This is a genomic window from Cryomorphaceae bacterium 1068 (assembly GCA_027214385.1).
Classification (GTDB): Bacteria; Bacteroidota; Bacteroidia; order Flavobacteriales_D; family Cryomorphaceae; genus JAKVAV01.
In genome coordinates this window covers 57,672-173,014 of record JAPVXR010000004.1, presented here as the reverse complement: position 1 = coordinate 173,014, position 115,343 = coordinate 57,672, and the positions used below count along the sequence as shown (strand labels likewise).

The 115,343-nt window shown below is 43.4% G+C and carries 95 protein-coding genes and 1 tRNA gene (2 of these 96 cut by a window edge); 63 read left to right on the top strand and 33 right to left on the bottom strand.

The genetic code is table 11. From position 1 onward, the window contains the following. The 3 genes in view from O3Q51_07695 to O3Q51_07685 are tightly spaced (at most 19 nt apart) and all read left to right on the top strand, a layout consistent with a single transcriptional unit that may run on beyond the window. Positions 1 to 360 carry the 3' end of an MMPL family transporter gene (locus O3Q51_07695; GenBank protein ID MCZ4408686.1) on the top strand. The gene continues 2,001 nt to the left of window position 1, outside the view, so only the last 360 of its 2,361 coding nucleotides appear in the window; its start codon lies beyond the left edge, outside the window; it ends in the stop codon at positions 358 to 360. Between the two features lie 19 nt (positions 361 to 379). Continuing rightward, on the top strand, positions 380 to 1,240 hold the full coding sequence (gene rfbA, locus O3Q51_07690; GenBank protein ID MCZ4408685.1) for a glucose-1-phosphate thymidylyltransferase RfbA: 861 nt from the start codon (positions 380 to 382) through the stop codon (positions 1,238 to 1,240). Beyond that, entirely contained in the window at positions 1,237 to 2,217 is a 981-nt protein-coding gene (locus O3Q51_07685) for a polyprenyl synthetase family protein (GenBank protein MCZ4408684.1), read from the top strand. The genes rfbA and O3Q51_07685 overlap by 4 nt, the downstream gene beginning before the upstream one ends. Here O3Q51_07685 and O3Q51_07680 read toward each other — a convergent pair. Continuing rightward, positions 2,214 to 3,116 carry a TIGR01777 family oxidoreductase gene (locus O3Q51_07680; GenBank protein MCZ4408683.1) on the bottom strand — a complete coding sequence of 301 codons (903 nt, stop codon included), beginning with the start codon at positions 3,114 to 3,116 and terminating at the stop codon, positions 2,214 to 2,216. The two genes, O3Q51_07685 and O3Q51_07680, sit on opposite strands and share 4 nt — an antisense overlap. 137 nt (positions 3,117 to 3,253) lie before the next feature. Continuing rightward, positions 3,254 to 4,213, bottom strand: a complete 960-nt coding sequence (locus tag O3Q51_07675) for a fasciclin domain-containing protein (protein MCZ4408682.1) — start codon at positions 4,211 to 4,213, stop codon at positions 3,254 to 3,256. 291 nt (positions 4,214 to 4,504) lie between these two features. Between O3Q51_07675 and O3Q51_07670 the strand changes: the two genes are divergently transcribed. From O3Q51_07670 to infB, 4 genes are all read left to right on the top strand, one after another. After that, complete coding sequence (locus tag O3Q51_07670; GenBank protein MCZ4408681.1) at positions 4,505 to 6,115, top strand: hypothetical protein; 1,611 nt, start codon at positions 4,505 to 4,507, stop codon at positions 6,113 to 6,115. A 95-nt stretch (positions 6,116 to 6,210) separates the two neighbouring features. Further along, positions 6,211 to 6,678 (top strand): ribosome assembly cofactor RimP, encoded by a 468-nt coding sequence (rimP, locus tag O3Q51_07665; protein MCZ4408680.1) that lies wholly within the window; start codon positions 6,211 to 6,213, stop codon positions 6,676 to 6,678. Between the two features lie 6 nt (positions 6,679 to 6,684). Beyond that, a complete protein-coding gene (nusA, locus tag O3Q51_07660) occupies positions 6,685 to 7,914 on the top strand; it encodes a transcription termination factor NusA (GenBank protein MCZ4408679.1) in 1,230 nt (409 codons plus the stop codon). Positions 7,915 to 7,964: 50 nt separating this feature from the next. Next, the gene (infB, locus tag O3Q51_07655; GenBank protein ID MCZ4408678.1) at positions 7,965 to 10,697 is read left to right on the top strand and encodes a translation initiation factor IF-2; all 2,733 of its coding nucleotides are present in this window, start codon (positions 7,965 to 7,967) and stop codon (positions 10,695 to 10,697) included. Here infB and O3Q51_07650 read toward each other — a convergent pair. After that, positions 10,694 to 11,200 carry an SPOR domain-containing protein gene (locus O3Q51_07650; protein ID MCZ4408677.1) on the bottom strand — a complete coding sequence of 169 codons (507 nt, stop codon included), beginning with the start codon at positions 11,198 to 11,200 and terminating at the stop codon, positions 10,694 to 10,696. The genes infB and O3Q51_07650 overlap by 4 nt on opposite strands. A gap of 268 nt (positions 11,201 to 11,468) precedes the next feature. Here O3Q51_07650 and O3Q51_07645 point away from each other — a divergent pair, with 268 nt between their 5' ends. The 9 genes from O3Q51_07645 (at position 11,469) to ruvB (ending at position 24,001) form a co-directional block, all read left to right on the top strand. After that, the gene (locus tag O3Q51_07645; protein ID MCZ4408676.1) at positions 11,469 to 12,734 is read left to right on the top strand and encodes a c-type cytochrome; all 1,266 of its coding nucleotides are present in this window, start codon (positions 11,469 to 11,471) and stop codon (positions 12,732 to 12,734) included. A gap of 20 nt (positions 12,735 to 12,754) precedes the next feature. Next, positions 12,755 to 15,955, top strand: coding sequence for a TAT-variant-translocated molybdopterin oxidoreductase (locus O3Q51_07640; GenBank protein ID MCZ4408675.1), 3,201 nt, complete (start codon positions 12,755 to 12,757; stop codon positions 15,953 to 15,955). 15 nt (positions 15,956 to 15,970) lie between these two features. Then, positions 15,971 to 17,344, top strand: coding sequence for a polysulfide reductase NrfD (gene nrfD / locus O3Q51_07635; GenBank protein ID MCZ4408674.1), 1,374 nt, complete (start codon positions 15,971 to 15,973; stop codon positions 17,342 to 17,344). A gap of 2 nt (positions 17,345 to 17,346) precedes the next feature. Then, the gene (locus tag O3Q51_07630) at positions 17,347 to 17,904 is read left to right on the top strand and encodes a DUF3341 domain-containing protein (GenBank protein MCZ4408673.1); all 558 of its coding nucleotides are present in this window, start codon (positions 17,347 to 17,349) and stop codon (positions 17,902 to 17,904) included. Next, the gene (locus O3Q51_07625; GenBank protein MCZ4408672.1) at positions 17,901 to 18,545 is read left to right on the top strand and encodes a cytochrome c; all 645 of its coding nucleotides are present in this window, start codon (positions 17,901 to 17,903) and stop codon (positions 18,543 to 18,545) included. The genes O3Q51_07630 and O3Q51_07625 overlap by 4 nt, the downstream gene beginning before the upstream one ends. Positions 18,546 to 18,576: 31 nt before the next feature. Next, positions 18,577 to 19,857 carry a quinol:cytochrome C oxidoreductase gene (locus O3Q51_07620; protein ID MCZ4408671.1) on the top strand — a complete coding sequence of 427 codons (1,281 nt, stop codon included), beginning with the start codon at positions 18,577 to 18,579 and terminating at the stop codon, positions 19,855 to 19,857. Between the two features lie 19 nt (positions 19,858 to 19,876). Next, positions 19,877 to 21,088, top strand: coding sequence for a cytochrome c oxidase subunit II (locus tag O3Q51_07615; GenBank protein MCZ4408670.1), 1,212 nt, complete (start codon positions 19,877 to 19,879; stop codon positions 21,086 to 21,088). A 12-nt stretch (positions 21,089 to 21,100) separates the two neighbouring features. Beyond that, complete coding sequence (locus O3Q51_07610) at positions 21,101 to 22,897, top strand: cbb3-type cytochrome c oxidase subunit I (protein MCZ4408669.1); 1,797 nt, start codon at positions 21,101 to 21,103, stop codon at positions 22,895 to 22,897. A 78-nt stretch (positions 22,898 to 22,975) separates the two neighbouring features. Further along, complete coding sequence (ruvB, locus tag O3Q51_07605) at positions 22,976 to 24,001, top strand: Holliday junction branch migration DNA helicase RuvB (GenBank protein MCZ4408668.1); 1,026 nt, start codon at positions 22,976 to 22,978, stop codon at positions 23,999 to 24,001. A gap of 345 nt (positions 24,002 to 24,346) precedes the next feature. On the opposite strand, the gene O3Q51_07600 is transcribed toward ruvB, so the two are convergent. From O3Q51_07600 to O3Q51_07580, 5 genes are all read right to left on the bottom strand, one after another. After that, entirely contained in the window at positions 24,347 to 24,961 is a 615-nt protein-coding gene (locus O3Q51_07600) for a porin family protein (GenBank protein ID MCZ4408667.1), read from the bottom strand. Beyond that, positions 24,958 to 25,836, bottom strand: coding sequence for an Omp28-related outer membrane protein (locus tag O3Q51_07595; GenBank protein ID MCZ4408666.1), 879 nt, complete (start codon positions 25,834 to 25,836; stop codon positions 24,958 to 24,960). Before O3Q51_07595 ends, O3Q51_07600 begins: the two co-directional genes overlap by 4 nt. A 2-nt stretch (positions 25,837 to 25,838) precedes the next feature. Continuing rightward, positions 25,839 to 27,536: a DUF6029 family protein gene (locus O3Q51_07590; GenBank protein MCZ4408665.1), complete on the bottom strand. Its 1,698-nt coding sequence runs from the start codon at positions 27,534 to 27,536 to the stop codon at positions 25,839 to 25,841. A gap of 11 nt (positions 27,537 to 27,547) precedes the next feature. Further along, on the bottom strand, positions 27,548 to 28,048 hold the full coding sequence (locus tag O3Q51_07585; GenBank protein MCZ4408664.1) for a TlpA disulfide reductase family protein: 501 nt from the start codon (positions 28,046 to 28,048) through the stop codon (positions 27,548 to 27,550). Between the two features lie 62 nt (positions 28,049 to 28,110). After that, positions 28,111 to 29,862, bottom strand: a complete 1,752-nt coding sequence (locus O3Q51_07580) for an Omp28-related outer membrane protein (protein ID MCZ4408663.1) — start codon at positions 29,860 to 29,862, stop codon at positions 28,111 to 28,113. A 274-nt stretch (positions 29,863 to 30,136) separates the two neighbouring features. On the opposite strand from O3Q51_07580, the gene O3Q51_07575 reads away from it, so the two are divergent. Continuing rightward, a complete protein-coding gene (locus O3Q51_07575) occupies positions 30,137 to 30,802 on the top strand; it encodes a T9SS type A sorting domain-containing protein (protein ID MCZ4408662.1) in 666 nt (221 codons plus the stop codon). Here the strand turns inward: O3Q51_07575 and O3Q51_07570 are convergent. Next, the gene (locus O3Q51_07570) at positions 30,788 to 31,483 is read right to left on the bottom strand and encodes an NAD-dependent deacylase (protein ID MCZ4408661.1); all 696 of its coding nucleotides are present in this window, start codon (positions 31,481 to 31,483) and stop codon (positions 30,788 to 30,790) included. The genes O3Q51_07575 and O3Q51_07570 overlap by 15 nt on opposite strands. Positions 31,484 to 31,586: 103 nt before the next feature. Between O3Q51_07570 and ruvA the strand changes: the two genes are divergently transcribed. The 27 genes from ruvA to tsaB all read left to right on the top strand — a co-directional run bounded on the left by ruvA (position 31,587) and on the right by tsaB (position 64,450). Then, complete coding sequence (gene ruvA / locus O3Q51_07565) at positions 31,587 to 32,171, top strand: Holliday junction branch migration protein RuvA (GenBank protein MCZ4408660.1); 585 nt, start codon at positions 31,587 to 31,589, stop codon at positions 32,169 to 32,171. A 38-nt stretch (positions 32,172 to 32,209) separates the two neighbouring features. After that, positions 32,210 to 39,454, top strand: a complete 7,245-nt coding sequence (gene sprA / locus O3Q51_07560; protein MCZ4408659.1) for a cell surface protein SprA — start codon at positions 32,210 to 32,212, stop codon at positions 39,452 to 39,454. 10 nt (positions 39,455 to 39,464) lie between these two features. Then, positions 39,465 to 39,842 carry a glycine cleavage system protein GcvH gene (gcvH, locus tag O3Q51_07555; protein ID MCZ4408658.1) on the top strand — a complete coding sequence of 126 codons (378 nt, stop codon included), beginning with the start codon at positions 39,465 to 39,467 and terminating at the stop codon, positions 39,840 to 39,842. 64 nt (positions 39,843 to 39,906) lie between these two features. After that, a complete protein-coding gene (locus O3Q51_07550; GenBank protein MCZ4408657.1) occupies positions 39,907 to 40,227 on the top strand; it encodes a VanZ family protein in 321 nt (106 codons plus the stop codon). A 50-nt stretch (positions 40,228 to 40,277) separates the two neighbouring features. Continuing rightward, entirely contained in the window at positions 40,278 to 40,970 is a 693-nt protein-coding gene (locus tag O3Q51_07545; protein MCZ4408656.1) for an energy transducer TonB, read from the top strand. Positions 40,971 to 41,078: 108 nt separating this feature from the next. Further along, positions 41,079 to 41,747 carry an energy transducer TonB gene (locus O3Q51_07540; protein MCZ4408655.1) on the top strand — a complete coding sequence of 223 codons (669 nt, stop codon included), beginning with the start codon at positions 41,079 to 41,081 and terminating at the stop codon, positions 41,745 to 41,747. 101 nt (positions 41,748 to 41,848) lie between these two features. Beyond that, entirely contained in the window at positions 41,849 to 42,760 is a 912-nt protein-coding gene (deoC, locus tag O3Q51_07535; protein ID MCZ4408654.1) for a deoxyribose-phosphate aldolase, read from the top strand. A 2-nt stretch (positions 42,761 to 42,762) separates the two neighbouring features. After that, positions 42,763 to 44,223: an aldehyde dehydrogenase family protein gene (locus tag O3Q51_07530; protein MCZ4408653.1), complete on the top strand. Its 1,461-nt coding sequence runs from the start codon at positions 42,763 to 42,765 to the stop codon at positions 44,221 to 44,223. Next, complete coding sequence (locus O3Q51_07525) at positions 44,223 to 45,122, top strand: aldehyde dehydrogenase family protein (GenBank protein MCZ4408652.1); 900 nt, start codon at positions 44,223 to 44,225, stop codon at positions 45,120 to 45,122. Before O3Q51_07530 ends, O3Q51_07525 begins: the two co-directional genes overlap by 1 nt. Before the next feature lie 44 nt (positions 45,123 to 45,166). Then, positions 45,167 to 46,258 carry a GDP-mannose 4,6-dehydratase gene (gene gmd, locus O3Q51_07520; GenBank protein ID MCZ4408651.1) on the top strand — a complete coding sequence of 364 codons (1,092 nt, stop codon included), beginning with the start codon at positions 45,167 to 45,169 and terminating at the stop codon, positions 46,256 to 46,258. Continuing rightward, positions 46,258 to 47,193, top strand: a complete 936-nt coding sequence (locus tag O3Q51_07515) for a GDP-L-fucose synthase (protein ID MCZ4408650.1) — start codon at positions 46,258 to 46,260, stop codon at positions 47,191 to 47,193. Before gmd ends, O3Q51_07515 begins: the two co-directional genes overlap by 1 nt. Positions 47,194 to 47,354: 161 nt before the next feature. Beyond that, on the top strand, positions 47,355 to 48,716 hold the full coding sequence (locus O3Q51_07510) for a hypothetical protein (GenBank protein ID MCZ4408649.1): 1,362 nt from the start codon (positions 47,355 to 47,357) through the stop codon (positions 48,714 to 48,716). A 28-nt stretch (positions 48,717 to 48,744) separates the two neighbouring features. Then, positions 48,745 to 49,857, top strand: coding sequence for an MraY family glycosyltransferase (locus O3Q51_07505; protein ID MCZ4408648.1), 1,113 nt, complete (start codon positions 48,745 to 48,747; stop codon positions 49,855 to 49,857). Then, on the top strand, positions 49,787 to 51,361 hold the full coding sequence (locus O3Q51_07500) for a hypothetical protein (protein ID MCZ4408647.1): 1,575 nt from the start codon (positions 49,787 to 49,789) through the stop codon (positions 51,359 to 51,361). The genes O3Q51_07505 and O3Q51_07500 overlap by 71 nt, the downstream gene beginning before the upstream one ends. A 90-nt stretch (positions 51,362 to 51,451) precedes the next feature. After that, positions 51,452 to 52,303, top strand: coding sequence for a heme o synthase (gene cyoE / locus O3Q51_07495; protein MCZ4408646.1), 852 nt, complete (start codon positions 51,452 to 51,454; stop codon positions 52,301 to 52,303). Positions 52,304 to 52,306: 3 nt separating this feature from the next. Then, complete coding sequence (locus O3Q51_07490) at positions 52,307 to 53,035, top strand: hypothetical protein (GenBank protein ID MCZ4408645.1); 729 nt, start codon at positions 52,307 to 52,309, stop codon at positions 53,033 to 53,035. A gap of 21 nt (positions 53,036 to 53,056) precedes the next feature. After that, complete coding sequence (locus tag O3Q51_07485) at positions 53,057 to 53,905, top strand: cytochrome c oxidase subunit 3 (protein MCZ4408644.1); 849 nt, start codon at positions 53,057 to 53,059, stop codon at positions 53,903 to 53,905. 10 nt (positions 53,906 to 53,915) lie between these two features. After that, on the top strand, positions 53,916 to 54,293 hold the full coding sequence (locus O3Q51_07480; GenBank protein MCZ4408643.1) for a cytochrome C oxidase subunit IV family protein: 378 nt from the start codon (positions 53,916 to 53,918) through the stop codon (positions 54,291 to 54,293). Positions 54,294 to 54,299: 6 nt separating this feature from the next. Further along, entirely contained in the window at positions 54,300 to 55,004 is a 705-nt protein-coding gene (locus tag O3Q51_07475) for an SCO family protein (GenBank protein ID MCZ4408642.1), read from the top strand. Continuing rightward, entirely contained in the window at positions 55,001 to 55,525 is a 525-nt protein-coding gene (locus O3Q51_07470) for a DUF420 domain-containing protein (protein ID MCZ4408641.1), read from the top strand. The genes O3Q51_07475 and O3Q51_07470 overlap by 4 nt, the downstream gene beginning before the upstream one ends. A 13-nt stretch (positions 55,526 to 55,538) precedes the next feature. Further along, positions 55,539 to 55,805, top strand: coding sequence for a hypothetical protein (locus O3Q51_07465; GenBank protein MCZ4408640.1), 267 nt, complete (start codon positions 55,539 to 55,541; stop codon positions 55,803 to 55,805). A gap of 19 nt (positions 55,806 to 55,824) precedes the next feature. Continuing rightward, the gene (locus O3Q51_07460; GenBank protein ID MCZ4408639.1) at positions 55,825 to 56,865 is read left to right on the top strand and encodes a homocysteine S-methyltransferase family protein; all 1,041 of its coding nucleotides are present in this window, start codon (positions 55,825 to 55,827) and stop codon (positions 56,863 to 56,865) included. A 12-nt stretch (positions 56,866 to 56,877) separates the two neighbouring features. Continuing rightward, positions 56,878 to 59,550: a methionine synthase gene (gene metH / locus O3Q51_07455; GenBank protein ID MCZ4408638.1), complete on the top strand. Its 2,673-nt coding sequence runs from the start codon at positions 56,878 to 56,880 to the stop codon at positions 59,548 to 59,550. 43 nt (positions 59,551 to 59,593) lie between these two features. Further along, on the top strand, positions 59,594 to 60,850 hold the full coding sequence (locus tag O3Q51_07450; protein ID MCZ4408637.1) for an OmpA family protein: 1,257 nt from the start codon (positions 59,594 to 59,596) through the stop codon (positions 60,848 to 60,850). 115 nt (positions 60,851 to 60,965) lie between these two features. Further along, positions 60,966 to 62,405, top strand: a complete 1,440-nt coding sequence (locus O3Q51_07445; GenBank protein ID MCZ4408636.1) for a TolC family protein — start codon at positions 60,966 to 60,968, stop codon at positions 62,403 to 62,405. Between the two features lie 18 nt (positions 62,406 to 62,423). Further along, positions 62,424 to 63,758, top strand: a complete 1,335-nt coding sequence (locus O3Q51_07440; GenBank protein MCZ4408635.1) for an efflux RND transporter periplasmic adaptor subunit — start codon at positions 62,424 to 62,426, stop codon at positions 63,756 to 63,758. Between the two features lie 5 nt (positions 63,759 to 63,763). After that, positions 63,764 to 64,450, top strand: a complete 687-nt coding sequence (tsaB, locus tag O3Q51_07435; GenBank protein ID MCZ4408634.1) for a tRNA (adenosine(37)-N6)-threonylcarbamoyltransferase complex dimerization subunit type 1 TsaB — start codon at positions 63,764 to 63,766, stop codon at positions 64,448 to 64,450. 34 nt (positions 64,451 to 64,484) lie between these two features. Here the strand turns inward: tsaB and O3Q51_07430 are convergent, their stop codons facing one another. Genes O3Q51_07430 through O3Q51_07410 form a run of 5 tightly spaced genes read right to left on the bottom strand, consistent with a single transcriptional unit; the run spans position 64,485 to position 71,453 of the window. Beyond that, complete coding sequence (locus O3Q51_07430; GenBank protein ID MCZ4408633.1) at positions 64,485 to 66,710, bottom strand: S46 family peptidase; 2,226 nt, start codon at positions 66,708 to 66,710, stop codon at positions 64,485 to 64,487. A 45-nt stretch (positions 66,711 to 66,755) separates the two neighbouring features. Further along, positions 66,756 to 67,613, bottom strand: coding sequence for a hypothetical protein (locus O3Q51_07425; protein MCZ4408632.1), 858 nt, complete (start codon positions 67,611 to 67,613; stop codon positions 66,756 to 66,758). Further along, positions 67,610 to 69,634, bottom strand: coding sequence for a thioredoxin domain-containing protein (locus tag O3Q51_07420; protein ID MCZ4408631.1), 2,025 nt, complete (start codon positions 69,632 to 69,634; stop codon positions 67,610 to 67,612). Before O3Q51_07420 ends, O3Q51_07425 begins: the two co-directional genes overlap by 4 nt. A gap of 3 nt (positions 69,635 to 69,637) precedes the next feature. Next, the gene (locus O3Q51_07415) at positions 69,638 to 70,102 is read right to left on the bottom strand and encodes an LEA type 2 family protein (protein MCZ4408630.1); all 465 of its coding nucleotides are present in this window, start codon (positions 70,100 to 70,102) and stop codon (positions 69,638 to 69,640) included. Next, positions 70,080 to 71,453, bottom strand: coding sequence for a dipeptidase (locus O3Q51_07410; protein ID MCZ4408629.1), 1,374 nt, complete (start codon positions 71,451 to 71,453; stop codon positions 70,080 to 70,082). Before O3Q51_07410 ends, O3Q51_07415 begins: the two co-directional genes overlap by 23 nt. A gap of 153 nt (positions 71,454 to 71,606) precedes the next feature. Between O3Q51_07410 and O3Q51_07405 the strand changes: the two genes are divergently transcribed. Then, positions 71,607 to 74,309 carry a choice-of-anchor L domain-containing protein gene (locus tag O3Q51_07405; GenBank protein MCZ4408628.1) on the top strand — a complete coding sequence of 901 codons (2,703 nt, stop codon included), beginning with the start codon at positions 71,607 to 71,609 and terminating at the stop codon, positions 74,307 to 74,309. Between the two features lie 31 nt (positions 74,310 to 74,340). Next, on the top strand, positions 74,341 to 76,674 hold the full coding sequence (locus tag O3Q51_07400; GenBank protein ID MCZ4408627.1) for a choice-of-anchor L domain-containing protein: 2,334 nt from the start codon (positions 74,341 to 74,343) through the stop codon (positions 76,672 to 76,674). A gap of 11 nt (positions 76,675 to 76,685) precedes the next feature. On the opposite strand, the gene O3Q51_07395 is transcribed toward O3Q51_07400, so the two are convergent. Together O3Q51_07395 and O3Q51_07390 are read right to left on the bottom strand one after the other, a co-directional pair. After that, entirely contained in the window at positions 76,686 to 77,609 is a 924-nt protein-coding gene (locus tag O3Q51_07395) for a HAMP domain-containing sensor histidine kinase (protein ID MCZ4408626.1), read from the bottom strand. Between the two features lie 10 nt (positions 77,610 to 77,619). Beyond that, positions 77,620 to 78,039 (bottom strand): hypothetical protein, encoded by a 420-nt coding sequence (locus tag O3Q51_07390; GenBank protein MCZ4408625.1) that lies wholly within the window; start codon positions 78,037 to 78,039, stop codon positions 77,620 to 77,622. Positions 78,040 to 78,131: 92 nt separating this feature from the next. On the opposite strand from O3Q51_07390, the gene O3Q51_07385 reads away from it, so the two are divergent. Beyond that, positions 78,132 to 78,905, top strand: a complete 774-nt coding sequence (locus O3Q51_07385; GenBank protein MCZ4408624.1) for a class I SAM-dependent methyltransferase — start codon at positions 78,132 to 78,134, stop codon at positions 78,903 to 78,905. 19 nt (positions 78,906 to 78,924) lie between these two features. On the opposite strand, the gene O3Q51_07380 is transcribed toward O3Q51_07385, so the two are convergent. Next, positions 78,925 to 78,997 (bottom strand) — tRNA-Phe (locus tag O3Q51_07380). A gap of 39 nt (positions 78,998 to 79,036) precedes the next feature. Here O3Q51_07380 and O3Q51_07375 point away from each other — a divergent pair. The 7 genes from O3Q51_07375 (at position 79,037) to O3Q51_07345 (ending at position 86,808) form a co-directional block, all read left to right on the top strand. Next, entirely contained in the window at positions 79,037 to 79,792 is a 756-nt protein-coding gene (locus tag O3Q51_07375; GenBank protein MCZ4408623.1) for a type III pantothenate kinase, read from the top strand. Beyond that, on the top strand, positions 79,764 to 81,146 hold the full coding sequence (locus O3Q51_07370; protein ID MCZ4408622.1) for a hypothetical protein: 1,383 nt from the start codon (positions 79,764 to 79,766) through the stop codon (positions 81,144 to 81,146). Before O3Q51_07375 ends, O3Q51_07370 begins: the two co-directional genes overlap by 29 nt. A 10-nt stretch (positions 81,147 to 81,156) precedes the next feature. Then, on the top strand, positions 81,157 to 82,485 hold the full coding sequence (locus O3Q51_07365) for a hypothetical protein (protein MCZ4408621.1): 1,329 nt from the start codon (positions 81,157 to 81,159) through the stop codon (positions 82,483 to 82,485). A gap of 31 nt (positions 82,486 to 82,516) precedes the next feature. Beyond that, the gene (gene lptC, locus O3Q51_07360) at positions 82,517 to 83,050 is read left to right on the top strand and encodes an LPS export ABC transporter periplasmic protein LptC (protein ID MCZ4408620.1); all 534 of its coding nucleotides are present in this window, start codon (positions 82,517 to 82,519) and stop codon (positions 83,048 to 83,050) included. 43 nt (positions 83,051 to 83,093) lie between these two features. Next, positions 83,094 to 83,270 (top strand): hypothetical protein, encoded by a 177-nt coding sequence (locus O3Q51_07355; GenBank protein ID MCZ4408619.1) that lies wholly within the window; start codon positions 83,094 to 83,096, stop codon positions 83,268 to 83,270. A 41-nt stretch (positions 83,271 to 83,311) separates the two neighbouring features. Further along, the gene (locus O3Q51_07350) at positions 83,312 to 84,580 is read left to right on the top strand and encodes a hemolysin family protein (protein MCZ4408618.1); all 1,269 of its coding nucleotides are present in this window, start codon (positions 83,312 to 83,314) and stop codon (positions 84,578 to 84,580) included. A gap of 134 nt (positions 84,581 to 84,714) precedes the next feature. Next, on the top strand, positions 84,715 to 86,808 hold the full coding sequence (locus tag O3Q51_07345) for a SurA N-terminal domain-containing protein (GenBank protein ID MCZ4408617.1): 2,094 nt from the start codon (positions 84,715 to 84,717) through the stop codon (positions 86,806 to 86,808). 50 nt (positions 86,809 to 86,858) lie between these two features. On the opposite strand, the gene rodA is transcribed toward O3Q51_07345, so the two are convergent. The 6 genes from rodA to purH are packed head-to-tail and all read right to left on the bottom strand — an operon-like array spanning position 86,859 to position 93,980. After that, complete coding sequence (gene rodA, locus O3Q51_07340; GenBank protein MCZ4408616.1) at positions 86,859 to 88,178, bottom strand: rod shape-determining protein RodA; 1,320 nt, start codon at positions 88,176 to 88,178, stop codon at positions 86,859 to 86,861. A gap of 6 nt (positions 88,179 to 88,184) precedes the next feature. Beyond that, positions 88,185 to 89,990: a penicillin-binding protein 2 gene (gene mrdA / locus O3Q51_07335; GenBank protein MCZ4408615.1), complete on the bottom strand. Its 1,806-nt coding sequence runs from the start codon at positions 89,988 to 89,990 to the stop codon at positions 88,185 to 88,187. Beyond that, complete coding sequence (mreD, locus tag O3Q51_07330) at positions 89,987 to 90,514, bottom strand: rod shape-determining protein MreD (protein ID MCZ4408614.1); 528 nt, start codon at positions 90,512 to 90,514, stop codon at positions 89,987 to 89,989. The genes mrdA and mreD overlap by 4 nt, the downstream gene beginning before the upstream one ends. Further along, positions 90,504 to 91,340 carry a rod shape-determining protein MreC gene (gene mreC / locus O3Q51_07325; GenBank protein ID MCZ4408613.1) on the bottom strand — a complete coding sequence of 279 codons (837 nt, stop codon included), beginning with the start codon at positions 91,338 to 91,340 and terminating at the stop codon, positions 90,504 to 90,506. The genes mreD and mreC overlap by 11 nt, the downstream gene beginning before the upstream one ends. 18 nt (positions 91,341 to 91,358) lie before the next feature. Beyond that, positions 91,359 to 92,384, bottom strand: a complete 1,026-nt coding sequence (locus tag O3Q51_07320; protein MCZ4408612.1) for a rod shape-determining protein — start codon at positions 92,382 to 92,384, stop codon at positions 91,359 to 91,361. Between the two features lie 18 nt (positions 92,385 to 92,402). After that, entirely contained in the window at positions 92,403 to 93,980 is a 1,578-nt protein-coding gene (gene purH / locus O3Q51_07315) for a bifunctional phosphoribosylaminoimidazolecarboxamide formyltransferase/IMP cyclohydrolase (protein ID MCZ4408611.1), read from the bottom strand. Positions 93,981 to 94,133: 153 nt separating this feature from the next. Between purH and O3Q51_07310 the strand changes: the two genes are divergently transcribed. Together O3Q51_07310 and O3Q51_07305 are read left to right on the top strand one after the other, a co-directional pair. Then, positions 94,134 to 95,393, top strand: coding sequence for an ABC transporter permease (locus O3Q51_07310; GenBank protein MCZ4408610.1), 1,260 nt, complete (start codon positions 94,134 to 94,136; stop codon positions 95,391 to 95,393). Between the two features lie 214 nt (positions 95,394 to 95,607). Continuing rightward, the gene (locus tag O3Q51_07305) at positions 95,608 to 96,483 is read left to right on the top strand and encodes a bestrophin family ion channel (protein ID MCZ4408609.1); all 876 of its coding nucleotides are present in this window, start codon (positions 95,608 to 95,610) and stop codon (positions 96,481 to 96,483) included. 21 nt (positions 96,484 to 96,504) lie between these two features. Here the strand turns inward: O3Q51_07305 and O3Q51_07300 are convergent, their stop codons facing one another. From O3Q51_07300 to fbp, 3 genes are read right to left on the bottom strand one after another with little or no spacing between them, the layout of a single operon-like run. Next, on the bottom strand, positions 96,505 to 97,209 hold the full coding sequence (locus tag O3Q51_07300) for an outer membrane beta-barrel protein (protein ID MCZ4408608.1): 705 nt from the start codon (positions 97,207 to 97,209) through the stop codon (positions 96,505 to 96,507). Positions 97,210 to 97,253: 44 nt separating this feature from the next. Beyond that, positions 97,254 to 100,613 carry a transcription-repair coupling factor gene (mfd, locus tag O3Q51_07295; GenBank protein MCZ4408607.1) on the bottom strand — a complete coding sequence of 1,120 codons (3,360 nt, stop codon included), beginning with the start codon at positions 100,611 to 100,613 and terminating at the stop codon, positions 97,254 to 97,256. Positions 100,614 to 100,615: 2 nt separating this feature from the next. Beyond that, positions 100,616 to 101,644, bottom strand: coding sequence for a class 1 fructose-bisphosphatase (gene fbp / locus O3Q51_07290; protein MCZ4408606.1), 1,029 nt, complete (start codon positions 101,642 to 101,644; stop codon positions 100,616 to 100,618). Between the two features lie 105 nt (positions 101,645 to 101,749). On the opposite strand from fbp, the gene O3Q51_07285 reads away from it, so the two are divergent. The 4 genes from O3Q51_07285 (at position 101,750) to O3Q51_07270 (ending at position 105,146) form a co-directional block, all read left to right on the top strand. Next, a complete protein-coding gene (locus O3Q51_07285) occupies positions 101,750 to 102,223 on the top strand; it encodes a GNAT family N-acetyltransferase (protein ID MCZ4408605.1) in 474 nt (157 codons plus the stop codon). A 3-nt stretch (positions 102,224 to 102,226) separates the two neighbouring features. Beyond that, positions 102,227 to 103,501 carry an aspartate kinase gene (locus O3Q51_07280; GenBank protein MCZ4408604.1) on the top strand — a complete coding sequence of 425 codons (1,275 nt, stop codon included), beginning with the start codon at positions 102,227 to 102,229 and terminating at the stop codon, positions 103,499 to 103,501. Positions 103,502 to 103,534: 33 nt separating this feature from the next. Beyond that, a complete protein-coding gene (locus O3Q51_07275) occupies positions 103,535 to 104,254 on the top strand; it encodes a hypothetical protein (GenBank protein MCZ4408603.1) in 720 nt (239 codons plus the stop codon). Between the two features lie 142 nt (positions 104,255 to 104,396). Further along, positions 104,397 to 105,146 carry a hypothetical protein gene (locus O3Q51_07270; GenBank protein MCZ4408602.1) on the top strand — a complete coding sequence of 250 codons (750 nt, stop codon included), beginning with the start codon at positions 104,397 to 104,399 and terminating at the stop codon, positions 105,144 to 105,146. Here O3Q51_07270 and O3Q51_07265 read toward each other — a convergent pair. The 4 genes from O3Q51_07265 to O3Q51_07250 all read right to left on the bottom strand — a co-directional run bounded on the left by O3Q51_07265 (position 105,126) and on the right by O3Q51_07250 (position 108,594). Next, positions 105,126 to 106,076: an NAD(P)-dependent oxidoreductase gene (locus O3Q51_07265; protein MCZ4408601.1), complete on the bottom strand. Its 951-nt coding sequence runs from the start codon at positions 106,074 to 106,076 to the stop codon at positions 105,126 to 105,128. The genes O3Q51_07270 and O3Q51_07265 overlap by 21 nt on opposite strands. Next, positions 106,073 to 107,437 carry a magnesium transporter gene (mgtE, locus tag O3Q51_07260; GenBank protein ID MCZ4408600.1) on the bottom strand — a complete coding sequence of 455 codons (1,365 nt, stop codon included), beginning with the start codon at positions 107,435 to 107,437 and terminating at the stop codon, positions 106,073 to 106,075. The genes O3Q51_07265 and mgtE overlap by 4 nt, the downstream gene beginning before the upstream one ends. A gap of 70 nt (positions 107,438 to 107,507) precedes the next feature. Continuing rightward, positions 107,508 to 108,293: a 16S rRNA (adenine(1518)-N(6)/adenine(1519)-N(6))-dimethyltransferase RsmA gene (gene rsmA, locus O3Q51_07255; GenBank protein MCZ4408599.1), complete on the bottom strand. Its 786-nt coding sequence runs from the start codon at positions 108,291 to 108,293 to the stop codon at positions 107,508 to 107,510. Continuing rightward, a complete protein-coding gene (locus O3Q51_07250) occupies positions 108,280 to 108,594 on the bottom strand; it encodes a DUF4286 family protein (protein ID MCZ4408598.1) in 315 nt (104 codons plus the stop codon). Before O3Q51_07250 ends, rsmA begins: the two co-directional genes overlap by 14 nt. A gap of 56 nt (positions 108,595 to 108,650) precedes the next feature. Here O3Q51_07250 and O3Q51_07245 point away from each other — a divergent pair, with 56 nt between their 5' ends. From O3Q51_07245 to O3Q51_07235, 3 genes are read left to right on the top strand one after another with little or no spacing between them, the layout of a single operon-like run. Continuing rightward, entirely contained in the window at positions 108,651 to 109,877 is a 1,227-nt protein-coding gene (locus O3Q51_07245) for a sterol desaturase family protein (GenBank protein ID MCZ4408597.1), read from the top strand. After that, a complete protein-coding gene (locus O3Q51_07240; protein ID MCZ4408596.1) occupies positions 109,877 to 110,590 on the top strand; it encodes a lysoplasmalogenase in 714 nt (237 codons plus the stop codon). Before O3Q51_07245 ends, O3Q51_07240 begins: the two co-directional genes overlap by 1 nt. A 45-nt stretch (positions 110,591 to 110,635) precedes the next feature. Then, a complete protein-coding gene (locus O3Q51_07235) occupies positions 110,636 to 111,826 on the top strand; it encodes an MFS transporter (GenBank protein MCZ4408595.1) in 1,191 nt (396 codons plus the stop codon). On the opposite strand, the gene O3Q51_07230 is transcribed toward O3Q51_07235, so the two are convergent. The 3 genes from O3Q51_07230 to serS all read right to left on the bottom strand — a co-directional run. Further along, positions 111,823 to 113,490, bottom strand: coding sequence for a tetratricopeptide repeat protein (locus O3Q51_07230; GenBank protein ID MCZ4408594.1), 1,668 nt, complete (start codon positions 113,488 to 113,490; stop codon positions 111,823 to 111,825). The genes O3Q51_07235 and O3Q51_07230 overlap by 4 nt on opposite strands. A 173-nt stretch (positions 113,491 to 113,663) precedes the next feature. Continuing rightward, positions 113,664 to 114,218: a hypothetical protein gene (locus tag O3Q51_07225; protein ID MCZ4408593.1), complete on the bottom strand. Its 555-nt coding sequence runs from the start codon at positions 114,216 to 114,218 to the stop codon at positions 113,664 to 113,666. Next, positions 114,215 to 115,343 carry the 3' portion of a serine--tRNA ligase gene (gene serS / locus O3Q51_07220; protein MCZ4408592.1) on the bottom strand. Its footprint extends 155 nt past the window's final position, so the window shows 1,129 of its 1,284 coding nt (coding positions 156-1,284); its start codon lies beyond the right edge, outside the window; it ends in the stop codon at positions 114,215 to 114,217. Before serS ends, O3Q51_07225 begins: the two co-directional genes overlap by 4 nt.

The following is a 115,343-nucleotide window of genomic DNA, read 5'->3' as shown; positions in this document are numbered from 1 at the left end:
ACGATTCACTTCCTCTCAAAATATCGTCAGGAGTTGAAAACCAGATCTTGGGATATTCGCACCTGTGTTTTAAACGCAGTTACTGAAACGGGAGTCAGCATGATCTACACTTCCATCATCCTCTTCTTTGGTTTCTTGGTTTTTACTGCTTCCAACTTTGGGGGAACGGTCGCCCTCGGTACGTTGGTTTCCGTAACGCTTTTGGTAGCTATGATTTCCAATCTAGTCTTGTTGCCGAGTTTACTGCTTTCATTCCACCGCAGCTTGGTCACCAAGTCGTTCCGCGAGCCGCTTTTGGAAATCATCAATGAAGAAGAAGACATCGAGTTAGAGGACTTGGAGATTCGAAAATCGGAGTGATCAAAAAAGCTTTAGAAAAATGAAAGGAATCATTTTAGCCGGAGGCTCAGGAACCCGACTCTATCCGCTTACCATATCGGTGAGCAAGCAGCTGATGCCTGTCTACGACAAACCGATGATCTATTATCCTTTGTCTACCCTGATGAGCGCGGGGATCAGCGAGATACTCATCATTACTACGCCTCACGATCACGAAAACTTCAAACGTCTGCTAGGCGATGGCAAGCGCTTAGGGTGCAACTTTACCTACGCCGTTCAAGAGGAACCCAACGGACTTGCACAGGCATTTGTGATTGGCGAGGAGTTTATCGGAAAAGACAAAGTAGCCTTGATTCTAGGCGACAATATCTTTTACGGTTATGGCTTGGAAGAGCTGCTATCTGAGAATAATGATCCTGAAGGTGGAATAGTCTATGCCTATCACGTTTCAGACCCGGAACGGTACGGTGTAGTGGAGTTTGACAAAGAAATGAAGGCACTGAGTATTGAGGAAAAGCCTGAAAAACCTAAGTCGAATTACGCAGTTCCGGGACTTTATTTCTATGACAACAGCGTTGTGGAGATAGCTAAAAACCTTAAGCCTAGCGCTCGCGGTGAATACGAGATTACTGATGTAAACAAAGCGTATTTGGCCCAAGGAAAATTGCAGGTATCTGTAATGAATCGAGGAACGGCTTGGCTGGATACGGGTACGTTTTCTTCACTTATGGCAGCAGGCCAATTCGTAGAAGTAATCGAAGATCGTCAAGGGCTCAAAGTCGGTTGCATAGAAGAGGTGGCTTATCGAAAAGGATTTATTGACGCCGATCAGCTCAACCAAATTGCCCAACCTTTTGTTAAAAGCGGCTACGGACAGTATCTGCTTAATTTGATTAAATGAATTCTAAACTCGATCAGCTGCGATCGCTTCTCGATTCAGAGATAGCGACCTATACTTCTCATCTTCCCGAAGACAATCTCCATACTCCCATCAAGTACATTATGTCCTTGGGTGGCAAGCGCATTCGGCCATCTTTGGTTTTGCTTTCCGCAAATGCCTTCGGTGGCTCCGTTGAAAGAGCCATGCCGGCAGCTTTGGCGGTAGAGATTTTTCACAACTTCACCTTGGTTCACGATGATATCATGGATGAAGCCCCTCTGCGAAGGGGGAAAGAGACTGTGCATCAGAAATGGGATACGAATACCGCCATACTTTCAGGCGATGCCATGGTCATTGAGGCCTACAAACAATTGGCTCTCTGCGGTGCCGAGCATCTTCCCGAGCTTTTGGACTTGTTTAACCGCACTTCGGCTGAGGTTTGCCTCGGTCAGCAGTACGATATGGATTTCGAAGAAGAGGAAGGAGTTTCGGAAGAGCGATATATTGAAATGATCGGGTTGAAAACGGCGGTTCTCCTAGGATGCAGCCTGCAAATGGGCGCCATTTTGGCCAATGCCACCAAAGAGGAGTCAGAAGCGATTTATGCATTTGGCAAGGCCGCGGGTATCGGATTTCAATTGCAAGACGATTATTTAGACGCCTTTGGAAATCCCGAGAATTTTGGAAAACAAGTGGGTGGCGATATCATTGCCAATAAGAAGACCTATCTTATCATTCGCGCTTTGCAGAAGGCTTCGGAGGAACAACGGAATGAGTTGGAAGCCATTTATTTCAAAGGCATTATTTCTGACTCGGCTGAGAAGGTAGAGCGAGTTCGTCAGGTATTTCTGGATTTAGAAGTAGATAAGGATATTCAGGTTCGTAGCAATGAGTATTTCGCGGAAGCTAAACGCCAACTGGACAAAACGAATTTAAGCACTGAAGGAAGGGAGCAGATGGAAGGATTCCTTAAGCTGCTCCAAGGCCGAAGCCACTAATTGCCATAAATATTCCTGAGGGCATCCCGAAGCGTGTTGTATTTGAATTGAAAACCGGCTGATTTGATCTTTTTAGCGGAAGCTCGACTTCCTTCTAAAATCAAACGACCCATTTCTCCAAAAACGGCTCTCAAAACGAATGACGGCACATTGGGCAACCATAGTGGCTTTTTGAGCGCTTTAGCCGTTTCTTTCGTCAAATCTTTGTTGGTCACATGGTCTCCGTTTACCGCGTTGTAAACTCCGTGGTAATTCTCGTTCTCTATGGCTTCTAGATACATTGCGCAAAGGTCATCGATGTGGATGTAGGGCACCCATTGCTCTCCCGATCCGAGAGGAGCGCCGAAGCCAAACTTCACAGGTTGCGCTATTTTCTCAAGAGCACCGCCATTTGCCGACAATACAATGCCCGTTCTCAGTTTCACCACTCGAGCCAAGTCTGAGAATTGATCTGCTGCTTTTTCCCACAGCACGCAGCAAGTCCCTATGAAATCATCTGAAGGCGGGTCAGTTTCCGAATAGATTTTTTCCGTCGTATCCATCCCATAGTAGCTGATTCCGCTGGCTGATACGAAAACTTTGAGTGGTGTATTGAGCTCTTTGGCCTTTCGGTAAAGAAGGTTGGCAGATTCTACACGGCTGTCAATGATGATCTTCTTCCGATTATCCGTCCATCTGCCATCGGCTATGCCGGCTCCCGCCAAATGAATGATGGCTTCAACACCCTGAAAGGCAGCGGCGTCAATTTCGCCTTTTGCGAGATCCCACACGAAAGTCGGAATATTATTTTCAGATGACTTACTTCTGGAAAGGTGGTTGACTTCGTGCCCATTTGCTAAGAGCAATTTTGTCAATGCCGAGCCTATGAGGCCCGAACCACCGGAGATGAGGATTTTCATATTCTGCTAATCTAACGATTCAATCAACCCTTAAGGATAATGAAAAGTTTTGCTGAAACGCTGCTTTACTTTCAAGGAGTGGTAAAACAACAAAGGCCCGCTGGAAAGCGGGCCTTTGAATCGGATTTGATCTCGATTTATAGAGTCGGAATAAGTACTGTATCAATTACGTGTACCACACCGTTTGTTCCTTGAACATTAGTTAGAATTACGGTAGATTCACCGCCGTTAGCATCAGTTACGGTCACCGTAACATCGTCTGCATCTACCCCAATGGTAATGTCTTGACCGTTCAACGTTCCTACAGCACCCGGATTAATGTCTTCCGCACGAACTTGACTACCTACTACATGGTAAGTAAGTACTGATGTAAGTTGCTCAAGAGTTAATCCGTCTACAGTTGATTGAATCGCTTCAAATGCGCTGTTTACAGGAGCAAATACTGTAATCGCATCTGCTTCTTCAAGTGTTGTAACGAGATCAGCGGCTACTACTGCGCCTACTAATTCGCTAAAATCCGAATTGAAGATGGCGTGATCAACTACTGAAGGAAGCTCAAGAACTCCATCAATTTCGTGGATCACTCCGTTTGTTGCGAATATGTCAGCGGCAACTACTGTTGCACCTTTGTCTGCACCATTGTTTCCGTTACCACCGTTTACCAATACGGTGTTGTTTGCCGGCTCAGCTAGCAATGATAAAGCATCTCCTTCAGGTGATGTAGTACTAGAAGTACCCACATATGTTTTACCTACAACGGCTGAAGCTGGTATCTCCGCTCCAATCACGTGGTAAAGCAATAATTCAGAAACGGCATCTACACCAAGGGCCGCTGCAGCCTCATCTACTCGGCTTCCATCATTATTGTCATCAGTTAACCCTGCTTGGTCGAAAAATTCATTAAACGCATCATTGTTCGGAGCAAAAACAGTCAATGAACCATCAGCTGCCACTGCATCTACTAAATCTGTAGCAGTTAATGCTTCTACTAAAATACTGAATTGTGGACTAGCCACGGCGAGTTCTGCGATAGTTTGTGTTGGTGCTGGAGTCGTTTGTGGCGGATCCTCGTCATCGTCATCATCGCACGATGTCATCACTAACGTTAAACTTAAAAATAAAAGGAATGAAAATTTACTCACGTCTTTAATCATGGTTTTATATTTTTTATGGATTTAAGATTCACTTAACATAGAGACATAGTGCTTGTTCGATTCCCCCATTTAACAAAGCTCAATATCCGGGAATCTCAAACGTTAGATTGATGTTGCTTTTTTTACTCTTGTTAGTCGTTGCAAACGATCATTTGTGCAGAAGTCTTGGGCTTTTCAGGTTTTTAGCGAAGATGTAAAAGCCAACTTTAAAAATTCAAACACTTGGATTCCGGAATGAAATTTACTTTGACTTTTTTCTTATTTTTTGTCCTCTTGCTGATTACACCTCAAGAAGTTTTTTCGCAAGATCAAGCCTTCGTCGACTATTGGGATAAGAACCAAAAAGTGAAACGAACCGAAGGGCTTTATCGCCGTGGACTGGAACATGGAACTTGGAAGTATTACTATAGTGATGGCTCGATAAAAGAGGAATCAGAATTCTTCTTGGGTCGACTCAATGGCCCCGTCAAAAGGTTTTACAAGAATGGTCAATTGGAAACTGAAGGATACTTTGATTGGGATAGACCTGATAGCGTGTTGCATGCTTTTTACCCTTCAGGCACTCCGAAAGAGACAGGCTACTTTAAGGATGGTGCTAAGACCGGCGAGTGGAAATATTGGTATCCCGACAGTGTTTTGAATATGGTTGAATTTGTCCATAAAGAAGACAGCATTGAGATGGTGAGTTACTTTCTGTCTGATGGAACCGCCGCTGTCAAGAATGGCTCGGGGTTTATGGAAACCTTTTACTCTGATGGCGAGCAAAAGAGTAAGGAAGCATACACGAATGGATGGATGACTGGAGAGTCCACTACATGGTATCCCGACGGTCAATTGCGGACGAGAGGGTATTATGAGCAAGGAAAAAAGGACAGTATCTGGGTGTATTATTTTTCCAATGGCAATCTTTGGAAAGAAACCCATTTTGAAAAGGATTCGCTGCAGGGACCGTTTATCGAAAATTTTGAGAACGGACAGGCTGCGGTGAAAGGACAGTATGAAATAGGGCTGAAAGAAGGGGAGTGGCAATTTTTTCGCGACAGCGGGTTCATGGAGATGAAGGGACCTTTCGAGAATGGACTTCAAGAAGGCATTTGGAGATATTATTATCCCAATGGACAAGTACAATACGAAGGTACATGGCAGCAGGGGGAAAAGTCAGGAGAATGGACATTTTATTACCCCGACGGGAGCACATGGCGAAAAGGAGAATTCCTGAAAAATAAACGCAACGGCAATTGGACCACTTGGTTTGAAAACGGAAACAAGTTGCAGGAGGGCTCATATGTCAATGGATTGGAAGAAGGCATATGGAAGTCGTGGTACAAGCCAGGCTCTCCAAAAGATGAGGGCAGTTTTGCTGCCGGGAAACTCGTTGGAAAGTGGAAGGGATGGTTTCCCGATGGATCTCCGATGTACGAAGGCTCGTGGCAAGGAGACGAGAAAGTAGGTAACTGGAAGCACTACCATGAGAATGGGAAACTTGAAGAGAATGCTTGGTACAAAAATGGACGTCTAAACGGTCCTTTTGCCGAATATTCTGAGCAGGGAATTCCAATCAGAGAGGGTACTTATTTGGAAGGCAAGCCAGATGGCAAATGGATATACTTTTTTCCTGAAGGGGGAAAAATGAGGGAGTCAGGCTATCGCAAGGGAAAGCAGCACGGTAAGTCCGTTATGTACCACCGTCGCGGAGGGCAGCCCGAGCTCGAAGAATACTTTGAAGATGGAAAGCGGCAGGGAGTTTCCACATCGTTTTCGCCTAGAGGCAATGTGATCACTAAGATTGAATACAAAGATGGTCGAAAAGTGAGGGTGGTGGAAGACAACCGAATGAATCACTAGCATCATTGATTTTCAGGAAAAATCATTACATTTGCAGTCAGAAAATAAAAGAAACTAAATCGAGGGGCCGAAGCCCCTCTTTTTATTGATTGCAAGTGATTACCGAGAATACCATAAGAAGTTTAATAGCAGAGAAGATCGAAGGGACGGAATATTACATTCTGGAACTGGAGATTAAGCCCGGGAATAACATTCGGGTTGAGCTCGAAAGTATGGGGCCTGTATCCATCTCAGATTGCGTAGATATCAGTCGTCAGATTGAGCATAACCTCGATCGTGAAGCTGAGGATTTTTCGCTCCAAGTGAGTTCTCCGGGCATTGACAAACCTCTCAGAGATCATCGTCAGTACGTTAAGAACATTGGTAGGGATTTGAAGGTGAAGTTGACGGGAGGAGAAGAAGTTGAAGGTGAGTTATTGACTGCGGATGAAAAAGGGATCAAGTTGCATACGAGCAGAAAGGAGCGCGTACCTGGAAAAAAGAAGAAAATACTTATTGAAGAAGAATTGGATCTGTCTTACCCTGAAGTAAAGGAGGCCAAAATCAAAATCAATTTCAAATAATAGCACATGAGCAATGTAAATTTGTTCGACTCGTTCACCGAGTTCAAAGAGTTTAAAAATATCGATCGTGAAACGATGATGCGTATTTTGGAAGATGTCTTCCGAAACATGTTAATCAAAAAACACGGTACGGATGATAACTTCGATATCATCATAAATCCTGACGAGGGAGATTTAGAGATTTGGCGTAACCGCGAAATCGTTCCTGATGGTGAGGTAGAAGATGATAACGCGCAAATAGCCTTAACTGAGGCGGTAAAAATTGAGCCTGATTTTGAAGTAGGTGAAGAAGCTACGGAAGAAATCAAGCTCGACCACTTCGGCAGGAGGTCGATTTTGTCGATGCGTCAGAATCTTGTTTCAAAGATTATTGAGCTCGAGAAAGACAGCCTTTACAACAAGTACAGCTCAAGAGTCGGCGAAATAATCGCTGGAGAAGTTTACCAGGTTTGGAAACGAGAGATCCTTTTGTTGGACGATGAAGGGAATGAATTGATTTTGCCAAAGTCTGAGCAAATCCCAAGCGACTACTTCAAGAAGGGTGACACCGTAAGAGCGGTAGTAGCCAAGGTTGAAATGCGCAATAACAATCCTGTGGTTATCTTGTCCAGAACGGCACCTGAGTTTTTGGAGCGTTTATTTGAAATGGAGGTTCCCGAGGTATTTGATGGATTGATTACCATCAAGAAAATCGTTCGAGTTCCGGGAGAAAGAGCCAAAGTAGCTGTAGAATCATACGATGATCGTATAGACCCCGTGGGTGCTTGTGTTGGGATGAAAGGTTCGAGAATTCACAGCATCGTTCGCGAATTGAAGAATGAGAATATTGATGTGATCAACTACACGGCAAATGATCAGTTGCTCATCCAGCGGTCATTAAGTCCTGCAAAGATCACCAGTATTAAGATAGATGGTCAGAAGGCCGAAGTCTTCTTAAAGCCTGATCAAGTTTCTCTAGCCATTGGTAAGGGAGGCCACAATATTAAGTTAGCCGGAAAGCTGACAGGATTCGAAATTGACGTTTACCGCGATTCTGAAGGAGAAGACGAAGACGTAGATTTGGAAGAATTTGCAGATGAAATTGATGGTTGGATCATTGATGAACTCAAGAAGGTTGGTTTGGATACAGCGAGAGCAGTACTCGACCTGGCTCCTGAAGAGTTGGTGAAGAGATCAGACCTTGAAGAGGAAACTGTCAAAGAGATAATGAAAATTTTGAGCGAAGAGTTAGAGTAGAGCGTAATTGCGCTTATTTTTTAACTTCGCAGAAACCCCGATAATTTTATATGCCAATACGCAAAGCATCGGTACGACTAAGTAAAGCAGCAAAGGAGTTTAACGTTGGTATTCAGACCATCGTTGATACCCTCGCGGACAAAGGTTTTGAGATAGAGAGCAAGCCCAATGCGAAAATTGAGCCTGCTGCCTACGAAATTCTCATGGATGAATTTCAGGACTCAAAACAACTTAAGGAGAAAGCTAAGACAGCCGGAAAGGTTACAGCCAACAAAGAGACTGTGACCATAGAGAGAGAGAAAGAAGAGCGCAAAGAGAGAGAAGAAGAGAAAGAAGAAGTTCTCATTAAAAATGTGCAAGGCGTTCCCGATGACGTTTATAAGCCTGAGGTCAAAGCGAAACCGGGAGTTTCTGTCGTTGGAAAAATAGACCTGAATAAGGATAAAAAGCAACAGCCAAAACCTGAGCCGAAAGAAGAGGAGAAGGTAGAGGAAAAGAAGGAAGAACCTGTTGCTAAGGCTACTGAGGAGCCAAAAGAGGAGAAAGCCGAGCCTGCCCCTGTAGCCGAAGAAAAGAAGCCTGCAGAGCCTACAGCCGAAGAAAAGGCTGAGCTTGAGAAGAAAGAGAAAGCTCAGAAGGAAGAGGACAATACTATACGCACCAACGTTCAAAAGCTCGTTGCGCCTACAGTACTGGGTAAGATTGATCTTCCGGAGAGGAAGCCGAAGAAAAAGCCTGTTATTAGTACTGATCCTGACAAGGATACTCAGAAAGGAAGAAGAAAGAGAAAACGTCTTCGTACCGATAAGGTTGATGTAAGCAAACCAGGTCAGAATAAGTCTAAGCCCAAAAGAGGGAATGAACGCCGTGAGGTAAGTAAAGAAGATATCGATCGCGAGTTGAAAGAAACGCTTGCTAAACTGCAAGGTGGTGGTGGAAAAAACAAAGGAGCCAAAAACAGAAGGCTCAAGCGAGATGAGCACCGTTCGCGTGCCGAAGAGAAACTCCAACAAGAAGCTGAAGAATCAAAATTACTGAAGCTAACGGAGTTCGTAACGGTGGCTGATTTAGCTTCGATGATGGACGTTAGTTCAAATGAGGTGATTTCAGCTTGTATGTCCCTTGGTATTATGGCCTCGATCAATCAGCGATTGGATGCTGAGACCTTGACTATTATTGCCGAGGAATTTGATTATGAAGTTGAGTTTACTTCCGCCGACATTCAAGAGTCAATAGAGACTGAGGAAGATAAACCCGAAGATCTGGTGCCACGCGCTCCTATCGTTACCGTAATGGGACACGTTGACCACGGTAAAACTTCGCTTCTTGACCACATTCGTAAAGAGAATGTAATAGCCGGTGAAGCCGGGGGAATAACCCAGCACATTGGCGCATACAGCGTTGAGGTAAATGACGGTAAGAAGATTACTTTCTTGGATACTCCCGGTCACGAGGCCTTTACCGCGATGCGTGCTCGTGGTGCTCAAGTTACCGACTTGGCAATTATCGTAATTGCTGCTGATGATGATGTGATGCCTCAAACAAAAGAGGCCATCAATCATGCACAAGCAGCAGGGATCCCGATGATTTTCGCTTTCAACAAAATTGATAAGCCTGATTCAAATCCCGAAAAACTTAAAGAGCAGCTGGCTCAAATGAATATTTTGGTAGAAGATTGGGGTGGTAAGTACCAGAGCCAAGATATTTCTGCCAAAAAAGGAACAAACATTGACGAGCTTTTGGATAAAGTACTTCTGGAGGCAGAACTCCTTGATTTAAAAGCAAATCCGAAGAAACGAGCAATTGGAACTGTAATCGAATCTACCTTGGATAAAGGTAGGGGGTATGTTACTACCCTTCTCGTAGAAGCAGGAACAATGCGTGTCGGAGATGTGGTATTAGCAGGCCAGCATACCGGTCGTGTTAAAGCCATGATGAATGAGCGTCATCAAAATATTAAAGAAGCCGGGCCATCCGTGCCTGTGTCAATGCTCGGTCTCAGTGGTGCGCCTAATGCAGGTGATCGTTTTCACGTGATGGAAGACGAGCGTGAAGCGCGTAACATTGCTACGAAGCGTGAGCAGCTATGGCGTGAACAAGGCGTCAGAACTCAGAAACATATTACGCTTGATGAGATCGGTCGTCGAATTGCAATCGGAGACTTTAAGGAATTAAACGTGATCATCAAAGGTGATGTGGATGGTTCTGTCGAAGCATTGAGCGATTCACTCCAAAAGCTTTCTACCGATAAGATTCAGGTCAATGTTATCCACAAAGCCGTAGGACAGATTACCGAAAGCGATGTTCTTTTGGCAACGGCTTCTGATGCGATTATCGTTGGTTTTCAAGTCCGCCCATCAGGTGGTGCTCGAAGAATAGCAGAGAAAGAAGAGATTCAAATCAAAATCTACTCTGTAATCTATGCGGCCATCGAAGAGATCAAGGATGCCATGGAAGGAATGCTTTCCGCGAAAATCGAAGAGAAGATCGTTGGAAACGCTGAAATCCGAGAGACATTCCGAATTTCAAAAGTGGGTACGGTTGCAGGTTGCTTCGTGACCGATGGAAAGCTGAATCGAAACAATATGATTCGTGTTATTCGCGATGGTATTGTAGTCTACAGTGGAGAATTGGGAAGCTTGAAACGATTCAAAGATGACGTCAAAGAAGTGTCTAAAGGCTATGAATGTGGTTTGAACGTGAACAAGTTCAACGATATTAAAGTAGGCGACATCATCGAAGCATACGAGGAAGTAGAAGTGAAACAAACACTGGACGACTAGTCCTTTTTTGAATCTTCCGCTTCTTTTGATTCATCTTTCTCCAAGGATGGTAACTCTATTTTGTCTTTCACCAAGTAGCATCCCTGATACTCAGAGTCAATTTCTTGTTTGAATTTTTCTCCTTCTGTTCTGCTTCGGAAATCTCCTACTCGAAGGCGGAAATTTGGGGCTAAATAAGATATGTATGCAGGCAGCTCAGGATGCGATTGAGCAAACTTGGCTTTCTGATCCAGTGCTTCTTTTCTTTTGCCAAAGAAAATCTGAACGCGATAACCGTCTTGTAGACCAGGATACTCTTTCTTTAGGTTGTCCAATTCAGTGATTCGCTCGTCTTCAATAACCGTAATTGTCCCTGGTAGATTATTCTGCGCCGACGAATCTTTGCTTGTTCGGTAATCTCTGGAGTAGACCCGTTCCTTCAATTGCGCATCTTCATCTTGTCCTTGAGACGTTGAAATACAGGCTAGTGAACTTAGGATTAAGAGAAAAATAGACTTTGACATACGCTTGTTTCTTTGGCAAATTTAAGACCAATAATTTCCTATCAATCCAATCTAACGTAATTCCAGACATCATGAGTATAAAAATGATCTTCCTCGAGCCCTCTTTCTTCGAATACATTGGTTATTTAGAATCATTTTAAATTATTTCTGACCCTGACAATTTTATGACATAAAGGGGGTATCGAAACTCCTTTCTCTTATTTTTGCCGAAAAATTTGCGGCTATTTATCTAAGCTCAATTGTAGATATGATGCAGTTTTCAGAAAAGATGAAAAGGTCTTTTAATATATTTTTAGCAGCCCTACTTGTAGCGGCATTTGCTGGTGTTGGTGAGGTTTCTGCCCAAGACGGCGAGAAACTATTTAAGGCAAACTGTTCTTCTTGTCACAAGGTTGATCAGAACATGACAGGGCCCGCTCTGAAAGGAGTTGAGGAGCGCTGGGCTGGGAAGGAAGAGTTGCTTTATTTATGGATTAAGAACCCTAATGCAGCTCTTGAAACAGGAGATTCTTATGTAAAGAATCTCTACAATGAGTGGTTTCCGAAAGGTGGTTTGATGCCTGGTCAGGCAGTCAATGACGAGGAGATTGCTGCTATCCTGGATTATGTCAAGAATTGGGAGCCTCCTGTAAGAGAGACTCCTAAAGGGCCTGAGCTTGCTCCTGTAGCTGTGGATCGAGGTCTTGATACCACTTGGTTGCTTATTGTCCTGTTCATTCTTCTCATCCTGATTTTCTCTCTTTGGAGTGTTCGTTCTTCACTGAATAAACTTCAAAACTCTATGCTCGCAGCAGAGGGAATGGAGATCCAGCCTGAAATGTCGTTTGGCGATAAAGCCAAAATATGGCTGTGGCAAAACAAAGTTTTTGTTTCCATTGTGAGTATTCTCTTTGTGGTTTATTTGGCCGTTAGTGGATATGAGGCCCTCATGGGTGTTGGAGTTTACCAAGGCTACACTCCGGAACAACCAATTGCATTTAATCACACGCTTCACGCTGGTGAAAATGGCGTGGCTTGTGTGTATTGTCACACGAGTGCATTGAAAAGTAAGCACGCGGGAATTCCTTCGGCTAACATTTGTATGAACTGCCATAAGGGGATCAATCAAGGTAGAAGCGATGAAGGTACTGCGGAAATCATGAAGATATACGAGGCAGTAGGTTGGGATATGGATAACCAAGAGTATACGGGTGAAGAGAAGCCAATCAAATGGGTGAAAGTTCACAATCTTCCTGATCACGCTTATTTCAATCACGCGCAACACTACGTTGTAGGTGAGATTGAGTGTCAGGAATGTCACGGTGAGATTCAAGCTGAATACACTGTCGCTGGACAACACGCTCCGCTTACTATGGGCTGGTGTATCAACTGTCACCTTGAGACTGAAGTGAAGATGGAGGGTAACGAATATTATGACGAAATTCACGAGCGTCTTAAGGAGAACGGTAAAGACGAACTAAAAAAATACTTGGAAGATGGAACCATTACCGCCAAAGAATTGGGTGGATGGGAATGTGCCAAGTGTCACTATTAATTAGCTGAGTAAAGGGATTTATGGCAAAAGATAAGAAGTACTGGGTCGGGCTTGAGGAGCTTCAAGAGAACCCGGAATTCATGCAAAACAGTCAGAACGAATTTGCCGCTCAACAATCTGTTGACGACTTTTTGTCAGAGACTGAATTATCAAAGACATCGACCAATCGGCGCGACTTTCTTAAATTTTTAGGATTTAGCGTTACAGCAGCTACCGTAGCAGCTTGTGAAACTCCTGTTATTCACTCCATTCCTTATGTGAATAAACCTGAGGAAATCACTCCGGGTATCCCAACATATTATGCTTCCACCTATTTTGATGGACAGGACTACGCCAGCATTATGGTGAAAACCCGTGAAGGTCGTCCGATTCATATCAAAGGAAACACCAAGCATGGTCTGAATGATGGGGTTGTAAATGCAAGAATCAACTCTTCCGTTCTGAGCCTTTACGATGGTGAACGATTGAAGCAGCCAATGATCGATGGGGAAGCAGTTGAATGGTCAGCCGTGGACTCGAAAGTATCTAAAGCTTTGCAGTCGGCAGCAGATAAAGGTGGGAACATCACTCTTTTAATGGGAACCATCATCAGCCCTTCGACCCAAAGAGCAATTGACAATTTTAAAGCGAAGTACGGAGAGGAAGTAGTAAACGTAGTTAACTACGATCCTATCTCATTAAGTGGAATCAGAAAGGCGAATGAACTGACTTTTGGAAAGTCGATGATTCCTGATTATGACTTCTCAAAAGCCCGTACCATCGTTAGTTTTGGTGCTGACTTCATGAATAACTGGCTGTTCCATACCGAGTATGTTGCGCAATATGCTAAGAACAGAAAGCCAACTGGTGACTGGATGAGCAAGCACTTCCACTACGAAGCGAATTTGTCTCTAACAGGTTCAAACGCAGATGTGCGTGTTCCGATCAAATCTTCTGATGAAGGAAGAGCGTTGGTTGCACTTCACAACGAGATTGCGGGTAAGATGGGGTCATCTACGGTGTCAGTTAATACGGATGATCTTCCGATGAACGCCATTAAGATGACCGCGGATGAACTGTTGTCAAATAAAGGTCAGTCATTGGTAGTGTCAGGAAGCAATGATCCTGATAATCAAGTTGTGGTAAACGCTATTAATACGCTCCTTGGAAACTATGGCAATGCCATCAGTACTTCCAAAGAGATGTTCATCAAGCAAGGCGATGACGCTGCAACAGTGGCTTTAGTAAATGATATGAAGCAAGGAAAAGTGGATGTGCTGATTATTGGCAGCTCCATAAACCCTGCGTACTCATTGCCTAATTCTGATGCTTTCCGCGAAGGATTGGCTAAAGTTGCAACAAGTGTTTCTTTTGCTTTGTGGCAAGACGAGACAGCTACTCTTTGCAATGTGAATTGTCCTGATAATCATTACCTCGAGTCGTGGAATGATTTCTACCCGGTCACAGGGCATTATGCGCTCGCACAGCCAACTATTGGAAAATTGTACAACACCCGTCAGAATCAAGAGAGTATTTTAGCTTGGACAGGTGATAATACCGAATACCGTGAGTTTATCAAGGGTGTTTGGAAAGAATATATGATAGGTCTTGGTGCCGAAGGACTCCTTTTTGAAGACTTTTGGTTCAATGCTGTTAGAAATGGTTCTGTTGATGTTGAGCTTCCGGAGATGGTAGAAACTCCAGAACTCAATATAGAGGCAGTATCTGCTTCTGCTCGAAATGCAGCTAAGTCAAAATCTGTTGAAGGGTTCGAAGTGATTACTTACTCTAATACAGGTATTGGAGATGGGTCGCATGCTACCAATCCATGGTTGCAAGAATTACCTGACCCGATTTCCAAGGTGACTTGGGACAATTACATTGCTATGAACCCGGCAGATGTTGAGTCAATGGGATTTAATATGCACTTGGGACAGGAGTTACCTGCATCAACCGCAACCATTACGGTGAACGGTGTCAGCGAAACGCTACCGGTGGTTCCACAACCAGGTCAAAAGCAAGGTACTGTATCTATAGCATTAGGCTATGGTAGAGGTGCCAATGAAGAGAATATTGGAAAAGCGGCATACCGAACCAAACAATACGGCGGGTATGATATGGACGACGATGGTAAAAGAATACCAATAGGATCCAATGCTTATCGCTTTGTAACGGTAGCTAATGGACACATGAGCTACTTTGTAGGTGGAGCTAAAATTGAAGCCGCAGGAGAAGAATATCCTATCGCTACCACTCAAGTTCACCACACCATTATGGGGCGTGATTCTGTTTTAAAGGAAACATCACTAGCCGTTTTCAAGAACGAACCGCAAGAAGCTTACAATAAGCCTCATAGACTCGTAGTTCACGAAGATGGTGAGATGATCAAGAAAGATGTGGACAAGATTGACCTTTGGGATCAGCATACCGTGGAAGGTGTGGGGCATCACTGGGGAATGGTTATCGATCTTTCTACTTGCATCGGTTGTAGTGCTTGTGTTACCGCGTGTCACTCAGAAAACAATGTGCCTGTTGTAGGAAAAGATGAGATCAGAAGAGGACGAGATATGCACTGGATGCGTATTGACCGTTACTACTCATCAGACATGAGTTTGGAGAAAGGCGAAGAGATGGGTATGGGTGCTATCGATACGTATCGGGAAATGGAAGAGCCTGAGTATACCAATCCGACTACTACATTCATGCCTATGATGTGTCAGCATTGTAATCACGCTCCGTGTGAAACGGTTTGTCCTGTTGCTGCTACCACACACAGTAATGAAGGTTTGAATCAGATGACATATAATCGCTGTATCGGAACTCGATACTGCGCAAACAACTGCCCGTTCAAAGTTCGTCGATTCAACTGGTTTAATTACAAAGCTTACGATAAGTTTGCTGAGGTTAACCCTTCACAAGACGCTACTGCAAGATTGGTATTGAACCCTGATGTTACCGTTCGATCTCGAGGGGTAATGGAGAAATGTACCATGTGTGTTCAGCGTATCCAAGGAGGTAAGCTTGAAGCTAAAATGGCTGGAAAACCAGTTCAAGATGAGCAGATCATCACTGCTTGTGCTGAGGCTTGTCCTACGAACGCCATCACTTTCGGAGATCGAAATGATGAAGGTACTAGAGTTAGAAAAGCAGAAGACGACAAGAGACATTACTATGCTCTTGAAGAAATTGGAGTTCGACCGAGCATTAGCTACAAGGTTAAAGTCAGAAATACTGAGGTTTAAAGAAATATCTAGAATATGCACAAAGAAGCTGCCATAAGAGAACCGCTGATATTAGGTGATAAGACTTATCATGATATCACTGCGGATGTGGTTGGGCCAATTGAGAATAAAGCTCCTAAAGCCTGGTACGTTTTAATTACCATAGCAGGACTTATTGCTCTCTGGGGCTTAGGATGTGTCGTTTACCTGATTAGTACAGGAATCGGTGTCTGGGGTTTGAACAAAACCGTAGGCTGGGCATGGGATATTACCAACTTCGTTTGGTGGGTTGGTATTGGTCACGCAGGTACCTTGATATCTGCCGTACTATTGCTCTTCCGTCAGAAATGGAGAATGGCAATTAACCGCTCCGCAGAGGCAATGACCATCTTCGCCGTAATGATGGCCGCGCTCTTTCCTGGAATTCACATGGGAAGAATTTGGTTAGCGTATTGGGTTTTCCCATTACCAAACATGTTCGGTTCTCTATGGGTTAACTTTAACTCGCCACTTCTTTGGGATGTTTTTGCAATCTCTACTTATTTTAGCGTATCGCTGGTATTCTGGTACATTGGTTTAATTCCTGATTTTGCCACCATTCGCGATCGTATGACAAATCCGCTGTCAAAAAAGATCTACGGATTGCTCAGTTTCGGTTGGTCAGGAAAGGCGAAGCAATGGTCACGATTTGAGGAAGTATCGCTTGTGCTGGCAGGGTTAGCTACACCGCTTGTATTTTCGGTTCACTCGATTGTATCTATGGACTTTGCAACTAGTGTGATTCCCGGATGGCATACAACAATTTTCCCACCATATTTTGTATCGGGTGCGGTATTCTCCGGTTTCGCCATGGTACTTACGCTGCTCTTGATCATGCGTAAGGTGATGAAGCTTGAAAACTACATTACCGTTAAGCACGTGGAGTACATGAACATCGTAATCATAGTGACCGGTTCAATTGTCGGTGTGGCCTATATTACTGAGCTTTTTATCTCATGGTACTCGGGAGTTGAATACGAATCATATGCTTTCATCAACCGTTTCAGTGGTCCGTATTTCTGGGCATATTGGGCAATGATGACTTGCAATGTGGTAAGTCCACAATTGTTTTGGTTTAAGAAGATCAGAACCAGCTTCATTGCGACATTCATATTATCCATAGTAGTTAACATTGGAATGTGGTTCGAGCGGTTTGTAATTATCGTAACATCACTTCACCGTGACTACGTGCCTTCGAGCTGGTCAATGTTCTATCCGACTTGGGTGGATATAGGAATTTTCATTGGTACAATCGGGATATTCTTTACTCTATTCCTTTTGTTCGCAAGGTTCTTCCCTGTATTGGCTTTGAATGAATTGAAAACGATCCTGAAAGTATCGGGTGAGAAATATAAAAAAGAAGATCACTGATAATGGCTAGCACAAGTAAAACAGTGAAGGTGGTACACGCCATGTTTGACGATGACCACCGTCTTTTGGACGCTGCGAGAGATATCGTAGGTCAAGGTATTCGTGTTAAAGACGTGTACTCACCATTCCCCATTCACGGACTTGATCCGGTTATTGGTGTTAAAAGAACGAGGTTGGCGATTGTGTCTTTCATGTTCGGATTAACAGGTCTAAGTCTCGCCCTCCTGGGAATGTGGTACTTTATGATTCAGGATTGGCCTATGAATATTGGAGGGAAACCAAGTTTCTCGCTTTTGGAAAACCTTCCTGCTTTTATTCCTGTGACATTTGAGTTTACGGTATTATGCGCCGCCCACGGGATGGCCATAACCTATATGCTCAGAAATGGAACCTTACCGGGTATGCCAGCTGTAAATCCGGATCCCAGAACGACGGACGATAAATTCGTAATGGAAATTACCAGCGAAGAAAATCCTGAAATGACTTCTGAAGGATTGAGTTCCATGCTGAAGAATGCAGGAGCTATTGAAATCAATGAAAAAGAAATTGCGGTAAAATGAGAAACGCATTTGCAAAAATATCAGTAGCTGTTTTAGCAGGTTTTGCGCTTTCTTCTTGTATTAAGCAAGAACAAAGTCCGGGGTACGAATACATGCCTGATATGTACAGAAGCCCTGCAGTTGAAGCCTACGTTGATTACGGTGAGGTGAGAGATACGCTACGCGATCCCTATAATTTGACTATATCTGCAAGAAAGCCAGTTGAAGGAACTGTTCCAACAACGGCAGACATAATGAATGATATGCCATATATGATTCCCAACACGCAAGAAGGGTATCAGTTGGCAGGCGAGGTATTGAAATCTCCCTTTCCGCAAAACGAACAGTACATTGAAATGGGTAAAGGAATTTACACCAATTTCTGTGTTCAGTGTCACGGAGCTGAAGGCCTTGGAAATGGACCTGTAGTGGAAAAGGGAGGACACCCTGCACCACAGGCTTACAATGGTCCCTTAAGTGAATTGCCCGAAGGAAAAATGTTCCATACTCTTACATATGGTAAAGGAGCTATGGGATCTCACGCTTCTCAGTTGACTAAAGCTGAAAGATGGAAAGTTGTTGCTTATGTGAAGTATTTGCAGAAGCAAGGAAATGAAGAAGAGGAAGAGGAAACCGAAGAAACTTCGGATATCAAAGGATAATACTATTAACGAAACTAACACAACCCGGAGGATGAACTTCGTATTCTCAAACAGAGCCAAAATAATTTCATACGTACTGATAGCAATTGGTGTGTTGACATTGATTTTAGGTTTTATTTTCGATCATAGTGAACACCACGGAAGATTTTGGTCTAACGTGTTGATCAATGGTTTTTACTTTTTAGCAATAGCCTTGGGAGCACTGTTCTTTTATGCGCTTCACTTTGCAACCGAAACCGCTTGGGCTGTTTCCCTAAGAAGAGTCATTGAGGCAGTATTTTCATTTGTTCCAATCGGTCTTGTAGTGGTTTTAGTTGTCCTTTTGGCATCTAGCTTCCACTTAAATCATATATACCATTGGATGGATGAGGCAGTTCACGCAGAGTTTGTCACAGAATCTACAGTAGGTTCTGAGCACCCTGAATTCTATGCTTCCATGGAGGAAGCACAAGAGAGCGGTGCAGTTGTGGTAGCAAATGCCGAATATGACGAGCTGATCGCCAATAAATCGGCTTACTTGAACTTGCCTTTTTTCTGGATAAGAACACTTCTCTATGCAGCTGTTTTATTCTTGTTTGCCCGATGGTTTAGAAGAAGATCACTGAAAGAAGATGAAGTAGGTGGAGTAGAACTGCACCTTAAAGGCTATAAGAGAGGTGCTCTCTTCTTGGTCTTCTTTGCTGTTATATCAAGCACAATGTCATGGGATTGGTTGATGTCGATTGACACGCACTGGTTCTCTACACTCTACGGTTGGTATGTATTTTCAGGTATGTGGGTGTCTGCTATGAATGTGATTGTAGTTCTATCACTTTACCTCATTTCGAAAGGATACTTAAAGGATATCAACTCCAGCCATATTCACGATGCAGGTAAGTGGGTATTTGCCCTCAGTTTCTTATGGTCTTACCTGTGGTTCTCACAATTCCTTTTAATCTGGTATTCAAATATTCCTGAGGAGGTTACTTATTTCATCACCAGAATAGAGCAGTATCAGATTCTATTTTTCGGGATGTTTATTATCAACTTTATGATACCAATGGTGTTATTAATGTCAAGAGATGCGAAAAGAAACCCGCGTTTTTTGATTGTGGTCGGAACTATAATATTCATAGGACACTACTTAGATACATTTATGCTTATCACTCCCGGAGTGTTGTTTGAGCATTGGTATTTTGGTTGGTTAGAGATAGGAATGTTCTTAGGCTTCACAGGTTTGTTCATCAACAGAGTGCTTAGCGCACTAACTAAGGCGCCATTGATGCCGCAGAAGTCGCCATACTTGGATGAAAGTTTACACCACAGCATTTAATTAGGATAAGGAAAAGATTATGGAGAAGCTTCTTTTAGTACTGGTGGTTATTTTGGCTGTAGTAGGTATAGCCCAGATCGCCAAAGTATATCAAGTTTCCTCTGAGCTTCAAAAGCGACGTGAAGAGGATATTTCACCTACATCCAATAAGGTGAATGCAAACCTTTGGCTATTGTTTATGATAGCCTTCTTCGGGTTTTTTATCTGGCAGTTCGCGGCATATGGTGATATGCTTTTACCTGTTGCAGCATCAGAACATGGTATGGAGGTTGACCAGCTATTCAATGTAAACTGGATTATATTAATAGCTGTCTTTTTTATTGTCAATTTCCTTTTGTTTTTCTTTTCATGGAAATATGTTCACAATAAGAACAGAAAGGCTTATTACTTTGCTCACGACAACAAACTCGAACTTATTTGGACTATCATCCCTACAATCGCACTTGCCTTCTTGATAATCTATGGATTGAAAGTGTGGAATGATGTGACTGACGAGCCTTCTGCAGATGCAGTGCAGGTTCAGCTGTATGCAAAACAATTTGATTGGACAGCACGATATGCGGGACCTGATGGAGTAATGGGAGAGTCAAATTACCTATTGATTACCTCTCAGAACCCTCTTGGTCTTATTACTGACGAAACAATCGAAGCTCGAGTAATCGAGTTGAAAGAGGGGATCTCAAAAACAGAGAGTAAGTTGGCTAATGAAATCTTACCTGATGATCAAGTTGAAGAACTGGAAGATAGAATAGGTGCTTACAAGCGCCAAATAGCTAAGATCTTAAACTTTAAACAAAGCAATAAAGATTTCTCTACTGCTTACGATGACATCATTGTTAAGGGAGAGTTTCATCTACCTATCAGAAGAGATGTTTCTTTCAATATCAATTCTCGTGATGTTATCCATTCGGCATACATGCCTCACTTCAGAGCTCAGATGAATGCTGTTCCGGGGATGACTACCAAATTTGCATTCAAGCCCACTATTACCACGGATTCGATGAGAACCGTTATGGATGATGCTGAGTTTAATTACATACTGCTTTGCAACAAGGTATGTGGATCAGCCCACTATAACATGCAAATGAATATTGTCGTAGAGTCTGAAAAAGATTTTGCAAAATGGCTCTCTGAACAGAAGCCTTTTGTTGAGCCTGAAAGTATGAAGGCTAAGAAAGAAAGTGAAGAAGATAAAGTTGTAGAAGATGGCCCGTTGGCCGAAAAAAATTGAAATTAGAAGCTTATGTCAGCTACTGTAGAAACACACGAGGCACACGCTCACTCACATGAGCACCACCATGAGAAAGAGAGTTTCGTAAGCAAATACGTATTCTCGCAAGATCATAAAATGATCAGTAAGCAGTTTTTAACGACTGCGATCTTTATGGGTATCATCGCCATGATGTTGTCGGTATTTTTCCGACTACAATTGGCTTGGCCAGGAGAAAGTTTTGAAATTTTGAACTACTTCTTGGGAGACCGTTGGGCGCCTGACGGAGTTTTAGATCGAAACATGTACCTCTCACTGGTTACGATACACGGTACTATAATGGTATTCTTTGTATTGACGGGAGGATTGAGTGGTACGTTTAGTAACCTTCTTATTCCATTGCAAATTGGAGCGAGAGATATGGCTTCAGGGTTCCTGAATATGCTTTCATACTGGTTTTTCTTGGTATCGAGTGTTATTATGGTTTCGTCCCTGTTTGTTGAAACCGGAGCTGCGGGTGGAGGATGGACTATTTATCCGCCTTTAAGTGCACTTCCCCAAGCGATGCCTTCATCAGGACTTGGAATGACGCTGTGGTTGGTGAGTATGGCACTATTCATTGCCTCTTCACTCTTGGGGAGTCTGAACTACATCGTTACTATTCTGAATTTGCGTACCAAGGGTATGAAAATGACAAGATTGCCATTGACTATATGGGCATTCTTAGTGACTGCTATTCTTGGGGTATTGTCTTTCCCGGTTTTGTTTGCAGCGGTATTGTTATTGATCATGGACAGGTCCATGGGTACAGCGTTTTATTTAAGTGACATCTACGTAGCAGGCGAGGCTCTTGACCCTGTGGGTGGTAGTCCTATTCTCTATGAACACTTGTTCTGGTTCTTAGGCCACCCTGAAGTTTACATCGTATTGCTCCCGGCACTTGGAATTAGTTCGGAAGTAATCGCGACAAACTCTAGAAAGCCGATTTTTGGATACAGGGCGATGATTGGTTCGATCATGGCTATCGGTTTCCTTTCATTTATTGTTTGGGGACACCACATGTTCATGTCGGGAATGAGTCCATTCCTTGGGTCAGTATTCGTTTTCACAACACTCTTGATCGCTATCCCATCAGCAGTAAAAGCCTTTAACTACATAACCACAATATGGAAAGGTAATTTGGTTTTTACACCTGCTATGCTTTTCTCCATTGGTTTGGTATCAACTTTCGTTACAGGTGGATTGACAGGTATTATTCTTGCTGACTCGGCACTGGACATAAATGTTCACGATACTTATTTCGTTGTAGCTCACTTCCACATTGTGATGGGGCTATCTGCTATATTCGGAATGTTTGCGGGAGTCTATCATTGGTTTCCGAAGATGTTTGGTAGAATGATGAATTCCAAACTGGGTTATGCTCACTTTTGGATGACGATTGTCGGAGGTTACGGGGTATTCTTCCCAATGCACTTTGTCGGGTTGGCAGGAGCTCCAAGACGATACTACCAATACACCGATTATCCGATGTTTGATGGTGTGTATGACTTGAACGTATTGGTTACGACCTTCGCCATATTTGCCGCTGCCGCACAGGCGATCTTCCTTTTCAACTTTTTCTGGAGTATCTATAGAGGTCAAAAAGCATCTCAGAACCCATGGAAGTCCAATACACTTGAGTGGACTACTCCGGTTGAGCACATTCATGGAAACTGGCCAGGCGCGATTCCTGTTGTTCATAGATGGCCTTATGATTATAGTAAGCCGGGAAAAGAGCTTGATTATGTGCCGCAGAATGTTCCTTTGACCGATGGTGAAGAAGAGCATTAAGCAGTTCATATAATAAAGAATTGAAGGGCTCGCATATGCGGGCCCTTTTTGCATATTCACAGTATCTTTGAAATCAATATGTCAGATCAGTTTGATTTAAGGGATTCGTCCTCATTTACAGATTCAGAACTTGAGAAAGTCTTAAGACCAAAATCATTTGGAGACTTTCAAGGTCAAGACAAGGTTTTGGAAAACCTGAAGGTTTTTGTAACTGCCGCCAAGAGGCGAGGGGAATCTTTGGACCATGTCCTCTTACACGGTCCCCCTGGATTGGGGAAAACTACTCTGGCAACAATCATTTCTCAAGAATTGGGTGTTGGGCTGAGGGTAACTTCTGGACCTGTATTGGATAAACCGGGTGATCTTGCAGGATTGCTTACTAATCTGGAAGAAAATGATGTACTGTTTATAGATGAGATCCATCGACTTTCGGCAATAGTAGAGGAGTATCTCTATTCAGCTATGGAAGATTTTAAGATTGATCTTGTTATTGATACAGGACCAAATGCAAGGACTGTAGAGATCGATCTCAATCCATTTACATTAGTAGGAGCAACTACGCGTTCCGGTTTGCTTACGGCGCCTTTAAGGGCTCGATTCGGCATAAATAGCAGATTGAGCTACTATACATCTGATATCCTTGCGGGAATTGTGAAAAGAAGTGCGGAGATTCTCAATATTCCGATAGAAAACAGAGCAGCACATGAAATAGCTCGAAGATCAAGAGGGACTCCGCGAATTGCAAACGCCCTACTGCGCAGAGTAAGGGATTTTGCAGAAGTAAAAGGGGATGGAGTAATTGATATGAAAATAGCTCAATCATCACTTGAAGCTCTGGATGTGGATACGCACGGTCTGGATGAGATGGATCATAAGATTCTCCTCACCATTATTGACAAGTTTAAAGGAGGCCCGGTCGGTCTAGGTACGGTCGCAACAGCAGTAGGTGAAGATTCGGGAACGATTGAAGAGGTTTATGAGCCCTTTTTAATACAGGAAGGCTTCCTGATGAGAACCCCCAGAGGGCGTCAAGCTACCGATGCGGCATATGCTCACCTGGGCAGAGCTATGAATAGAGGCGGCGAACAGCAAGGTCTTTTTTAGACATAAAAAAAGCGCCTCAGAGAGAGGCGCCCATAGATTCGAATACTTCCATTATGATTTCATGGTAGGTGGCTCCAAAGGTAGCCAAGCACCAGGTTTTTAGGAGAACACGCTCATTTGGTTTAAGCCAATTGAGGGATTTCCTAAGTTCCTTCTGAAAGAGTTTACGATCGAAACTTACTTTTTGAAGGATCTTTTTACTTAGTTCCAGCATGTCCTTGTTCTTTTTGGTTCGTTTAAGATAAGAACTAAACGGCTAATAATTATGAAGCGTATATCGCTTTTCGACGGATTAACATTTTTTTTAGGTAAATGAAAATCAAAGTGTTAAGCTTACACTTAGAGCTAGTTGATTGAATACGACAAGAGTACCCCTAATACCGTATTGAACTGCGATCCTAGCACAAGTGGAATGTCAATGTCACCCCTTGTCCGGATTGGTAGAAGCGATTGATCGTATCTAAGTTCGGCTCCAAATCTTTCTGAAATATTGTATTTCACAGCTAGAATTAGAGAAAAGTCAAGCACATTAAAGTCGGGTGTATTATCTATCACACCGTTGAAATCAGTCTCTTCAGCTGAGAGCAGAAATCCAAAACCGGTGCCACCTATGGCTGATATCTTCTCGTTGTATTTGTATTCGAATAGAATCGGAACCTGAGCGTAGAGAAGTGACATTTTGTATTCTGTCAGGTCACCATTATCCGGGTCGGCTACTTTTCTACTCCCTTTTTGGAGAAGGTTTATTCCAAGCTGCCAATCAAACTTTTCGTTGATTATGCGCTTTACGCCAATACCAGCAGCGAAATTCAATTTATCAAAACCTTGGAGTCCATCACCACCCACTTGACTGGCATTCATACCCGCTTGTAGAAAGAAAGAAAAGCTTTTGTCATCATTTTCAGTTTGACCCCATAAAGGTAGGGTAAAGAACATGAGACCAAATAATACTAACCTCATAGCACGGGTGCCTTTGCCACTGAGAGAACCTCTAAGGTAGATGGGTTTTGCAAAAAGGCAAAAATGTAGCAGTTTTCAGGTACCCATTCGCCGTCTAAAGCTGTGGTAAACTTATAATATACAGCTTCATCATCAGCTAGAGAAAGATCAGGAGAAATAACAGCTTGGCCGAATCGACCATTTACATACCCTCTGAAAACGTGTTGATGAGAGAATGGGTATATAATATCACTCCCGTCTTTTTGACCTTCAATAATATCGTTTTCGTAAATGCCTACAACGAGATTCCAATCTTCTTCAACTTCTGATAGTGGTCTCAGTGCTATCGCAAAAGTCACCTCGCTATCTTCTACTACAACCGAATCAGCAATAACATCAACAAATCCGCGTGCTTCCAGACTCATTTGGTCGGAAACGAGACCTGACCAATCACCCGCCAGCTGAGGTCGTCCTGAACCAAAATCAGTTCGGTTCACCATACCTTGAGGAAGTGAAAGAATGCTTTCATCTTCAGCCAGCGCTTCTCCCTCCTCGGTTCTAAAGTCTTTTGAAAAAATGAAATTTGGTGGTTGGGGTGCAATGTCAGGTGCTGCGAAAAAGGATAATACATGGTAGCCAACTACTACTATTCGTTCTTCCCACTGTTCTTGGAGCAAGTCAGCAGTAGCTAGGGCAGGACCGCAATTCTGACATTTATAACCTGTGAAATCTTCAAGAAGGACAGTCGATTCGTATGAATCAAAAAAAGAGGAACCATATATGATTACACCTTCAGCGGTTCCTAAATCTCTGTCATTGTCCAGGTAAGGACTATCTGGTTTATCACACGACCAAAAAAACAGGCCAGCTAGGATGAATAATTTGAAATTCTTCATGATTAAAAACTACTTGTCAAACTTATTGTAAGGCCATTCGAAGCAGGAACAACTCTACAAACTCCACCTACACAAAATACTCCGGCTCGTTGACGACCATAGGAGACGGAAATTCTATTGCTTCCATTGATGTATCCTGTCGATACAACGGGAAAGTTGAACTTGTCTCCATCGGCATTTCCGTAATTATATTGGTTAACAGCAGAAAAGAACCAATGTGGTGAAACAGTGTATTCTGCAACTACCGCCAACCAGTCTTGGAGGTGTTGATCAGTAAAAAGAGCTTGCAGTTCGAACCGCAGGTTGTGGCCTTTCTTTATTTTCCAACTTCCCTCGAAAGCGATGAGATCAGCGAATACGGTCCCTTTGGTTGGGTTATTGTTATAGTCATAAGCGCCCAAAACAACATCATTATTGTACTGGATATACATGTACATTAAGCTCGCTTTGAACTTTTTCGAAACCCTTTTGGTCACCTTCGCATTAAAGTCCTCATAGTAAGTTTCATCTCCCCAGCTAAATAGAGTTGGTTCAATACCTTTCCTGTTTATCTCGAAATCATCAACTACAGGGAAATCAGGTGATTGAATATGAGTGTAACTAACTTCTAGCTTCGTACCGTATCGACCGCCTAAGAGACTTTTCTTAGGGATGTTGTAGAAAACATCTCCCCTGAGAGCAACTTCACCATTTGGTTGTGTTGCATATGGATAAAACTGAGCCAGCAAGGCTGTTTGAAGTACAGAGGTTGGCGGCAGGTAATTGATCCAAGAGTCGAATGGCCCTGAGTTTCGTTGGCTCTGAAGGGCCATGTTGGAAATAGAACTCGCGGTTAAGCCAACTCCGAAGCCTTTTTTAGAATAGTTGGTATGTATTTGCAAGCCTTGTCCATACTGGAAAATACCCACGGAAGGATCAAGAGAATCAGGTATATCTACGATATTACTATTAAGTGAGGACGGATTTGTCGAGATATAGGCATATTCACCGCTAAATTGAAAACCACTGTATTGATATTTCAGCCTGACTGAACCTGATCCTACGTTCTCAGGGAAGTCATAAACGGGGTTTCTGTTTTGCTCGTACTTACTCACAAAGCTACCACCAACCGTCCATTGACCTTTGAAGTTAATTACAGAGTCTAATAGCTGATTAAGGTTGAATTCAATATCTGCACCCCGTACGATCCCATCACCATTTTGATAGCCATCATTAAAATTGAAGCGCTGTTTCCCGTAGAGTCCTTTTACAGTAATACCGTCAATCGGCCTTGCTACCACTCGAATACCATCGAGAGCGTAGTCCACTCCAAGTCCTCGATCTTCCCAAGTTCTAAGTACTAGTCCTGATCCAAATTGTTCGTAGAAATTTCCGACTGTGATCTCAAGTTTATCACCGTTGTACTTGGCATATCGATATCCTATTCCAGTGCCCTCCCAAGGTGCGCCTGCAGGATAACCGACAAACGCAGGTAAGTAAGTTTCGAATCTGACGCCTGCTTCAAACTTTCCTTTGGTCAAAATGATATTACCGAAACCCTGAAGGGCGATTTGTTCATCAGGAACCACAGCTGCGATAGCAGAGTCTTCCCGGTAATATTGAGCATCAATGGAAAAGTTTCCTCTTACCTGAAAAGGGTCTTGGCTAAATACCTCCGTCAGGCTAAATAAAATGATTGAGAGGGTGACTAGCTTTTTCATACATCCGAGTCTCAGTTGAGAAGACCAATAATCTTCTCGAAGAGTTCATCTTCGTCACCTGGAGCATAGTTGTTGTGTGAATAAACAATGTTTCCTGAACCGTCTACCAGGAACGTGTGCGGAACATTATTAACACCCATGGCTCGTTTAAAGTCTTGGTTTTCGTCAATGTATACTTCGTATTCCCAAGATGAACCATTTACATATGGGAGGACTCTTGATTGACTTCGGGCATCGTCAATAGATATAGCCACCAACTTAACTCCTGTTTCTTCAACCCAGTCGTCATATACTTCTGCAATATTGTTCAGTTCCTTTTTGCAGGGAGCACACCAAGTAGCCCAAAAATTTATAATCATCGGTTTGCCGTCATTATTGAAATCAGCCGTATCAAAAGATTTTCCGTCAATGGATTTTACGGTTGCTGATGGTACTGTCGTATTTCCGTCTTGAGCAGAAACACTTGAAACAATAGAGGCGAATGATAGAATTAGGAGTAGATAGTATTTCATATGGTGTTTAAAAAAAACGTTCGCAGCCTAAGCTGCGAACGTCATTGAAAATAAATCGAATATTAGTTGTTTACAGTAAACTTGCCAACTACTCGGCCATCGTTTACATTCATGTTCAGTAGGTACAATCCTTCGCTTTGACCTGAAAGATTTATTTGCTGTAAGCTGTATCCTGCTGGAAGAACTCCCAAGTCTTTTGAAATAATAAGACGTCCTGTGAGGTCAAGAACATCAATAGAAACTCTCTGTGAAGACACAAGGTTGAACTCAACATTCAACAGTCCATTTGTTGGATTCGGGAACATGGTGAAGTCGTTAACCGAAGTTACGTTGTCAACACTTAGCACTCCTGCTGCAAAATTCTTCGCTTCTTCAGCACTGAAAGCTCCACCTTCCAAGATAGTTTCGCTAGAAGCCATGTCAACAACTTCGTAAGAACCGTTTCCATATTGGCAGCAAATTCCATCACCATAGTAGTCGTAAATTTCGAAACTGTAGCAGTCTACTCCTGCAGGTATCGTTACAGTAGTTTCATAAGTTTGATTTGAATTGTATGTGCCGGCACCTTCAGTAGGAGCTCCACCACCAACACCGATGTTGGTAGTTCCTACCCAACTGTTTCCACCTTCGCCAAGTACGTTTTCATCTCCATCCACAACTCTCCAGTAGGTCTCTTCGCCATAATTATCCGTATCGATAACAACTTCAATTTCAGTTCCTGCTTGAGGTACGTTAGCAATAGTAGCTTCTATTTCATCATTTACTGCGTTACCATCTTCTTGGCCGTTTGGATTAGAAAGAGTTACTACTAAATCTTCTTCTTGAGCAGTTGGAGTGGCTATTTCGCCCAATTCAACTTCTGCAGTTTCGAAGAAATCTATTGAACCTGTCCACTCGATAGTGTTCGACTCACCTGCTATTTCATATTCAACATCAAGACTAGTCAATGTTTCACTACCCCAGTTTCTGATAGTAACCGTAGGGCTGAAAGTAGCACTGCAATTCTCTCCTGAAGTGTTATTGATGGCGATTCCTGCCGCATCATTTTCAGTTTCAGAAATAAATTCTCCTGTTTCAGCATAAGCCGCTTGAAGTACTTCTTTGGTGTTGTCGTCTTGGATAAAAACTACAACTGCCAATTCCTCGATGTCGTAAATGTTTGCAAGGTTCCAAGACTCAGACGCTGTAAACTCATCTCCTGACTCGTAAGCGCTAGCCATTGATAGTCCATCTGAGTTAGGTAGAAACTTCTTCATCACGTTGTAGAATTCAGTTTCTCCATTAGAACCAGGAGCCTCATCAAAAAGAACTTCCTTTTCAATTACTACAATTCTCAGTCTCAAATCGCCCGAAGCTGCTTGAGTACAAGTGGCTGTTGCGTTTACGCTGATCTCGCTATAGGAAACAGTAAAGTCAGCCTCTATATCGAATGAGGCAGGAACTGCTGCGGCATCATCAAATAGGCTCTGAGTGAAAGCTCCAGGAGCACCTGCGTATGATGGACTCACATCCGGGATTTCTCCGTCAATAGTCGCGGTAGGAACACCGTTAATTCCATAATAAGCTAGTCGCGCATTCGCTTCGTCAGGATTGTGCTCATGCATTGGGTCAAACCCGGGGAAATACCATTGGTACTTAATTGAGATGACGTTGTCTGTGTTAGCATCCAGCAAAGCGTTGAATGATGGATTTTGGGCAGCACATGGGCCACAGCTTGCATTAGTTCCTTCTTCTGAAAGGACTAGTCTTTCTGATTGAGCGTACGTGAATGTTGCAAACAAGCAAACAATCGCACTTAGGTAAATTTTCTTCATATTGGTTAAAATTATGTCTTTACGCTAAAGTACTTCTTTTGAGGACAAAAATTTTTTTTATGTCAAGTTCTATTGAAATCCCAAATATCGTTTGAGGAAGAGTTGGGCTTTTCTGTAATATGTTAAGTACACAAAATCAGATTGATATATCGTTAATTATGTGAGGTGGAACTTATGTGCTGGGTGGTTTCCATGTGATTCCTACGATTTTCACCTAAGCTGATTAAATTGTCCTGACCGTTGTAAATCTGTACTTTTGGTCAAAATCAAGTCAATGAAAAAACTTTACGCCATAGTCGTTGGGCTTCTTATTGGAGCTTCAACTTATGCTCAAACAGTGATAGAGCCAAATGAAATTGCTGTAGAAGGTATTACCGATCAGCAATCAGATGTTGTAGCAAATGCTTTAGTAATCAATCAGTCATCTGAGTCGCAGTCATATATTTGGACGCGTGAAATTGTAGATATAACACCTGAATGGTTTACAGCGGTGTGCGATGTAAATTTGTGCCACGGCCCTGTTGTAAATGATGCAACCTTTAATTTGGAATCCGGACAAGAAGGTACTTTGGACGTACATGTTTATCCCAGTGGGTTCGAAGGAGGAGCGATTGTTATCGTAACAGTTACCAATGTAAATGACTCTGAGGACACGGATAGCGCCACTTACTATTTCAATCAGGCACTCTCTGCTCCCGTAGCCATCAACAATGCTTTGAAAATCTATCCGAATCCGGTCGTTTCGGAATTCTTTATAGACGGAGCAGACAAGGTGGAGCGAATTGAGATTTACAACATCGCAGGTAAGCTCGTTAAAGAAGTTCAATCCTTCGGTCAAGGATCCATTAATGTTGACGGTCTTGGGACGGGCAACTACATCGTTAGAATGTGGAATGATGCAAACGTTCAAATATCAACGAACGTTTTATCGGTTCAATAAAATTGAGATAAGGTCTTTAAAGCCCGCTGTTGCGGGCTTTTTTATGTGCTTTATTTTCGGATCCAAATGATCGAAATATCCGGGGTCTATTAAAAATACCTGTGCGTGGGTTGGAGCCATATGGGCCAAACCTGCAGCGGGATAAACATTTAAAGAGGTACCGATTACCACCAAAACATCAGCTTTTGTTACGATTTCAACTGCCTTATCCATAGCTGTTACCATTTCTCCGAACCACACAATGTTTGGCCTTAGTTGAAAGCCGGACGGACAAAGGTCGCCAACTTGTAGACCACCACTGGGCATTTCGGTAACATAACTCTCGTCTCCTGAACTTTTACATTTTGTCAGCTCGCCATGAAGATGATATACTGTTTTACTGCCTGCTCTTTCGTGAAGGTCGTCCACATTCTGAGTGACAACTTTTACATTATATATCTCTTCAATTTCGAGTTGAGCGATGGCTAAATGAGCTTCATTTGGTTTCACGGACTTGAGCTGCTCAAAGCGCATATTGTAAAAATCCAGAACCTTTTTCGGATTGTTTCTAAAAGCTTCAGGAGTAGCAACTTCCTCGATTTTATGGTTTTCCCAGAGCCCTCCGTGATCCCTGAAAGTGTCAATACCACTTTCGGCACTCATTCCTGCTCCTGAAAATACAACTAGCTTTTTCTTGTCCATGGGCTTTTTTTACGGTTAGGTATTTATACTTTTACGCTCCTTTGAAAATTACGGTTTACTAATCTAGCCGATTCTGTTTGAATAAACGCACTATCACCCACCGATGTACGAGTACATAAAAGGTCACATTACCTTTAGAAACCCTTCTTATTCCGTTATTGAAACAAGTGGTATTGGTTATGTTTTTCAGCATAGCCTCAGCACTTTTGAGGCTTTAGGCAAACAAAAAGAAGTACAGGTTTTCATGCATTTGGCTGTACGCGAAGATGCACATGTGCTATATGGGTTTTTTGAAGATGCTGAAAGAATCATGTTTAGACATCTCATTTCCGTTTCGGGAATAGGTCCGGCTTCTGCTATTGCGGCATTGTCTGCTATGCAGCCGCAAGAATTGCAGGAAGCAATTTTTGCGGAAGATGTGAATGCTTTGAAAAAGGTGAAGGGAATAGGGGCCAAATCTGCTCAGAGAATTATTGTCGATCTCAAGGATAAATTGGGTTCTCTAGAGGTGAATTTTGAAAATTTTAACGGTTCGAGCAATACAGTACGATCAGAGGCGTTAAAGGCTCTGCAAAACTTAGGTTTTGATCGACGGAAAGCACAGAAAATCATCGATGAAGTGCTGAAGTCAGCAGATGAATCGATTGGAATTGAGGATTTGATTAAAAGAAGTTTAAAGAGCTTATAGCTTTTTTCGATGTTTTGAGTTTGCGGTTTAATAACATATTGCGCCTATTTGCGATAGGTGCGCTAATCTTGTTTGTTTGGTCTGTAAGTGCCGAGGGACCTGCCTTTACACGAAAGGTTGTAAATCTCCCTGAGCTTACTGTTATGCCCATCGACTCTCCGGAGGTGGACTTAATTTATCCGATAGAAGATGGCGTGAATCCCTTCGGCAATAATGGTCGGATCAATCTTACTGATCCGAGTAACATGAATAATGTTATAGAATACGACCCTGAAACGGGGCAGTATTATTTCTATAAGCGCATTGGCGATAATATTGATTACCGAAATCCAACGGTAATGACTTTCGACGAATACATGGATTACGTCAATAGTAATTCAGTAAAGGATTATTGGAGTGAAATTCAGGCAGCTGACGCCATGGCAAGCGACGAAGATGGGGGGCCCGACCCTTTTGCCCCGAGCATTCAAGTTAATAGTAAAGCGTTTGACCGAATTTTCGGTGGAAATACAGTAGACATCAGACCTCAAGGTACGGCTGAGCTCACCTTCGGTGCCAATATCAATAGCAACGAGAACCCACAGATTCCTGTAAATCAACGGAGAATTACAACATTCAACTTCGATCAGAGAATTCAGCTGAACGTAGTTGGAAATATAGGGGATAAGCTTAAGCTAAGCACCAATTACAATACAGAAGCGACATTTGATTTTGAGAACCAAACCAAAATTGAATACACTGGCTACGAAGACGAAATTATTCAAAAGATCGAAGCGGGTAATGTGAGTATGCCTCTCAACAATTCGTTGATCTCAGGTAGTCAAAGTCTTTTCGGGATTAAGACTCAGCTCAAGTTTGGCCGATTGGATGTAACGACCCTTTTCTCTCAGGAACGAGGACAGAAAAAGGAGATCAATGTTCAAGGTGGAGCTCAAACCCAAGATTTTGAAATTACGATTGACAACTACGAAGCCAATCGTCACTTTTTCTTGAGTGGGTATTTCCGAGATAGTTATGATCGCGCTCTTCAGAATCTACCCGTAGTAAATTCAGGAGTTCAGATTACGCGTATTGAAGTTTGGGTGGTTAACCAAACGGCAAATGTTGAGGAAACACGAAATGTTATTGCATTTACGGATTTAGGTGAAGATCCTGAGTATGTCAATCCGGAATTGCCACTTGAGGTAGGGGGAAATCCCCTCAATAATTTCCCTGACAATGGTCAGAATACCTTGTACAGCCAAATGGCTTCTAATCCTGAAATTCGCGGATTTTCTGGATCATCCCAGGCCCTTGCAGGTCTGGGTCTTGTGAATGGTCGCGACTTTGAGCGCTTGAGTAATGCACGTCAACTTACCCCGAATGAGTTCACGTTCAATCAACGCCTTGGATTTATCTCCTTGAACCAAGCGCTTAACAATGCAGAGGTTCTGGCTGTATCCTATCAGTACACCTTAAATGGTCGAACTTATCAAGTGGGGGATTTGTCCAACGATGGATTTACATCCCCCGATGCTCTTTATCTCAAAATGTTGAAGTCGACCGTGGTAGACGTTCGAAATCCAATGTGGGACTTGATGATGAGAAACGTTTATTCACTGGGAGCTTACCAAGTGAATAGCCAGGAGTTTATGCTGAATGTTTGGTATAACGATCCCGAAGAAGGTATTGATGTTCCCGTCATTCCCGAACCACAGGTTCAAGACATACCGCTACTTCAGATTTTTGAGATGGATAAGTTGGATCAAAACGGAAACCCTCAGCCTGATGGTCGTTTTGACTTCGTGGATAATGCTGCGACTGAAGGTGGTACCATAAACGCCCAAAATGGACGGGTATTCTTCCCGGTAATTGAGCCTTTTGGATCACACCTGCGACAAGTCTTGGAAGAGGCAGGCGTGCCTGAAACTGAGATTGAACGGGTTGTGTATCCACAGCTTTATGATTCTACAAAGATTGTAGCTCAGCAGAACTTTCTCTATTTGAATCGATTCAAATTGAAAGGAAATTACCGCTCGGCTTCGTCGGATGAAATAGCCTTGAATGCGCTCAATATTCCTCAAGGCGCCGTACAGGTAACTGCAGGTGGGGTTCCGTTGGTAGAGAATCAAGATTACACGGTAGATTACAACTTAGGTCGAGTGAAAATATTGAACTCGGGCCTTCTTGAATCTCAGACTCCGATTAAGATTTCGGTTGAAAGCAATACCCTGTTTAGTATTCAGACGCGCAGGTTGATGGGGGCCCGATTTGATTATCGTTTCAACGATAATTTCACTTTAGGTTCAACCATTATGAACCTCAATGAACGACCATTAACCCAAAAGGTAAACATTGGCGATGAGCCGATGAATAATACGCTTTGGGGATTTGATGCCAGGTACCAAGACGAATCTCGGTTTTTGACGGACATGGTAGACGCTATTCCTTTTATTAATACAAAGGAAACGTCAAATATTGATGCTGCCGTCGAATTTGCCCACTTGATACCAGGTCATAACAAGGCTGTGGGGCAATCCGGAAATGCTTACATCGATGACTTTGAGGGAACTATTTCATTAATTGATCTTCGAAATTTTGCTTCTTGGGGATTGGCTTCTATTCCTCAACTTCAGCCCGATTTGTTTCCTGAGGCGTCACTGAGCGACGATCGCGTTTTAGGGTATAACCGAGCTAAAATTGCCTGGTACATCTTGGATCCATTGTTTTTTAGAAACGACAATATTACACCTGACAACATCAACAATGAGCGTCACTACCAGAGGGAAGTAACAGAAAATGAAGTTTTTCCTGACAAAGAACTTCCCGCAGGAACCCCTGCGAACATTGCTACTCTGGATATGTCTTACTTTCCCAGAGATCGGGGCCCATACAACTACGATGCTGAGTCTACGGCACTTTCCGCAGGTATTGACCCGCAGACAGGAGAGCTGAATGATCCTGAATCCAGATGGAGCGGGGTTCAGAGAGCCATCAATACCACGGACTTTGAGCAGACCAATGTTGAATTTATCCAGTTTTGGGTAATGGATCCATACAACGCTGACAACCGCGACTTTGTGGGTACTGAAGGTAACCCTAGGGGAAAGCTGTTGGTTAATATCGGAAACGTGTCGGAAGATGTGCTCAGAGATGGTCAGATGAGTTTTGAGAATGGCTTGCCCTTAGATCCAGCCAATCCAAATGGTCTCCTCACAGATACCACAAACTGGGCACGAGTGCCTTTGACGCAAAGTATTGTGAATGCCTTTGACAACACAACCAATTCCAACGTCGCTCAGGATGTTGGTTTTGATGGTTTTAGTGATGCAGGTGAGCGCGTTTATTTCGAAGAATTCTTGGATCGGATCACCGCCTTGCCTGGTGTTGCTCCGGCTGTTATTACTCAAGCAAATGAAGATCCATCGTCCGATAATTTTCGCTTTTTCAGAGGGGCTGACTATGATGCTGAGCAAGCAGATATTCTGGAGCGCTACAAGGCTTTTAACGGTTTTGAAGGAAACTCGGTAACTACCCAAGATAGTCCGGAGGATTATCCTACTCAGGCTACCACATTGCCTACCACTGAAGATATCAACCAAGATTTAACTCTGGGTGAAGCAGAATCTTATTTTCAATATGAGGTTGATCTTCCTGATCCACTTATAGATCCAGGAGCTTGGGAAGTAGGAAACAACTACATCACCGACGTAGTTAGTGGAGTAGCACCTGATGGAAGACAGGTTAGTTGGTACCAGTTCAAAATTCCTGTAAGAGAAGGAAAATCTTTCGGAGGTATTCGCGATCTGCGCTCTATCCGATTTATGCGGATGATCACCACAGGATTCGAAACCCCCGTTGTACTTCGTTTTGCCCGTTTGGAATTGATTCGAGGAGAGTGGAGACGATACTCTGACGAGTTGCGTGAAGGTGAGTTCATTCCGGGCCCCCCGGGAAATACTGAGTTCGATATCCTCGCGGTAAATATCGAAGAGAACAGTTCGAGGGTGCCATTAAATTACGTCACCCCACCTGGAATTTCTCGAGAAATTGATGCCGGTACTGCGAATCTTCGAAGTTTGAATGAGCAGTCTTTGGTTCTTCGTGTTAGCGAATTAGAAGATGGTGATGCCCGTTCTGCTTTTAGAAGTACCGACATCGACATGCGGATGTACGGTAACCTTGAAATGTTTATTCATGGTGAGACCCTAAATCAAGACAATCCACTCGGATTTGGAGATGTTTCGGTCTTTGTCAGACTTGGTACCGACTTTGACCAGAATTATTACGAATACGAAATTCCCGTTGAGCCTACAGATCTCAATGCTTCGAGTACTCCTCAAAATATTTGGCCTGAAGAGAACAACATGAAGATTGATTTTGATAAGCTTCAAAGTGCGAAGAATTCAAGAAATCAATCCGGGTTTGAACAAAACCGAATTTACGAAGAGATGGATGGAGACCGAAGGATTCGCATCAAGGGAAATCCTGTATTGAGCTCCGTTCGGTCGATTATGATCGGTGTCAGAAATCCCAATGCCTCAAAAAATATTTGGGCAGAAGATGACGCATTACCCGAAAGTGCTGAAATATGGGTGAATGAGCTTCGGCTTACCGATTTCAACAACGATGGAGGATGGGCTGCTCTTGCCAGAGTAAATGCTCAACTCGCAGATTTTGGTAGCGTTTCCCTTTCGGGAAATATCTCTACGCCAAACTTCGGATCATTAGAAAGTAGGGTAAGTGAAAGACCTCAGGAGCAATCAATGGGTTACGATGCCAACTCAAATCTTGAATTGGGTAAGTTTCTCCCTGAAGAGTCAGGAGTTAAAGTCCCTATGTTTATAGGGCAATCAGAACAAGTGGTAAGACCTCGGTTTGATCCGCTGGCACCTGACCTTGAGATAGACGAAGTGGCTGAAGGGCTTTCCCAAGATGAAAAAAAGGAACTGAAAAAGCGATCTCAAACATATACTCGAAGGCGAAGCATCAACTTTACGAACGTCAGGAAGGAACGAACCAATCCCGATAAGAAACCTCAGGTATATGACATCGAAAACTTCAACGCTACATTTGCTTATAGCGATAGGAAGTTCTACGATATCAATACAGCTTTTGACAATCAAAGGCAATTTAGGATTGGTCTGGGATATAACTACAGTGCCAAACCGAAGAATATAAAGCCATTTGCTACAAGCAAGTTTCTGCGTAAGTCCGACTACTTAGCTCTGATCCGAGATTTCAATTTCACATTGATCCCGAAGTCCTTCTCATTTAGGTCCGAAATAAATAGAACCTACAGTGAGCAACAGTTTAAAAACAATAGCGACGTATTCAATTTTGAACAACCTATTCTGTATACCAAAACTTTCAACTGGAATCGGATTTACGATGTTCAGCATGACCTCACACAATCCATCCGATTAACATATAGTGCCAATAATCTTTCCTTTATTGATGAACCCCAAGGCAGAGTTGATAAAGGGGAAAGAGAATCATACAATCAATACCGTGATACAATCTGGAGGAGTATTACTAGCTTCGGTGATAACGTAACCTTTAATCAAAATTTCTCTGCCAACTACCGAGTGCCCATCAACAAAATTCCAATTCTAGATTGGGTAACTACTGATTTAAGGTATAGCGGAAGTTACAATTGGCAGCGCGCACCATTCTCTCAAGACACCTTGGGTAATGTCATTCAGAACTCTAGGAATATCTCTATTAATGGTCAGTTAAACTTCCTGTCTCTTTACAATAAGATTGACTATTTCAAAAACGTAAATCGAAAATTCCAGCGACAGGGTAGAGGCGGTGGTAGGTCACTGTCGCGAGGGTCAAGCCGAAATGAAGCAGAAAAAGAAAAGAAGGACGGAGAGGAGGAAGAACCTGAGAAAAAAGAAAAAGACGAAAACACCATAACTGTGCTGGATTATTTCGCCAAGTTGTTGATGAGCGTCAAAAACTTGAGTGTCGTCTACAGCCAAAATGAAGGAACGATGCTTCCGGGATACAACCGGACATCCAATATCATTGGTATGGACCCAGGGTTTAATGCTCCGGGTGTAGACTTCGTATTTGGACACCAAATAGATAATTTTAATCAGCAAGCAGCCCTAAAGGGGTGGCTTGTAGAAAACGAGTTTATCAACCAGCAGTATCTCCAAACGTACACAGAGGATTTCAACTTGAGGCTTAACCTTGAACCACTACCCAATTTGAGAATCGAATTGACCGCACAAAGGAGTCGTTCGGATAATGACGGATCTTTTTTCAGATACAACCCTGATCTGCAGCAGTATTTAGAAGAGAGTCAATTCAAGACCGGAAGTTTCAGTACTACCTTGAATGCTTGGAGCACGCTGTGGACAAAGGATGTCAATAATCTTAGTCCCGTTTTCCAGACTTTCCTTGATATCAGACCTGAAATATCCAATCGACTTGCAAGAGAAACAGGGTTTTCAGAACCAAATTCGGGTCTTGAAGGAGCATATGCGGATGGTTTTGGCCCCTCCTCACAGCAAGTGGTTATAGCGGCATTTGTGGCAGCTTACACCGGGCAGGATGCACAGAGTGTAAATTTCTTCGTGAGCGATTATTCCCTTTGGGATGCAATCAGAAATCCAAATTGGTCTGTCAACTATGACGGTCTTTCAAAGATTCCTGCACTAAAGAAGATTTTCAGAACAGTAAATATCTCTCATGCTTACCGCAGTACATTTAGTATCAGTAATTTCACGACCAACCTCGCTGCGGGAACAAACTCTGATGGTACACCTGCTCGAGACAATTCCATTGAAGAAAACTTTATTGCCGAGAATCAGATCAATGCCATAACTATAAGCGAACAGCTAAGTCCGTTGATTAGAATAGATATGACTTGGCAAAACTCGCTGATCACCAATTTCGAGATCAACAAGAACAGAGTCTTGGCTTTCAGCACGACTAATTTCCAGCTTACAGAGAATAGAAGTGATGAAATTGTTTTGGGACTTGGATATCGCTTTCCTGATGTAGAAATTAAGCTGGCTGGAAAAAAGAGAAAGAGTGACCTTAATGTGAGATTTGACCTAAGTATTCGTGACACTGAAGTCATTGCAAGAAGAATGCAAGAGGGAACAAATCAAATTACTTCAGGTCAAAATCTGATTTCGATAAAAACGGCTATCGATTATGTGATCTCAGACCGACTGAATATCAGAGCCTTTTATGATCACCAGATCAATAAACCGAAAGTTTCCATTTCATTCCCTACATCAAACATAAACACCGGAGTATCTTTGCGCTTTACATTGACTCAATAAACAAGGTATAATGAATTTTCCTGCTGAATTAAAATACACAGAAGACCACGAATGGATCAAAATTGAAGGCAATACAGCCACAATTGGAATTACTGACTTTGCTCAAGGCGAATTGGGTGATATCGTATTCGTCGAAATTGAGACCGAAGGAGAGGATTTGGAATCAGGAGAAGTATTCGGAACAATTGAGGCGGTCAAAACCGTTTCCGACCTGTTTATGCCAATGACAGGGAAGGTCATTGAGTTCAACAAAGAACTTGAATCAAATCCTGAATTGGTAAATGAAGATCCCTACGGAAAAGGATGGATGATCAAAATCGAATTTGAGGGTGAACCAGACCTATCAGAACTCTTGGACGCTGATGCCTACAAATCGCACACGGCTTAAAAAACCTTCTTTTCTTAAAGCATATTGGGCGGCTCTTTCATGGGCCGCCTTTATTCTTTTATTGATGTCCCTTCCGGGAAAGGATCTTCCTGACATAGACTTTTGGGCCATTGATATTGAAGATAAGCTCGCACATGTAGCAGTATTCGGTTTATTGGCTATTTTGATAGTTTGGGGATTGATCAAACGACAAGATCACCTGACCAAAAAGTCGCTTTTGGCAGTTTTTTTAGTTGGCGCATTTTACGGTGGTGCAACTGAAATTCTCCAGGGCGTAGCTTTTCCAACTAGGTTTGCCAGTGTACTCGATTTCGTAGCAGATACAATAGGTTCAGCCTTAGGCACAGTCTTTGCAATTTGGCTATTCAATAAACTCCGCAGATAAAAAAGCTGAGTGGCCACAAGGCGGTTTTTCTGTTTAAAAAACCGTGTACTATGCAGACTAAAAAATCGCGCGAGGTAGAACTCGAACGCAACAAACCGACCTTTTTTCTCTTAGGCCTTGCCGTTGCTTGCGCCATTGTCTTATCGGCTTTCGAATGGCGAACACCCGTCGATGAAAGGTCTTCCACACCAGATTGCACACTGGAAGTCTCAATATTCGAGGCGACAATAATTCCACCTTCTTTCAGAGAAAAGGAAAAACCTGTTGAGAAAAAAGAAGAGGTGAAACATGATCTGGCTAAAACCATAATCGATCGATTTAAATACGACGAAACTGTTCCTTTGAAAAAAGTATTGAAGTTTCCTGACCTCGGAAATGAACCAATATTTAAGGATATTGCTCGATTGCCTGAGCCAGCAATTGATGAAGAGCCTATATTTATTGCAGACGTTATGCCTGAGTTCCCGGGCGGTGATTCAGCGAGAGTCGCTTTTCTCCAAAATCAAGTAGTTTACCCTCAGATGGCAAAACGCGCTGGTATTTCGGGTAAAGTTCATGTGGGGTTTACCGTTAGAAAGGATGGGACTATAACTGATATCAAGGTGATGAGAAAAGTAGGAGGCGGCTTGGACGAAGAAGCAATCAAAGCCGTCGAAGCCATGCCGAAGTGGAATCCTGGATTTCATCAAGGTCGGCCTGTCAGCGTGAGCTTCGTTATGCCTGTAACTTTCTCTTTGAAATAAAAGATCAGGCACAATAGTTGATAAACATAGAAAGTTAAAAATTAGGACTCTCGTCGATTAAGTATTCAAACTTTACTATTTTCGCTGAGTCTGTAAAAAACGGAACACATGGAATTAAAGAAAAGTCCTGAAGCAAACCTCGAAAAGAAGCGCGTACCGCTCATCATAATAGGTTTGTTGTTTTCTCTAGCCTTGGTTTTAGTAGCATTTGAATGGAAGGCTTATGAAACTGAAGTAAAAGATTTGGGAGAACTCGAATTGGATTTGATCGAAGAAGAGATTATCCCTATTTCACAACAACAGCCTCCACCTCCACCTCCACCTCCGGCACCTACTACGGTTATTGAAATTGTAGAAGATGAAGAGGAAATCGAGGAAGAGCTCGTTATTGAAGATCTTGAGGTCGATGAAGATACTGAGATCGAGTTTATCGAAGAGGCTGAAGAAGAGGTTGTTGAGGAACAAATCTTCACTATCGTGGAGGAGATGCCAAGTTTTCCCGGAGGAGAAGCGGCATTGATGAAATATCTTGGTAAGAACATCAAATACCCTGCTATTGCAAAAGATGCGGGTATTCAAGGTACGGTTTACGTGACTTTCGTGGTAAACGAACAAGGTAGCGTTAAGGACGTGAAAGTGCTAAGGTCTATTGGCGGGGGTTGCGATGAAGAAGCCATCCGCGTAGTGGAGAGTATGCCAAAATGGTCTCCTGGAAAACAAAGGGGTAAATCGGTAAAAGTTCAATACAACTTACCAATCAGGTTTACTCTACGTTAAGAACATCTGATCAGAAAATTGAAAGCCCTGCATTTTGTAGGGCTTTTTTTGTTTTGTCATCTGGTCAAGTTGATTTTCTATATTTGAAAAAAACCAGCTAATTGGCAAAATCTACATTTAGTCTCTCCAATATTAGGCGAAAAGCCATTGATCAGGTTGGAGTAGAAGAGCGATGTGCTCGCTTTCAATCTCGAAGTATCAAGACAGACGCGAAGAAACAAGGTCTTAAAATGGCCTTGAATATGATTGATTTGACCACTCTTGAAGGAAAAGATACGGAAGGAAAAGTCCGTCAGCTTTGCCACAAGGCTGCTCATTTGCATCATAGTCTGCCCGATCTGCCCCATGTGGCGGCAGTTTGTGTTTACCCCACTTTCGTGAAGTTGGCCAAGTCTCTTGTAGCACATAAGGGAATCAAAGTGGCGTCAGTATCTACTGCATTCCCTTCAGGACAGTCCTTTTTGAAATACAAACTTGACGAAACCAAAGAAGCGGTGGCCGAAGGCGCTGACGAAATCGATATGGTCATTTCCCGTGGTCGCTTTCACCAAGGCGATTACGCTTATGTGTTCGACGAAATCTCCGCGGTAAAGGAAGCTTGCGGAAAAGCTAGATTGAAGGTTATCTTGGAAACCGGTGAGCTCGGAAATCTAGATGCTGTTTATTTTGCCTCTCAGATTGCTATTTCCGCCGGAGCCGATTTTATTAAAACCTCAACGGGTAAGATCAGCCCGGCTGCCACTTTGCCCGTCACTTTGGTCATGCTGGAAGCCATTCGAGATCATTATCACGCTACCGGTAAAATGGTAGGAATGAAACCTGCCGGCGGAATATCAAACTCCAAACTTGCGCTACACTATCTTATTATGGTAAAAGAAACACTTGGTGAAGCTTGGTTGACCAACGAATGGTTTCGCTTTGGAGCGAGTTCTCTGGCAAATGATTTACTGAAGCAACTGGTGAAACAAGAAACGGGAATCTATCAATCTGCAAATTACTTTGCCCTCGACTAATTATGGCCAAAACAAAAAAAGATATTTCTTGGGATTTATCTCCTGCTCCTGAAAGCACAGGACACGTTACTATCGATAAGCGATACGACCTTTTCATCAACGGAAAGTTTGTGCCTCCTTCCTCAAAAAAGTATTTCAAAACTATAAATCCAGCTACAGAGGAAAGCTTGAGTGAAATTGCATTGGCGGGAGAGAAAGATGTGGACAAGGCAGTGAAAGCTGCACGTAAAGCATATGACACCACTTGGTCAAAGATCTCGGCTGCAGAAAGAGGAAAGTACATCTATCGCATAGCCCGCTTAATGCAAGAACGTGCCAGAGAGTTTGCCGTGATCGAATCTTTGGACGGTGGAAAACCCATTCGAGAATCCAGAGATGTCGACGTTCCATTAGCAGCAGCACACTTTTTCTATCATGCAGGTTGGGCCGATAAATTAGATTATGCTTTCGCGAATAGCTCTCCCACATCAATCGGTGTGGTCGGACAAATTATCCCTTGGAATTTTCCGCTTCTCATGGCTGCGTGGAAGTTAGCGCCCGCATTGGCCTGTGGAAACACCGTTGTCCTAAAGCCCGCAGAGACTACCTCGCTTACAGCCATGAAGCTGGCCGAATTGATTCGAGATGCTGGCCTACCCGACGGAGTCGTGAATATTGTAACCGGAGCAGGTGAAACAGGCAAGGCGCTGGTAGAGCATCCAGATGTTGACAAAATTGCCTTCACCGGCTCAACAGAAGTTGGTAAGATGATCCGTCGTTCACTAGCCGGTACGTCGACCAGATTAACCCTTGAGCTAGGAGGTAAAGCGGCAAATATAGTTTTTGAAGATGCGGCTATAGATCAAGCGGTAGAAGGGATTGTTAATGGTATTTACTTCAATCAAGGCCATGTTTGCTGTGCGGGTTCTCGCCTGTTCGTTGAGGAGAATGTGGCTGATGAGGTAATCCGAAAGCTGAAGCACCGCATGAATCAGCTTATTGTCGGCGACCCGATGGATAAGAACACAGATGTAGGTGCAATCAACTCGAAAGGCCAACTCCAAACCATTGAAAAGTATTTGAAAGCGGGAGAAAAGGACGGATTTGAGATGTATCAATCTCAGGTAGCTGTTCCCAAGAAAGGCTATTGGTGCAAGCCGACTTTGTTTACCAATGTCTCCCAAAGCAGCATTATTTCAAAAGAAGAAATTTTTGGACCTGTGCTGGCCATGCAGACTTTTAGGACCATTGACGAAGTGATTGACAAATCCAACAACACACCATACGGACTTTCAGCAGGTGTGTGGACTGACAAGGGTTCCAAGATTTTCAATTTGACTTCAAGGCTCAAGGCAGGAATAGTCTGGGCAAATACGTTCAACAAGTTCGATCCAACTTCACCCTTTGGTGGGTACAAAGAGTCAGGATTTGGCAGAGAGGGTGGAATTCACGGACTGTCTGCTTACTTAAACTTGCAGGAATAATGGCCAAGAAAGAAACAACATCATCAGAAGGCATAGCAGTTATGAAAACATACAAACTGTACATCGGCGGAGCTTTTCCGAGGACCGAAAGCGGTCGTTTCTATCCGGTTCGAAACAGCTCGGATAAGCTGATTGCCAATATGTGTCTGTCTTCGCGAAAAGACTTTAGAAATGCAGTAGTAGCTGCCCGCAAGGCCCAAGGAGGTTGGGCTGCTAAGTCGGCTTATAACCGATCTCAAATTATCTATCGCATTGCAGAAATGCTCCAGCAAAAGAAAGAGCTTTTTGTAAAAGAGATGAAGGATTTGGGATATACTGAAAAGCGTGCTCATCAAGAGTTTTCTGCCTCTGTACACTACCTCGTTCACTATGCGGGCTGGTGCGATAAATATGTGCAAGTGTTTAGTTCTGTAAACCCGGTGGCTTCATCACATTTTAACTTTTCAGTACCTGAACCCACTGGTGTTGTGGCTTCCTTTGCTTCAAATACGTCGGCACTGCTTGGGTTTTTAGAAGCTTTTATTCCGGCCATCTGTGGCGGAAATACGGCTATAGTTTTGGCTTCAGAGGATTTGTCGACTTGTGCTATTTCCATGGCCGAAGTCATTGCCACATCTGATGTTCCGGGCGGGGTAGTCAATGTGCTAACCGGAAATCGAAAAGAACTTCTGCCTCATTTTGCCTCACACATGGATGTGAATGCATTCGTGATTTGGGACGCAGCATCTGAAGATTCTATTGCCATAGGGCAGTATGCCTCTGACAATGTAAAGCGGACAAAATTTTACAATTCAGAAGCTAAAGCCTCTCAATCACCGCAGCGAATAATGGACCTTCAAGAAATCAAAACAACCTGGCATCCGATCGAAAGTGTTTCAGGTTCAGGCTCGGGATACTAAGCAGGGAAGAACGTATTCTTTTTACTTTTGCAAAAAATTAGGACATGTCAAGAAAAGTAGCCTTAATAACCGGTGTAACCGGACAGGATGGAGCTTATCTCTCAGAACTTCTGCTTGATAAGGGTTACGAAGTTCACGGAATCAAGCGGCGGAGTTCACTCTTCAATACAGATAGAGTTGACCACTTGTACAAGGACCGTCACGAAAAGGATGTCAACTTTTTCTTGCATTACGGCGATCTAACCGATGCCTCAAATATCATCCGACTGATTCAAGAGATACAACCTGATGAGATCTATAATTTGGGTGCTCAATCACATGTTCAGGTTTCATTTGAAACTCCGGAATACACTGCTAATGTAGACGGGATGGGTGTCCTCCGAATTCTCGAGGCGGTTCGAATATTAGGTTTAGAAAAGAAGACAAGAATTTATCAGGCATCAACCAGTGAGCTATATGGCTTGGTACAAGAAACGCCACAGTCAGAAAGTACACCCTTCTATCCGAGAAGCCCATATGCCGTGGCTAAACTCTACGCGTTTTGGATAATTAAAAACTACCGAGAAGCTTATAATCTCTTTGCGGTAAATGGAATTCTTTTTAATCACGAAAGTCCGTTGAGAGGTGAGACATTTCTAACCAGAAAAGTAACGAGAGCCGTTGCCCGAATTAAATTGGGATTACAAGAGAGACTCTTTGTGGGGAACCTCGATGCCAAAAGAGATTGGGGACATGCCAGAGATTATGTAGAAGGAATGTGGCTAATGCTTCAGCACGATAAGCCCGAAGATTTTGTATTGGCAACGGGCAAGACATATAGCGTTAGGTTTTTCATCGAAAATGCTTTTTCTCATGTTGGAATCAAGATAAAATGGCGTGGAGAGAAAGAGAAGGAAGAAGGATATGACGAGGCAACGGGAAAAGTCCTCATCAAAGTCGACACAAAGTATTATCGGCCTACCGAGGTAGATCTCCTTATTGGTGATCCAACCAAGGCGCAGCAAAAATTGAATTGGCACCATAAATACAATATTGAAGAGTTGATCAAGGAAATGGTTGAGGCTGACCTCGATCTATTCAAAAGGGACAAGTACCTTTTAGACGGTGGTCATGCGGTAATGAACTATAACGAGTAGTGAATAAAGAAGCTAAAGTATACGTAGCAGGTCATCGTGGGATGGTAGGTAGTGCGATTTTTCGTGCGCTTCAAGAATCCGGGTATACCAACCTAATCGGAAAAACATCAAGCGAACTTGATCTCAGAGACAAAACAGCGGTTACTTTTTTCTTTGAAGAAGAAAAACCTGAGTACGTCTTTTTGGCTGCAGCCAAAGTAGGGGGCATAAGCGCCAATGATACGTATCGGGCTGAATTCATTCACGATAATCTGGCTATAGAACTCAACGTGATCGATGCTTCTTACAGAGCCGGAGTTAAAAAGCTCCTCTTTTTGGGATCATCTTGCATCTATCCGAAGTTGGCCCCCCAACCGTTGAAGGAAGAATACTTGCTTACTGGTTTGCTCGAGCCTACCAATGAGCCTTATGCCATTGCAAAGATTGCAGGTATAAAAATGTGTGAAGCTTATCGCGACCAATATGGTTGCAATTATATCTCCGCCATGCCCACCAATCTTTACGGGCCTAATGACAATTACGATCTAAAGAACTCTCATGTTTTACCAGCGCTATTGCGCAAATTCCATGAAGCCAAAGAATCTGGTTCAAGTGCGGTAGAGATTTGGGGTTCGGGAACGCCCAAAAGGGAATTTCTCCATGTAGACGATATGGCAGAGGCTTGCATTTACTTGATGGAAAATTACGATGGAAAGGAGTTTGTGAATGTTGGAATCGGAGAGGAAATATCTATTGCTGATCTGGCTCATCTTATTGCCGATATTGTGGGATTTGACGGTCGTCTGGAATTCGACCGGTCAAAACCGGATGGCACACCACGCAAACTCATGGATGTTTCTAAAATCAACCAACTCGGTTGGACTGCTCAAGTATCATTGGAGGAAGGTATAAGGAGTGTTTATCAAGATTTTAAAGCCTCTTTAGTTAAAGCCTGATTATGCTGAGGTTCATCCTCATTCTTATATTATGCACCCTTGGGATAAATTCTTTCTCCCAAGTTTACACGCTTCCTTTCGACAGGCTTTCACAACTAAGGCAGGAGAGGGTTGGTCTTGGTTCTCAGGCTACCGTTCACAGTGGTGCCAAACCTATTTTGATGAGTGACGCCGACGTTTCTCGAGTCTCTGGATTTGCGAAAGATACTGCTGAATACTATTACAAGATTACCGAGAAAATTTTCAGTGCTCACCTGATTGAGCTCGACAAACCCGATTTCAAAATTTACGCTGATTTCTTGTTCGATTTTGGGTTTGGGCGTGAAACGTTAGATCAAATAAGTGCCGATCGTGAGGAAACCTCTTTGTTTCAAAACACTCGTGGTTTCGCCGTTCAAGGACAGATCGGTAAGAATGTTTATTTCTATACTGATTTTAGAGAAAATCAAGGTAGGTATGCTGCGTACATCAATAGGTTTGTGGATTCGACCCAAGTCTTTCCGGGTTCGGGAAGAATAAAACCTTTCGGCGAAGGAGGTTACGATTATAGCATGGCAAGCGGATTCGTAGGAATTGAGGCTGCTGACTGGCTAAATCTGTCTTTTGGTCATTATAAGCAGTTTATAGGTCACGGATATAGGTCGCTGCTTCTTTCAGACAATGCACATAATTATCCCTTTGCTTCTTATGAGATAGATGCGATTGAAGGGCGACTTCAACATCGGTACACGCTGGCCCTGTTGCAAAATTTGGAAAGACTACCTCAAGGAGAAACTCCTGAAGCAATTTTCAAACGGAAAGTAGCCTCTTGGAATTACCTGTCCTTTAAGCCGCTTCCCAATCTGGAGCTCGGATTTTTTGAAGAGGTGATTTGGAAAGTCTTCGACGACAGCTTAGGAAGCCAACCCTTCGACTACAGAGCATTGATACCCATTCCAGGGATGAACTCGGCAATACTCGGGTTGGACGATGAAGAAAATAATGCCAGGCTCGGTCTCAATGCCGCTTGGTTCATCATTCCAACGGTCAAAATTTATGGACAGGTTCTTTCGAGCAGTGGGCGTGTCAATCTAGATGGTTTTCAAATTGGAGGCCGCTGGTCAGGAATTTTCGATCGTTTCGATTTTCAAGCCGAGTTCAATCAATCAAGCAATAGTGCGACTAGAAATCCTAACAATCTTCAATCCGCCTATCACTTCAATCAGCCCCTTGGGCACGTTCTTGGACGAGACTTCTCTGAAGTGGTTGGGGTAATCACTTATTACCACAACCGAATTTTTGGCCGTTTAAAGTCAGTCTATACAAATTCGGAAGTTTCCGATGAATTCTCGCCTAATGAGACTCTGCAAGAAGTTTTAAATACTGATTTGCAAATTGGTTATATCTTTAATCCAAGCTGTAACTTTCAGGTATATACGGGGTATACATATAGGAGTGAGAGTATAGAAAATGATGAAAGTGCGAATGGATTTTGGTATATGGGTATCAGAACGGCATTGTCCAATATTTATCGCGACTTTTGAAAATATTTTTAAATAACACTATTACTTTATGAAAGAGATTGTCCTAGGTTTTGTGACGTCTTTTTTTGTCGTTCTCCTCACTACTCCTTCCCTCATCAAAGTGGCTAAGATGAAGAAGCTCGTAGACGATCCTAATGAGGAGAGAAAGAAGCACCGAAAAAGCACTCCTACTATTGGGGGTATTATCATTTTCGCCGCCAGCATCTTCGCATACTCGCTTTGGTTTCCGTCGGATAACCTGAATTATTTTGGGAGTCTCCACCATTTTTCAGAGTCTGTTAGTGACTTCAAGTTTTTGATTGCTGCGACTATTTTGCTCTTCTTTATTGGTGTGAAGGATGATATCATTGGCGTTGCGCCTATGAAAAAACTCATTGGTCATGTTATCGTGGGTTTCATTCTGGTAGTCATGGCGGATATCAGAATAATGGGTATGCACGGTGTTTTCGGTATTTACGAGATTCCCGAATGGGCCAGTGTTGGTCTTTCAGTTTTCACATATATCGTTATTGTGAATGCCATTAATTTGATAGATGGTAGCGACGGATTGGCCGCGGGAACAGGGTTTATCTGTTCCGTTTACTTCGGTCTTTGGTTTTACGGCACGTATCAATACGACTTTAGTATGATGGCTTTCGTCTTGGCAGGATCGTTAGGAGGGTTTTTACTGTTTAATTTTTCGCCTGCTAAGATTTTTATGGGAGACTCGGGCTCTCTGTTTATCGGCGCCTTTGTATTTGTAATGGCGATGAAATGCATTGAGACTGATACTCGGCTCCTCGATGGGTGGACTGAGAATGTATCATCTGCAGTTTTTGCATTAAGTGTCCTGGCCTACCCGCTCGTAGATACGCTGCGAGTTTTTACCTTGAGAATATTGAAAGGTCGCTCACCCTTTTCGCCCGATAGAAATCACATTCACCACCAACTTATAGATAGCGGATATGGCCATGTGTTCACTGCATTGTACCTATATTTGGTCGTTATCGCTGTGCCTTTGGTTTCACTAGGATTTAAGGGTTACAGTCCTACGGTTGCCTTTTTCTCAATGATGCTGATAAGTTTTGCCCTTGTTCACACTGTTTTCTTGTTCAGGTTCTGGAAGTCCAAACAAAAAGTTTCTGAAGCAACTGAGGCTTAGACTCTCTATTATCACTGCGATTCTTGGTCTTTCAGGGCAAGCAAGTTCTCAAGGCTTATTTCTTGAAAGTCAAGAAGTATACTCCATTTCTAAAAGATCATTTACCTCAGTGCGAGGTCATTGGTATGAAGCCGTGCTTGATTCGGGCAGCTCGCCTCTCCTTAATTCAGCTGATTTTAGCTTTTGGTCGAAACCTGATTCAGGACAAGCAGGATTTGGGATCCTTCCGATCGTTCAGTTAGAAGGAGGTTACTCTACACAAGCTGATGCAATCTATGAAGCGAGTGGAGGCTTTGCTATTTCTGCATCAAAAGGGAAATTCAAATTCAATGCTGACTTGGTCGGCGGTGTATTGGCCCAGCCTCAATATCTAAATGTATTTACGGATAGTTTGGGTGTCCTTCCTTCGCGCGGCAGAAATTTGTCGTCGGGCGGAAGTGCTTTTATAATGCCAACGGCAGCCTTGAATTTTAGAGCAAATGACTTTTTCACTTTTGAGCTCGGATACGGAAAAAACTTTTTCGGGAATGGACATCGATCCCTTTTTTTAAGCGATGCAGCTTATAATTATCCCTACTTGAAAATCGAGACGAACGTCTGGAATATCAAGTATATTAATCTTTTTAGCGCACTTCAGGATATCTCGGCCGACCCTTCAAGACCTTCGGCTTACCGAGATAAGTTTTCTTCTACCCATTATTTCAATTGGGCTATTTCACCACGGTTCAATGTGGGCCTATTCGAAACCATCATTTGGCAGGGCAGTGACACGCTCTCTGAAAGAGGATTTGACCCGAATTACCTTAATCCTATTATTTTCTTTCGACCCGTAGAGTTCTCCATTGGTTCTCCTGACAATGCTATTATCGGTTTGGACCTTTCTTTCAAGGCTACTTCGAAAATGATGTTTTATGGCCAGCTGGTTTTTGATGAGTTTCTATTGAGCGAATTCAGAGCCAGGGACGGCTGGTGGGGAAATAAATGGGGAGCTCAAATTGGCTTTAAGTCTTTTGATGTTTTTGGTTTGGAAAAATCTTTTCTGCGCGGAGAGTTCAATTTGGCGAGACCATTTACGTACACTCACGGGAGTGTTCTGCAAAACTTTGGACATTACAATCAGCCTTTGGCGCATCCTCTTGGTACTAATTTTTATGAGGGACTCATACAGGCTTACTATGAAAAAGAGGATTACTTTTTTGAAGGACAGTGGAATTTCGCGCTATACGGTAGAGATCCTGATACGCTGAACTTAGGTGGAGATATCTACCGCAGTTATGCCAATCCGGCTGAGATCTATGGGAACGAAATAGGGCAAGGGATCCAATCGAAGTTATTCTATCAGAGGGTAGCGGCAGGAATTATTCTCAATCGAAAAATAAATTTGAGGGCTTCGGCATATTATATCTATCGCCGATTGGATCAAGAAGGTTCAAGTGTAAACAACGAGCACATCTTTGGTGTTCGTTTGGCAACAGAACTCTTCCGAACCTACACGGACTTTTAAGGAAGCGTCCTCAAAAAATAAGTATCTTTGCACTCGAATTTTTTTGATTAAATGCTTGCCAATTCTGCATCTAAATCTTTTCCTGTTATCGTGAGAGCTAAGCTCGGAGCATATGCGGCTTTTGCCAAACTGCGACTCACTTCTTTAGTAGTCATCTCTTCTATAATTGGCTATGGAATAGGGGCTGTTACGTTTTCATGGATTGAGGTTTTTTGGCTTTCACTGAGCGGTGTCTTGGTGACAGGAGCTTCAAACGGGTTTAATCAAGTCATAGAGCGAGATGTGGATGCCCTCATGAATCGCACTAAAAATCGTCCTCTTCCCCAAGGAACGATGAGCGTGATTGAATCACTTCTTTTGGCCACTGCCATGGGTGTGGCTGGTTTGGTAATGCTTTTTTTCATGTTTAATCAGCTCGCTGCAGTTTTAGGAGCGCTGGCCTTGTTCAGTTACGTATTGCTTTATACTCCTCTCAAGCGATATTCATCCATCGCCGTATTTGTAGGAGCTTTTCCCGGTGCCATACCACCCATGTTGGGTTATGTGGCAGCTACTGCCGATTTCGACCTCTACGCAGGACTTCTTTTTGCTATGCAATTTATGTGGCAGTTTCCGCATTTTTGGGCCATTGCATGGGTTTCTCACGAAGATTACCAGAAGGCAGGATACCATCTTTTGCCTTCCAAAGGAAAGGATGGACAAAGCGCTTTTTTGATATTACTCTACGCGCTGTTTTTAATTCCTGTTTCTCTTTTGCCTTGGGCTTTTGATCTTATCGGACCAATTGCTGCCATTGCACTTGCTTTGGTGGGAATAGCATTCGCAATACCTGCTTTTAAACTACTCAGAACGAAATCCGACAAATCTGCTCGAGCGGTTATGTTTGCTTCGTTCTTCTACTTGCCTATCGCTCAGTTGATCTTATTAATCGACAAATTTTAACTTATGGCAACTTCAATAAATATTCAGGCGGTGGAACAATCACCAAGCAATGAGCGCACGAAAAAAATGGTGCTCTACATTGGCATATTTAGCATCGTGATGCTCTTTGCGGGTTTTTCGAGTGCATATGTCATTAGTTCGTACAACGAGATTTGGGTGAATATATCCATGCCCAACGCTTTTTACATCAGTACTATTCTCATTTTGTTAAGTAGCTTGACGATTAAATTGGCGGTCAATGCTTCCAATGAAGGAAAAGAGAGTAAAGCCACTGCATTATTAGGAGTTACCTTACTTCTGGGTCTTGGGTTTGGCGTCAGCCAATATATGGGTTGGAATGAATTGATCGGTCAAGGCAGTTACCTCTCGGGTCACATTGATAATTTAGACGGAGTCTACGGAGAAGACTACACTATATCCTTTCAGGGCCAAGAATTGGTGTTTGAAGAAGGAGAATATTATTTACCAAATGACGACTTGAGAGAGAAGCCCTTGCTCGATGAAATTGCCGTGTATAGCAACTCCACAGCGAGTTACATCTACATTTTGAGTTTTGTCCACCTACTCCACGTGCTAGGCGGAATTCTGTTTTTAGCCGGTATTCTTATCGTCTCTCAACTTGGAAAGAAAAAGGGATTAAGCAATTTGCGATTAAGATTGGGTGCTATTTACTGGCATTTTGTCGACGGACTATGGCTCTATTTGTTGCTCTTTTTGCTTTTAATTCACTAAACTTGCACAAAATTTTGAGCAATGGCAGGAGAAGCTACTAAAGCTATTGATAAAACAGTTCTTTGGGGCGGCGGACGTTCGCCTTTCAGTGTGAGCTATGGTAAAATGATGATGTGGTTTTTCCTCGTCTCAGATGCCTTAACCTTTTCCGGACTCCTTGTAGCGTACGGCTACGCTCGCCAAGCCTACACAGGTGCATGGCCGATCGGTGAAGAAGTATTTCACGCACTTCCAGGACTACATGGAAATTTCCCGCTTATTTATGTAGCCTTAATGACCTTCATTCTCATCATTAGTTCCGTTACAATGGTTCTGGCCGTTGAGGCTGGACATAGAATGGACCGAAAGGGTGTTACCAAGTGGTTGGCCTTGACGATCGTTGGAGGATTTATCTTCTTAGGATCCCAAGCTTGGGAATGGAGCCACTTTATACACGGCTCGGGTGGATATATCACGACTGAAGACAATGCTCAATATTTCTTGGCTGAAGAGATTCCACATGGAATGACTGCCGCAGAATTTGAAGGTTTCGCCCTCATTGCCAATAAGGGAGAAGATAACGAATCGACGATTATAGGAGATAAGGCGGTTTCACTTTTCAATGATAGAATCGATTATGTGCAAGGTGCTAATATGACCATCAATGAATATGGTCCACCACAGTACGCTAACTTTTTCTTCTTTATAACGGGATTTCATGGTTTCCACGTATTCAGTGGAGTCTTGATTAACATCATTGTATTCTTTGGTGTCATTAATGGAGTTTACGAGAAACGCGGCCATTACGAGATGGTTGAAAAGACAGGTTTGTACTGGCACTTTGTTGACTTGGTATGGGTATTTGTCTTTACTTTCTTTTACCTGATATAAATCTACTACTATGGAGCGCGACGACCTTATTGTAAACGATAGTTATTCAGTTGATGCCCGTCATGACGAGGCTCATGGAAAGCAGATTCGAAAGAAAATTTATTTTGTAACTATTCTCCTATCGGTGATTACAACGGTAGAGGTGGCTTTAGGAATCTTTATCAAGCAGGGTACAGATTTCTGGCCGGTTGTTAAGTGGTCATTCATTGTAATGACCCTTGTTAAAGCCGGGTACATCGTTCTTGTATTTATGCACCTCGGTGATGAACGAAAGTCGCTGAGATATGTTATACTCATACCATACGCCATTTTTATTCTTTATCTGCTTTTTATTGGCGTTACAGAGTCTAGCCACTTGAATGACGTATGGCTTGAATTTCAGCCATAACAAACAATGAACAAATCTTCTGAGAGACGGAAATATTTACTGCTTTTCGCTCTATTGCTTGGCCCTGGGTTGATATTAATCTTCCTGAGCAAAGCAGATCATAGTTTCGAAATCCTCCCGCATTACGGTCCGAAAGAACCCATATTTACCGTTGCAGGTACTGATGTTCCTGACACAATTTATCATACCGTTCCGGATTTTTCTTTTACGAGTCAATTTGGTGAGACTATCACCATGCAAGATTTCGAGGGAGATATTATGGTAGTCGATTTCTTCTTTACGACTTGCCCCACCATTTGTCCGATTATGACCAAACAAATGGCTCGATTGCAGTGGATGCTCGAGGATACTGCCTATGACGATGTTTCTTTTTTGTCGCATACAGTCAATCCTACGAATGATACACCTGAAGTTCTTTTGGAATACGGAAAAGAGCAGGGCGCTGATTTCGAGAAATGGACGTTTGTCACCGGAGATCAGGAAGAGATTTTTCAGCAAGGTTTCGAAGGATACCTTCTGAGCACACAAGAAGATTCAGGTGCACCGGGAGGATTTTTGCATTCCAGCATGTTTGTATTAGTAGATCGAGCTCGACACATCCGTGGATTTTATGACGGAACCAGTTCGAAGGAGGTGGATGATCTGGTAACAGATATTAAAATGCTGAAGAAAGAAGAGACCTTGAAGGAATCAGAAAAAGTAAGTTCATGACAGGAGCAGGAGTTGAGAAAAAGAGTAAGCCGTGGATTATTGTTCTTTCGATAGCAGTTCCTATCGTTGTAGCAATTTTGTTTACTGTAAAAATTGAAGGTTACGACACTTCATTCTTACCACCCATTTATGCGACATTAAATGGATTGACCGCCTTGTTCTTGATTGGAGGTGTTGTCTCAATCAAAAACAAGAAAATCGAAACCCACAAGAAGTTAATGACTTCGGCGATCGCCTTTTCTGCCTTGTTTCTGGTACTATACGTGATTTATCATAGCACCAGCGATTCTACTTCTTTCGGTGGTGAAGGGTGGATTCGCCCAGTGTACTTCACATTATTGATCTCGCATATTCTGCTCTCCATTATTATCATACCATTAGTTTTATTGACATATGTGCGAGCGCTTGCTGAAAAATTTGACAAGCACCGTAAAATTGCACGCATCACTTTCCCGATTTGGCTCTACGTTGCCATCTCAGGAGTTGTGGTTTATTTGATGATTTCACCTTACTACGTTTAGTAACTTTGTGTAGATGAATAGGAAGAAAAAAATCGTGTTGTTTCTCTTGGTACTGATGCTGGTGCTTTCGGTTTCTACCGACTCTGTTGCTCAATGCGCCATGTGCAAGGCAGTAGCAGAAAATGCTCAAGGGGAGTCCGGTTATGGATTGGCCAATGGCTTGAACAATGGGATAATCTACCTAATGGGAATCCCTTACATCCTCCTTGGAACGCTGCTTTTTGTCTTCTTTCGAAAAGAGATCGGAGGATTTTGGCGTTCATTCAATCAGATCCATTAATCCATTTTTTCCATAGATAATGAGGCAACCGAAACCTTCGGGTAACGAGATAAAGAATATACTGAGGAATCGAGTGATGGTTTTGGATGGTGCTATGGGTACCATGATTCAACGTCACACGTTGGAAGAAGAAGATTTTCGCGGTGATCGATTCAAAGATCACCCACATTCCCTAAAGGGAAATAATGATCTACTCAGCCTCACCCGACCTGATATTATCAAAGAGATTCACTCTCTCTATTTCGAGGCGGGTGCAGACATAGCAGAAACAAATACATTCAGCTCAACTCAAATCGCCCAAGCTGATTATCACTTGGAGTCTGCCGTCTATGATTTGAACGTGGCAAGTGCGCGACTGGCAAGAGAAGCTGCCGATAGTTTTACGGCGAAAGAACCGGATAAACCTCGATTTGTAGCTGGCTCAATGGGCCCCACTAATAGAACGGCCAGCCTTTCACCCGATGTGAATGATCCCGGATACCGCGCCGTTACTTTTGACCAACTTAAAGAAAATTACGCCCAGCAGGCAAAAGCTCTAATCGAAGGCGGAGTAGACATGCTTTTGGTGGAGACGGTATTTGATACCCTCAACGCTAAGGCAGCCCTTTTTGCTATAGATGAGGTATTTGACGAACTCAATCTCGAACTTCCGATTATGGTATCAGGTACTATAACGGATGCGAGTGGCAGAACCCTTTCCGGACAAACGACGGAAGCCTTTCTAATTTCGCTCGAGCACATGCCCCTACTATCGATTGGTTTGAATTGTGCCTTGGGAGCAGCTCAGCTCCGACCTTATTTGAAGGTGCTTGCCGAAAAATCTCCATTTGCCGTGAGTGCACATCCCAATGCCGGATTGCCGAATGAATTTGGTGAATACGACCAAACTCCGGAAGAAATGGCGTCAGAGGTTGGCGAGTTTTTGGAAGCCGGATTTCTGAATATAGTCGGCGGCTGTTGTGGAACAACTCCTGATCATATTCATGCTTTGGCAGAAGCTGCGAAGAATAGAAAACCGAGAATGGGTTTCGTAGCTCATACTGAAGTGACTAACGTTTAAATCCACTAACCTATGCTAAGATTAAGTGGTCTTGAGCCATTAGTAGTCACTCCTGAAACGAATTTTGTTAACGTTGGTGAGCGCACTAACGTAACGGGCAGCCGCAAGTTTTTGCGCCTAATAAAGGAAGATCGATACGATGAGGCGATTGAAGTAGCCTTGGAACAAGTGAGAGGTGGTGCCCAAATTCTCGATGTCAACATGGATGAAGGAATGCTCGATGGCGAAAAGGCCATGGTGAAGTTCCTTAATCTCATAGCTTCTGAACCCGAGATTTCCAGAATCCCTATCATGATCGATTCTTCCAAATGGTCAATAATCGAGGCAGGACTGAAGTGCGTGCAAGGAAAAGCGGTCGTAAACAGCATCAGCCTCAAAGGGGGAGAAGAGGAGTTCATCTACCAAGCTAAACAGTTGCGTCGCTATGGAGCCGCAGTTATCGTGATGGCTTTTGACGAGAGGGGGCAAGCCGACAGCCTCGAGCGCAGAAAAGAAATTTGCGGACGATCGTACAAAATTCTCACGGAGGAGGTAGGTTTTCCCAAGACCGATATTATTTTCGATCCCAACATTTTCCCCGTTGGAACAGGAATAGACGAGCACAACAACAATGCGGTCGACTTTTTTGAATCGACAAAATGGATTAAAGCAAACCTTCCCGGAGCTTTGGTGAGTGGTGGAGTGAGCAATGTTTCGTTCAGCTTTCGCGGAAATAATGTGGTACGCGAAGCTATGCACAGCTCTTTTCTTTACCACGGGATTAAAGCGGGTATGGATATGGGAATCGTCAATCCTTCGATGCTTACAGTCTACGATGATATCGACGAGGAATTGCTAACTCGAGTAGAAGATGTATTGCTCAATCGACGTGAAGACTCCACTGAACGATTACTGGAATTTGCTGAAAATGTTCAAGACTCAGGACCGAAAGAGGGTCAAATCGAAGAGTGGAGAAACCTCGAAGTAAAAGAACGTCTAAGCCATGCTTTGGTAAAAGGGATTGATAAATACATCGTCGAGGATACTGAGGAGGCACGACAATTATTTGAGCGACCGATTCAAGTAATCGAAGGCCCGCTGATGACAGGAATGAATGTAGTCGGAGACCTTTTTGGCTCGGGCAAGATGTTTTTACCACAGGTGGTTAAGAGCGCTCGGGTGATGAAAAAAGCCGTTGCTCACTTACTGCCTTATATCGAGGAAGACAAGAAAAAATTCAAAGATACCTCTGCTCAAGGAAAGATTTTGCTTGCCACCGTGAAGGGTGATGTGCACGATATTGGAAAGAACATTGTTGGAGTGGTATTGGCCTGCAACAATTACGAAGTGATTGACATGGGAGTAATGGTCCCTGCCGAAAAGATTTTGGACAGAGCCATTGAAGAGAAGGTAGATGTTATTGGTCTGAGTGGACTTATCACTCCGAGTCTCGAAGAGATGGTGAGCGTAGCAAAGGAAATGGAGCGCAGAGGGTTAAATATTCCTCTTTTGATCGGAGGTGCGACGACGAGTCGAGTTCACACTGCCGTGAAAATAGAGCAGCATTACCTAAATAGTCAGACGGTTCACGTCCAAGACGCGTCCCGATCTGTTACTGTAGTTGAGCGATTGCTTGGGAAAGAGAGTGGTGAATTCATTGGCGAGGTCAAAAAGGACTACGAGAAAATCCGGCTCAATCATGCGGGAAAAGAGAAGGTGAAGAAATACCTCTCGTTATCAGAAGCCCGCTCGTCGCGATTAAAAATTGATTGGGCAAATGAGCCCGAAGTGGAAAAGCCGGCACACCTTGGCGTGAAGACTTTTTACGATGCGAGCTTGCGTGAGATCATGGGCTACATTGATTGGACGCCGTTTTTCCAGACTTGGGATCTTCATGGTCGTTTTCCAAATATCTTGGAAGATGAAGTAGTTGGAACAGAAGCAAATAAACTCTATGACGATGCAACCCAAATGCTTCAGGAAATCGTCACCAACCAATGGCTCAAAGCAAAAGCCGTAATTGGAATATGGCCTGCCAATACGGTGAATTATGATACGATTGAGGTCTACGATCCCAGCGACTCTGAAAAAGTCATTCATCGATTTGAATGTTTGCGTCAGCAAGTGAAGAAGGCGGCTGGACAACCAAATTTAAGTCTTGCCGATTTTATCGCTCCAAAGGAATCGGGAAGAAAAGACTACATCGGTGGTTTTGCGGTAACAGCTGGAATAGGTATTGAACGGTACCTCGAACGATTTGAGAAAAACCATGATGACTATTCTATTATCATGCTCAAGGCACTTGCCGACAGATTGGCAGAAGCATTTGCCGAACTCATGCATGCGAAGGTTCGAAAGGACTTTTGGGGCTATGCCCGTCGAGAAAAACTCTCAAATGAAGAGTTGATCAAAGAAAAGTACCAAGGAATTCGTCCGGCACCAGGCTATCCTGCTTGTCCTGATCATACCGAGAAGCCCGGATTATTTGAAATTTTGAATGCAACGGAGCATACGGGAATCACGCTGACAGAGAACTTTGCCATGTATCCCGCATCCTCTGTTTCTGGTCTCTACTTTGCATCTCCGTATTCCAAGTATTTCGGTGTCGGAAGGATAGCAAAAGATCAAGTCAAGAGTATGGCTGACAGAAAAGGCATGGACTTTGACAGTATGGAAAAGTGGCTGGCACCCAACCTCAATTATTGAATTGAATCTTCTAATTTAGTGGCCAGCTAGGAGCAAGACATATATGCGTTTTTACACTGCCCTTTTTCTGATATTCTCGTTAATTCAATCTGAAGGCTTTAGCCAAGATAAGCCCGTGCAATTGGGCGTCACGGGGTCAGATTGTATCGGAGCATTGACTATTCCCGATACAGTGATAGGCCCTGTCTATTCGCCTAAAGGTTTCGGAAACAACCTAGAGTTGGTGGGTTACGAATTGGGTGACCCCTACTTTATTCAAAGAGAGCACAACTCGGTGTGGTACAAGTTTACCATACCATATGATTGCATCTTCACTTTCGATTTGATTCCCATCCAAAAGGATGATGACTTTGATTTTCTCCTGTTTTTATATGATGGTCCCAATTTTTGCCGTGATATCACAGATGGAAAGAAAATTCCGATTCGAACGAATATTTCCCGAAAGAACATTGAAGTTCAAGGACAGACAGGTATGAGTGAATCGTCCGTAGACGAGTACGTACCATCCGGGCCGGGGAGCTCTTATAGTCGCGCCTTGAAAGCCCGCCGAGGACAAACCTATTACCTCTTGATTGACAATCCATTCAGAGAAAACGAGGGCCACAGTATTCATCTGCACTACCGTAGGCTGAATCCAATAGTTGAAGGAGAAGAGGAATCGACGGAAGAGCAGGAAGAGTATCAAATTCCATTGCGTACGATGAGAGTGACAGTGACGGATAAAGAAACGGGAGAGCGGATTCAATCCAATGTTTTTATCGACAATCTGCCTGATTCCGTTCCTTCCAGATATCCTTTCATCTCTCAAGTTTCTATTGACGTGTTGAGCTACCGAACATACGATATCAACGTAATCAAGAAAGGCTACCTACTACATACAGAGCAGTTCATTCCAAAGAATGACTCTCTTTATGAAATCGACGTACAGCTCAAACGTATGAATAAGGGAGACCGCATCAACTTGGGAAATATCAAGTTTGAAAGTGATCAAGCGGTTATTCTAGAGAAAAGCAAGCCCGCACTTGAGAAACTAGCCGAGTTCTTGATTGAAAATGATAATGTGAAGATTGAGATTCAGGGACATGTGAATGGGGAAGCCAAGAAAAACAAACGCTCATACATCAATCTGAGTGAGGACAGGGCTGAGGCTATCTATCAAAAGTTGAGCGAGGCAGGTGTGGACAAATCCAGGATGACGTACAAGGGGTTTGGCAATGCCAAAATGATCTACCCCAATCCTGTGAACACTCGGCAGCAAGAGGCTAACCGAAGGGTAGAGGCCGAGATTGTGGAACTTTAAGCATTATCTCTTACAAAGGCTTTCAGCCTTTTACCGAATACTATTACCGCTTATACTTTATCGGGTTTTGGTCTCCTAGGTCATACTTACATTTATCCCTATTAAATCACTCCGCATGAGAATTGCCATTATTTTTGCCTTCTTCTTTTTAGCGTCAAATAGTTCTTTTTCTCAGGATAAGTGGGATTTACAAAAATGTATAGACTACGCTTTCCAAAATAATGTGACGGTTCAACAGAGTGCCCTCAACGTGCAAAGATCAGAGATTGGCCTCAAGCAAAGCAAGCTTGGCTTATTGCCGAGTCTGAATACAGGGGCGACTTATGGGTTCAATTTCGGACAGAGAATTGACCCATTTACCAACCAATTTGCCACAGACAGGGTTTCTACGAGTAACTTGTTTTTGAGCTCGAGCTTGGATGTCTTCAACGGGTTTTCAAAGCGGAATTCGATGAAGAGCAATCAGCAAGATTTGGAAGCTTCAAGGTATGATCTGGAATCAATTAAGAATGACATTTCTCTGCAAGTTTGCTTGGCTTACTTGCGCGTGCTTCAAAATAAGGAGAGCCTTTTGGTAAGTCAAAATCAAATAGAAATTACACAGCTTCAAGTGGATCGAATGGAGAAGCTTGTAGATGCAGGGCAGTCTCCCAGAGGCATGCTTTTCGATCTGGAATCTCAGCTCGCTCAAGAGCAGCTGAATATGGTCACCGCTGAGAATGCGGTAACCCTATCGCTACTCTCTTTGACTCAGCTTCTTCAGCTAGAGTATGACGAAGCGCAAGGGTTTGATATTGTAAAACCTGACCTAACAGATGAGGGTGTTGAGCTATTAAGCAATAGTGCCCAAGATATCTACCTGAGAGCTAAAGGTCTGATGCCTCAAGTTCAGGCCGCGGAAGCACGACAAAGCGCAGCGGAGTATGCGCTGAGCTCGACTCAAGGACAGCTCTATCCATCGCTTCAATTAAGTGGTTCGCTTGGATCGGGTTTTTCTGAACTGAATCAAGTCGTTACGGATGAAGGTGAACTCACAACTTTTCCAATAGGTACTGTGGTAGTTGGTGGTGATGTGCTGCCGGTAAACTCTTTTCCTCAGCCAGATCCAACTACGCAGTCTTTCGAAACCAAAAATTTTGGCGATCAGCTTCAGGACAACTTCAATCAAAACCTTCAACTGACCCTAAGTGTGCCCATATTCAATGGATGGTCAGCCAAAGCAAATGTAGAAAGAGCTAAAATCAATCAACTCGACGCCAACCTTTCTTACCGACAAATCACCAACCAGCTTCGTTTTGATATCGAACAGGCATATGCTGACGCCAAAGCGGCCATGAACACCTATTTGGCATCTGAACAAGCAGTTCGGGCATTGGAAGAATCTTTCAAATATGCCGAAGTGCGTTATGAGCAAGAGGTGATCAATGCGGTAGATTTTAACCTCACCAAAACACAATACACCAACGCCCAAGTAGACATGCTGAGATCGAAGTACGACTTTGTATTTCGAACGAAGATTCTTGACTTTTACCTGGGCAACCCGATCACACTTTAAAGCTTAATAAGACTCATCATGAATAAAAATACCAAACGGTTACTCTGGATTGCAGGAATTCTGATTCTTGCCCTAGTTGTTGTGGCTGTCGTTAAGAAGCGATCGCAAGGTGACGCTAAAGTGACCAGCGCCGTTTCGTCAGAAAGAACGATTGTAGAGACCGTAGTTGCCAACGGTAAGATTCAGCCCGAAACGGAGGTGATCATCTCTTCTGAAGTTTCCGGAAAGATCTTAGAGTTGCCCTTTAATGAAGGAGCCAAAGTACTGAAAGGTGAGCTTCTCGCTAAGATTAATCCCGATTTGGCGCAAGCCGCTTTGGACAGAGCCGAGGCTGCATATAACAATGCTTTGGCCAATAAAGCCAACGCAGCCGCGCGATTGGTTCAATCAAAGGCACAGTTGAGAAATTCTGAATTGTCGTTTCGACGAAGCGAAAAACTTTTCGAAGACGGGGCAATTAGCCAATCTGAATTTGACAATGCCCAAGCTACTTTCGAAACGGCTGAGGCCGAAGTGACCGCAGCTGAAGAAAGCGTAAAAGCGGCAAGATTTACTGTTCAATCCGCACAAGCTTCGGTGAAAGAAGCGGGAGATTCCTACTCTCGCACCACCATCGTGGCGCCAATGGACGGCACCATTTCTCGGCTAGAAGTCGAAGAGGGCGAACAAGTAGTAGGAGCCATGCAAATGACGGGTACGGAGATAATGCGCGTAGCCAATCTCGATGTCATGGAAGTATTGGTAGATGTAAACGAAAGCGATATTGTAAGAGTCGCGTTTAATGATACTGCCGCTGTGGAAGTAGATGCTTACATCAACCGAAAATTTAAAGGAATTGTTACCGAAATTGCCAACTCGGCCAAATCTTCAGGTATGACTGCCGATCAGGTCACAAACTTTGAAGTGAAGATTCGAATCTTGCAAGATTCTTACGCCGACTTAGTCGATCCTGAGCATCCTGAATTGTCTCCTTTCAGACCGGGAATGAATGCCACAGTCGATATCATCACTGCGCGGAAAGAGAATGTAGTAGTCGTTCCGATAGAAAGCGTAACGACCCGTACCGATACGGCTAAGGCCGAAAAAGTTTCGGCAGTTGACCGTTTGGTGGGGCAAAAAGCCGAAGATGATGGAGAGCCTTTTACTGTCGTATTTGTGCTTACCGATGAGGGTAGAGCTCAAATCCAAGTGGTGGAGACGGGCATCCAAGACGATAAGTACATTGAGATAACGAAGGGCATAGATTTGGACACGGAAGTGATCAGTGGACCTTACGATTTGGTTTCGCAAAAGCTAATGCCAGGCGATAAGGTCGAGGCAGTTTCCAAAGAAGATTTATACAGCAAGGACTAGGACTTTTGGCACGGATACTTTGTCTCGAAACTTCCACTAAGAATTGCTCCGTGGCATTGTGCGACGGAAAGGAGCTTATCGCGGTAAAAGAAGACGGATCAGATAAATATACCCATGCCGAGAAGCTTCACGTTTTTATAGAAACCGTGATGAGCCAAGGCGGAATTAAATTCTCTGACATTGATGCAGTAGCCGTAAGCGAAGGGCCGGGTTCATACACGGGGCTTCGCATCGGAGTTTCCTCAGCCAAGGGAATGGCCTACGCATTGGGTATTCCCCTCATTGCCGTAAACACCCTTCAAGCCATGGCAAACTCATTGCTTTCAGGAGACGAAAAGACCCTCCTCATACCCATGATCGATGCCAGAAGGATGGAAGTCTTTTGCGCGGGTTTTGACGGAAAAGGAAATGCCGTTTTTCTAACGCGCCCTGAGATTTTGGAAGCTGAATCTTTTCCCGAAGCCTCTGCTTTCGACAAGGTACTATACTTTGGCGATGGCGCCGAAAAGTGCATTGACGTACTAGAGCCAAAGGGCTTTGAATTTGTCCAAGGTGTTGAGGCTTCCGCCAAAGGAATGGTAAAGCTCGCAGCGCAAAAGTACCAATCTTCCGACTTTGTAGATACCGCTTACTTCGAGCCTTTTTACCTTAAGGATTTTGTGGCTGGTAAAAAGAAAAAGCCCGCCAACTGAGTCGACGGGCTTTCCTATTTCTATCGAAATGAACTTAGTTCATCTCCACTTTTTCCACTTCTGAATTCATTGGTGCTTTTGCCGCTTCCATTGCCGGCTTGGCCTTTGTTTTTACCAATGTCATTTCGTCAATCAGGTTGGTCGCACCGGCAAACTTGTCAACCATGAACAGGACATACCGAATATCAACCGAGATGGTTCGCTGAATGGACTTCTCAAAATTGATGTCGCCACTCATCGCCTCCCAGTTTCCGTCAAAGGCCAATCCTACCAGTTCTCCGTTTCCGTTGATCACAGGGCTACCTGAGTTACCACCGGTAATGTCGTTCGTGCTGATAAAGTTTACCACCAAGTCGCCGTTTTTATCGGCATACTGTCCGTAGTCTTTCGCTTTGTAAAGTTCGACCAGCTTTGCAGGAACTTGAAACTCGTCATCGTCGGGATCCATCTTTTCCATCACCCCTTCCAAGGTCGTAAAGTAGTTGTAGGTCACTCCGTCTTTGGGTTCATAGTCGGCAACGTTTCCAAAAGAAAGACGCATGGTAGAGTTGGCATCGGGATAGAATTCTTTGTCGGGATTCATTTCTCTCAGTCCCGCAATGAATAGTCTGTTTCCTTTTACCAGCATCTCATTGGCTTCGGCATTTTGTTCTGCTCTGCCTCGGTAAATAGCGAAGAGGTCTGCACTGATAGCCTTCATCGGATCTTTATCATAGGTCTTCTGAGATGGATCAGTTAAGAATTTCATCATGCGCTCCTTATCGGTGAAAATGCTTTTGGAATAAACCTTATCAGCGTACTTCATCCACTTGCCGTCCATTTTGCCATTCAAGTCTTTCATGTACTCAGGTTGCTGATCAGCCGGTACATTTTTAGAATACAACTCGTGAGTGACGGCAAAGAGCTTCTTATCCGTAGACATATTTGCCCCTTCGAAGAATTCTTCGGCGTAAGCCATAAGCCCCTTTTTCATTTCCTCTTTCTCTTCTCCTTCTTCCATTTGCAGGTATCCATCAATTTGACTACCCATTCGGTAAGCAAATAGATTGACATCTGCTCCGAGGAGCCCTCCTTCCAAAACGTAGGTACCACCGATCACGTTTTTGTCGGTCATGGCATAGGCTTTTTCGATCATGTCCAAGGCCATTCCGTACTTGGCTTTTCGAGCGGGGTCAGAATCTGCCCAGTTTTGAAAGTTTGCTTCCAATTCTTCTTTGGCTTCCTTCACGTTATTGGCTTTCAGTTGCTCTGTTTGTCCAATGAAGTACTTCCAATAGTTGGCGATTTGCGCGTATTTCGATGCGTACATCAATCTTACGGCATCATCTTGTTTCATGTCTTCGCGAAGTGCGGCGAGCTTTGCATCTCTGATTTCAACAATGGTTGGGTTTTTCAGATCCAGTGCTTGCTGTATACCGAATGAAGTCAGGTATCGATCCGTACTTCCCGGGTAACCGGCGGTCATCGTAAAGTCACCCTCTTCCAGACCGGCAATAGATACAGGTAGGAAATGCTTTGGCGAAAGGGGAATATTGTCTTGGCTATAATCAGCAGGCTTTCCGTCAGGGCCGCTGTAAACACGAAACATTGAAAAGTCTCCCGTTTGTCTCGGCCACATCCAATTATCTGTATCTCCTCCGTACTTACCCACGCTTGATGGTGGCGCTCCTACGAGGCGAACGTCAGTGAAAGTCTCGTACACAAAAAGGTAGAACTCATTGCCTGCGTAGAAACTGCTCACTCGAGCATTGTAATGCGAATCTTGGGTAGCTGCCGCTGCCAATTCCTTTCCTTTAGCAGAAATGATTTGATTGCGTTCATCTTCTGATTCTGCTCCCTCAACTGCGGCAAGCATTTCTTCCGTTACGTCTTCCATACGCACCAAGAAAGAAACATAAAGTCCTTCATTCGTGAGCTCTTCGGCGTATGATTTGGCCCAAAAACCATTGGTCAGGTAGTCAGCCTCTACCGTACTGTTTTCGCGAATAGCGTCGTACCCACAGTGGTGGTTGGTCAGCATCAAGCCATTCGGCGAGATGATTTCGCCCGTGCAAAAACCACCCATCGAAACGATGGCATCCTTTAGGCTGGACTTGTTGACACTGTAAATTTCTTCGGGGGTTAGTTGCAGCCCCATTTTCTGTAAATCTCTTTGGTTCAAACGCTCTATGAGCAGTGGCAACCACATGCCTTCATCTGCTCTTACAGATGTGATGGTGATAAGCGCGAGAAGCGCCGAAATGATGATGGATTTTCTCATGATTTTAAATCTGATTTAGTGCAAAAATAATACTTCATAACGGACCTATCTAAAGCTGTAGGTATAGCTCTGAATGCGAATGGCTTGCTTAACTTCGTCTCGGGTCAATTCTGCTTGGATCAACATGTCTTCACCGCGATAAACGTACTCTCGTCTTTCAACTTTTGTGCCGCCCCTGCGCAGTTCTTCTGCCAGTAAGTTGCCTACTTCGTCGTACTCGTAATGTCTCGAATATTCTTCATTCGGGCGTTTTACTTCTTTTATTGAGAGAAGGCCATGTTCGTCGTAACTGTAATTTTCTTCTTCACGGCGGCTGGTCATTACAAAATCCGAGACGAATTTTAAGTAGTAGCCGTCCCGGTCGTAATACCTGATTTCCTTCCGGTAAGGCCTTCCCGATGTATTGAATTGAGTACTCTGTAATTGGGTGTCGTATCTTTTATGTTGGATCGTTTCGGTTGAGATCTCCGTGATTTGATCTCCTTGTTTTTTCTTTCCCAGTCGGGAGTACTTTAAGGAATTGGGGCGATCCGTATTGTCATATGTGTAGCAATAACTAAAGAGGCCTGAAGCGTCATTCTTTACTTCACAACTCAGCCGGCCTTCTGAGTATTCGAATATCGTAAGGAGTGTATCTCTTGACTTGGTGATCTCCTGAATGGAAACGGTTCTTCCTTTTGAATTGAATTTGTACACGATCTTTCTCCCTGTTGGTTTTATCTTCTCCCCATCGGGTTTGAGCTCGTCGGTGATTACTATTTCGGTGATATTATTTGCAGCGATAAAGGTTGGATTGAACTTGCTTTCAGGCTCGAAGTTCTTTCCTTCGGGTAGAGAGATGAGTTGTCCGAAGCAATCGGAAAACGAAATAATAAGAAAGAATAGGAAGGCTGCCTTTCTCAATTTTTTTCGAAAATTTTCTTGATTTCTCCTTCGGCTTCTGCCAAAGAGTTCACAGGTCTTTTGCAGGCTCGATTTTGACAAAGATAAAACTGCAGATCGGTTGAATCCAGTCTGCCTTTGAGCAGTTCCAATTGGCTTTTTTCTTCGGCGGCAGCCTTTACCACCAGCGGGGCATATACTTTCAGCTTCCTGATTTCCGTGGTTGCCTTGTTTCCGGCAGCCACCAATTCCGGGGAGCCGATGCTCAGCCTCAGCCAGAGTTCTGCCCAATTGGAATATCCCGACCCGTATTCTTTCATCCCTTTTTCTACAGCATTAAGCAGTCTTTTGGCTACAGCCTCAAAATGTGGCAGGCGGAAGTAGGAGGAAAGCTTGATGAAGTTCACTGCCATGACCGAATTGGAAGACGGAATTACGTTATCATTGAGCTCCATTGGTCGAGAAACCAAATCGGTTTGGTGATGAGGTGTGAAGAAGAAAACGCCTGTCCTCTCGTCGTAAAAAAGGTCGAGGGTTTTGAACGAAAGTTCTTTAGCCCGCTCTAAATATGCTTCCGCAAAAGTAGCTTCGTAGAGAGAGAGATAGGCTTCAATTAAGAAAGCATAGTCTTCGAGGAATCCATTGATTTTCGCCTTTCCGTTTTTCCAAGTGTGCTTTAAGTCAAGCGTGGCTTGATCCACTAGCTCACTTTCTATAAAGCCTAATATGCTTTTGGCTTCAGCCAAATCGGATTCTTCTCCGGTGTGAATGTAGGAGTTGGCAAATCCCGTGATCAGCATCGCATTCCAGGAGCATAGGCTCTTATCATCTGTTCCCGGTCTCATGCGCTTGCTTCTTTCGGCGAGTAATTTTTCATTAATGGCGGCCAGTTCTGAAATGACTTCTTCCTCGGGAATGCCCATATTTTTTGAAAGGTCTGAAATCGTTCCTTTTCTAACGGGAATGATCATCCCTTCCCAAAGGGCATTCTGGTCCAAGTAGTAGTACTTGCCGAAATCGGGATATTTCTGTTCTAAAATGGGCTTGTCCCAAACGTAGAATTTCCCTTCTATGCCTTCGCTATCGGCATCGATAGCTGAGAAATAGCCGCCTTTTCCGTTTTGCATCTCACGGCGCAGCCAAGCCTTGATACCATTGACCGTGTAGAGATACTCCAAGTCGCCAAATGCTGCATATGCCTCGCTATAGAGTGTGAGCAGTTGTGCATTGTCGTAAAGCATTTTTTCAAAATGAGGCACCTTCCATTCCGAGTCGGTGGAGTAGCGGGTGAAGCCTCCGCCAATCTGATCGTAAATACCTCCACGACCCATCTCGTCAAGCGTGAGCTTTACATGTTCGAGAATTTCATCGTCTGCTTGTATGTAGCCGTATTTCAGCAGGAAAGAGTAATTCGAAGGGAGTGGAAATTTCGGTGCTTTATTCGGGCCGCCTCGCTCAGTGTCAAATCGGGTTTTCCAATTCTCAATCGTTTCGCTTAGCGCCGCGAGCGGCCAATCCGCATTAGGATCAGTTGGCGGCAGTATGCCCGAAACCTTCATACCTTGAGTGAGCTTTTCTCCGTATTCGTTTACCTTCTCGGGATTGTCATTCCACAGTGTGGCCAGCTGTTTGAGCACTTGTACCCATTGTTCCTTGGGAAAGTAGGTTCCACCGTAAACCGGTTTCCCCTCGGGATTGGTGAAACAGTTGAGCGGCCAGCCCCCTTGTCCCGTCATCATTTGAACGGCTTCCATGTAGATTTGGTCAATATCTGGACGTTCCTCTCTATCGACCTTTACGCAGACGAAATGCCTGTTCATAACTTCGGCCACCGCCTCATCTTCGAAGCTTTCATGCTCCATCACGTGGCACCAATGGCAACTCGAATAGCCAATAGAAACGAGTACAAGCTTGTTTTCCTCGGTTGCTTTTTGGCGCGCCTCCTCACCCCACGGCATCCAGTTTACCGGATTGTGGGCATGTTGAAGAAGGTAAAGACTGTCTTCTTCTGCCAGCGCATTGGTATGCTTTGGAGAACTCATATTTTAAAACTTGGCTTCGTGTGAATAATCGAAATCAAATTTTTGGCCAATTATAAATGAGCGGGCCTTCAGAGTGCCTTTGGCTTGCAGACTGACTCGTTTACTGACCGCCGCCCCCAGTATGATGGGAATAAGCTGGAGACTCCCACCTTCAAAGTCCGTTCTCACTTTTGCTTCAATCTCATCATTGAAGTTTGCAGGAATGACCATCTTGTTCTCCAACTCTGCCTTGCCTGCTTTCCTTCCATCCAAGAACAAATCAGCATCTGTAGATGTGATGTGAATCTTGTAATTGTTCGGATTGTTGATTTTCAATTTTGCAGTAAAACTGATACCATTCTTGTCCAGCTTTTGAATTTTAACTCCTGTAACGTCTTCTACATCTACATTTTCGTAGGTGCATGAAGTCAAAAGGAGAACAAGGGACAATAGCGGGAAAAGCGCTTTACTTCTTAGAAAGGTCTGCAAAGTTTTTGAAGAACAATGGAATCGTTTCAATGCCTTTGTAAAAATTGAAGAGGCCATAATTTTCGTTGGGGGAGTGAATTTTATTGGAATCCAATCCGAATCCCATTAGAATGGTTTTCAAACCGAGAATTCGTTCAAAGTAAGTTACGATTGGAATAGATCCACCGCCTCTCATTGGAATTGGCTTTTTACCAAATGCCTCTTCTACCGCCATCTCAGCTGCTTTGTAGGCTACAGAATCCGTTGGAGTTACGGCAGGCTCACCCCCGTGATGAGGTGTTACCTTCACTTTTACATAGTCAGGAGCAATGCTCTCAAAATGCTTCTGGAAAAGCTCGGTGATTTTATCAGACGATTGATTAGGAACCAATCGCATGGATATTTTGGCATGAGCCTTTGAAGGTAAAACCGTTTTTGCCCCTGGAGCTGTGTAGCCCCCCCAAATTCCGTTTACATCAAGTGTCGGTCTTATGCTGGTTCTCTCCAAGGTAGTGTAGCCTTCTTCACCCTTTACATCATTGATTTCCAAATCTGCCTTGTATTCTGCAAGATCAAAGGGAGCCAAGTTGAGCTTCTCTCTGTCGGCAGTGCTCAGATCTTCTACGTCGTCGTAGAATCCCGGGATGGTGATTCTTCCTTTTTCATCTTGAAGGGAAGCGATCATTGCTGCCAATGCATTTATGGGATTGGCCACTCCACCTCCATAAATGCCGGAGTGAAGGTCGCGGTTAGGACCCGTTACTTCAACTTCCACGTAGCTTAGTCCTCTTAAACCTACGGTGATGCTTGGAGCATCGTTTGAAATCATGGCCGTATCAGAAACCAATACTACATCAGCAGCAAGTTTCTCTTTATTGGCAATCATAAATGGCTCAAGGCTATCTGATCCTATTTCCTCTTCACCTTCGATCATGAACTTGACATTGCAGGGCAATGAATTGGTTTCCATCATGGATTCGAAAGCCTTGATGTGCATGTACATCTGGCCCTTATCGTCGGCCGCGCCGCGAGCGATTACCAAGCCATCTTTTATGACCGGCTCGAATGGAGGTGAATCCCAAAGCTCCAAAGGATCTGCAGGTTGCACGTCGTAATGGCCGTAAACCAATACGGTGGGTAGTGTAGGATCAATGATTTTTTCTCCATAAACAATGGGGTATCCACCCGTTTCGCAAACTTCAGTTTTGTCAGCACCCGCCGACTCTAGCTTTTCACGGATAAAATCTGCCGCTTTCAAAACATCACCTTTGTAGGAAGCGTCTGTGCTTACCGATGGTATTTTGAGTAGGTCTACCAGCTCATTGAGGAATTTATCTTTATTCGAATCGATGTAATTTTTTGTCTTTTCCATTAGGTGTATTGTCAGAGCCGCAAATATAAGAATTCGGGGCGGCTGCTCGATGAGATCATTAAGCGTTCAATTGATGAAATTTGTTTAGATTCGAATCGGGCAACTTTGCTAAGTATTTACCGTCAGGGTTATTAGATGTTTACAACCGATTCCATGGAAACTACTCGATCATCAATAAAGCCAATTGGCTTACTTTTCGCCTTTATACTCTCATTTGCCGTGTTACCTGCTGGTGCTCAGATAGAAATGGACAACACTATGACCGTTGAAGAACTGGTTCAAAACGTTCTTCTCGGAAATGGAGTATCAGTCACCAATATTACCTTCAATGGCCAGCCTGCTGATCAAATCAATGTTCAGGCAGCCCGGTTTTCGGGAAACAGCGCATTGGTTGAATTTCCTGAGGCATTGGTTCTTGCCACTACAAATGCCTCTAATTTAGTGACAGGTGATTTTACGGGTGACCCGATAGCAGTTGAATTAGAAAATGATCCAGACCTCGTCCAGATTTCGGGATTTAATATCAATGATGCCGCTGTTCTGGAGTTTGATTTCGTTCCAAATGGGGACTCGCTTGAGTTTCGATACGTTTTCGCTTCGACAGAATACCAGAGTTTTACATGCTCAAGTTTTAATGATGCCTTCGGTTTTTTCTTAAGTGGACCAGGCCTAAATGGGCCTTTCACTGATGATGCCATAAATATCGCCTTGATTCCTAACAGTGATATTCCTGTTGGGGTTAATACGGTAAATGGAGGTGTCCCTACAGGCGGAGGGCAAGCAGAAAACTGTGAAAGTTTGAACCCGAATTGGGTTGAAGACAGTCAGTATTTTGTAGAGAATTATGACATGATCCCCGACGATATTCAAATCAACGGGATGACCGTGACGCTAACGGCTTATGCAGAAGTTCAGTGTGGTGAAGAATACCACATTAAATTGGCTATTGGAGATGCATCAGATGGGGCCCTTGATTCAGGAGTCTTTCTAGAAGCAGGTTCATTTACTTCAAATAGTGCTGTAGACGTTAGTCTTGATATTCCAGTAGGTGTGAATGACTCCACTCTATACGAAGGGTGCGGTGAAGCTTACTTGCAGTTTATCCGACCTGTAGCAAGTTCGGGTATTCAAGAGGTTGCTTATTTGGAAATTTCGGGAACTGCAACTAACGGAGTGGACTTCTTACCTGAATTGCCTGATAGCATTGTATTTCCGCTTGGTGTCGACACTGTATTTATAACAATGAGCGCCCCATTTGATGGTTTGAGCGAAGGTGAAGAAACGGTAATAGTTACCATTACTAACGTGGCCTCTGAATGTTCAGGAGCGGTCCTCACTTCTAATTTCCAATTCTATATAAGAGAGCCCGATCCCATGGAAATATCGGGTTTCGATGGTGCTTTACAGGATTGCTCGGATGAGATAGAGCTATTCCCTACTGTTACAGGTGGTTATGGGGAGTATGGATACATATGGAGCAATGGAATGTCAGCCGATACAATTACTGTATCTCCTGGTTTTACCACTACTTATTTTCTTACGGTTACCGATACCTGCGGGGTAGATCCGCTTTCTACAGAGTTTAACGTGGATGTGCCGGTTTATCCACCCGTTTTTGTTGATTTGGGTGATGATGTCTTTATTGAAACATGTGATGTCGTTTTACCACTAACACCTGAAACGACATCAGGTGGTTTTGGCGCATACAATTACCAATGGTTTGTAGATGGGGAATTCGTTACTGACGCGAATCCGTTTAATTATCTGGTAGAAGCCACATCGACAGTCGCTGTGATCGCCAGTGATGTATGTGGTGATACAGATTCTGATACCATTTTTGTCGAGCTACCTCCTTCAGACGTCACTGCTTTTGTGCCGCAAGGATATGTAGCGGAGACTTGTTTGGAAGGATTCCTTCTCCCAGTTATTGCCGATGGTGGAATTGGTGGATTGAGGTTTACTTGGACTGTAGACGGTGATACTCTTGTTGATTCATCGCCACTCTCGTACTTTGACTATCACCCATCAATGGGTCAAACCGTGGCGGTTCACGCCGAGGATCAATGTCAGAATTTCGCGAAGGACACGACCATAGTCGAATTTGACTATCCCAAAGTGAGTTTTGAACTCAGTCCCGACACGTCGATCTGTCCTGAGACAGATGCGGTGCTTCGAGCAGTAGCTGTAGGAGGGTCAGGTAATTTTAAATACGTCTGGGAGGGTTATCCCGACTCAACGGGAATGAGTTTAACCGTGGAGCCTGATAGCGACCGAAATTATTTCATGAGCGTAAGCGACACTTGCGGTATGCGAGCAGATTCGATCATTTCAGTAGATATCCGAAACGTAAGAGCTGATTTTGACCACACGGAAATAGAGTACTACGGAATGCAGTTCGAAAATTACTCGATTGGTGAAGGGCTGACTTATCTCTGGGATTTTGGGGATGGAAACAGGAGTGATGAAATAGATCCACGTCATTTTTTCAGTGGACTGGATAGCTACACTGTGATTCTCACCGCTACGGATATCCAAGGGTGTCAGGATACGGCTTATCTAGTCACCGACCCTCCTACAGAAATCTTTATCCCTACCGCATTTTCTCCAAACGGAGACGGTATTAATGATTTATTTGGAGTTTATGGAGAGAATATCACTGAGTTTGATATGTGGATTTTTGACCGCTGGGGAGAAGAGGTTTTTTATAGCAATGACCCTGATGTTAAGTGGAATGGCTCCAATAGAAACGGAGAGTTCTATCCTGGTTCAACCACCTTTAATTACCTTATCGAATACAAAGGCGAGTCGGAAGACGACGCTACCAAAATAACAGGGCTTGTCCATTTAGTCCGATAAGTTTAGATTTACAGGCCTTAATTACTACTACATGAAATTCGCTAAGCATCTTATTATTTTTGTTTTTGCTATTCTGACAGGGTCAGTATCAGCTCAGGTTTCCGTTGATAATACTATTACAGTTGAGGATTTGGTTAACAACTTCCTCTTGGGAGAAGGTGTTCAGGCTACTAATATTACGTTTAATGGTGAGCCTGCCGATGAGGTAAATGTTCAAATAGGTTTGTTTGAAGGAACAAGTACCGTCATAGATTTCGATGAAGGGGTTGTAATGGTCTCAGGAAATGCGGTTGATCAGGTTACAGGTACATTTGCGGGTCCTGGCCCTACGAATCCAATAACCAATGACCCTGATCTAGTTGCAATATCGGGTCAAAATATAAACGATGCTGCAGTATTGGAGTTTGACTTCGTCGTAAGCTCAGATTCACTCAAGTTCAACTACGTATTTGCTTCGAACGAATATCCTGGTTATACCTGTACAAATTTCAATGATGCCTTCGGTTTCTTCTTGAGTGGGCCTGGAATATCAGGACCTTTTACGAGTGATGCGATTAACATTGCATTAATTCCTGATACGGATATTCCTGTAGCAATCAATACAGTGAACGGCGGAGCTGCAACAGGAGGAGGGGACCCTGCCACATGTGAGGCGGCAAACCCAAATTGGATTGAGGATAGTCAGTATTTTGTAGACAACGGAGGTCTTCCTACAGGTGATGTGCAATTTCCAGGTATGACAGTCACCCTTACTGCCGAAGCAGCCGTATTGTGTGGTGAAGAGTATCATATCAAATTGGCCATCGGTGATGCATTTGATGGAGCCTTGGATTCAGGAGTGTTTCTCGAGGCAGGATCTTTTCAGGCTTTTGGTCAGCTTGATCTCTCCTTTCAGCCCGAATTTCTGGATGGTGACGTAGTAGATCAAGAAGGGTTGGACTCAATTGCGGTAGCAGGGTGCTCAGGACCATTGGTTTCATTGACCCGACCGGAAGGTGCGACTATCGGTGACATCGAGTTTCAATATACCGGAACTGCAACAGAAGGTATCGACTTCATTGTAGATGGTGATCTTCCTGATAACTTCCCATCAGGTGTAGATAGTTTGGCATTTTACATTCAAACGATCAACCCAAATATCACGGACACCTTGTTCTTGGTGATAAATGCAATTTATGAAACCTGCGGAGGAATAGATACTGTAATGCTTTCAATACCTATTGCCCCACCGGTTCCTATTTTTTCAGAATTTGAGAATCCGAATATCTTTTGTCCTCAGGACTCTGTGCTTATCAGTGTAGAAGTAACAGGTGGTGTTGAGGATATACGGTATGACTGGATTGATCTAGCCGGTGATATTGATGGATCGTCTATATTGGTGCCTCTTCCTGCAGATGAAGAACAGTATGTAGTTGAGATTTCAGATAGGTGTCAGTTCTTATTTGTTTATGATACCATTACCGTCACGAATTCATTACAACCTCCTTTGGCCGGGGGAATATTGCCCTTTGTAGGGCCTACATGTCCTAATGAGCCGGTGGATCTTTCTGCTTCTGCATCGGATGGTAACCCTCCATACGTTTATCTCTGGACAGATGCTAATGGGAACAACTATCCTATTTTGCCAGAGATTGAGGTGGCAGACATCAATCAAATTGTCCAAGCATTTACACCCAATCTTGACGTATTTTTAACCTTGATCGATTCCTGTGGAGTACAAGTGAGAGATTCCATTGTGATCAATTACCCCACTTACGATTCGTTGGCAGTTTCTTTTGGGCCAATCATTGACAATTGTCCAATAGAACCCGTAGAACTCACTGCTGAGACAGTTGGAGGTGGTGATGACTTCACATATCAATGGGAGATTTCTGAAGGCGAATCCAGTTTCACCGATGGATTTGGTCCAAATACTCAGACCACCTTTATTACGGCAGGTTCAGGATTTAATACATTCACGCTGACGGTTCAGGATAGATGCCATAGATTGGGTTATAGCATGGTTTCCTCTGATGGAACAAATCTCGACTTGTCAATAGGAGAAGATACTGCTTCGGTGAGAGTGCCATTCATTAAACTTAACCCTTTGCCTAATATTATTACACCGAATGGTGATGGTCAAAATGAAGTATTTGTAGTGCCTGGTATTAATGCCTTTGAAAACGCAAGCGTATTGATCTACGACCGCTGGGGTAAGTTGATTTACGAAAACAGCAGCTACGATGCCGGTACGGGAGAAGCTACGGTTTCTCAAGGCTTTTCAGCGGACGGATTTTCTGATGGAACGTACTTCTACATTGTCAATATTGACGGCGGAGAGTGCACAACTCAAGGAAATCTGGAAGTAGTAGGTGGGAGCGAATAAAAAGTATTTAGTTAAGAGAGCGGCAGCGACACAGTGAATCGCGCCCCTTTTGAAGGGCTGTCACTGATACTGATCTTTCCCTGATGCAGCGATACCAACTCTTTAACGATAAATAAACCGAGACCCGTTCCTTTTTTGGAGCGGGTTTCTTCGTTTCCCATGCGGTAAAATTTATCAAAAACTTTCTTTCGCTCTTTCACCGGTATGCCAATGCCTCCATCATCTACTGACAGATATACTTGGTCGCCATCGTTTTTCAAAGAGACCCCAATACTTCGATTTTCTCCATATTTAAAAGCATTCTCAATGAGGTTGACTAGAATAGACTCGTAGGCATTTCCATCAATGTTAGTAGTTACACCCGTTTCAATATCACGATCTATCATTCCTGTTTTTCCCAATGCTATTTCTGTCTCTTGGCAGATTTGCTCAGTTTTTTCAGAGAGGTTGGTCGGGTTCAAGTACAAAGGGTGTTGATCACTTTCTATTCGTGTGGCCAACAAAACATTGTCAATTAAGCTATGAAGCCTTTCGGTATTTGCCAGCGCTGTTTTTTCCAGAGGCTCACGCTGTTCAGGTCTCAAATCCTTTCTTTTCTGTAAGGTTTGGATCCCTAATTTAATGGCGGCAAGAGGAGTTTTTAACTCATGAGTGATGGAGAGTAGAAAATTTCTTTGTTGCCTGACAAGATTTATTTCCTTTCTGATCGTCCGTTGCATGATGAATAATCCACCAAGTAAAAAGACAAGGAAAACTGCTCCCTCTCCTAGGACCATCCAAATTTTTAAGTTGACCGTTTCAGTACCTTCGGAAGCATAGTAAAGCTTGTTCAGATCAATAAGCAGATATGCCCACCAAGAAAACTGAACAAGAATATACAGCGTGAGAAGATAGAAAAGCAGGGATACCCTGCGGTCATTTGGCGTCTTTGCCATGAGTAGTGGTCTATAATGATACCATCTTTCTCAGATAGTATTTACGCTTGACTAGCTTTTTCTCGCTTTCATTTTCGACTGCGACTACTTCCCAACCCTCTTCAGCTAAATAGTTAAGGAGATCGATTTCTGCTTTGTCAGAAAACTTCCCTCTTGTTAACTTCTCTAATTCCGGAAAGCTCATGGTCGATGCTTTGGTTGGAAGTTCTTTGCTGCTTTCATCCAGCCTAATCTGCACAAAATTACTTCCTGTTTCTGATTCTGTTCTCAGAATGGCATATACGGCCATTTTATTTTCATCAGCACGCTCTTTTGCTATAACTTCTTGACTCACATATTTTTCTTTGGCATCCTTAGACATTTTCACTTTTTGAGAAAAGGCAAAAACCGTCGTAGCCATAAATAGTGTGAGTAGAATAGATCGCTTCATCTTTTACTTTTTTTCAAATATACGAATACAGTACACCGTCAGTCCAGTCCTATTTCATTTTTAAATACATTTGGCATTCGTCTGAAAAAAAAATGTTTCGATTTCTACTCAATACTCTTCCGCGGCCCTTGCTGATCAGGCTCAGTTACGTTTTTCGGTTGATTGCTCCTCTTCTGTATCGCGGTAATGCCGTGGAATGCCCTGTTTGCAAACACTCCTTCAGTAAGTTTTTATCTTATGGATCAAAGACTGCTCTGCGTCAAAATGTACTCTGTCCGCATTGCCTTTCACTTGAGCGACATCGATTGCTCTGGCTTTATCTTAATCAGAAAACCAATTTTTTCAGAGACAACTTGGATGTCTTACACATTGCACCTGAACAGTGTTTTTACGGGCGGTTCAAAAAACTTAAAAACATCAACTACTTCACAGGAGATTTAGAATCACCTTTAGCTGAGTATCATTTTGATCTTCATGATATTCCATTTGAGGACAACAAGTTTGATGTAATCATTTGTAATCATGTAATGGAACACGTTGAGGATGATCTGCAATGCATGCGTGAGTTGAATCGAGTCTTGAAACCGGGAGGATGGGCGATTATGCAAGTTCCTATTGATTACTCTCGAACAGAGACTTATCAAGATGCCTCAATAGTGACACCTGAAGATCGCGAGAAGCACTATTGGCAGAAAGATCACGTGCGACTATATGGGACGGATTATCCAGAGAGGCTTGAAAAGGCTGACTTTAGCGTAAAGCGTGACCACTATGTACAGGAGATTAATGAAGAACTTCGCGAGAAGTTCAGGCTGCAAAAAGAAGAGGTGATATACTATTTGGGCAAAGAAAAAGGGACTCAATAATTGAGTCCCTTTGTTGCTGTGGTGATGGACGGAATCGAACCGCCGACACAAGGATTTTCAGTCCTTTGCTCTACCGACTGAGCTACATCACCCTTTAAGCAGGGCGCAAATATAAAGGATATTTTGAAAAAGTGAACAAAGAGTCAAATAAACAAAAATCAGATGTTGTAATTGATGTCGGCAACACGCGGATGAAGGTGGCGCTTTTCACTGATTCAAAGCTAGATGGAGTACTCAGTATCTCCAATAAATCAAAGAAAAAGGTGCTCGATGTAATTGATGAGTCCTCAGCAAGCAGGGCCATTATGAGCAATGTCAGTAAGCTTCGAGAAGGACTTTTGAATGGCTTGGATCAAAGACTCGAGTTTATTTTAATGACGCCAAACATTAATGTTCCTTTAATTGTAGACTACAAATCTATTAGTACTCTGGGTACTGATCGATTAGCGAATGCGGTATTTGCATCTAAATTTCATCACCAAAGAAATGTGTTGGTCATCGATTTCGGTACTTGCATAAAGTATGATTTGGTTCGCGAAGACGGGACATATCTCGGAGGAGCCATAGCTCCTGGCCTACAAATGCGTTTTAAGAGCATGAGTAAAATGACCAAAAGGCTTCCTCTTATTGAAAGCTGGCGAAATACGGAGAAGGTATGGCCGGGGAACACAACCAGAGGAAGTATGGTGGCAGGTGTTTTGCAAGGAGTTGAAGCTGAAATTCTCCATTATATTGAAGAAGGAAATAATAGATATGATAACCTCGTTGTAGTGGCTACCGGAGGAGATTTCACATACTTTGAGAAAGCATTTAAAAATATCATCTTTGCAGACCCTTATTTAACCCTACGGGGATTACATGAAATTCTTATCTATAACATGGGCTAAAAAGTGTATTCCGTTAATCGGAATGATCCTTTTAATTAATGTAGCCTTTTCCCAATCCGATCTAGTATCACCATACTCCATTTTTGGACCTGGCTTGGTGAATCCAAGACAATCAGTATCACAATTTGGTATGGGGGGAAGTGGTGTTGCCTTAATTGATCCTTACAAGATGAATTTGATTAACCCCGCAGCATCGGCTTATTACATGGAGCCGATTTTTGAGACTGCTGGTAAGGGTAATATCTCGACCTTCGAAACAAATGTAGATCAGTTTGATAATCGAAATTTTGAGATAAATAACCTCAGTTTGAGCTTTCCTATTAAAAGAGGAAAGTGGGCACTTAATATCGGTTTGGTTCCATTAACCAGTGTTGGTTATGATGTTTTTGTCTTCGAAGAGTCAGAAGAGGTAGGACTGTATTTGGCTAATTATTTTGGCGATGGAGGTATCAGTCAAGGATACTTTGGAACTGGAGTCAGTGTTTACCACAAAGTGGACACTGCCAATAACGTTACGGCACTCGCTCTTGGAGGTCAGTTGAATTATAATTTCGGTACCATCACAAACAGCCGAAGACTGAGTTATCTAGAGGATTTAGATGCGCTCGGTTTCGAGGATTCTGAGAGTATTTTGATTCGAGATGTAACCTTTGAAATAGGAGTTCATGGGCAGACCAACATAAAAAAGAAAACAATTAGCAATCCGTCTTACATCAAATTTCTATTTGGGGCTGTCTATACCTTTGGAAATGACGTTAACGCTGAGCAAAACCGATATGCGAATAACTTCAGGCTTTTTTCAAATGGAGCTACTGTATCGCAGGATACCATTGTTTCAGCAGTGAGACAAAAAGGTACAATTCGCTTGCCCTCATCCTTCACGGTAGGAGGTGTATTGGATTTCGTCAATAGAAAGAGAATGAGATTTCGGTGGGCGACTGACTATTCTTTAACGAATTGGGAGGAATATGATGTGGACTTTGAAGGAAACAATCTTCAAGCAGACTTCAATAATAGTCAGCAAGTAAGTACTGGTATAGAATGGACGCCAAAATTGGCGAGTAGTAACTATATGGAAACAATTGAATACCGACTCGGTTTCAAATACGCCCAAACCAATCTAACCCTTAGAGATACGGAAATAGAAGATATTGGCATGAGTTTTGGGATGACATTGCCGTTGCATTTTCGTCGAGGCTTAACTAAGTCTTCATTCCATGTGGGAGCTGAGTACGGAGAGTACGGAACGACGCAAGATGGATTAATACAAGAAACCTACATTAGGATTATGGGCGGTTTTTCATTTACACCGCACTTCCGAAACCGATGGTTTGTTCAACCTAAGTATGATTAACAATTAAAATATGAAAGCGAAATTATTTAGTCTCTTATTCTCAGGGTTCCTCGTAATAGGTGGATGGGCACAAGACGATAGTAAATATGGTTCTACGCCCGAAGAAGTTGAAGAATGTAAAAAGAACTTGTCTTTGTACCGAGAGTACCGAGATCAAAATCTGCCTGATCAAGCAATGCCTTTTTGGAGAGCAGCTTTCGAGATTTGCCCTCAAAGTGCCAAGACCCTTTACATCGATGGAGCAAAATTCTATGGAGATATATTGGATGAAATTTATGAGGATTCTTCGAAATTAGATATACGAAATGCATACATCGACACGCTGATGCTGGTATATGATAAGCGTATCGAGAATTTTAACGAAGAGGGAAAAGTTCTTACATACAAAGCGAACGACCTTTACAAATACGACGAGTCACGAGCTGAGGAGGCCAACGCTATGTTTAAGAAGTCAATGGAGTTGATGGGGATGAATACAGATGCCATTGCTGCCTCTAAATATTACCAGACTTTATATGGGTTGTATAGAGAAGGAAAGGTAGAGAAATCTGACCTTCTTGTTGAGTACATGCCTGTGCTTGATATCTTGGAATACAACATTGCTAAACTCGATGATGAAAAGAAGCGAGGGCGTTATGAAAAAGCGAAAGGAAACTTGGACGCCTTCTTCATTAAGATCGCTGAGTGTGAAGATATCATTAGAATACTTGGTGAGCGAATAGCTCAATCTCCAAATGACATCGAGTTGAATAAAAAGGCTTTGGCCGTAATGAATAAGAGGGACTGCACGGATGACCCGCTCTACCTTGAAATAGCGGAAAGAGTTTATGCAGATAAGCCAACAGCTTCAGCTGCTTACTCAATAGGTATTCAAAAGTTGAAGGCTAAAGAATACAGCGACGCTCTAAACTATTTCGAAGAGGCCGCTGACCTTTGCGGAGATTGTATTGACTTAAATCAATACTACCTGAGAGCAGGTCAATCAGCTGTGATTATTGGCAATACTTCGAAAGCCAGATCTTTTGCCAATAAAATCCTCGCTAATCAACCACGAAACGGAGATGCTTTGATGTTGATAGGTGACGCCGTTGCAGCTTCGGCCAAATCTTGCGACGATGGAAAATTGGGAAAAGCAGGCGCCTATTGGTTAGCTGTAGATTATTACCAGAAAGCCAGAAATGCTGACAGCAGCATCGCCGATAAAGCAAATCAGAAAATTGCGGGGTACAAAAAGTACTTCCCTCTGAAAACGGACCTTTTCTTTCACGGTTTGGAAGAGGGCGCCTCATATACGGTGGAGTGTTTCGGAGAAAAGACTACCGCTAGATCGAGCGATTGATCAGGTGAATTTTAAAAGAGTCATATTTATTTTGGGACCGGTCATTCTCTTGGCCGGTCTCTTTGTTTCTTGTACTCGGAACGAAATTGATGAAGTCCTCAGTTTTTCCGATTTGGAAAACCCTCCTGTAAGAACAACTTCAATCGTTACTTATACTTACACAGACTCCGGAAAAGTTTCCAATGTTTTGAATGCAGGCAAGGTACTCCGATTTGAAACCAGCGATTCAACTTATAGCCTGATTGAGGATGGTTTTGAGTTGATTTTCTATGATGATAAAGGAGAGTTTGATGGCAGACTCACAGCTATGAATGGGTATATAAGAGGTGACAATGCGCTCATGATAGCCAGAGATAGTGTGGTATTTGTCAACCGACTGGACGAAGAACTGCTGACTGAAGAACTAATTTGGCAACAAGACAGTGGTAAAGTATATACCAATAAATTAGTAACCATATACCGAGACGGCATGGTGTTACTGGGAAAAGGCTTGGAATCCGATGAAAACTTTACTAACTATGAAATACTTGAACCATCAGGTAATTTTTTTTTAGAAGATGAATAACAAACCAAAAGATCAATCAAAATTTTCCAAAGTCAGCTTGGTGATGGAAAAATTTTGGCTGGTAATCGCAATTGCTTCACTACTTGGAGTATTCTACTTTTTTATAGTCGATGGTGTTAATCGGCAAACATTGGCCTACCTGATCTTCCCTGCGCTTGCCGGAGCGATGTATGCTTTTCGCGTTACCTTTCGCAAAAGATTTGAAAGGAACAATGACTAAACTCAACTTCCAATCCTTTTTTACTAATTTCCACTCTTAAGATGGAGATTTCCGACGCAATAATAATTCTGGTTTCTGTTGTTTTTTCTGCCTTCTTTTCGGGGATGGAGATTGCCTTTATTACTGCTAATAAGCTCAAAATCGAGCTAGACAACAAGCAAGGACATTTTTCAGCAAAGCTGCTGTCAGGATTTCTGCAGAAACCATCAAAGTTTATCGGCACCATGCTGGTTGGAAACAACATTGCGCTGGTTCTCTTCGGTATTTTCATGGCCAATTGGCTAGAGCCCGTCTTCCGGGGGTGGGAGATGAGTGAAGTTGGTGTCTTGCTACTTCAAACCATCGTTTCCACTCTGATCATTCTTTTTGCGGGAGAGTTTATTCCAAAAACTTTGTTTCGCATTAACTCCAACTTCTTGCTCAACCTATTGGCTTTCCCTTTAGCCGTGCTCTACTTTTTACTTTGGATACCAATGATGATCACCGTTGGTCTGGCAGAGCTGGTGCTCAAATACATTTTTCGGGTAGACATTACCTCTCAGGAAGTTGCTTTTGGAAGAATTGATTTGGACAATTACGTGAAAGAGATCACCGATGCGGCCGATAAAACTGACGAGGAAATTGATCATGAGATTCAAATCTTTCAAAATGCCCTTGATTTTTCCAAGATTAAGGCAAGGGATTGTATGGTTCCCCGAACCGAAATCAGCGCTGTTGATGTGGAGGATGATCTAGATAAATTAAAGGAGATGTTCATCGAACTGGGTTATTCAAAAGTACCCGTTTACCGAGATAGCATTGATAATATTATTGGTTATGTAAATGCGGTTGAATTATTTAATAAACCGGAAAACATAAAGAGTCTAATCGTTCCGGTTATCATTATCCCTGAAACAATTTCTGCTAAGGAGGTGCTTGAATTATTCATTTCTCAGAATAAGAATATCGCTGTAGTTGTAGATGAATTCGGTGGTACCAGCGGTATGTTGACCATCGAGGATGTGATAGAAGAAATATTCGGAGATATTGAGGACGAACACGACCGTGATCAATTTATCGAAGAGAAAATAGATGAAAACACCTATCTTTTTTCAGCTCGACTTGAAATAGATTATTTGAACGACACCTATAAGTTTAATTTGCCTGAGAATGAAGAGTACGAGACTCTTGCGGGTTTGATCATTCACAGTCAAGAAGAAATTCCCAAAGTAAATAGCTTAACAGAGATAGAAGGTTTTCGATTTAGAGTAACTGCTGTGTCAAACGTCCGTATTGAGACTGTTAAGTTGCAAGTGTTGAGTCAGGAATAAGTTTATTCCCCTCGATCTCAGTTTAATTATTCTCTTTAGCCTAGCTCATTTGTTAACAGTAAACTAAATGGAGAAGGCTATAGGAAATTCGATCTTAGAATTTGTATATTCGCACCCTTCAAAAATGCAGTTAAATGGCAGCAATTGGTAAAATCAGAGAACAATCTACGCTCTTATTGATCGTAATAGGCGGAGCTATGGTAGCCTTCGTTCTCGGTGATTTATTTTCAAACCGTGGCTTTTCTCCCGCTGAACAGTACGTTGGCGAGGTGTTCGGAGAAGAGATCGACATGTTGGAATATGAGCAAAGAGTTGAAGCTCAGGAGCAAAGTATGGCCAGTGTTGGTCAGCCTGTTTCGACAGCTCAGAGACAACAAATCAGAAATCAGGTTTGGAACGACATGATTCAAGAGAAGGTCATGTACCGCGAGCTCAATAAATTGGGCATGCGAATAGGACAGGACGAATACAATGATATCCGTTTTGGTGAAAACGTAAGCGATGAATTTGCCAACGGTGAAAACTTCAAAGATCCTGAGACGGGGCAATTCGATCCTCAGTTGGTTCAGAACTACTTTGCATTCTTGCAACAGCAGTACCCTATTTTCTACGAAAACCAGACAAATCGTATCGTTAACGAAAGATTGTACGAGAAGTACAACAACCTCGTGAAGGGCGGTATTTACGTGAATACCCTTGATGCCAAAGACGAGTATTACCGTCAGAAGCAGAATGTTCGTTTCAACTACGTAGTGAAGGAATATGCTTCAGTTGCAGATAGTTTGGTTGATGTTTCTGACGCAGATCTACAAGCTTATTACAACGAGCACAAAGATGAAGAGACTTTCAAACGGGATGCAGCAGTTGATTTAAAGTATGTAGTTTTTGACGTTGCACCTACAGCAGGAGACGAGGAGAATATAAAGACCGACTTGGCCTCACTCATGAATGAATTTGAAAATACGGACAAAGACTCTTTATTCGTATTGAAATATTCCGATTCACGTCAGGCGATGGAGCAAGATATTGATGCAACTGGAAATGAAGAGCTAGCAGCGATGATTGAAAGCGCTGAAGAGGGCAAAGTGATTGGTCCTTACAAAATGGGAAATCGCTATGCTATTGCTAAGATCACCAAAATTGGAACGGAGGACAGAGCTACCGCCAGACACATTCTTTTGTCTAATCAAGGTGGGAAGTCTATGGACGAGTTGAATGAGAGAGCTGATAGTCTTAAACGCGTTATTCGAAGTCAGAACAATTTCGAAGAGATGGTGACGGAATTCAGCGAAGATCCCGGTTCTATTCCAAATGGTGGAAAGTATGAGGACTTCAACCGTGAGCGTATGGTTCCTGAGTTTACTGAAGCTTCTTTTGACAAACCTATAGGCTCTTTGAATATTGTAGAAACGACTTATGGTGTGCATATCGTAGAGCCTTTGGAGCATTCAGAAGCTAAGGTGGTGAAAGGAATGGTTGTGGATGCGAATATTGAGCCTTCTAATGACACGTTCAATCAGGTTTATGACGAAGCCAACGAATTTTCAATCTCTGCAAAAGACATTTCTTCTTTGGACGAATTGGCAAATGAGAGAGGTTACGAAGTGAAGGAAGCCAATGAAGTTGGAGCTCTTTCGAGAAATATTCCCGGAGTGGCAGGATCTGAAGATGCTGTAAGATGGGCACACAATCAAGAAGGAACCAAAGTGGGAATGCTGAGTGAGCCTTTCGAATTCAATCGTAAGATTGTTGTGGTAGGTTTGGCTGATCGAAGAGAAGCAGGAATAGCGTCTTTTGAGGATGTAAAAGAAGAAATCAAGCCAGACGTTATTCGCGAGAAGAAGGTTGAGATGTTTAAGACAGAAATGAAAGACAAGACTCTCGAGGAGTTGGCTTCTGGTGATGAAATGACAATTAAGACTGCGGCCAATGTAACCGAGAAACGACCTTCTATCCCAGGTGGAGCGAATGAGCCTTATGTTGTGGGATACGCAATCAGTATGTCCAATGAAGGTGATGTAAGCGAGCCTATTGAGGGAAATAAAGGAGTTTATGTAATCCAATTGGAAGGAAAGGACTCAGTAGAGCCTAGAGAAGAATACCTTACTTATCAGGACGAGCTTCAAGAAAATCGGGCTACTCAGATGAAGACATATACGACAGGAGTTTACAGAGCCTTGAAGGATATGGCTGACGTGAAGGATGACCGAGCGAAGTCTATTAGATAAGGTTTAAGAATATTAGAATTGAGCCCGAAGCGTTTTGTTTCGGGCTTTTTTTATCTCAATACTACCAACCTCTCCGTATCTAACTTGAGGAGAATAAATAGGAGCAGGGTGAATCCCCACAATGACGACCCTCCGTAGCTAAAGAAAGGCAACGGAATACCGATTACAGGTGCAAGCCCTATTGTCATACCTACATTAATGAGTACGTGCAGAAACAGAATACAGGCTACCGAATAGCCATATATTCTAGTGAAGGTTGATCGCTGTCTTTCGGCAATGAACACAATGCGTAGCATCAAAGCCAGAAAGACTAAGATGACTGTGGAGGTGCCAACAAATCCCCATTCTTCGCCGATGGTACAGAAGATGAAGTCTGTACTTTGCATCGGAACGTATTTGTACTTCGTCAAAGTTCCGTCGAGGTAACCTTTACCCGAAAACCCTCCTGAACCGATCGCCGTTTTTGACTGCTTTACGTTGTATCCTGCACCTTGAGGATCTTCCGCCAAGCCCAGGAGAATATTGATTCTGATCTTCTGATGTGGTTCCAGTACATTCTCAAATACCTGATCAAGTGTCCCGATAAAGAGAAGACTTCCCACTGCCGTGCCGACCAAAAGCATGTAATTCCTTTTTCGGTATCGTGGAAGTATGAACCTTTGTATAAAAAAGAAGGCCAAAACGGAGAGGATCACAATGAAAATCATCAGGATATATTGACCTCCGACTGGGGTACCAAAGAAATCAACGGTTGTTGCCTTCAGCAAAAGCGAAAAAACCGCTAAAATCATTGCTAAAAGGCCGAGAAGCAGAATGTTTCCAGAAAGGCCCTCACGGTATAGAACTAGGATGAATGCGGAGAAAACCAGGACAGTTCCCGTATCAGGCTGCAAGAGTATGAGCAAAGCGGGAACGGCAATAATAGCTGATGCCTTTACCTTAGTGCTTGTTTGCTCAATTTTTATGTTTATCTGGCTTAGATAGTAAGCCAGCATCATCGCTGTTCCTAGCTTGGCGAATTCACTGGGCTGGATTCCGAAGCTACCGAATCCGAACCAGGCTTTGGCTCCATTTACCTCCTTCCCGAAGATTAAGACCAACACCAGTAAGAGCGTTGTCACACCAAAAACGATGGGTGCGGATCGCTTAATAAAGTCGCCATCAAAAAGTAAAATCACCAGAGCCAAAACCCCCGATGTGCAGATCCAGATAAACTGTTTACCGTATTCTTGAGTCGAGTCAAACATGGATGGATGGTCCAAGTTGTAACTGGCAGAGTAAATATTGAACCACCCCATTATAGCCAACACGAGGAATATGCCAACGCTTATCCAGTCCAGATTTTTAACGATATGTTGACCTCTAGCCATTCTTAATTACTGATTCAGTAAGTTTCCTTCCAGCATTCGTTGCTCTACCCAAGGTCGGGTAATCGTATCGGTAAGGTATTTCTCCATGATGAGACTATTGATTGGAGCAGCCCAAGTCGATCCATATCCAACATTCTCTACATAAACGGCTACCGCAATTTTCGGGTTATCCTTAGGTGCAAAGGCTATGAATATGGAGTGATCCTTTCCATGGGGGTTTTGAGCGGTACCTGTTTTACCACATACCTCAATATCTTCACTGAAACGCACTCCACGACCTGTTCCGGATTCAACCACTCGAAACATTCCATCGACAACTTGCTCATAGTGCTGGGCATCGATTTCTGTGAAATGTTTCTCGGTGTACGTACTGTCCGTGATGGGGTCACCGTCAATCTCTTTGATGACATGTGGTGTGTAAAACCAGCCGCGATTGGCCAAAATTGCCGAGAAATTGGCCATTTGGATTGGCGTTACTCCCAGTTCTCCCTGACCAATAGCCAATGAAATTATGGTGTGCGCATTCCATCGGTGCTGACCATAAAACTTGTCGTAATAGGTGGGCTTTGGAACAAATCCATTGATCTCGCTCGTCATGTCGACTTGGAGTTTACTGCCAAGACCAAACTTGGATAAGTGTTCTCTCCATACCTGATACCCTTCTTCGCTGGTAGGGTATTTATCTATGATCCTTTTGAAAACGTTGCAGTAGTATGCATTACAACTCGTTTGGATCGAAAACTTCAAATCAACAGGCGATGAGTGCGGATGGCAGCCAAGCCTTCTCCCCGAGTAATAGTAACCCGCATTGCAAGAAAAACGGGTATTAGGATCAATTACGCCTTCTTGTAAACCGATTAAACCTTGTATAAGTTTAAATGTCGATCCTGGAGGATAGCTAGCCATCAAGGCTCGGTTAAACAATGGCTTCAATGTGTCAGAGCTTAATTCGCCGTAGTTCTTACCCCTTACTCGACCCACTAAAAGATTCGGGTCGTAATTAGGATTTGTCACTATACATAGGATTTCTCCTGTAGCTGGTTCAATTGCTACCACACTTCCCCGCTTATTATTCATAAGAAGCTCCGCGTACTCTTGCAATTCTAAGTCAATACTTGAAGTGACGTTTTCTCCCGCCTTTGCATATGAGTCATACTGCCCGTCCATATAAGAGCTACGCTCATTATTGTGAACATCTACCAGAACTACGCGTTTTCCACGATTGCCGCGAAGGACTTCTTCATAAATGCTTTCAACTCCGTTGGCCCCTATGTAGTCACCACGTTCGTAGTACGGGTCCTTTTCAATAATCTTTGGAGTTACTTCACTTACATATCCCATTGCATGAGCTGCAACAGCACTTGGATAGTTTCTCAGAGTTCTAGGCTGTCCGTAAAACCCTTTAAAACGGTGTAGATTCTCTGCCAAATCAGTGTACTCGGAAGCGGGAATCTGCTTGATAAGTACGGAAGGCTTATAGCGGCTATAGGTTTTGGCTTTTTGAAGCTGCTCGTTGAATGATTCGGGATCAATTTTTGCCAATCGGCAAAAAGCTATGGTATCAAAAGGCTCAACATCTCTGGGTAAAACCATAAGATCGTAAACCGGAGTGTTGCTGACAATGATTTTTCCCTTTCGGTCGTAAATCAAGCCTCGCGAAGGGTATTCAATAATGACGCGCTCGGATGATTTCGTCGCCATTACTTTCCATCGATCATCAACTACTTGTATGTAGAATAGCCTGACGATAAAGATGATACCGACGACAAGAAAAATGAGTAGGATGACAAACTTACGACCTCCCAAATTCATACTACTGATGTACGCTTTGTGTTAAACACCAAATATTGTGACAACACAATTAAGATTAGGGTAAAAGCCGAACTCAAAATTACGCGCAAAAATGTGGTGAAAAATCCTTTGAATGAGTACACTTCAACGTAAAAAAGCCAGAAATGGTGTGCCAGAACCAAGACAGAAGCATATTTCAAAAACCAAGAAAGTCCTTGATCTGAAATAGTGGGTTGCTGCCCAAATTCATAGCCGTCTCTAGGGGCGATTGCGTTTAAGTAAACCGGGCGGATAAAGGCTAAAAACACACATGCAGAAGCATGAATACCAAGCGTATTGGTAAACATGTCGATAGATAGGCCCAAGATTAATCCCAAGATTAATTCCAACCAACGTGGGGTTTCCATCGGGAGCATCAATAAAAACAAAATGTATAGATAGGGAATGGCCATTCCCTGGAGTAGGTTTATATCATTGAGTATTAGTCCCTGCAAGAAGACAAGCAAAACAAAACGACCTACATTTCTAATTATCTCACTGACCATCTTCCTCTGTTATCGTTTCCAATTCTCGTTGCTCCTCTTTGAGTATGTTTTCTATTACATCCACATACCTCAATTTATTGAAGTCGACAGCAAGTTTTACTTTAATTTCATGGAAATTGCTTCCCTCATTTAGAGCTACTTCTTCCACTATTCCGATCGGAATTCCTTTAGGGTAGATAGCAGAAGCACCTCTGGTTACGACAGTATCGCCAGTCATTACATCGATGTGTCGCGGTACGTCTATCAGGCTGGCAAATCGGTAATCTTCACCTTCCCATTTTAACAGACCGAAGTTTCCGGTGCGCTCTAGCTCGGCGCTGGCTATAAATCGCTGATTGATAACGGGAATTACCGTGCTAAAATGCTCAGAAACATTCTTCACAACTCCCACTAGTCCATCTGTACCGATCACGCCCATTTCCGGCACGATACCCTCTCCCGAACCTTTGTTTATGGTAAGGTAATTCAGCTGTTTGTTAATAGAGCTGTTGACGATTTGAGCCGACTTGTAGCGAAATTTTCTTTCGCGCAGGGTGTCGTTGATCATCACGAAGTGCTCATTAACACTTACGAATGACTCGGGAATTTGATTTCGCAGTGCCTCGTTTTCCAGTGAAAGCTCATCGTTTACTCTTTGTAATTCGATGTACTCCGTGAGGTTGCTTTTCCAAGCAAAAAGGGTTCCTACCAGTCGGTTTGAAGAGTTGACAAAATTTGCCTGATGAAAACGATTGTTGGAATAGATCAGGTAAAAACACAGTACTTGGAGCACCAAAAAGAAAAGGAAGATGTGGTATTTGACCAGAAAGCGAACAAAATTCCTCATCGATATTTACTCCTTTCTTTAATCTCTCATTAAGAATTGGAAACGGTCAATGTTTTTCAAAGCGATACCCGTTCCTCTGGCTACAGCTCTCAATGGGTCTTCCGCGATGTGAACAGGTAACTTCGTTTTCAACGAAATACGCTTATCCAATCCGCGTAACATAGAACCACCACCTGCAAGGTAGATACCCGTTCTGTAAATATCTGCTGAAAGTTCAGGAGGGGTTTGCTCCAAAGCGCTGAGAATAGCTTCTTCAATCTTGGAGATAGACTTATCCAGTGCATGAGCAATTTCTGAATAGCTCACTTGAATCTCCTTTGGAATACCTGTCATTAAGTCTCTTCCGCGAACGGCAAAGTCTTCAGGTGGATCATCTAACTCGGGTAGAGAAGAGCCGACTTCGATTTTAATCTGCTCGGCAGTGCGCTCTCCAACAAGGATGTTGTGCTGGCGGCGCATGTATTCTTCAATGTCTTTGGTGAATTCGTCTCCCGCAATTCGGATGTTTTTGTCACAAACAATTCCACCTAGTGCGATCACGGCGATTTCACTCGTACCTCCTCCGATGTCAATAATCATGTTTCCCATCGGCTCTTCCACATCGATGCCGATACCGATGGCGGCGGCCATTGGTTCATGGATGAGGTAGACTTCTTTTGCTCCGGCGTGCTCGGCAGAGTCGCGTACAGCGCGTTTCTCCACCTCAGTAATTCCCGATGGAATACAAATCACCATTCGCAAAGAAGGTGTAAACCATGATTTTCCCGGTTTGATCATTTTGATCATTCCACGGATCATCGCTTCGGCTGCTTGAAAGTCGGCGATTACACCATCTTTCAGCGGTCTTACGGTTTTTATGTTTTCGTGGGTCTTTCCGTGCATTTGTTGGGCTTGCCGTCCAATGGCAATGACTTTACCCGAGGTGCGGTCTTTGGCAACGATAGAGGGTTCGTCCACAACTACCTTGTCATTGTAAATGATCAAAGTATTTGCCGTACCCAAGTCAATGGCTATCTCTTGCGTAAAAAAGCTAAACAGACCCATAGAAGGTTTCTTTCAAAGTTAATGCTTAAAGTGTCTTTTACCTGTAAATACCATCGAAATCTTGTTTTCGTTACAGTAATCCACAGAAAGTTGATCTTTTATTGAACCACCCGGTTGTACCACCGACCTGATTCCTGCCTTGTGAGCTATTTCCACGCTATCGGGAAATGGGAAAAAAGCATCGGATGCCATTACGGCTCCATCCAAGCTCAGATCAAAATTACCTGCTTTTTCGATGGCTTGCCTCAATGCATCAATTCGCGATGTTTGACCGGTTCCGCTAGCCAGTAGTTGACGATTTTTTGCCAGAACAATTGTGTTCGACTTTGTATGCTTACAAAGCTTGGAGGCAAATACCAAGTCGTCCATATCTTCCTCAGAAGGACGTGTATTTGTTACAAATTCAAAATCGTCTTTGCTATCAGTAATCGCATCTTTGTCTTGCCATAAGTAGCCGTTCAAAGTTGTTCTCAAAATGGTTTTAGGCCACTCTACAGGCTTTTGCTTCAGTAAAATTCTGTTCTTCTTGGATGTTAAAATCTCAAGTGCTGACTCTGTATAGTCAGGAGCGATGACCACCTCACAAAATATTTTATTGACTTCTTCTGCTGTATCAGCATTGATGGTTTTATTGGCAATCAGCACGCCGCCAAAAGCAGAAACAGGATCGCCGTCAAGGGCATCTTCAAATGCCGTTTTTAAGTCTGATCGCACTGCCATTCCACAGGCGTTGTTGTGCTTGAGTATCGCAAATGCCGGATCACCTTCATGAAATTCATTCATGAGCATTACCGCAGCATCAATGTCTAAGAGATTATTGTACGAAAGCTCTTTGCCGTGAAGCTGATCGAAGACTTCGTCCAAGTCGCCGTAAAAACGTCCTCTCTGGTGAGGGTTTTCTCCATATCGCAATGATTTACCTTTTCCTTGACTCACTTTGAGCGCGGGTAGTTCATCTTCTTGACTGAAGTAATTGTAGATGGCAGAGTCGTAATGAGAAGAGATTTCAAAAGCTCGAGCTGCCATCTTCTTTCGATCGGCCATTTCTGATGCCCCGTTATTTCTTTTTAAAATTTCCAGAAGATCACCGTACGAGTCTCGGCTCGGAACGATCAATACATCTTTGAAATTTTTAGCTGCAGCTCGAATCAACGAAATACCTCCGATATCGATTTTCTCAATAATATCCTGTTCAGAGGCTGCTGAAGCTACAGTATCTTCGAAAGGGTAGAGGTCTACAATGACCAAATCTATTTCAGGAATGGCATATTCCTCCAGTTGGGCAATGTCACTCGCCTCTTCTCTTCTTCCCAAAATTCCGCCAAAAACTTTCGGGTGAAGAGTCTTAACTCTTCCGCCTAAAATACTCGGATAGGCAGTTAAATCTTCTACGGCTTCAACTTCAGAGCCCTGTTCTCGAATGAATTTCTCCGTTCCTCCAGTAGAGTATATGGTGACATTCAGTTCTTTAAGCTTGGCTATGACGGGTTCCAACCGATCTTTATGGAATACGGAAATAAGGGCAGATTTAATCGGCTTCAAGACGGGATTTCTTTTGAACTTAGTACGATATGCAATGTTAACAAGAAATATCATACCGAAGTCAATGCTGACGCGGCTTTTGTGGGGTGTGTTGATAAAATGGAAACCCTGTTGATAACCTGATTTTTCTCCTTTTTACATGAACGGTTCGAAACTATCCGATTGAGCAGCTTAATTTTGATCCGATAGGAGTAAATCCTGAAATTGATGACAAAGTTTAAAGTCTATTTGAGATTGGTAAAAGAAGGAGGAGCCTTTGCGGTTTCTTCACTGGTAGTCAATCGGCTCAGAACTACGCTTTCGTTGTTGGGAATAACCATCGGTATTTTTGCCATCATTTCTGTTTTCACTTTGGTAGACAGTATGGAGCGCAGTGTGAGAAGCTCGTTCGAAACCTTGGGTGATGACTCCATGTTCATTGAGAGAATGCCTTGGGGCCCTGAGGAAGGAGACGGAGAGTATGCTTGGTGGAAATACATGAAGCGTCCACAAGTAACCTATGAGGAGGCCAAGTTGATGAAACAGAGAATGAGTACTGCTGGAGTTGTCAGTTTTTTTGCTGGAGCTGCTCGAACCGTTGAGTATGGGAACAGTACTGCTGAAAATATCAATGTTATCGCTGCTGCTGAGGGGTTTGAGAATTTTGTGACGGTTGATATCGGAAGAGGAAGGAATTTTTCTTCATCTGAGTTGAACAACGGAAGGCGCCTTTGCCTGCTTGGGTACGATGTTGCACAAACCTTGTTCGGACTGGAAGATCCCGTCGGAAAAGATATTAAAGTCGGTGGTTTTCGAACCACCGTGATCGGCGTCCTTGAGAAAGAAGGTCAAAGTCTCTTTGGCGGTGGTGCCGATGAATGGGTAATCGTACCCGTCCTATTTGGGCAGATCATCATGAATCTCAATGAGTCCAATACGCAAATCACCTTAAGACCAAAAGAATATGTGAGCCTCAAAGCAATGGAGGACGAAGCATTGATGAATATGCGAGCCATTCGAAAACTACGCCCCTCTGAAGACAAGAACTTCGCTATGAATAAGTCTAGTATGTTGAATAATGGACTCGATCAGGTTTTTGGGATTCTAACTCTTGTTGGATTGATCATTGGTGGATTCTCCATTCTGGTTGGTGGCTTTAGTATTGCCAATATTATGTTCGTTTCTGTCAAGGAAAGAACAAGTATCATCGGTATACAAATGGCTCTCGGAGCCAGAAGGAGTTTTATTCTTTTTCAATTTTTATTCGAATCGGTATTGCTTTGCTTAATCGGAGGAGGGATTGGCCTGCTTGTGATCTACTTGGGAAGTCTAGTGGCGTCTTCCGCTACGGGATTCGACCTTGCCCTCACCCTTAAGAATGTTTTGATTGGCTTAGGGTTCTCCGTTGGAATAGGCTTGATTTCAGGATTAGTGCCCGCGTCGATGGCGGCTAGAATGGTGCCCGTCGATGCGATACGCAGCAACTAACCGCGATTTATTGCAACATATATTTTCTTGACATGACTGACTTGATGTGCGCCGAGGTGCCTTGCCCAGATACTTTCATCAAGACTTAAGTACGTAATTCCCTATATTTCGGCTGTTTTAAAGGTATACTCTCCTTTAACTTTCAGTAAAGTCTATGATTGTCCGAAAACATTTCCGGTTAGATACCTCTATTCGCTATTCTTGGAAAAATATCTTGTACAGCCTGATATGTAGCAGTTTAGTTTGGGTTATTCACGTAGTTTTTAAGCAGCATCAATTAACCATACCAACGGGTGTCGTGGGTATTTTGGGAACTGCTTTAGCCATTATTCTGGGTTTTAGAAATACCTCGGCTTATGAGCGCTGGTGGGAGGCTCGAAAGATTTGGGGTGGTATAGTCAATGAGAGTAGAACCTTCACGCGCCAAGCACTTACCATTGTAGATCGAACGGAAGTAACACCCGAACTCTGGGAAAACTGCTCAAGAATTGTAAGGACACAACTCGCTTTTATCAATGCTTTGAGACTTCAGTTGCGTAGTCAGGACGATTCGGAAGAGTGGAAGACCACGGTAGGTAAACACTTACGAGAAGATGATTATGCAAACGTAATGTCCAAAACAAACAAAGCTACGCACTTAGGTATGCTGATGGGATACGCGATTAAGGAATTGAATGCTCATGAGACCATGGATACCTTCAGCTACATCCAAATGGATGATACACTTACCCGAATCACAGACCTGCAAGGTCGAGCGGAGCGCATTAAAAGCACACCTCTGCCAATGCCATACGATTACTATACCATGAGCTTCTTGGTGGTCTTTGTTTTCTTTTTCCCTTTTGCCTTTATAGAAAGGTTTATAGAGTTTTCTGCTTCTTGGTTGATTATTCCTATTACGGTCATCATTAGCTGGATTTTTTATCAGATTTATGTGATAGGTAGCGTAATGTCCAAACCTTTCGCGGGGTGGAAAACCGATGTCGCAATGACTGATATCTGCACGACCATCGAAATAGATTTAAAAGAAGTAATCGGCGATTCTGATATTCCTGAAAAGTTAAAGCCTAAAGGTGGAGCTTTGATGTAGGAGATGCCAAATGGTCAAATCCTAAAAGCTAAAGGCTACTCCTAGCGACACCGCCCATTGCTTGGTCTTCGAGTTTTTTGTGTCATAGGAGAAGCTCCCATCATTCTCAATGACAACAGAAGTCGGATCAATATAAGTCACTTCTCCGCCCGCTTGATTATCATACCTGGCCTCTAGGAAAATTCCCGGAATAAGCCTGTATTTTAAACCCACAGCCCATCCGGCTATAAATGTGAAGTCTCTTTCGGCTAAGTCTCCCGAGGCTTGATTTACATTATCGAGCTGCAACTCTGAGGTAACGCTGAAAGTTCTTATTCCTGTAAAGAGTTCGCCGTACGGTCTGAATCTTCCATCCAATGGTCTCAGCCTTCCATGGAGTTGGTAGGTGTAAGCGTTTCCTCTCACAAATAAATCTCCTCTGTCTCGTTCCGGCACCAGATTATTTTCAATACTAACAGATTGACTTTGACTCGAAAGGGAATTCCAAACGAATCCACCGCCCACTTCGATGGGCAAATCGAGAATGGGTAGCGATAGAGCCGCGAAGATTCCAAATGGATTTCCTTCGTAGTTTTCTGAGAATTCACCTTGCGGGTTAACCACTTGAAACCCTCCTGAAAGCGTGAAGGAGCGACGGTTTACCGGTTCAAGTACCACTTGGCTTCCTTGTTGAGCCAAAAGACTCCAAGGCATAGCAATGAAAAACAAAACGATGAGACTTCTCATATACACGGTTTTGTACCTATACGACAAACCCTATGCCATAGGTTTTAGAGTGAGGTAACTGATTCGACTTCGAGGTGCAAAGGAGATAAAGCAAGAATCGCTTCGTCGATAGTCCTTACGCCAAATTTCGACAGTCTTAATCCGTTTCCTTTCTCGTACATCTTGTATCCCGGAGGGTTATTCTTAATGAAATCGAGGACTTTCGTAAAAGCCATACTTTGGAAATAGGCCGATTCTGCATTCGAGACAAAAGTGCCGATCAGCTTTTCACTCTTGAGATTCAGTTTTTCAAAACCGATTTCCTTCGCCATGCGCCTCAGCCGAATCGCATTTAAAAGATCTTGTGTTTGATGTGGTATTTCTCCAAAGCGATCTTCCAACTTCGATTTGTAGTCTTCAAGTTCTATTTCAGTAGAGAGGTTGTCCAAATCTCTGTATATACTCAGCCTTTCGGCAATATCGATGATGTAATCGTCTGGAATAAGAATCTCCAGATCAGTCTCGAGTACGCAGTCACTTACAAAATCACCTGTTCTTTCGGTCTCTTTGTGATACAGTTCTTTGAATTCGTTTTCCTTGAGTTCGCGAACCGTTTCGTCGAGGATTTTCTGATATGTCTCAAAGCCGAGGTCGTTGATGAAACCGCTTTGCTCACCTCCCAATAGATTTCCTGCACCACGAATGTCGAGATCGCGCATGGCAATGTTCATTCCGCTTCCTAAGTCACTGAATTGGGTGACCGCCTGCAACCTCTTTCGGGCTTCAGAAGAAAGCATGGACTGCGGTGGAGAAATCAAATAGCAAAAAGCCTTTTTATTGCTTCGGCCGACACGACCGCGCAGCTGATGTAGATCGCTCAAGCCAAATTCGTGGGCATTGTTGATGATCATCGTATTGGCATTGGCAATGTCGATTCCTGACTCGATAATGGTGGTAGCGATGAGCACGTCAAACACTCCTTCTATGAAATCGGTCATTACTTTTTCCAACTTTGGGCCATCCATTTGACCGTGACCAATGACGATCCGTGCACCCGGAACCAAGCGTTGGATCATACCAGCCACTTCTTGGATATTTTGAATCTTATTGTGAACAAAGAAAACCTGCCCGCCGCGACTGATCTCGTAACTCACGGCATCACGAATGACTTCTTCATTAAGCGTAAATAGTTCTGTTTGAACGGGGTAGCGATTTGGTGGTGCTGTATTGATGATACTTAAATCCCGCGCTCCCATCATCGAGAATTGTAGCGTTCGCGGAATTGGCGTAGCCGTCATCGTCAGCGTATCCACGTTGGCCTTCATGTTTTTTAACTTGTCTTTTACCCCTACACCAAATTTCTGCTCTTCATCGACAATCAATAATCCGAGGTCTTTGAATTTCACCTTCTGACCAACCAGCTTGTGGGTGCCGATCATGATATCAATCTCACCCGAAGCTAAGGCCTTCAATGTTTCGGTTTGTTTCTTGCCGCTCACGAACCGATTCAATAGTCCGACACGAGCCGGGAAATCTTCCAATCGCTTTTTGAAGTTTTTGTAATGCTGTAAAGACAATACCGTAGTAGGAACCAAGATTGCCACTTGCTTGCTGTCGCAAACGGCCTTAAACGCGGCGCGAATGGCAATTTCCGTTTTTCCGAATCCCACATCTCCACATACCAATCGATCCATCGGTGAAGCAGATTCCATATCTTCTTTCACAGCTTGTGTAGCCTTCATCTGATCGGGTGTGTCCTCGTAAATGAAAGAGGCCTCCAGCTCAGTTTGGAGATAATTGTCGGGAGAAAATGCAAAACCTTCTTTGGCTTTTCGCTTCGCATAAAGCTTGATCAGGTCATATGCAATTTCTTTAACCCGCTTCTTGGTCTTAGCTTTTGTCTTTTGCCAAGCAGCACTACCCAGTTTATTGATCGAAGGCTGATTCCCATCCTTGCCCGAGTATTTACTGATGCGGTGCAAGGAGTGTATACTCACGTAAAGAATGTCGTTGTCGCGGTAAACGAGCCTAATTGCCTCTTGCTCTTTTCCGTTTACATCGATTTTTTCAAGGCCCGAAAATTTTCCAACTCCGTGGTCGATGTGTGTCACGAAATCTCCCGGTTGAAGACTGCTGAGCTCCTTTAGAGTCAGAGCTTCTTTATTTTTTTTAAACCCTTCTTTGAGGTAGAATCGATGGTATCGCTCAAAAACCTGGTGATCTGAATAGCAGCAGATTTGCAGGTCTTTATCGATAAAGCCTTCGGCAATTTCCGTGAGAATCGGGGTGAATTTGACTTTCGCATCGAGGTCCTCAAAGATTCGCTCCAGTCGCTCCACCTGTTTTTCATTCGAGCTGAAGAGGAAATTGGCGTACCCCTTATCTTCATTCTCATGAAGATTCTTGATGAGTAGATCGAAATTCTTGTTGAAACTTGGCTGAGGAGCTTGATTGTAATCAAACTTCAAATCAGTGTCAGAGTAGCCCGAGCCGAATCCAATTTTTCGATAAGATTCACTCTTTCTTTCAAAGATTTCTCCACTTATATAAAGTTCCTTGGGAGGAAGCCGTTTGAGTTCTGACTTGAGCTTTTCAAATTGTTTTTCGGCTACGCCAAAAATATGGTCGAGTCGGTCGGAAATCAGGGAATCATCTTTTGACCAAATGGCCGTTTCGTTGCCGATAAAATCCAAGAAGCTCTCGCGAGATTCAAGCATCGATGTATGCTGAATATTCGGGATTATGGTAAATCTTTTAGTGGTTTTTGTCGAAAGTTGAGTGACTGGGTCAAATTGACGCAACGACTCAACTTCATCACCGAAAAATTCGATTCTGTAAGGGAAGTCCTCGCCGAAAGAATAGACATCAACGATTCCACCTCTAATGGAAAACTGACCTGGTTCATACACAAAGTCCACTCGATGAAATTCGTACTCGGTGAGCAGCTCATTCAGGAACTCGATGCTGTAGGACTTGCCTACCTCCACCCTGAAAGTATGATTTCCCAACTGCTTTCGCGTCACCACATTCTCGGCCAATGCATCGGGATAGGTCACGATGGCGCATGGTTTTTTCCCTTTACCCGAAATCACCTTCAGCACTTCTGCTCTGAGTACAATATTCGAGTTGTCGGTATTTTCAATTTCATAGGGAACTCGGTAGCTTTCAGGATAGAATGCAGTTATGAATTCTTTGCCTTCAAACTTTTGTAGATCGTTCAGGAAGTAGGCGGCTTCCTCTTTATCGTTAAAGATGAAAAGGTGATCTCTTCCGCTTTCTTTAATAATGGCTTGCGCCAAAAATGCCATTCCTGAACCCACTATTCCGCGTACGGCAAGTCGAGCACTTTCTGTTTTTAGTGCTGTTGAAATAGCGAGAGTTTTGGTGCTCTCAGTGTAATTTCTCGCGAGTTCGCTTATGTTCATCCTTAGGTACTCACCTTCGCAGGGCTATGCTCTCTCATAAATGATTCAGCATTTTCCACCATTTTCTTAGATCCAATAAATAGCGGTGTGCGTTGATGAAGGTGTTCGGGTTTTATTTCCATGATGCGCCGTTCTCCATCAGATGCTTTTCCGCCAGCCTGCTCAACAAGAAAGGCTAATGGAATGTTTTCGTACATCAGCCGAAGCTTACCCTCAGGATTGGCACCCGTTTGGGGATAAATGTAAATTCCTCCTTTGATCAAGTTTCTGTGAAAATCAGCCACCAATGAGCCGATATATCTGCTGGTGTAAGGTCTGTTTGTTGCCTCATCTTCTTCTTGGCAGTGCTTGATATATCGTTTTACTCCTTCAGGAAATTGCTTGTAGTTTCCTTCATTGATGGAATATATGCTTCCGTCTTCGGGTATTTTCATATTTGGATGAGAAAGACAAAATACACCGATCGAAGTGTCAAGAGTAAATCCATTCACGCCATTCCCCGTGCTGAAAACGAGCATGGTAGAAGATCCGTAAATCACATAGCCACCTGCCACCAAATCAACTCCCGGCTGCAGAAAATCATCTAATGTGGCTACGGTTCCCGGTTTGCTCTTTCTTCTGTAAATGGAGAAAATCGTCCCGATACTCACGTTTACGTCAATGTTGGAAGAACCATCAAGAGGATCCATCAATACCACATATTTACCCCAAACGGCCTCTCCTTTGTCAAAGGCAATAAAATCTTCGTTTTCTTCCGAACCTATTCCGCAAACTTCTTGCTGTGCTTTCAGCGCGGCAATCATTTTGTCGTTTGCATAGACGTCCAGTTTTTGCTGTTGCTCACCCTGTATATTCTCTTCCCCTGCGGCGCCGAGAATGTCATCCATGAGACCCGCTTTGTTGACTTCGCGATTAACTACTTTGGCCGCTAGACGAATGGCACTCAATAAACGGGATAATTCTCCCTTTGCAAACGGGAAGTCGGATTGGCGCTCAATGACAAATTCTCCGAGCGTGGTTAGTTTACTCATAGTGGTTTTCAGTAGATCTACAAATATGAGGATTTTTCAATGGAAAAGCCACGTTTAGGCATATCTAAGCATGCTCAGATTTGAAAAAAGCTTTCCTTTGTTTCTATGAAAAGTGAAGTGACAATCCGAGACGCCCGCCCTGACGATATCCCTCAAGTCCATGCTCTGATTACGGAGTTGGCTGATTTTGAAAAGGCCCTTGATGAAATGGTACTGACGGATGAACAGCTATTGGAAGATAGTTTCGGAGAAAATCCGATTCTGGAAATCATCGTAGCTGAAGGCAATAATGAAATCCTGGGAGCGGCAATGTTTTACGAGAAATACAGCACTTGGAAAGGCAGAGCCGTTCATTTGGAGGACTTCGTGGTGAAGGCATCTGAGCGGAGAAAGGGAATCGGAGCCATGCTTTTTGAAGAAGTGATGCGCATCGCCAAAGAGCGCAATTATGCTCGTATGGATTGGCAAGTGCTCGATTGGAACGAAACGGCCATAGCCTTTTACAAAAAATACGGAGCCAACTTGAGCACCGAGTGGGTGGATGGCAGATTTACAAGGGAAGAACTGCAAAGCAAATAAGAGATGAAAGTTTTCAAATTCGGGGGTGCATCTGTTAAAGATGTGGCGGGAGTACAAAATGTTGCGAAAATTATCGAAAGCCATCCTGCCAATCACTTGGTAGTGGTGGTTTCGGCAATGGGAAAAATGACCAATGCTTTCGAATCATTGGTGGATGCATACACGAGTGGCAGCGATGAAATGATTACTCGACTGGCCGAGATACGCGGCTACCATGAGGCAATCGCTTCAGGGCTGGATGGTGCCAATGAGATCAAGAATGCCATCGATCCCGTTTTTGGTCAGCTGGAGTCCAGACTTCAAAGGTCGCCTTCAGATAACTACGATTTTGACTACGATCAAATTGTGAGTTTCGGAGAAGTCCTTTCCACCACTGTCATTGCGCACCATCTCAATTCTAAAGGGTTGAATTGCCATTGGGCCGATGCCCGAAGATTGATTAGAACCGACTCGACCTATCGGGAGGCGAGAGTGAACTGGGAGAAAACCACTGATTTAGTGAAAGCTGAATGGGAAAAGGTTACGCCCAATACCAAAGGCAAGAAGCTCATGCTGACCCAAGGCTTCATTGGTCACACTGCTGAATTGAACGTGACGACACTTGGCCGGGAAGGCTCCGACTTTAGCGCGGCCATTCTATCTTATGTTTTGCAGGCCGAGAATGTCACCATCTGGAAAGATGTACCCGGTGTACTAAATGCCGACCCGAAGTATTTCTCCGATGCGGTGATGTTGAAGCGAATCAGCTACCGAGAGGCGATTGAGCTGGCCTATTACGGCGCTTCGGTTATTCACCCCAAGACGATCAAGCCGCTTCAGAACAAAGGGATCGTGCTCTTTGTGAGATCATTTTTGAACCATAGCGAAGAAGGAACGCGAATAGACTCAAGTACCTTTAGCGATTCGCTGGTTCCATCCTATATTTTTAAGGTCAATCAAATCTTGATTTCCTTTACGCCACGAGATTTTTCCTTTGTAAATGAAGATAACCTCAGCGAGCTTTTCGGGTATTTTGTCGAACACGGTATCAAGACGAATTTGATGCAAAACTCGGCGCTTAACTTTTCTATTTGTGTAGACTACAACGAAAAGAAATTGGAAAGGCTGAAGGAGAAATTTATCGATCGCTACGAGGTGCTCTACAATCGCCCTTGCGAACTAGTGACCATCAGGCATTATGATCAAGAGACGATCAGCCGATTGCTGATTGGTAAAAAAGTGCTAGTGGAACAGAAAAGTCGGAATACGGCAAGGATGGTTTTGATGGAATCTGATTAACTTGTACTGGATTTAGGAATGATACAAATAGAGTTGAGACTCACACTTTTTTTCTTCTTTGCAATTTTTTTCCTCTTCGGGAATGCCCAAAACAATGCTCTTATTCTTGAAGATACCGAGGTTATCCGGTGCGAGGTAATTAATGACTCAGGTGATGCGGTTTTGATACTCATGGCCGACACCACTTTTGTTCGCATTTCCAAAGAGCAGATTTATGCAATCGTTCAAGATGTAGGTACCCTGACTGACAGGCAGTTGGTGAGGGTAAATTATCGACCTACCAAAGGGATGTCGTTTAGAGTTATTGTTGCCCCTGTGATGGGCTGGAGGTATAGTCCCGGGAGCAACGGGTTCAACTTTGCCGGTTTCACTGCGGTTCCTGCACTGCAGATCTCCAACTGGATCACCATAGGAGTTGGTACAGGTATCAGGTTCAGCAACCCTAAACGGATCTACCCGCTCGGTATTGATCTCCGAATTTCAGGTATAAAGAGAATAGCACCGATCTTGGTTTTAGGTGCAGGCAAAGCCTTTAGTGACGACCCCGGAGTCGGGCAAATGGGTGACATCCGATATGGTTCTTTAGGTATTCAGATTAAAAACCTTAGAGGAGGATCAGTAGCAATTCTTTTTGGTCTTGATGAAATGCCCAGATACAACTCGCTCCAATCAAGGGGAACCGCATTTATGTTTGCTCCTGAGTTGATTCTGCAAACATATTCTTACACCTTTTCTGTGGCCATGAGAATTTAGTTTGTTTGATCTCACGGTAAAACTGAATTTTGAAAAGATATGAATGGTGTATCGCTAGTCGAGCATATGGCCTGAACGGCTCTCTTTGCTTTAAAAGCATTTTGAAGAAATATAGAACAGGAAACTAAGATCTACCAATTCTATGAGACGTTTCGCAGTTATCATTTTTCTCTTGAGTGCTCTATTGATTTTCGATAGTGCTCGCGCCCAATACGTTTTGCAGGATGTGGTCTTGCTCAAATCAGCTGAAGTTGTGAGAGGCGATATTTTGGAGAATATTCCAAACGATTATGTGACAATACAGACGATGGATAGTCTCATAAGAAAGATAGACTGGAAGGTTATTGAACTAATAACCCAAGAGGCCAAGCGCAATGCAAAAGGCAAACTCATTCGAGATGAGTTTAATCAAAAATCTGAAAAGGTGAAATTCGGTCTGATCGTCGATACGGGTATTGCATTTGGTCGAAAGAATGCAGAAAGTGTTGCATCTCTGAATTTCGGTTTAATACCTGCTGTGGAATTCGGGGGGACTGTCAGTATAGGTTTAGGATCAGGATTGCGTGTCCCTATTAATTCAGAGTCGTTGGTTCTGCCTTTGAATCTCGATTTTAGATTTTCGGGGAGTAAGAGAGTTGGGCCTATATTGGCCTTAGGTATTGGCTACGGGTATCTTACCGAAACTGATTTTGAAGAAGGAGGAATACTGGGTTATGCAAAGGTTGGCTTAAAAGTTCGAAGTGATTACGGGGGTGCGGTTTGTATTTTTATAGGTGCTGATTCAGGCCCTCAATTGGTTACTAAGCCTGGTTTTGGTTTTTTCGGACCCTCAACTTTTCTAGCACCGCAGAACGTCACTGGTATCTGCCTGTCAATTGCCTTTTCCTTTTGAAGTTTTTAGAATCTTCTCCGCCAAGAAACTCGACAGCTTCAGATAACTCTCTCTCGTCCATCCCGCTACATGCGGACTTAAAATCACTCGTTCGTTTTCGGCAAGCAGCCTGAATGATTCAGGCATTTCGTGATAAGTGAGGTCAAAAGATTTCTTTTCATATTCCAAAACATCGAGACAAGCTCCTTGAACGCTGCCTCCATCCAGCCCCTTCAGTAAGTCGCTGATTACTACATGCCGGCCTCGGGCGGTGTTGATTAAAAAGAAAGGCTTTTTGCAAGAGCGGATAAATTCGGTGTCCACGTACCGATCTGTTTCTTCGCTGAGCGGAAGATGAATTGAAATCACATCGCTTTCGGCTTTCACAATGTCGAGGGAAACCTCTTCAACGTATGTTGGCGCGTATCCCTTTTTGTACTTGTCGTAAGCGAGAATTCGGCAGTCGAAACCTGAAAGCTTTTTCGCCAATGCCGAGCCCATATGGCCAAATCCGATGATACCAACGGTTCTTCCAGCTAGCTCCAGGCCACGGTTTCCTTCGCGATCCCATATACCTGCCCGGACTTCACGGTCGGCTTTATTGAGATAATTGAACAGGCTCAACAGCATTCCGATGGCATGTTCTCCCACGGCATCCATATTGCCTTCCGGCGAATTGTAAACTGCGATGCCGCATTCTTTGGCCGCAGCCAAATCGATGTTTTCTAAGCCAGCCCCAGAGCGGGCGATAAATTCTAAGTTTGATCCCGCTTTCAGAAACGCTTGATCCACTGGTATTCGGCTGCGAATGACCAGACCATGATAATCTGAAAGTTTATTTTTTATTACCTCGTAATTACCGCTATAATCCGCTTCGCAGATGAAGCCGTTTTTGGTCAATTCCTCCTCCAGTATGGGGTGAACCCGATCGATGAAAAGCACTTTTTTCAAAGTCCGAAAAAGAATTTGGCGTAAATAAAATAGACGCTCAAACCGATGATGTCGTTCATTGTGGTGATAAACGGACCAGTGGCCAATGCTGGATCAATTTTGACTTTGTCGAGAACCAAGGGAACCAAGGTGCCGAAAAGTGCTGCAATGATAACTACAGAAAACAGCGCAATTCCTACAGTGTAACTCAATGCCAGAGAATCCATAAACAGTATGCTGTAAGCCAAAATCACTAACCCACAGATCAGCCCGTTTACCAGAGCTACCATAAGCTCTTTGGTGAGTTTTTGAAGTATACTTCCAGTACCAATGGTTTTGTTGGCTAAGCCCTGTACCACAATTGCTGATGATTGCACCCCGACATTTCCTCCCATGGCGGCGATGAGAGGTACAAATACCATGAGCTCAACTACTTCAGCCAAGGTCTTTTCGAATACTCCTATTACTTGAGCCACCAGTACTCCGCCCAAAAGCCCTATGAGCAGCCACGGGAGACGAGCACGTGTTAAGAGCCAAACGGTATCGTCTGACTCAACCGATTCGGAGATACCCGACGCTAGTTGGTAGTCGCGTTCCGCTTCTTCCTTGATGAGGTCTACCACATCATCGATCGTGATTCGACCGAGTAAGGTCATGTCATGATCAACCACCGGCAAAACAACCAAATCGTATTTCTCCATCGTATTTGAGCAATCCTCACCGGATGTATCAGGGTAAACATAGTTCAGAGGCTGCTCCGAGTAGATATCCGCGATGGTAGCTTTTATGGAAGATGAGGAAAAAAGAAGATCCTTTAGCGAAAGTGTGCCAACCAACTTGTCTTCATCATCGGTGACATAAATAGTGTAGACATCATCGATGTCCTCGGCTTGTTTGCGCATTTCTCTAATGCTACGCGCTATCGTCCATGATTGACGCACTTTGACCAATTCCTTGGCCATGATTCCCCCTGCTGAATCTTCGTCGTAGCGCAGCAAGTCGCTGATGTCGCTTCTTTGCTCGTCGTCGGTAATGTGCGAAATTACTTCCGCTTGCTTTTCGTCTGTAAGTTCGGCGAGTACGTCGGCGGCATCATCCGAGTCGATGTTGTCGATTACGCGGTGAGCAATTTCTTTTGATGTAAGTGTCGACAGGAGTTTCTCCCGATCGTCCTCATCGAGTTCGATCATCACATCGGCTGCCTTCTCGCTTTCGAGAAGTTTGAAGAGGTAGTTGAGCTCGGGAGCTTTTAGCTTATCGAATATCTCAGCGATATCAGCAGGGTGCAATTCCTCCAGCTCACTTTCCAAAAAGGAGTCGCGGCCCTCGGCGATGGCATCGCTAAGGTCGTCGAGGTATTCTTTTGTGAGTTCGAACTGCATGACGAGCCCAAAAGTAAGAAAAGGGAAAAGGAGGGAGAGCTATTGCCCGGAAATAGTTCTACAGAGAGTTTTATCGATTCGGACTCAGTTTTACAGCTAATTCCAGAAACTCCTCACATCCCAATTGCTCTGGGCGCAAGCTCAGTGTTTCACTCAGTTCCGCCTTTAGGTCGTCGTTCAAAAATGCAGACAAGCTATTCCTCATCGTTTTGCGTCTTTGGTTGAATCCTGCTTTCACTACGCTTTTGAAAAAGGAGTAGGGGACAGGCAGTTCTTTTCTGTCGTTTCGTACCAATCTGATTACGCCGCTTTTTACTTTCGGAGGAGGGTCGAATGACTCTGGTTCTACCGTAAACAGGTATTCCGAATCGTAGAATGCCTTGATCAGCACACTCAAAATGCCATACACCTTGCTTCCTGGACCCGATACCACTCTTTCGGCTACTTCCTTTTGAAACATACCGACCATTTCGGGCATTAGTTCTGGATTCTCCACCACTCGAAATAGAATTTGCGAGGAGATGTTGTACGGGAAATTTCCCGCAAGGATGAATGGCTTCCCGTCGAAAAGGGTATTGAGATCCATTTTTAAAAAGTCGCCCTCGATTATTCGGTTACCCAATTCGGGGTGGCGCTCGTGGAGATGCTCAACCGACTCGGTATCGATTTCGATCAGCTTTAGCTCCAATTCCCTTCGAGTCATCAAAGCTCGGGTGAAGATTCCTGTTCCGGGGCCGATCTCTAAAATTCGCCTGACACCCACCTCGTCTTTGATCGAGTCGGCAATTCGCTGCGCAATGTCAGGCTCGGTTAAGAAATGCTGACCGAGATGCTTTTTGGCTCTAACTCTTTTCATGGTGCACCACATTCAGTAAGGTTCGGAAGGCTACGTACTTTCCGCCAAATTGTTTTTCGTGCTCGGCTTGGAGTCTTGGAGCGTGTTCTTTCAGGTAGCGCTCGTAATCGTCCATACTCTTGGCCAAGTATTGGATGCTGTATGATTTTCCTCCTTGTTCTTCTGCAAGTATTCGTGAAAGTTTACCATCAAAGAATAGCCCCGTAGCCAATACATCGGGGATGTGAACTTCTTTCATCCACTTGAGCCACTCCTCGTGAGATAGGTGATCAATGTTTACCGTAACGTTGTACAAAATCATGTTGCAATGTCTTTAATCTTGATTGATTGGGCGAAGGTTTTGTAATTTTGTTTGTCATGGACGTTAATCCGGTTATTCTCGCGATCCCTGTTTTCTTCATTCTGATCGGAATGGAGGTAGCCTATGGTTATTTTAAGGATCGAAAAATTTATCGACTCAATGACGCGGTGACAAATATAAGCTGTGGAATTGTAGAACAGCTAACGGGAGTCTTCGCCAAGGTTTTTACCGTGGCGGCCTACGCCTTCATCTATGACAATTTCAGGATTTTCACATTGGAGGATACATGGTATTGGATCGTCATCGCATTTATCGGAGTAGACTTTTTCTATTACTGGGCTCACCGCATGAGTCATGAGGTCAATCTGTTTTGGCTCGGCCATGTGGTGCATCACCAGAGCGAGGATTACAACCTTTCGGTGGCTTTGCGCCAAAGTACTTTCCAAAAAATGTTCACTTTCTACTTCTACTTTCCGTTGGCTTTTCTTGGCTTTAAGACGGAGTGGTTCCTCTTGATGGGAGCATTCAATTTGCTTTACCAATTTTGGATTCACACAGAGGTCATCAAGAAATTACCTAAATGGTACGAGTACCTTTTTAACACGCCCTCCCACCACCGAGTTCACCACGGCAGGAATCCGAAATATATAGACCGAAATCACGCAGGGACTCTGATGATTTGGGATAGAATGTTCGGGACTTTTCAGCGCGAAGAAGAAACGCCGACTTATGGCATTACGACTCCCACTAATTCGTGGAACCCTGTCACTGCCAACGTCCAGCCATTTGTTCGACTATGGCGTGAACTGAAAACGATTCCGGGTTTTGTCAATAAGGTGAGATTCACCTTTGCACCTCCCGGATGGTACCCCGAAGAAATGGGTGGCTTTCAAAAACCGAAGGAAGTGGACGAGAGGACTTATCGTAAGTACGAGATTGAGATTTCTCCAAACCTGAATTATTACCTTTTTTCTCAATACTTGATTTTATTGGCTTTTACGGCTCTTTTTCTTTTTAATCTTACCAAGTTCGAATTGCCATTCCAATTTTTAATTGCCGCCGTAATTATCTATTCAGTGGCTTCATTGGGGACATTGTTTGACGATCGACCTTATGGTTTGAGAATGGAATCGTTTCGTTTTTTCGTCTCAATAGGAGTGGCACTCTTCCTGTTCTTCCGGGATCTTTTTCCATTGTGGATTCCCATCTTAGTCGTGGCTTTCTCAATCATATCAGCGCTTGTTGTCTTCCGATTGAGTTTCCATAAAATTGCGCGCTCATAGTGAATCGAGATACCATCTTTTCCATTCTTTATTTCTTGGTTTTAGCCCTACATATTTTCGCAGGAGAGATAGATCAAATAATGATTGCGAGTGTTTCGAAGCCTGCCATCTTGGGTGTATTGATCGTTTATTTCTTGGTTGACCTGCTAAAAAGCGAGAAGAGGAATTTGTTTGGTTATTTGATTTTATCAGGACTATTCTTTTCACTTATGGGAGATGTGCTATTGATCTTTCAGGAGGAATCATCTATGTACTTCGTGCTCGGGCTAGGAAGCTTTCTGGTAGCTCATATTCTATTTATTGCTGCCTTTACGAAAACATATTTGGTCAATCATGAGATCAAATTTTTGCAGAAATACGGATGGGCAATGCTTTTAGTCGTAGCCTATGGGTGGTTTTTCTTCAATGCCATCAAGGATTTTCTCGGTTCTATGATCGCCCCTGTGATGGTATATACCATGATTATTTCGCTTATGCTTCTTATCGCCCTTAACAGATTCAGGAAAGTGAGTACAGCTTCTTTTCTTTGGATAGCTGCAGGAGCTTTCTTCTTTGTGGCGTCAGATAGCCTTTTGGCTTGGAATAAATTCGTTCGCGAGCTGGATCACTCTCATCTGCTGATCATGCTTACCTATGGGTTGGCCCAATACGGCATAACCAGAGGGGCCGTGCGTCAATTGCGCGACGTATCGTCCAAATCTATATCCCTGTAGTCGAAACTGATAGGGCAGGGCGCTGGATGGAATTACCTTTGCGCGGTGAAAAAGCAACTAGGTTTAATGATCGTCTTGGCGGGGATCAATTTCACTCACATCATGGATTTTATGATCATGATGCCGCTGGGACCTCAGTTTAAGCGAATTTTCAATATCGGCCCCGAAATGTGGAGTGCGGTCATTTCGTCGTACACCTTTGCCGCTGCGATATCAGGGGTTGCTGCCATATTTTTACTCGATTTCTTTGACCGTCGCAAAGCACTCATCTTTCTTTATTCGGGATTCATCATCAGTACTTTTTTGGTGGGTTTCGCTAATAGCATTGAAATGCTATTGGCCGCTCGGGCCTTGACCGGCCTTTTCGGAGGAATAATCGGAGCCCTTGTTTTGGCTATTGTGGGAGACGTTATTGAGAATAAAAATCGTGGAAAGGCCATCGGAATTGTGATGACAGGGTTTTCTGCTGCGGCATCACTTGGAGTGCCGCTTGGCTTGTTTTTAGGAACGAAATTCGGTTGGGAAGTGGCCTTTTTTATGATCGCTGGTTTTGCCACTATGCTCTTGGGTTTTGCTATAAAATTGGTGCCATCCATAGATTCTCACCGAAAGGAAAAGGGAACGCGAATGAAAAACTCTCTTGTCGCTCTGAAGTATGTCGTTCGTGATAAGAATCAACTATTGGCTTTTGCTTTTACCCTATTGATCGTATTTGGTCAATTCAGCATCATTCCTTTTATCTCTCCTTACATGGTGGCCAATGTAGGTTTTGAAGAGATTCAACTCACCTATATTTACTTGATTGGAGGGGCACTTACCGTCTTCACATCGCCTTTCTTTGGGAAAGTTGCCGACCGCTATGGGCGTTTGAAAACCTTTCTTGTCCTTATGCTCATTTCGCTCATTCCCATTTTTGCCATTACCAACATGTCGCCCAATCCAGTATGGTATGTCCTGATTTTTTCCAGTCTGTTCTTTGTTTTTGCCGCGGGTAGAATGGTACCCGCATCCGCAATGATCATAGGTACAGCTCATCCGGATTATCGAGGAACCTTTATGAGCTTACGTTCTTCGCTTTTAAGTCTTGGGCAAGGAGTAGCCGCTTTCTGCGCGGGTTTGATCATGATTGAATTCCCCGATGGAACTTTCGGGAATTTTCACATTGTTGGATACATCGGGATAGCAACTAGCGTCTTGTCTTTCTTTATATTGAGAAAGATCAAGGACCAGTATTAAGGAACTTTCTCAGGAATGATTCGAGGTGTCTCCGTGTTGGGCTCGTCACCTCTGATGTTGCGGAACCTCTTTCGAGCTTCTACTACAAACAGGCTTCCAGGGAAGTCAACCATCAGCTGCTTGTATAAGTCTGCTGCTTTGCTTGGTTGGCTAAGTTTATCCTCATACAATTCGGCAGTTCGGTAGAGTGCGTTGTCGGCAGAGATATCGAAATAATGATCTGTTAAAACTTGCTCGTAGAAGGTGATGGCCAATTCATAATTGTACTGACTCTCGGCCATGCGGCCTTTTAGCATTAGGATTTCATCCTTCAATGAGTGCCCTGGAAATTCTGATAAGATAGAATCCAAGGTAGCAGTTGCCCCGCTGTAATCTCGTTGAATCGCTTTTAAATCAGCTCGAGAATACATGAGCATCGGCTCGAGAATGGTATCCAGGTTCAGGTTGTCAGAAATCAACAAAGAAAGCTCCATCGCATCGTTGCTGATCAGTTTAGAGGTGCTTCCTTTCAGAATGTCAAGTTGCGCCTGGGCCCATTCAAAGTCACCATTATAATAGCTGATTCTGGCATTCAGAAATTTAGCTTTCGAACCCAAAATGTCATTTTTAAAGTCTTTATCTACTTGCGAAGCGAGAAGTGATGCATCCCAAATGTAGTCCTTGGCTATTAAGATTTCTGCGAGATCCAGTTTGATTTCGGCACGCATCGTCGGGGTAGGGATGTTGGCATCAAGCGCCTCATTTAGGGTCGTGTTTGCCGCTTCAAGATCACCCAAGTAATAAGCTTCCAACAGTGCTTTTTGGCGCATCAGACCAATGGTCTCACTATTCACTCCAAGCTCGGCCAATGTGCCCGCGTACTCAGTGCGCAGTGCTTGTAAGGCCACCGTGTCAGGCGGGAAGGCTGTGCTCAAGCTTTGAAATTTCGATTTCAAAACACCCGTTCGTGCATAGTTGTAATACGGATTGCTTTTTCCTTTATCGGCGATGTATTGATAGCACTTTTCCGCTACGTCATACTCTCCATTATTGGTACAAAGTCCTGCTAACTGAAGAAGTCGTTGACCATCTTCCCCCAGGCGTTTGTCAAGTGCTTTCAGCTGGATATAGGCGGAGTTGAATTGTTTGTCCTGAAGAAATAACCATATGAGCATTTCCGCATAAATAACGGAGTCGGGATTTTTTTGAACTCGCCGAAGTAGCTCCGTTCTAAGCATTTCTACTCCTTCATCATCCTCTTCGAAATTGATACTACGATTTAGGGCGTTTTGGATGGTTTGCAGATAGGCCTCGTTGTACGCAAGAAGATCGAGGTATTCGCTTATCATGCGCTCTTGGTCTCCCATGGTGCCATACAGTCCTGCTATCTCATAGCTAAACGGATAGCGGCCTTCGAGTAGTTTTTTGCCCTCCTGGTAAGTTTCAAGAGCCAGCTCCAGCTTGTTGAGTCGAATGAATTCGTTGGCCGTTCGGATTACAATTCCTTGGCTTTTGGGAAGTGCGTCAATGGCTTCGCGATAAGCTTTTTGAGCATCGTCGTCCTCTCCTTGGGCTTCGTAGACTTCGCCTAAGTCGATAAAGAGGGTATTCGAATTACTACGCTTCCCTTGTTTCTTGATTAGTTTTTCGGCTTCCTTGAATTCACCCAGCTCTTTGTAAGACAATAGAAGCCCCTTGTAATATTCTGATGTGGGCTTTTTGTCGTAGAGCTTCTCGTAGTAAAGTTTGGCTTTTTCATATTCACCCGAATCGAGGTAAAAAGAAGCCAGTTGCTCATCTCCCGTTTGCGCAAAAGCTATAACGGATAAAGCAAAAAAGAATATGGTAATTAAGTGTTTTATGACTCTTTTTGTTTTAGTACTTGTATGAGACTATCTATACGGGGTTCCAGCTCGGCGCGTTTTGTTTTCGTGAATTCGCTGCTTACTTTAAGCTCTTGCACGGAACTCTCAATAGCGCTTACTGCTTCACTTTCATCTAGCAGCATATCTTGAACGAGGGTTGAGTCCAAAAGATTGTTTTGAAGATCATGCTTAAGGTCTGCCAATTGGCTTTTAGAAAATTTGAGTTCTTCGTTTGTTCGTTGATACTTGTCTCTCAGTCCTTTTGACGGCTTTTTGAGTGCACGATAATCTGACATGAGCAGAGCCACATCTTTTGGCATCGTATCTTCTCTCGAGGTATAGACTTTTTGCACATAGGAGAGATTTTCACTAAACTTTTGCCCCAGCTTAGAGAAATCTGTCGTATCAATTCTCCGATGCATCAGATCGATAGTATCCAATTTCACCAACAATGAGTCAATGGTAACGATTTCTTTTTGAAAATTTGTTTGCTGACAGCTAGTGATGACTACCGCAATTACAAATGCTAGTGCAAGACCTCTTTTCATTTTTTCTTTTCAATTTTTGAAAACTTCGTGTACGGTTGCAATGCTTCAGGAATGACGATTCCGTCCTCTTTTTGGTTGTTTTCTAAAAGGGCTGCCATAATTCTTGGTAAAGCCATAGCCGATCCGTTCAAAGTGTGTACCAATTCCGTTTTCTTTTCTTCCACTCTGTACCGACACTTGAGGCGGTTGCTCTGAAAAGCTTCGAAATTCGAGACAGAACTAACTTCCAACCAGCGTTTCTGTGCTGCACTGTATACTTCGAAATCATAGGTGATCGCAGCAGTGAAGCCAAGATCGCCACCGCACAATCGTAAAACGCGATAAGGCAACTCAAGTTTTTTCAATATTCCTTTCACGTGTTTAACCATCTCATCTAAGAGGCGGTAACTGTCATCAGGTTTTGCGATTTGCACAATTTCGACTTTTTCAAATTGGTGTAGTCGATTAAGACCTCTGACGTCTTTGCCGTAAGAACCCGCCTCTCTTCTAAAGCAAGGAGAGTATCCACAATGCTTTATGGGAAGGTCGCTTGGATCAATGATCACATCTCGGTAAACATTTGTGATTGGCACTTCTGCCGTTGGGATGAGGTAGAGATCATCTTCAGTTACGTGGTACATCTGTCCTTCCTTATCGGGAAGCTGACCTGTGCCATAACCTGAATCTTCATTTACTACAAATGGAGGAATGACCTCATCGTAGCCTGATTTGTCGGCTTCGTCCAAAAAGAAGTTGATCAATGCACGTTGAAGCTTCGCTCCTTTTCCTGTATAGAGGGGAAAGCCGGCTCCGGTAATTTTCACTCCTGTCTGAAAGTCGATGAGTTTATATTCTTCGGCAAGATCCCAATGCGGCTTGGCGTGTTCTCCCAAGTCGGGAATTTCACCTTCGTTGTGGATTTCCTCGTTGTCATCTTCCGTCTTGCCTGAAGGCACCAGTTCATTCGGAATATTCGGTATTTGGTACAAGACGCTATTGAGTGCTGCTTCCAGAGAACCAAACTCCTGTTTCATCTCTTGAGACTTGGCTTTGATCTCTGCTACTTTGGCTTTTGCCAATTCCGCTTCTTCACGCTTCCCGGCCTTCATAAGACTTCCTATCTCTTTGGAGGCTTTGTTTAATTCG

Coding starts and splice junctions, on each gene's coding strand:
- rfbA (MCZ4408685.1), top strand. CDS start 380: ATGAAAGGAATCATTTTAGCCGGAGGCTCAGGAACCCGACTCTATCCG.
- O3Q51_07685 (MCZ4408684.1), top strand. CDS start 1,237: ATGAATTCTAAACTCGATCAGCTGCGATCGCTTCTCGATTCAGAGATA.
- O3Q51_07680 (MCZ4408683.1), bottom strand. CDS start 3,116: ATGAAAATCCTCATCTCCGGTGGTTCGGGCCTCATAGGCTCGGCATTG.
- O3Q51_07675 (MCZ4408682.1), bottom strand. CDS start 4,213: ATGACATCGTGCGATGATGACGATGACGAGGATCCGCCACAAACGACT.
- O3Q51_07670 (MCZ4408681.1), top strand. CDS start 4,505: ATGAAATTTACTTTGACTTTTTTCTTATTTTTTGTCCTCTTGCTGATT.
- nusA (MCZ4408679.1), top strand. CDS start 6,685: ATGAGCAATGTAAATTTGTTCGACTCGTTCACCGAGTTCAAAGAGTTT.
- infB (MCZ4408678.1), top strand. CDS start 7,965: ATGCCAATACGCAAAGCATCGGTACGACTAAGTAAAGCAGCAAAGGAG.
- O3Q51_07650 (MCZ4408677.1), bottom strand. CDS start 11,200: ATGTCAAAGTCTATTTTTCTCTTAATCCTAAGTTCACTAGCCTGTATT.
- O3Q51_07645 (MCZ4408676.1), top strand. CDS start 11,469: ATGAAAAGGTCTTTTAATATATTTTTAGCAGCCCTACTTGTAGCGGCA.
- O3Q51_07640 (MCZ4408675.1), top strand. CDS start 12,755: ATGGCAAAAGATAAGAAGTACTGGGTCGGGCTTGAGGAGCTTCAAGAG.
- nrfD (MCZ4408674.1), top strand. CDS start 15,971: ATGCACAAAGAAGCTGCCATAAGAGAACCGCTGATATTAGGTGATAAG.
- O3Q51_07630 (MCZ4408673.1), top strand. CDS start 17,347: ATGGCTAGCACAAGTAAAACAGTGAAGGTGGTACACGCCATGTTTGAC.
- O3Q51_07625 (MCZ4408672.1), top strand. CDS start 17,901: ATGAGAAACGCATTTGCAAAAATATCAGTAGCTGTTTTAGCAGGTTTT.
- O3Q51_07620 (MCZ4408671.1), top strand. CDS start 18,577: ATGAACTTCGTATTCTCAAACAGAGCCAAAATAATTTCATACGTACTG.
- O3Q51_07615 (MCZ4408670.1), top strand. CDS start 19,877: ATGGAGAAGCTTCTTTTAGTACTGGTGGTTATTTTGGCTGTAGTAGGT.
- O3Q51_07610 (MCZ4408669.1), top strand. CDS start 21,101: ATGTCAGCTACTGTAGAAACACACGAGGCACACGCTCACTCACATGAG.
- ruvB (MCZ4408668.1), top strand. CDS start 22,976: ATGTCAGATCAGTTTGATTTAAGGGATTCGTCCTCATTTACAGATTCA.
- O3Q51_07600 (MCZ4408667.1), bottom strand. CDS start 24,961: ATGAGGTTAGTATTATTTGGTCTCATGTTCTTTACCCTACCTTTATGG.
- O3Q51_07595 (MCZ4408666.1), bottom strand. CDS start 25,836: ATGAAGAATTTCAAATTATTCATCCTAGCTGGCCTGTTTTTTTGGTCG.
- O3Q51_07590 (MCZ4408665.1), bottom strand. CDS start 27,536: ATGAAAAAGCTAGTCACCCTCTCAATCATTTTATTTAGCCTGACGGAG.
- O3Q51_07585 (MCZ4408664.1), bottom strand. CDS start 28,048: ATGAAATACTATCTACTCCTAATTCTATCATTCGCCTCTATTGTTTCA.
- O3Q51_07580 (MCZ4408663.1), bottom strand. CDS start 29,862: ATGAAGAAAATTTACCTAAGTGCGATTGTTTGCTTGTTTGCAACATTC.
- O3Q51_07575 (MCZ4408662.1), top strand. CDS start 30,137: ATGAAAAAACTTTACGCCATAGTCGTTGGGCTTCTTATTGGAGCTTCA.
- O3Q51_07570 (MCZ4408661.1), bottom strand. CDS start 31,483: ATGGACAAGAAAAAGCTAGTTGTATTTTCAGGAGCAGGAATGAGTGCC.
- ruvA (MCZ4408660.1), top strand. CDS start 31,587: ATGTACGAGTACATAAAAGGTCACATTACCTTTAGAAACCCTTCTTAT.
- gcvH (MCZ4408658.1), top strand. CDS start 39,465: ATGAATTTTCCTGCTGAATTAAAATACACAGAAGACCACGAATGGATC.
- O3Q51_07550 (MCZ4408657.1), top strand. CDS start 39,907: ATGTCCCTTCCGGGAAAGGATCTTCCTGACATAGACTTTTGGGCCATT.
- O3Q51_07545 (MCZ4408656.1), top strand. CDS start 40,278: ATGCAGACTAAAAAATCGCGCGAGGTAGAACTCGAACGCAACAAACCG.
- O3Q51_07540 (MCZ4408655.1), top strand. CDS start 41,079: ATGGAATTAAAGAAAAGTCCTGAAGCAAACCTCGAAAAGAAGCGCGTA.
- O3Q51_07530 (MCZ4408653.1), top strand. CDS start 42,763: ATGGCCAAAACAAAAAAAGATATTTCTTGGGATTTATCTCCTGCTCCT.
- O3Q51_07525 (MCZ4408652.1), top strand. CDS start 44,223: ATGGCCAAGAAAGAAACAACATCATCAGAAGGCATAGCAGTTATGAAA.
- gmd (MCZ4408651.1), top strand. CDS start 45,167: ATGTCAAGAAAAGTAGCCTTAATAACCGGTGTAACCGGACAGGATGGA.
- O3Q51_07510 (MCZ4408649.1), top strand. CDS start 47,355: ATGAGTGACGCCGACGTTTCTCGAGTCTCTGGATTTGCGAAAGATACT.
- O3Q51_07505 (MCZ4408648.1), top strand. CDS start 48,745: ATGAAAGAGATTGTCCTAGGTTTTGTGACGTCTTTTTTTGTCGTTCTC.
- O3Q51_07490 (MCZ4408645.1), top strand. CDS start 52,307: ATGGCAACTTCAATAAATATTCAGGCGGTGGAACAATCACCAAGCAAT.
- O3Q51_07485 (MCZ4408644.1), top strand. CDS start 53,057: ATGGCAGGAGAAGCTACTAAAGCTATTGATAAAACAGTTCTTTGGGGC.
- O3Q51_07480 (MCZ4408643.1), top strand. CDS start 53,916: ATGGAGCGCGACGACCTTATTGTAAACGATAGTTATTCAGTTGATGCC.
- O3Q51_07475 (MCZ4408642.1), top strand. CDS start 54,300: ATGAACAAATCTTCTGAGAGACGGAAATATTTACTGCTTTTCGCTCTA.
- O3Q51_07470 (MCZ4408641.1), top strand. CDS start 55,001: ATGACAGGAGCAGGAGTTGAGAAAAAGAGTAAGCCGTGGATTATTGTT.
- O3Q51_07465 (MCZ4408640.1), top strand. CDS start 55,539: ATGAATAGGAAGAAAAAAATCGTGTTGTTTCTCTTGGTACTGATGCTG.
- O3Q51_07460 (MCZ4408639.1), top strand. CDS start 55,825: ATGAGGCAACCGAAACCTTCGGGTAACGAGATAAAGAATATACTGAGG.
- metH (MCZ4408638.1), top strand. CDS start 56,878: ATGCTAAGATTAAGTGGTCTTGAGCCATTAGTAGTCACTCCTGAAACG.
- O3Q51_07450 (MCZ4408637.1), top strand. CDS start 59,594: ATGCGTTTTTACACTGCCCTTTTTCTGATATTCTCGTTAATTCAATCT.
- O3Q51_07445 (MCZ4408636.1), top strand. CDS start 60,966: ATGAGAATTGCCATTATTTTTGCCTTCTTCTTTTTAGCGTCAAATAGT.
- O3Q51_07440 (MCZ4408635.1), top strand. CDS start 62,424: ATGAATAAAAATACCAAACGGTTACTCTGGATTGCAGGAATTCTGATT.
- O3Q51_07430 (MCZ4408633.1), bottom strand. CDS start 66,710: ATGAGAAAATCCATCATCATTTCGGCGCTTCTCGCGCTTATCACCATC.
- O3Q51_07420 (MCZ4408631.1), bottom strand. CDS start 69,634: ATGAGTTCTCCAAAGCATACCAATGCGCTGGCAGAAGAAGACAGTCTT.
- O3Q51_07410 (MCZ4408629.1), bottom strand. CDS start 71,453: ATGGAAAAGACAAAAAATTACATCGATTCGAATAAAGATAAATTCCTC.
- O3Q51_07405 (MCZ4408628.1), top strand. CDS start 71,607: ATGGAAACTACTCGATCATCAATAAAGCCAATTGGCTTACTTTTCGCC.
- O3Q51_07400 (MCZ4408627.1), top strand. CDS start 74,341: ATGAAATTCGCTAAGCATCTTATTATTTTTGTTTTTGCTATTCTGACA.
- O3Q51_07395 (MCZ4408626.1), bottom strand. CDS start 77,609: ATGGCAAAGACGCCAAATGACCGCAGGGTATCCCTGCTTTTCTATCTT.
- O3Q51_07390 (MCZ4408625.1), bottom strand. CDS start 78,039: ATGAAGCGATCTATTCTACTCACACTATTTATGGCTACGACGGTTTTT.
- O3Q51_07385 (MCZ4408624.1), top strand. CDS start 78,132: ATGTTTCGATTTCTACTCAATACTCTTCCGCGGCCCTTGCTGATCAGG.
- O3Q51_07370 (MCZ4408622.1), top strand. CDS start 79,764: ATGAAATTCTTATCTATAACATGGGCTAAAAAGTGTATTCCGTTAATC.
- O3Q51_07365 (MCZ4408621.1), top strand. CDS start 81,157: ATGAAAGCGAAATTATTTAGTCTCTTATTCTCAGGGTTCCTCGTAATA.
- O3Q51_07355 (MCZ4408619.1), top strand. CDS start 83,094: ATGGAAAAATTTTGGCTGGTAATCGCAATTGCTTCACTACTTGGAGTA.
- O3Q51_07350 (MCZ4408618.1), top strand. CDS start 83,312: ATGGAGATTTCCGACGCAATAATAATTCTGGTTTCTGTTGTTTTTTCT.
- O3Q51_07345 (MCZ4408617.1), top strand. CDS start 84,715: ATGGCAGCAATTGGTAAAATCAGAGAACAATCTACGCTCTTATTGATC.
- rodA (MCZ4408616.1), bottom strand. CDS start 88,178: ATGGCTAGAGGTCAACATATCGTTAAAAATCTGGACTGGATAAGCGTT.
- mrdA (MCZ4408615.1), bottom strand. CDS start 89,990: ATGAATTTGGGAGGTCGTAAGTTTGTCATCCTACTCATTTTTCTTGTC.
- mreD (MCZ4408614.1), bottom strand. CDS start 90,514: ATGGTCAGTGAGATAATTAGAAATGTAGGTCGTTTTGTTTTGCTTGTC.
- mreC (MCZ4408613.1), bottom strand. CDS start 91,340: ATGAGGAATTTTGTTCGCTTTCTGGTCAAATACCACATCTTCCTTTTC.
- O3Q51_07320 (MCZ4408612.1), bottom strand. CDS start 92,384: ATGGGTCTGTTTAGCTTTTTTACGCAAGAGATAGCCATTGACTTGGGT.
- purH (MCZ4408611.1), bottom strand. CDS start 93,980: ATGATATTTCTTGTTAACATTGCATATCGTACTAAGTTCAAAAGAAAT.
- O3Q51_07310 (MCZ4408610.1), top strand. CDS start 94,134: ATGACAAAGTTTAAAGTCTATTTGAGATTGGTAAAAGAAGGAGGAGCC.
- O3Q51_07300 (MCZ4408608.1), bottom strand. CDS start 97,209: ATGAGAAGTCTCATCGTTTTGTTTTTCATTGCTATGCCTTGGAGTCTT.
- mfd (MCZ4408607.1), bottom strand. CDS start 100,613: ATGAACATAAGCGAACTCGCGAGAAATTACACTGAGAGCACCAAAACT.
- fbp (MCZ4408606.1), bottom strand. CDS start 101,644: ATGAGTAAACTAACCACGCTCGGAGAATTTGTCATTGAGCGCCAATCC.
- O3Q51_07285 (MCZ4408605.1), top strand. CDS start 101,750: ATGAAAAGTGAAGTGACAATCCGAGACGCCCGCCCTGACGATATCCCT.
- O3Q51_07280 (MCZ4408604.1), top strand. CDS start 102,227: ATGAAAGTTTTCAAATTCGGGGGTGCATCTGTTAAAGATGTGGCGGGA.
- O3Q51_07270 (MCZ4408602.1), top strand. CDS start 104,397: ATGAGACGTTTCGCAGTTATCATTTTTCTCTTGAGTGCTCTATTGATT.
- mgtE (MCZ4408600.1), bottom strand. CDS start 107,437: ATGCAGTTCGAACTCACAAAAGAATACCTCGACGACCTTAGCGATGCC.
- rsmA (MCZ4408599.1), bottom strand. CDS start 108,293: ATGAAAAGAGTTAGAGCCAAAAAGCATCTCGGTCAGCATTTCTTAACC.
- O3Q51_07250 (MCZ4408598.1), bottom strand. CDS start 108,594: ATGATTTTGTACAACGTTACGGTAAACATTGATCACCTATCTCACGAG.
- O3Q51_07245 (MCZ4408597.1), top strand. CDS start 108,651: ATGGACGTTAATCCGGTTATTCTCGCGATCCCTGTTTTCTTCATTCTG.
- O3Q51_07225 (MCZ4408593.1), bottom strand. CDS start 114,218: ATGAAAAGAGGTCTTGCACTAGCATTTGTAATTGCGGTAGTCATCACT.